Below are 112,268 nucleotides of genomic sequence, written 5' to 3' on the forward strand. Positions count from 1 at the left end.
ATCGTCACCACCTCGTCCACGGAATCAATGAGCTCTGTGAGCTCCGGTCCGAATGGGTAGACACCAGGCTGCATGAGCAGACGAAGGTCGCTGAGATCTTCGGGATGGACCTCGGTCAGCGAGGAGTATCGGGGAATGTTCGGCAGAGCGATCGCCGGCTGTTCAGTCATCGCCGCGACGTATTCGAGCCGCCGATCGTCTGATCGCCGGTTCACGAGGCCGAGCGTCAGCCGGCCATTCAACACCCGATCCAGCTGCGCAAAGGAGTCCATCGGCTCGAGGCGGACGACAGCGCTCGGCTCAACCGACTTGATGACATCGTCGACGACCGCAGAGAGCAGCTCCGCCGGTACCGAGCGCATCCCGACGTGGAATTCGACGTGACCCTGCACGCGACGCTGCATGTCCCGTTGGAGCGCGTCGAGATCGGCGATGGTCTTCCGTGCGTGCGGGATCAACGCATCACCCAGCGGTGTCAGTTCCACTTTGCGCGTGCCGCGAATGAAGAGTGGGCCGCCGACCTCGAGCTCCAGTTGCTGAATGCTCCGGCTGAGCGGGGAGGCGGCCATTACCAGCCGTTCTGCAGCTCGTGTGTAGTTCAGGGTCTCAGCAACCGCGAGGAAGTGACGGAGTTGACGGATGTCCATATCCTGATTATGACCTTGCGAGCAGCATTCTGCACCAGTTCTGGTCGTGGACTGTCTCTGACGTGACCCGTATCGTCGTAATGCATTCAACGACGAAAGGACCTGCCATGGCTGCCGCCGTAGCAAGCAAACCAACCGCGACCCTCTATGAGGGCGCTCGCCTGATCATCGGCGATGGCAGCGAGGCAATCGATGACGGAGCGATCTTGGTTCGGGACGGGCTCATCGAGTACGTCGGCCCGGCGACGGAAGCCACTATTGAATCGGATGTTCGGCGCGTGAGCCTCGTCGGCAAGACCGTCATGCCCACCATCGTGAACCCCCATGGGCACATCGGCTATCTGAAGAACGGAAACACCGACAGCGCGAACTTCTCGAGGGAGAACGTGCTCGACCACCTGCGTCGCCTCAGCTACTACGGCATTAGCGTTTTCCAGTCCCTCGGCACCGATCGGGACGACGTCGAGATCGCCATCCGCAATCAGCAGCGCGACGGAACCCTCGCCGACCCCGAACTCGCCCTGCTGCTCAGCGCAGCGAGCGGGCTCGCCGCACCAACGCCGGGATCGGAGAACGGCGGCGCGTTCTTCGCGCCCGACGCCATCCGTGAGGCCTCCACCCCCGACGAAGCCCGCGCCGTCGTGCGCGAAATCGCCAAGAAGAATCCTGACGTGATCAAGTTCTGGGTCGACACCCGGGACGGCGTGAAGGAGAAGTTCTCGCCCGAGGTGTACAGCGCGATCGTCGACGAAGCGCACAACCTCGGACTTCGGGCCATCGCCCACATCTACGAACTCGACGATGCCAAGGGCGTCGTACGTGCAGGCGCCGACGGCACCGCACACATGGTCCGCAACCCCGGCCCCGACAAGGAACTGCTCGACATGCTCGTCGCCAACGACGTCTTCGTCTTCACCTCGATGAGCATCCAGCGCGGCATTCCCGAAGGACCGGCGTGGCTCGACGACCCGTCACTCCTCGAGACGGTGAAGCCCGAGCACACCGCAACGGTCCGAGCGATGATGGCGCAGGTGCCCGAGTCGATGCGCCCCCAGCTCAAGGCCGGCTACGAAGTTCTCGAATCCGGGCTGCGAACCTACGTCGACGCTGGTGTGCGCGTGCTGCTCTCTGCCGACAGCGGCGTGCTCCACCAGTTCATCGGATTCGCCGAGCACCGCGAACTCGAATCGATGGTCGATGCGGGAATGCCCGTGCTTGCTGCAATCAAGGCATCCACCCTGCTCCCCGCTCAGATGCTCGGCCTAGACGATCGCGGATCGTTGGAGGCGGGCAAGCGCGCGGATCTCCTCGTCCTCGACGCCAACCCGCTCGAGGCCATCGCCAACACCCGCAAGATCCACACCGTAATCATCGGCGGCATCGAGCTGGACCGCCCTGCAATGAGTGCCAGGTTCCTCTCCACCACCTAACCCGCCCCACCCACCAGAAGGAAAGATAATGACGTCTTCCACACCCAGCGTTCTCCCTGCCCGGGTCAGACCGTACGCCCTGATCGTCGCGATATTCATCTTCATCGAGGTGACGGGAATCTTCGAACAGACGATGATCTATGTCGCCATCCCGACACTCATGGGCGTGTTCACCCTCGACGCGGCGAGCATCTCATGGGCGATCACGGTGTTCCTTCTGGTGGGAGCCGGGACCGCCGCAATCGCGGGCAGGCTTGGCGACCTCTACGGTCGCAAGAAGGTGCTCGTTGTGCTGCTGATCATCTCAGCGGCAGGCTCGATCATCAGCCTGGTGTTCGGCAGCTATGAGGCGATCCTCCTGGGACGAGCGCTGCAGGGGACGAGTGCAGCCCTGTTCCCGCTGCTAGTCGGTATTGCGCGGGAAGTCGTGCCCGCGCCTCGAGTTCCCGTACTCGTCTCGCTCACCACCGGCTCGGCCATCATCGGTGGTTCACTGGGCGCCCTCGCGGCGGGCATTCTGATCGAGACAAGCGGATGGCACAGCATGTTCGTCGCATCTGGAATCCTCGCCGTGATCGCCATCGGAGCGGCTGCATTGCTTCCGCGTTCCGTTGTCGCCGCCGGCGAGAGGCCGCGTCTCGACATCCTTGGTGGCGTCCTCCTTGCGCCCGCGGTTGCGGCGGTGCTCTTCGGATTCACGACTGCCCGCGGCACCGGTTTCACCCCGTTCGTCATCATCCTGATCGCCATAGGCCTGGTCCTGTTCGCGTTCTGGATCGTGCTCGAGCTCCGCCTGAAAAACCCGATGTTCAACCTGCGGCTCTTCAAGCAGCGGCAGCTCGTGCTCGCTCTAATCATCACTGCCCTCGTCGGACTGGGCATCTTCGCGGCAGGCGGACTTATCGGCCCCATCCTGCAGCAGGGGGCGGTGACGAATCCGGTGGGACTCGGGTTGACTCCAACCCAGGCTGGCCTCTACGGCCTCATCACCGGTGCTGTGGGGTTCATCCTCTCGCCAGTCGGAGGGCGGGTCGCGGCGAAGTTCGGCGCCAAGATCACGCTCGGTTTCGGCATCAGCCTCGCTGTGATCGGCTTCGGCGGATTCGCGCTCTTCGTCCACGACCTGCCTCTCGCCATCACCGCGACTGTCGTTTCAGGAGTTGGCACCGCCCTCATCCTGGCGGGCTTGCCGAATCTCATCGTCGAACTCGTGCTTCCGCAGAACACCGGTGAGGCGATCGGGATCATCTACTCGACCGGTCGCACGATCTTCCAAGCGATCGGGACAGCGGTGGCCGGGTTCATCCTCGCCTCCAGCGTCGTCGAAGGTGGAACAGCGCCGACGTTGCAGGCCTGGTATGGCGTCATCGCCTTCATCGCGATCACGGGCGTGCTCGCCCTGGTGCTCACGATCATCGTCAAGAAGGTCAAGCCGATGGACCAGCGCGGCGAGGTAGTCGAGGCCGTGGCCGAGGTGCAAGCCGAAACGGCGGAAGAGTCGGCGACGCCCACTCGCTGACCGACACAAGTCCAGTGAGGAACAGAACCGATGTCAAAACGAACTAGCCCTCTCGTCGCACTGCTCGAGGAGGACAAGCCCACCTTCGCACTCTGGGTCAATTACTACGGAGTCGGCGCCGACTATCAAACGGCCGCCGCTGCGCAGGCGAACAAGAATTACGACTTCTTGCTCTACGACCTCGAGCACCAGCCCTACGATCTCGGGCAGTTGAGGAGGTTCCTCTGGGACCTCATCGACCCCGCCGAAGTCGCCGCTGTTGGCCGTGGCGCCATCAAGCCCGTCATCGCGCGTCTCCCCTCGAACGGACGTGAACCCAACGAATGGGTCGTCAAACAGGTGCTCGACACCGGTGTGGCGGGAATCATGATGCCGCACATCGAGACAGCCGAGGAGGCGCTGAGCGTGGTTGCTGCGGCGCGCTACCCGCAGAAGCCCGCAGCCCCCGACTTCCTGCCCGAGGGGCACCGCGGGTTCAGCCCCGCCGTCCCGCAGCGGTACTGGGGCTTCGGCCCCATGGAGATCGACGATTTCCTGGATGCTGCGGACGTCTGGGGTCTCGACCCCGCCGGTGAGCTCGTCCTGGTCTTCATCATCGAGAGCAGGCTCGGTGTCGAGAACATCCGCGAGATCGCGCGTGCCCTCAGCGACGCGAACGTGAAGGCCATCCTCTGGGCCGGAGGCGGCGACCTGTCGCTGTCATACGGTGAGTCCTTCATGCTCGACAACTCCCCGAACACGATTGCGGGCATCGAAGCCATCCTCGCCGCGGGCAAGGAGTTCGGCCTGCCGGTCGGGATGAACCACACCCTTCAGGCCGAGACCGACTACGCCAAGGGCGCGCGCGCCTTCTTCTCGATCGGGCCGTCCAGTCTGGGGGGAGCGCCCACCACGCCCGAGGTTCGCGCCGCACTGGGACGCAGCTGATGCCGGCGCTCCCGTCCGTCGAAGAGACACTCGGCTACTTCGACTCCCTGTCGAACTGGGGCAGGTGGGGATCCGACGACCGACTCGGCACGCTCAACCTCATCACCCCCGAGAAGCGCGTGGCCGCTGCCCGGCTTGTGATGAGCGGGGAGAGCATCTCGCTGTCGCGCAACATCAACCCCGAGGATCCCGACCCGCTCGGCACGGGCCTGGCTGTCGTGCAGCGCTTCATGGGACTGGGCGAGGTCGAGCAGCACATGGGAAAGGGTGCTGCCCGGTTCGACGGCATCACCGAACAGGTGCACATTGCGGCGCACGGCGCCAATACTCACCTCGACGGGCTCGCGCACTATGCGTGGGACGGTAAGACATACAACGGCTTCGACCTCTCCGAGATCACCTCACTCGGGGGGTCGAAGAAGCTCTCAGTGCACGACGCTCACGCAGGGATCGTCTCGCGAGGGGTTCTTGTCGACATTCCCGCGTTGCTCGGCGTGGAGTGGCTGGACTTCAGCTACGCGATCGGCCCCGAGGAAATCGACGCGGCGCTAGAGCGACAGGGTGTCGTACTGAGGCCGGGTGATGTCCTGCTCGTGCACACAGGTTATGTCGCCCGGACGCTCGCGGAAGGGCGCAACGACCCCCGCCGGCCGAACCAGCCCGGACTGCATGCCGGATGCCTCCCGTTCCTCAAGGAGCACGACATCGCCGTGCTCGGCAGCGACGCCATCCAGGATGTTCAGCCGTCGGGTTTCCCGACGCTCGACCTCCTCCGGCCGATCCACGCCGTGGGACTGGTCGCGCTGGGGCTCTGGCTCATCGACAACATGGAGCTCACCGAACTCGCCAACAGATGTCGGGAGACGAATCGCTACGAGTTCTTCTTCGCCATGCTGCCGTGGCGCATGATGGGAGTGACGTCGAGCGCCACCAACCCGATCGCACTGTTCTAGTAGAAGCGGATCTCCCTGCAATAGTCGACCGGATGCTCCTGGCTCACCGGCTTTCGGCGCGCCAGGTAGGAAATACCACTCCTGGCCCACCTCGCTTGCCAAGCGCATCCACCTGCAGCCTTGATCGTGACAACAATTTGACAACACTCGGACGAAAACGAAGCGTATCTGCAAAGGTCGAAGTGACCCAAAAAGGCCCGGGATTCCGAGGTTATGCGCAAACCGATCGAGTAGTACTGGGCACCGGATAGAGTTCGAATCCCACGCCCTCCGCAGCATTCGATTGGCCCGACATCCCAATGATTTGTTGGGATGCCGGGCTGTTGCCGTTCTGCTGTTATGTGTCAGGGCCAAGGCGCGGGCACGGTTCTGGCACGCATATCGCGGAGTTTGAAGCATTACACTTCAGTGCTCTGAAATTTGAAATTGTGCTATGGTCATTGCGTGCCGCGACGATGCGGCAATAGGAGATCCATCAAATGATGCTTTCCAGGATCACGGTGACCGTTGTGGCTGCGGCGCTGTTTCTAGGCGGAGGTGCCACGACGGCAGCCGCGGCGACAAGTGATGTGGCATCCTCGTCGACACGTGCCGCATTAGACGGGCACGGGCTGCTGTCGGCTTCGGGAGCGGAGCCCCGTTCGGCCGTCGCGCCGACGAGTGCGGCATCCGGCTCCGGCACTGTGAGCCCTGAGGGCCTCATCGTCGACAGCGGCAATGGCAACACGGTCGGGATCAGCCCCGCAACGAGCACTCGGGGAACGACTGAGGCTGGCGGCGGCGCGGCGGTCTTCGATGTGGACCCGAGCTACAGCTACGCCGTCACAGGGAAGGGGACGGCGGCCAACGCTGGGTATGCGGTGATCAAAGACTCGTCCGCACCGTCGACGTACCAGTTTGTGGTGACGGTGAATGGGGTGCCGGCGAAACTCACACTCGCTGACCGTGGCGCCGTGGTTCAGGATGCGGATGGTCAGGCGGTCAACTTCATCGGTGCCGCGTGGGCGAAGGACGTGAGCGGCGCGGTGCTGTCGACGTCGTACAGCGTCGACGGGAACGTGCTGACGCAGCACGTCGACCACCGAGGAGCGGCGTACCCCATTGTCGCTGACCCGGGACTGGAGTGCGATTGGCAGTTCTGCACGATTCTGTTGAGTCGCGGTGAGACGAAGCAGATGGCCACCAGCATGGCAGCCGCCGCAGCGATCATCGCCGCAGCGTGTGGCCCGGCAGCCTGGGCATGTGGGATCGGTACCGGGCTGATGGTCGACACGGCAAACCGGGCAATGAACCAGGGCAAGTGCGCCGGTATCCGGAAGCAGCACATTCTCGCGCCGGTGTGGCCAATCATCGAGCCCTGCCGTTCCTAGGCGAAACATGTTGGAATGAAGACAGGAGGAGCATTATGACGAAGGTCGCCACACCAGCTCGACCGTTCTTCCCCACTAGCAGGGCCGGCGCCCTTGCCGGTGTCGCGCTCGTGATCGTTGCGCTCGTGACATCGATGCTTCAGGCGGCGGGGGTCTCGGTCGTCTCATCCACGGCGGTGTTCATCGTTCTGTTGGCGGCGTTCGCAACCATTCCGCGATCGATCCGGCCCCGAGGAGCAGGGATTCTCGCCCCGATTGGCCAGGCCGCGTCGGCCGCGGTGTACGGCTCCGCGCTGGCTGTAGGAGTCGCCGGAATCAGCGCTTCTGCCGCAACGGGAACCCCCTTGTGGGCGAGCATCGCACTTGCCCTCTGCACGGTCGGGTTCACCGCCGGGGCGGTGTGGGCGATCACGTCGCGACACGCGTCTCCACAATCCCCGTAGCCCGATCCACTTCTAAGATCAGCTGAGGGGTTCGCTGGGTGACCGGCGAGCCCCTCAGTGCATGTTTGGCACCAGCGAAGGAAATGACCGACCAGGCCGCGAATATGCGCGCCGCGGACAACAAGGCCAGGGCGCTCAGTCCCCGTCGACGCCCACCGAGCGTCTTCCCACAGGTTGCGAGTGACGGCCGTCTGAATGCGGTTTCAGAAATGAGACCTACTCTTTTAACCGTTAAGCGGATACGTCGCGTAAACGCCAAGCCGGCGTACCAGGGTTCTGCGATTCCGGTTCCTACAAGCGAACTCGGACACGAAGACAAGCCGGTTCACACCACCGTGGGTCGAGAGGATGCGACGGACAGTCGGCGATCGGCTGAGGCACCAGCGAGGCAAGGAGTCGATGCACCCTTGTCCCGCACGCTCGCCGCAGGCGGCCGATCCGTGCCGGGAGCACAAGCGCTCGGGCCCGCCGAGGGCGCATCCTGGACCTTGACAGCCGCCTCCGGGGGTCGTCGAGGCGGCCGATCGGGCTCGCGCGAAGCTGCGACCGACTGAAAGGATGACGGCACGATGATCGACAAAGTGGTCGATTCGGCAGGCGAGGCGATCGCGGACATCACGTCGGGGTCGAGCCTCGCGGTCGGCGGATTCGGTCTCTGCGGCATCCCGATGGTTCTCATCGGGGCGCTTCTTGTGCGCGGCGCGGACGAGCTCGATGTGGTGTCGAACAATTGCGGCGTCACGGACTGGGGTCTGGGTGTGCTGCTGGCGGCGGGACGCATCCGGAGGATGACCTCCTCGTACGTCGGCGAGAACAAGGAGTTCGAACGGCGGTATCTTTCCGGCGAGCTCGAACTGGAGCTGACCCCTCAGGGAACACTGGCCGAGAAGCTCCGCGCCGGGGGCAGCGGCATCGCCGCTTTCTTCACACGCACGGGCGTGGGGACGGCGGTCGCCGACGGCGGGCTCCCGCGCCGCTATCACGCGGATGGCTCCGTCGCGGAGGCGAGCCGTCCGAAGCCGATGCAGACGTTCGCGGTCGGTGGGATACAGCAGGATTTCGTGCTCGAGGAGGCGATCACCACCGATTTCGCGCTGGTCCATGCCGCGCGCGGTGACCGGCACGGCAACCTCGTGTTCGACAAGTCCGCCCGCAATTTCTCGCCGCTGTGCGCGATGGCAGGGCGCGTGTGCATCGCCGAGGTGGAGGAGATCGTCGAAGTCGGTGAGCTCGATCCGGACGCCGTTCACCTTCCCGGCGTGTACGTCGATCGCATTGTCGTCGTCGGTTCCGATGTCGAGAAGCGCATCGAACGCCGGACCGTGAAAGAGGAGGCCTGACCATGGGGTGGACTCGCGAGGAGATGGCAGCGCGGGGCGCCCGCGAGCTCCAGGACGGCGCCTATGTCAACCTCGGCATCGGCCTCCCGACGCTCGTTCCGAATCACGTGCCAGAAGCCATGACCGTCGTGCTGCAGTCTGAGAACGGCATCCTCGGGGTCGGGCCGTACCCGACGGAGGACGCCGTCGATCCCGACCTCATCAACGCAGGCAAGGAGACCGTCACCGTGCGGCCCGGGGCCGCATACTTCGACTCCGCCATGAGCTTCGGCATGATCCGCGGCGGCAAGATCGACGCGGCCATCCTGGGCGCGATGCAGGTGTCGTCCTCCGGAGATCTGGCCAACTGGATGGTCCCCGGCAAGATGGTGAAAGGCCCGGGTGGCGCGATGGACCTCGTCCACGGCGCGCGCCGCGTGATCGTTCTCATGGAGCACGTGGCCAAGGACGGATCGCCCAAGATCGTCGACGTGTGCAGCCTCCCGCTGACCGGGCGCAGGGTGGTGCACCGCATCATCACCGATCTCGCGGTCCTCGATGTGGTCTCCACCGGCCTGCGGCTGGTGGAGCTGGCGCCCGGTGTTTCGGTCGAGCAGGTTGCAGCGGCGACCGAGCCGACGTTCGAGGTCGCGGTCTAGTCGACCGAGTACATCCGGCGGTTCAGCGGCTCCGGATGCCCGCGCACCAGACTCCGCGGATCGCGCGGGTGGCGCGGATGTCAGCGATCGGGTCGCCGTCGAGCAGTACCAGGTCGGCTCGCTTGCCGGCCGCAATGCTGCCGCGGTCATCCAGGCCGAACCGGGCGGCGGCGACCCTGGTCGCGGCGTCGAGCGCCTCCGCGGTGGACAGCCCGGCATCGACCAGCAGTGCGAGCTCGTCGTGCAGGCTGACGCCGAAGGGAGGCGCAGCAGGCGCGCCGGGGGTTCGGTTCGCGTCTGTTCCGGCGATAACCGGCATCCCTGCTGCGTGCAGGTTCGCGACACTGGTGCGGGCGGCTTCGTATCGCGGGCCCGGACCGCCGCCGGGGTTCACCACATCGACGATGGTGCGCATCATGGTCAGCGTCGGCACGATGACGGCGCCGGCGGCGACGAGTGCACCTGCCTGCTCCGCATCGACGGGGCGGTCGAGGGGCGCGTGGGTCAGCACGTCCACACCGGCGTTCTGCGCCATTGCAACGGCGTCCGACCGCGAGGCATGGGCAATGGTGAGGAGGCCGCGGCGGTGGGCGGCCGCGACGATGGCGTCGACCTCCTCCTGCTGGAACCCCGGCAGATCGATCACGATCTTGATGTAGTCGGCGCCCTGCTCCGCGTGCTCGGCGACCCACGCCTCTGCGCCGGCCGACGAGCCGACGAGCGCGTCGTCGTCGGCGTGCATCCGGGCCGCGTGTGCGCTGGCAGGCGAGGTGGCGACCATGAGGGAGCTGCGGAGATCGGTGACGCCAGCCTGCCCTCGCAATGCCGCGATGAGCGCGGCGGGCGAGCCCATGTCGAGCGCAGTGGTCACCCCCTGATCGGCGAGCGCCTCCAGGCTCCCTGGTCCTTCGACGTGGACGTGCGCGTCGATGAGGCCAGGGATGAGGTGGCCTCCGGTCAGCACCTCGGTCTCGTCGGGGCCGTCGCTCGGCAACGTGCCCGTCGCCGCCACCGAGGCGATGAGCCCGTCCTTTACGACGACGTCGGAGGGGTCCCCGAAGGCTCCGGCGCGGTAGACGAGCACATCGCGGAAGACCGTGCGCTCCACGCTCATGCTCGGGCGGGAATGGCGCACTCGAGGGCGAAGCTCAGCTGGGACAGCTGGAACGATTCCGACGGCCGGTGGAAGTCGATGCAGTGCCCACTGCCGTGCACCAGCCGGCTGTCGACGGACGTGGCCGATCCGAATCCGGCGCGGAATGCGTCGATCTCACTCTGATCGGTGACCCACAGTGCGTCGAACTCGCCCTGCCGGTGGTGCACCGGAACCTTGACCCGGCCGCAGACCTCGGCACGGTGCTCAATCCATTCGCCGGTGATGTCGAGGAGTTCGGACTTCGGCACGATCGTGTTCGAGGGGTGGCTTGCCGCGGGCATGTCGGCCGCGATGGTCCCGGCGGGGCCGAACATCACCTGGTCCTTCATCGGGGTGGGAAGCTCGATGACTGGGATGTCGGGCAGCGACTCCCACGCGGCGCGCGACTCTCCGGGGACGCGCACCAGGCATCCCGAGATGGCGAGCCCGAGCAGCGGCCAGTCCTGTGGGGTGGCGGCGATCGCTGTGGCGACGGCGGCCCCGATCGAGTGCGCGATGAGCACGATGCCGGCGGTTCCTTCGCCGTGTTCGCGCCAGATGGAGCCGATCGCGTCGCCGAGCACGTCGGCATTGCTCAGAATGATCGACTCGCCGGCGTCGAGCGGGCTCGAGTCTCCGTAGTTCGGCCGGTCGAGCGCGATCACGGGAACGCCCGCGGCGGCCGCGTGGTCGAGCAGGGAGTAGCCCGGAATGTCGAAGTACACCGACGAGTACGTGCCTCCATGCAGTGCGATGACGAGAGGGACGTCCCGACCGGGCGCTGTCCCGTTGCTGCGACCGCTGAAGGTCATGCCGGCGGCAGCGCCGGAACCGGACACGGAGTGGGTGAATGACGTGGACATCATCGTCCTTTCGGGTGGGTTGGGTGGGGTGGATTCAGGTGGCGGCGAGTGTCGCGCGGACGTCTGCTGCCGTGGCGAGGGAGGCGTCAATGTCGCGGTGATCGGGGCGCAGCGCGAGGATCCCCGCGCCCTTCAGCTCCGTGGGGAGACCCGCCGGCCGGGCGATGACGAGGAAATGGAAGTGCGGGTAGTTCTCGCCGAAGCTCATGAAATAGACGCCTTCGGCGCCGGTCGCAGTTTGGATGGCCGTGGCCACGCGCTGCGATATCACTCCGAACCCGGCGGCCTCCTCACCGGTCAGTGAACCCCATCCCTCGGCGTGACGGCGCACCCGGAGGATGTACCATCCGGGGAGGTCGTAGCCGTCTGCCACCTCGCAGGAGAAGTCGTCGTCGCGGTATACGACGGCGACGCCCGCGGCCTGCTCGAGGTCGCAGGGCAGGCAGGCGCTCACGCGTTCGCTCCTGCCGGCAGGAGCAGCGCGTCGAGGAAGGCTTCGATGGTGCGCGGCGGTCGGCCGGTCACCTGCTGGACCGTGTCGGTCACGAAGGCGGACTCACCTGCGCGGAACAGTTCATACATCTCCTCGAAGTGCTCCGCCTCCCACTCGGCCATGCCACGCGCCACGAGGGAGGTACGGACCTCGGCGGGGGTGACATCGATCAGGTCGGCGGGGGCTCCGGTCCGCTCGGAGACGAGCGTCGCGATCTCGGCGTAGCTCACCGGGTGCGGCCCGGTGAGCACGAGCGTCTGCCCGTCCCACTGGTGGCTCGTGATGACCCGGGCAGCGACGGCGCCGACGTCGAGCGCATCGATGAAGCTGATCCCTTCGGCGCCGATCGGGTTCATGATCTTTCCTGTGGCCTGCATCGCGGGCAGCATGAGCCTCGCGACGATCACCTGGAGAAACGAGTTTGGGCGGAGGATCACGAACGGCTGGCCGCTTTCGATCAGCACCCGTTCGATCTCCCAGTGCTGGCGGCAGACGTGCGGCCCCTGCGGGGTGATCGCGGAGTCTGTGCCGGAGAGCTTGACGATGCGCGCCCCAGATCGTCGCAGCTGGCGGATGACCCCGAGTTGCGCGTCGGCCATCGCGAAGTCGTGCGGGGAGAGGAGGAAAACGGTGTCGATATCGTCGGCGGCGTCCGCGACGGCGGCGGGATCGGTGAAGTCGCCGACGACGAGCTCCACTTCATCGCCCAGCAGCTGGCGGGCGCGGGCCTCGTCGCGCACCAGGACACGCGGCTCCTCGCCCGATCGGAGGAGTTCGGACACGACGTGCGGACCGACGTTACCGGTCGCGCCGAGGATCAGGGCGGTCATCGAGCCTCCTTGCTCGCTATTCGCTACGATATATTCTGAATCGTACGACTCGCGCTTCCGTTCGCACAAGCCGTGTTCTCAGCGTCTTTCGAGAGTCGAGATGTGGTCGAGGATGCGACCCTCGTTGGCCGACAGATGGGCCCGCAGCGCGTCGGCCATGGCATCGGCATCGTCGCGGAGGGCGGCGTCCCGCAGCACGAGGTGCGTCTCGTACCGGCGCTGCCGTTCCGTTTCCGTGATCTGGGTCGGGTCGAACACGAGATGCGTGTACCGTTCCGCGGCCATCCACAGAGTCTGCATCATCCTGTCGTCCCACTCGTTGGCGGCGGGATGGACGAGCGCTGCGTGAAAGTCGTAGTGGGCTTGCCATGCGACCTCGGGGTCCGGGTCGCGGCTGCCCTCCAGCAGTGCGTCGAGCCGCTCCCGTTCCGCTGGACTGCGTCTGCCTGCCGACGAGCCGGCGAGTGGGAGTTCGATGAGGTAGCGCAAGCGGTAGATCGCCTGCAGATCGGCACTCGTCAGCGGCGCGACGCTCGCGCTTCGAGCGCGGCGCAGCACGATCAGCCCTTGTGACTCCAGTCTTCGCAGGGCCTCGCGCACGGGGATGTGACTCACGCCGAGCTGGGTTGCGAGGTCTCGGATCGAGAATGCGGTGCCGGGTGCGAGTGCGCCGGTTAGCACAGCACGGCGGATCTCTGCCGTGACGAGGTCGACGATCGAGGCGCTCGACTCGGCGAGTGATCTGACCTGTGTCTCCTGAGTCATGCGTCTCCTCGTCGGGCGTTTGTGTCATCGTCCCACGACAGCGCCCGTGTGCTTGCGGCGCCATCGCCGTCCGCGTTACTCTATAAGATATATTCTCTGTCGACAAGGTGGTCTGGACGAGGGAGTCCGCATATGGATGCAACGTCGGTTCGCCCGGCTCGGGTCGATTCGGCCACGCTCGAGGCCGTCGAGCGGAAGGTGCTGTGGCTGTCGACCGCGATGGTCGATGCCGCGAACTCGTCGGCTCGCAAAGACCCGGATGGTCTCAAGATCGGGGGCCACCAGGCATCCAGCGCGTCGATGGCCACGATCATGACCGCCCTCTGGTTCACGGGCCTCACGGCGAACGACCGCGTCTCGGTCAAACCGCACGCCTCTCCGGTGCTGCACGCGATCAACTACCTGCTCGGCGAACTCCAGCCGGATCAGCTGGGCACGTTGCGCGCATTTCACGGGTTGCAGAGCTACCCGAGTCGATCTAAGGACCCCGACACCGTCGACTACTCGACCGGCTCGGTCGGGATCGGGGCGACCGCGCCGATCTGGGGAGCCGTCGCGCGGCGATTCGCGGCTGACAGCGCGGGGCGGCCGCGCAGCGTCGGGAGGCAGTTCAGCCTGGTCGGCGACGCCGAGCTCGACGAGGGAGCCGTCTGGGAGGCCCTCATGGACCCGACCGTCTCCGACCTTGGCGAGCTTGTGTGGATCGTCGACTTCAACCGGCAGTCCCTCGACCGCGTCGTGCCGAACATCTCGGCAACGCGTTTGCAGGCCATGTTCGCCGCGGCGGGGTGGCAGGTCATCACCCTGAAATACGGCCGGCTGCTCACTGAACTGTTCGAGAAGCCAGGAGGCGAGCACCTCAAGCGCCGCATCGATCAGATGTCGAACCCCGAGTATCAGCGCCTCCTGCGCTGCACGCCGGCCCAGTTGCGCGAGCGCCTGCCTGGTGCGAGCGAGGGGGCGGATGCCATCGACGCGCTCCTGCGCGACCTGGACGACGCCGCAGTGCTCCGAGTGATCCGCGGCCTCGCCGGGCATGACCTCCGCAGCCTGACTCAGGCGCTCGAGCAGATCGACGACCAGCGGCCCACGATCATCCTGGCCTACACGATCAAGGGGCACGGCCTTCCGAGCGCCGGGCATCCGCAGAATCACTCCAACCTGCTGACCGCCGCCCAGCTTGCCCAGGTGGCCGACGAGCTCGGCGAGAGCGTTGCGGATCCGTGGCGGCCGTTTGCCCCAGGATCGCCCGAGGCCGATCTGTGCGCGGCGACGGCAGTGCGGCTTCGCCGGTCACCCGTGGTGGATGCCGCGCCGCCCTCGGTCCCGCAGGACTTCGAGCGCGAGGTGAAGGGCCACAGCTCGACGCAGCAGGCGCTCGGCCGGCTGCTGCTCGACCTTACACGTCTGGCGCCCGAAGCGGCCGGGAGGATCGTCACGGTCGCACCCGACGTGGCCTCCAGCACCAACTTGGGCGGCTGGGTGAACAAGGCCGGCGTGTGGTCGCCGACCGAGCGTCCCGACTGGTTCGCCGACGACGCGGAGACGATCCTGCACTGGAGCGAGCGCCCCACCGGCCAGCACATCGAGCTCGGCATCGCCGAGGTGAACCTCGTCTCGCTGCTCGGGGAGCTCGGCGCGACGTGGAGCCGATGGGGGCGGCCACTGTTCCCGATCGGGACACTGTACGACCCGTTCGTCACCCGCGCCCTCGAGCCATGGTCGTTCGGTGTCTACGGCGGCGGCCAGTCCATCCTGATCGGGACGCCCTCCGGGGTGACCCTGGCCGCGGAAGGCGGGGCGCACCAGTCGATCATCTCGCCGTCGATCGGAATCGAGCAGCCAGGGGTCGTCGCGTTCGAACCTGCATTCGTGCAGGACTTCGAGTGGTGCATGCTCGACGCCCTCTCTCGGCTGGGACGGCGCGACGGGTCCTCGAGCTACTTCCGGCTGTCATCCCGTGTGCTCGACCAGGCCCTGGCGGCGGTGCCGGCCGATCCCGGCGCCCGCGAACGACGTCGCCGGCAGGTGGTCTCCGGCGGCTACCTGCTGCGCCGCGCCGAACGCCCGGACGTCACCCTGGTCGGCATGGGCGCTCTCCTGCCGGAGGTGCTGAAGGCGGCCGACCGCCTCGACGAGCTGGGCGTGCATACAGACGTGGTGTGCGTGACGAGCGCCGACCGGCTGTACCGCGCCGTGCGCGCGCGGACCGGGCATGGCGGGGGAGATGCGGCCATCATCGACCAGGTCTTGCCCGCCGACCGCGCCGTCCCGATGGTGACCGTGCTCGACGGGCACCCGCATACCCTCGCCTTCCTGGCCGCGATCCGCGGCGTGCCGAGCGTGAACCTCGGCGTCACCGAGTTCGGCCAGACCGGCACCCTCCAGGAGCTGTACCGGCTGCACGACATCGGGCCCGACGCACAAGTCGCGGCCGCGCTCGACCTCGTCGAGCCCGCCCTTCCGCGTATCGTTCCCATCGGGGGAGACCGGTCATGACCGCCGCCCTGCGCGCGGTGATCCCCGCCTCCGATCCCGGGGTCTTCGCTTCGCGTCCGCTGGCCGCCGGGCTGTCGTGGCTGACCGACCTGCAGCCGACGCCGGATGGACTGCGGATCGTCGCGGCCAGCAGCGGCGGCCTGATCTCCCGAGCTTCTGCCGTGATCGGCCGCAGCGCCGTGCAGTGGGCGGTGGAGGTGGGCCACGATGTCGCGTCGCGCGTGGCGACCGAGATCCCCGGCCATGTCGCCGATGACGGATTCGACGTGCTGAGAATGGGAACCGAATCGGCTACGCTGCAACTCCTGCTCGCCCTCTCGGGCGTAGAACTGGACGCGGCGGCGACCTCGGAGTCACTCGCGGGCATCCCGGAGTTCGTCCGTCGCAGGGTCGGTCTCGACGCCATGCTGCGCGGCATCCAGCTCGGACACTCGGTGATCGCCGCGGCCTTCCTCACCGAGTGCGCGCGCGTCGGGGACCCGACTCGGCGTCCGGAGCAGATGCGCATTCTCTCGGAACGCATGTTCATGTTCTTCGATGTGTTCTCCACCGAGATGGCGGCGTTCTACCGCGAGGAGGAACGACGCTGGGCGCAGAGCGACGCCGTCGAACGCCTCACGCTCGTCACCGAGATCCTGCGCGGCATCGGACCCGTCGCACCGTCCGTTGAACGCCGTCTGAGGTATGCGCTCGGCCGCTCGCACGTGGCGTTGGTGCTCTGGAGCTCGGCCAGAACAATCGATGCGGACCCCGCTGCGCTCCACGAGGCCGCCAGCGACCTCATCCGCCGGGTCGGATGCGAACAGAAGCTTCTGCTGGAGGCGGGTCCAGCGATCTGCTGGGCCTGGGTCACCCCGCAGCAGGGATCAGCCTGGACGGAGCGACTCTCAGCGGTCGCGCTGCCGCCGGCGATGCACGTCGCGTTCTCCGGAGAGGCCTCCGGCGCCGCGGGCTTTCGCTCCGCCCACCTCGACGCCGTCGCGGCCTTCGGCATGCTCGCCCGCGAGCCGTCCCCCGCGCCTGTCACCGCCTACCGCGACGTGGACCTGCTCAGCCTCCTCCTGGCGGACCGCCCCCGTGCCCTCCGCTTCGCACGGAACGAGCTGGGTGCGCTCACCGATCCTGGAGCGGCGACGGCGGACCTCCGCCGGACACTGGCCGCTTACCTTGATACCGGCTGCAGCCCGCAGGCGGTTGCCGAACGACTGGGCGTCTCGCGCAATACCGTCACCTACCGTGTGCGACGGGCGGAGGAGCTGCTGGGGCGCCCGGTGCGTTCGCGCCACATCCATCTCCGGGTCGCTCTGGCGGTGCACGAGGAGGCGATGCGAGCGGAGCGGTAGCCGATCGCTGGGCACGCAGCACGACTGACGCGCAGACATTGTGCTCGCGGCACTGGCGCAGCAGTATCCCGAGCACGTTGAATCATCGAAGAACCGATCTTGTTCCGCCGGCCCTCGACCCGAGGTTCGGCCCGTTCTCAAAGGAGAGACGCCCATGCCCGAGAATCGTTCGACCGGTTTCCCCGTGAACGCCCCCAAGCTGCACCACACCACGTTCACGACCCTCCGCCTCGACCAAATGGTCGAGTGGTACGGCATCGTGTGCGGGCTGCGCCCGGTGTTCCACAGCGACGAGGCCGCCTGGCTGACCAACGACGAGGCCAATCACCGCATCGCCCTTCTCTCGCCTCCCGGTCTCAAGCACCCCACGGACAAGGGACACGAGACGGGCATCCACCACACGGCGTTCGAGTTCAAGACGTTCGACATGTGGATCAACAACTACATCCGGCTGCGCAACAAGGGCATCCTGCCGTTCCTCACGCTCGACCACGGCATCACCATGTCGGTGTACTACCAGGACCCGGACGGCAATGGGGTGGAGATCCAGGTGGACGGGTTCGGCGACTGGGCCGACTCGAGCGAGTGGATCGCCAACTCGCTGGAGTTCGCGGAGAACCCGATCGGGACCTTCTTCGACCCGGAGAAGCTCGTCGAGGCTCGCGATGCGGGTCTGAGCTTCCAGGAGATCCACGAGCGGGCACGCGCAGGCGAGTACCTGCCGGAGACGATCCCCGAAGACATCTTCCTTCCCGAGGTCTGGTGACCGACGCCGACGCCCCCGTCCTGATCCTCGGAGGGGGACCGGTCGGGCTGGCGATGGCGTTGGAGCTCGCCTTCCACGGAGTCGCGTGCATGCTCGTGGAGCCACGTCGGGAAGTCGAGCACTCGCGACCCCGGGCCAAGACGACCTCGGCGCGTTCGATGGAGCTCTTCCGGCGAACGGGGGCAGCGGCGGAGATCCGCCGCCGGGCTCCGATCCCCGTGTCGTGGAGTGACGAAGTGCGGTTCTGCACCACGCCGGCCGGGGAGGACATCGTGCGCCTGACCGGTGTGCTCGGGCTCGACCTCGCCGGCTCCGAGCTCACGTCCGAGCCAGGTCAGCAGGTGACGCAGGCGATCGTCGAGGAGTCGCTGCGGCACCTGATCGAGCACGAAGCGCTCGTGGATGCCCGATTCGGCAGCACAGGAATGAGCGTCGACACCTCGGGCGACCGGCCGCGCGTCGAGATCGCGGATGCGAACGGCGTCACCACGACCGTCTCGTGCGACTACCTGGTCGGTGCAGACGGGGCGCGCAGTGTCGTGCGGCACGCGATCGGGGCCGCGTACGTCGGCGCCGTCGGCGGCCGTCCGAACGTGAACATCACCTTCCGGTCGAGCGGGCTCGCCGGTGTGCTCCCTGCCCGACCGGCGGTGCACCATTGGGCACTGAACCCCGCCGCGCCGGGCGTGGTCGGTCCGCTCGACCTCGACGGTAAGTGGTGGGCGATCGCCACGGGAACCGAGTCCATCGCCGACGCCGATGAGGCAGCCCGCGTGGTCAGGAACCTGGTCGGCGCGGACGTCGACGTCGAGGTCATCGCGACCGATCCGTGGCAGGCGCGCATGCTGCTCAGCGACTCGTACGGGCGCAAGCGGGCCTTCCTCATCGGTGACGCCGCCCACCAGAACCCTCCGTGGGGCGGCCACGGGTTCAACACCGGCGTCGGCGACGCCGTGAACCTGGCGTGGAAACTGGCGGCCGTGCTGCGCGGCTGGGCACCCGCCGAGCTCCTCGACAGCTACGAAGACGAGCGCCGGCCCGTGGCGCAGCAAACCATCGACCTCGCGGCGACGAACATGAAGGCGCTGTCGATCGACCTCGGATCGACCGGCCTCATGGCGGCCGGCGAGGTAGGGCGACAAGCCAGGACCGCCGCAGCGATGGAGATCGAGCAGGCAAAACGCGCCGAGTTCTACGCCCTCGGCCTGGTGCTCGGCTACGGCTACGGCGAGACCTCAGCCCTGCAGTCACCGGGCACCGATGTCTACGTGCCCCGCGCGGAGCCCGGCAACCGGCTCCCGCATCAGCGGGACGTGCACGGGAACTCGCTGTTCGACATCCTTGGGCCCGAGTTCACCGTCCTCGGGGAGCACACGGATGCTTGGGCGCGGGAGGCCGCCGGCCGACGCCTGCCGTTGCGTTCGGTCGACCCGGTCCGGCAGGGCTTCGCGCCGGTCGCCGGAGACCTCCTCGTTCTAGTGCGGCCCGACCAGCACATCGCCTGGGTCGGACCGGAGAACACCGATCCCGCCGCGGTGCTCGACCACGCCCTCCGCGGTTTCCGCACCACCCGAGAAGAAAGCGATCCATCATGCGAATCGGCAACCTCGACCACCGCCTCGTCCTCATCGACGGCGACCGCGCCCTCGACATCGAGCGGGCAAGCGAAGGAGCCTTCGCCTCCGAGCCGGAGGGCGTCTTCGCGCGATGGCGGGAGCTGACCGAGTGGGCCCGCGACGTCGATGTCGCCGGGCATCCTGACTCGATCGCCTACGGGCCCTTCGAGCTCGGCGCTCCATCGCCGCGACCGCAGCAGGTCTTCGGCATCGGGCTGAACTACGCCGACCATGCCGAGGAGTCGGGCCTCGCCATCCCCGAGCATCCGGTCGTGTTCACCAAGTTCGCCTCCTCCGTCACGGGACCCGACGCCGACGTGAGGCTTCCGGGAGACACGGTCGACTGGGAGGCCGAACTGGTGGTCGTGATCGGAGCGCCCGGACGCCGCATCGCCGCCGGCGACGCCCTGGATCATGTCGCGGGGTTCACCGTCGGCCAGGACCTCTCCGAACGCACCGTGCAGTGGCAGGGCAGCCCGGCCCAGTTCAGTGTGGGTAAGTCGTTCGAGGCGTTCGCGCCCACCGGACCGGTCATCGTCACGCTCGACGAGTTCGACGACCCGGACTCCCTGGCGATCACCACCGACATCACCGCGGCCGACGGGACGCGCACGCGAGTGCAGCAGAGCCGCACTGACCAGCTGATCTTCTCTGTCTCCGACCTCGTCAGCCGGCTCTCCGAGGTCGTCGAGCTCCGCCCGGGCGACCTCATCTTCACCGGGACTCCCTCGGGCGTCGGCGCCGGGATGGCGCCGCCGCGGTTCCTCCAGGCCGGCGACACCGTGACCACGGAGATCGAGGGAATCGGAACGATCACGCAACGGTTCCACCGGTGATCGTCGTCACCGCCGCCAACGGCAACCAGGGCAGGCACCTGATTCCCCGGCTCCTCGACGCCGGGCACGAAGTGCGCGCGGTGGTCGCCTCCGCGGAGTCCGTGCGGGCGCTTCTGGAGGCCGGCGTGCAGGATGTGCTGGCGGAGGACTTGGGCGACGAGCGCAGCTGGCCGCGCATCGTCGACGGCGCCAGCGCGATCTACCATGTCGGCCCCACCCTCCACCCGCGCGAGCGGGCGATGGGTGTCGGCCTCATTGACGCGGCGGTGCGCGCCGGCGTCGAGCACTTCGTGTTCAGCTCGGTGCTGCACTCGATCATCACCGGTCTGGTGCAGCACGTCATCAAGCGGGATATTGAAGAGCATCTGGTGACCTCGGGCCTGGAGTTCACCATCCTGCAGCCGGCGAACTACATGCTTCCGCTGAAGCTGGTGCCCGTGTTCGAGCGGGACGTGTTCGAGCTGTCGTGGTCGCTCGAGCGTACGCAGTCCCTGGTCGATCTCGGCGACGTCGCTGAGGTCGCCGAGGCGGTGCTCGTAGACCCGGTGGCGCACGCCGGCGCGACCTACGAGCTCGTCGCGCCGGGACGATACACCGCGTTCGAGCTCGGCGGCATCCTCTCCGAGGCTCTCGGCCGGCTCATAACCGTGCACGAGATCGACCCTGACAGCTACCTCCGCGCCTGGGTGGGCGACGCTGACCCTGCGACGGTCTCCCACGAGCTGAGCGTTCTGCGCGGGATCACCTCGACATACAGCGCCCACGACTTCATCGGCAACCCGAACGTACTGACCTGGCTGCTCGGACGGCCGCCCACCACCTTCCGGCAGTTCGTCGACCGCACCGCTGCCGCACTCGAATCAGAGAGGGGAGCACGATGAGGATCATCGCACTTGAGGAGCACACGTTCCCCCGCGACATCATCCAGGCCGCCGGGCTCGACCTGGGCCCGCGTGCAGGCAGACGTGCGGCGGAACTCGACGACGTGGGAGAGGCACGGCTGCGCATGATGGACGAGGCCGGCATTGACATCCAGGTGCTCTCGGCCCTCAGCAGCATCGCGCAGGACCTCCCTCCCGCGCAGTCCGTCGAGGTGAACCGCCAGCTCAACGACCGGATGGCGCAGGCAGTCGCGGAGCATCCCGATCGTTTCCGGGCGTTCACGGCCCTGCCGATGAGCGACCCGGTGGCAGCCGTCGACGAGCTCACGCGCGGCATCGAGGAACTCGGATTCCTGGGCGCGATGATCCACGGCCAGACCCACGGGGTGTTCCTCGACGACCCGTCCGTTCGCCCGATCCTCAGAGAGGCCGCCCGGCTCGACGTGCCGATCTACCTGCATCCAGCGCCGCCGCCGCCCGCGGTCGACCAGGCCTATTACGCGGGCCTGCCGGCAGAAGCCGCCGCGTGCCTCTCCACCTCGGGCTGGGGCTGGCACGCCGAATGCGGGATGCACGTGCTGCGGATGGTCGTCGCGGGCGTGTTCGAGGAGCTTCCGAACCTGAAGCTCATCGTCGGTCACATGGGCGAGGGCCTGCCGTTCCACCTCGACCGCATCGAGAACATGCTCACCCCCGTCGTGACCGGGCACGCCCGGACGGTCGCCGAGACGCTCCGCGCGAACCTCCACCTCACGACCTCCGGGTACAACTCGGACGGCCCGCTGGCCTGCGCGCTCGCCGCCTTCGGGGTCGACCGCATCCTGTTCTCCGTCGACCACCCGTTCGGGAACAGTGCGCGGGCGACCGCCTATCTGAGGACTGCACCGGTGAGCGACCCTGATCGGGAGAAGATCGCCCACGGCAACGCGGAGTCCCTGCTCGGCGTCTGAGGCGGATACGGAACCGGGCTTCGGCCACATCGAGTCAGCGAGGAACAGGATGACGATACTTCGAGGAGTCGGCGGCGGACCCGCCGTCACATCGCATTTCATCGACGGCGGATGGACCGCCCCGGGTGGCCGGACCTTCCCTGTCCGCAACCCGCTCGACGACGGTCTCGTCGCCGAAGCCGCCGCGGGCGGCAGGGAAGAAGCAGTGGCCGCCGTCGCCGCCGCGGCAGCGGCCTTCCCCGCGTGGGCAGCGATGGCGCCTGGCGAGCGTCAAAGGCTCTTCCTGAAGGCGGCCGACATCGTCGACCGCCGGCACGAGGAGCTCGTGGAGCTCATGGCCATCGAAGGTGGCGCCAGCCGGGCGTTCTCCGCCTTCCAGATCCATCTGTCGTCGGCGATGCTCCGTCAGGCGGCCGGGTGGGGTTACCTTCCGGCCGGCGACGTGCTGCGCAGCGACATCCCGGGCAGGATCGCCATGGTCACGCGTAAACCGCTCGGCGTCGTCGCGGGCTTCACTCCCTGGAACGGCGCCTTCTATCTCGCCTGGCGCACATTCCTGCTGCCCATGGCGTTCGGCAACACGACCGTCATCAAGCCGTCCGAGCTGGCACCGATCTCGGCGGGACTGATCCACGCCGAGATCCTCGAGGAGGCCGGATTCCCCGCCGGCACGTTCAACGTCGTGACGCACGCACCAGGCGAAGCCGCCGCGATCGCCGAGGAGTTCTTCGAGAGTCCGGCCGTGCGCTGCATCAACTTCACCGGGTCGGACAGGACAGCGCGCATCCTGGGCGAGCGGGCCGGTCGGGCGTTGAAGCGGATGGTCCTGGAGCTCGGAGGGTTCAACCCGGTGCTCGTCCTCGATGACGCGGACGTCGAGGAGGCCGTCAAAGCGGTCACCTTCGGAGCGTTCCTCCATCAAGGCCAGGTCTGCATGAACTCGCGCAAGGTGTACGTGGCTCGCTCGCTGCACGACGAATTCGTCGACGGGCTGGCGGAGCGCGTGCAGGCGCTCAAGATCGGGGATCCGACCGACCCCGAGGTCATCATCGGTCCGCTCATCGACGACAGGGCGGTGGAGCAGATCGACGCGCGGGTTCGGGACGCGCTCGATCGCGGGGCGACGCTGGTCACCGGCGGCACAGCCGACGGCCGGTTGTATGCGCCGACCATCCTCACGCATGTGCCCCCAGATGCGATCTGCACGACCGGCGCCGACGAGACGTTCGGCCCGCTTCTGGTCGTCGAGCCGTTCGACGATGCGGAGGCCGCCCTGCGCGCTGCACAGGACACCCGATACGGACTCAGCGCCTCGATCATGACGGGCGACAGAGCCAGGGGCCTCGAGATGTCCCAACGGTTCGACACGGGCATCGTCCACGTGAACGCGCCGACCATGGCCAGCGAGGCCGCGCTGCCCGTCGGCGGGGTCAAGGACAGTGGATGGGGCCGTTCCGGCCACTACGCGATCGAGGACTTCACGGAGCTCCGGATGACAACCGTCAGCGGCGAGCCGGGTCGGTATCCGTTCTAGGCGAAAGCGCGATCACCGCTACGCGGATCGCTCGGTGGCGGCTCGCAGGATCCAGGTACGGAATTCGACGGCGAAGTGCTCGAGGTGCTGGTCGATGACAGCGGGCGCGCAGGTCGCCGGCAGCGTGACGGAGAGCCGTGCGGTGAACCCGTCCGGCTCCTCGTCGAACGCGTTGGCTATCGAGCCGACGACCGTTCCGTCGGCGAGGAGCATGTGCGACCGGCGACCGGCGGGCCGTGACCGGTCCGCTGCCGGAAGTTCCTGATCGACGATGACGCTGTCGTCCCAGGGTCGCATGAAGAACGAGCAGACGTATTCGTCGAGGGTCTCGACGATGTTCACGTTCTGCCCGGGCGCTGCGTGGATCGAGTAGTGCTCGGGATGCCCGGCGAGCATCACATCCTCGCGGGCGAACGCGGCACCGAGCCAGGCGCCGAAGGCGGCCGCCGTGATGCCGCGCGCTCGGAGCGTGGTCGTACCCGTCGCTTCCTCACCGGCGGAACGTTCGAGGTGCCCGCGCAGGAAAGCGTCGCCGGCCGCGATCTCGTCGGCGAGCAGTTCCACGAGGCGTTCGCGGCCGAGCTTCCGCTTGAGCAGCTCGAGTGCACGCCGTGCAGAGAACAGCTCGAAGCCGTCGATGGTCGCGTCGGTGTTCTCGCCGCTCAGTCGCACGGTCGCCTGGATGTTCGTTGCTCTGCTCATCTCGGGCCTCATTTCGTTCGGACAGGAAGCTGAATGGAGGAGGGGTACCGCCCGCCCGTGTGGATGACGTGGGTGCCGGCGTTCGCGCCGATGTACTCCCGGATGCCGGGCATGAGGGTGCCGAGCAGGTTGCGGGAGCTGATGACGAAGCGCAGCTGCTCGCCCGGATGGAACGCGAGGCCGACGGGGAAGAGGTCGATCTCGATGTCGACGATCTCGCCGGACGCGACCTTCTCGACCCTGTCGAAGGTGTGCGCGGGCACGTCGTCGGTCGTGAGCGTCTCGTCGAGGTTCCGCAGCGAGATCCTGAGGCGTCCGTCGGAGCCCTTGTAGCGCAGGATGGTGGCGCCATGATCGGTGAGGTCGTGTGCCATGGCCGACTGGTTCGGTACGGTGAACGCCTGCAGTGGTGTGCCGAACCGGTCGAGCTTCTGCACGAGCACGAAGAGATCCATGTCGTCGGCGCCCCTGGCTTCGACGAACAGGTGTGCCTTCGGATACCCGACCAGCACTGTCTCCTCGTCGAAACGGGTGAGGAACGACACCGCGTTCGGGTTCGCGTCGACTGCGTACGACGCCTCCGCCTCGGCCTCGGGAGCGGAGGTGCCCAACGTGCGGGTGCGGGCATCCAGATAGAACGTCGTCGAGGTGACATCGGCGGGTGGGAACGAATCCGCCGGCACATTCACTTCGTCACCGCCCTGGAGGTCGAGCACTGAGTACCGCACGCGCGGGGTGGTCTCCCAGCCGTTGTCGACGCCGAGCAGGTAGTGGTCGAAGAACCGGCGGAGGTCCTCCACGTTCGTCTCGTCGTAGTAGTCGGGCCATTCTTGGCTGTTGTGGATCCGCAGCCACTTCTCGTCGGAGGCGATCCGCCGCCAGGCCCGGAAGGTGCCGGCGGTGTGCAGCGTGTTCGAGTAGCTGGCGACGATGTAGGCCGGGACGGTGATCTTCTCGAACTCGGGGATCTTGTTCTCCCAGAGCTCGGTCATCAGCGGGTACCGCTCGGCCTCGGAGAGGATGTCCTCCTTGCGGTTCCTGCCGAAGAAGCTGCCGTCCTGGAGCTGCTGCGCGAACCCGGTGTCCGGCATCCCGCCACGCATCACGAGGTCACGGTAGACGTCGCTGACGCCCTCCCACGGGTTGATGGCCACGAGGTGCGGCGGCTGCTCGGCCGCCGTGAACCACTGTGACACGGCGAGGTAGGACGTTCCGCTCATACCGACCTTGCCGGAGCACCACTCCTGCGCGGCGAGCCATTCGATCACGTCATAGCAGTCGCGGCCCTCTTGGCGATCCCACAGCACGCTGTCGCCCTCGGAGTCGACGACTCCACGGATGTCCACGTTGCAGATCGCGTATCCGCGGGCGCACCAGTACGCCGGGTCGGGCGCCTCGAACTTCTCCAGCCCGGACACGGTGTCGTTGGACAACCCGACCAGACCGAACACACCCATCACGCTGACCGAGGTGCCTTGCGCCTTTCCATACGGGCTCCAGGCGACGATCACCGGCACCGGGTCTGTGCCAGCCGGCCGGAACACGTCGACGTGGATCGTCGTGCCGTCCCGAAGCTGCACGGCGGTGTCCTTCTCGAACACGATGTCCACCGGGAGGGCCTTGAACGGTGGGGCGATCCGGAACCCGGCCTCGAGGGTGCGGGTGCCGGGATCGAACGCGGTCAGGATGCCGGTCCTGGCGGGCGGCAGCGGCTGAGAGGGTACGAACATCATCTGGTCTTCGCTCATCACGAGTGCCCTTCTTTCGTGAGCCCTTTCGTCCTCAGAGCTCGGCGTCGAATCCGAGCGTACGTTCATTCGCGTCTTAACTCAACGGGTGTTGAGAAACTGTGAGGAAGCACCGAGGCCGAACGGTCGCTGACCGACGTTCACTAAACTCAACAAACGTTGAGAAAACGTCATGGCGTCCGGTAGATTGAGGTCATGACAGCCGACTCCCAGTCCCGGCAGGCGCGTGTTGGGCGAAGGCCGGGGGGTGCGAGCACGCGCGCGGCCGTGCTCGCCGCCGCGCGTGCGCGCTTCGCCGGTGACGGGTTCGCCGGTACGACGATCCGACGTGTGGCGTCGGATGCCGGAGTGGACCCGTCCCAGGTCATGCAGTTCTTCGGCTCCAAAGACGAGCTCTTCGCGGCCGTCATGTCCGTTCCTCCATCGGCGCTTCGGCGCTTCGACACCGCGTTCGAAGGTCCGGACGCTCACCTCGGCGAACGCGTCGTCCGCGCGTTCCTGGAAGCGTGGGAAGGGCCACCCGACGAGTCGGAACCACTGATGGCCATGCTTCGAGGCGCGATCGTCAACGAGCAGGCCAATACGCAGTTGCGGGACTTCATCCAGGCCCGCCTCATTCACGGGGCGAAACGCAGCACTGAGGTCACAGCGCTACGCGCCGGCCTGGCGGCCGCAATGCTCGTCGGCATCATCACCAGCCGGCGCATCATCGGCGTCGCCACGCTGGCGAAAGCCGATCACGAGGAGCTGATCGCGACGGTCGGTCCCGCGATCCAAGCGATCCTTGTGCGTGACCCACACGGTGCTGCGTCGCACGAAGGAGCTGAGGGTTGAACTCGATCGACGGACACATCTACATCGATGGCCGCCGAACGGCCGCGCCTCAGAGCCTGGCCGAAGCGGCAGCCGCGCTCCAGTCCGAGAACGCATCGGCCTGGATCGGACTGCTCGATCCGGATCCGGCGACCCTCGAGGAAGCCGCGACCAGATTCGGGTTGCACCCCCTCGCGGTCGAGGACGCCCGCAAGGGCCACCAACGGGCGAAGCTCGAGCGTTATGGCGACACCATGTTCGTCGTCCTCCGGCCCGCCACGTACGACGACCGTGCCGAGCAGGTCGCCTTCGGGGAGATCCATTTGTTCGTCGGCCCGCGCTTCGTGATCACGCTTCGGCGCGGCGGAGGACCGGACTTGGCGGCCATCCGTGGCGCGTTGGAGGCAGAGCCGGCCTTCCTCGGGCTCGGTCCGGAGGCGATGCTCACCGCTCTGCTCGACGAGATCGTGGACGGCTATGCACCGGTCGTCGCAGGTCTCGAAGAGGACATCGATCAGGTCGAGGACGGCCTGTTCGCCGGTGGTCACGTCGACCCCGCTCTGTCTGAACGCATCTACCGCCTTCTCGAGCAGGTGATCGCGTTCCAGCGGGCCATCGGGCCGCTTCCCGGCATGGTGCAGGGCCTCCTCCGGGGCGCGGAGCGCTACGGCACCGACGACGATGTGCAGAATCGGCAGCGCAACGTCCTCGATCACATCGTCAGGGTCACGGAACGAGTCAACACGTGCCGGTCACTGCTGGAGAACGCCCTCACCGTTCATTCGACTCTCGTCACCCTGGAACAGAACGATGCGATGCGCCGGATGTCGAGCGCAAGCCTCGCTCAGGGCGAAGAGAGTCGCCGGCTCGCGAAAGAGACCATCGAACAGGGCGAAGAGGTCAAGAAGATCTCCTCCTGGGCGGCGATCCTGTTCACGCCGACGCTGATCGCCTCGATCTACGGCATGAACTTCGACCACATGCCGGAGCTCCACTGGGTGTGGGGCTACCCCTTCGCCGTCGCGCTGATGGTCGGCCTCGGAGTCGGGCTCTGGGGGGTATTCAAGTACAAGCACTGGCTTTGACCGCCTGGTAACGAGGCAGCCGTACACGATGTGGGTCGGACTGAGGCCGTGTGACAGGGAGGCCGCGGCGTGACAACGATTTGACAGCACTTGAGCGAAATCGGAGAGCACCGGACGACGTCAAGCTGTGTCCAGAACCGTTGAATTCTCGCGGGTTTTGGCGATCTCATAGGCGTTCAGTGGGGCCGCGCTAGAGTTCGAACCCCACGCCCTCCGCAGCGGGTTGGGCGGCTGGATTCCAGTGATTCACTGGGTTCCGCCCCGAGCCGCGATCACGGACTTCACGATTTACGCACAGTCCGGGGGAGCGGGCGACCCGGCCGGACGAGGGCTCGGCAGCGCCGCCAACCCTGTGCTCGTGACCACCCAGGTGATCCTCTGGGCGCCCATGATCGCCGTGATCGTCAGCTTCGCCCGCGAAGACGCACGGGACAGCAAGCTGCGACGAGCCGAATCGATCGCGACGAGCGATTCGCCCACGCCATAAGACGTCGATCAGCGGCGCGCGTTCCAATGCGAGCCCGCCCCGCCCCGGACTCACGTGCCGGCGCCTGTTGCCCGGTCGTAGAGATCGCCTGCCCGTTTGCGGATGCGGTCTTCGAACAGGTCGTAGACGATGAAACCGGCCCAGAGGATGAGCGTGCCCCAGAACCACCCCCAGAAGCTGGTGATGCGCACGCTGGAGAACACCACCGCGATCCAGAACACCGCGAACGTCACCACCAGGTCCACCAGGTAGGTGAGCGTCTTGCCGCGCAACCAGGATGCCCTCGACTGCAGTCGAGTGCCGCGGTTGGTCAGGAAGGTCGTCAACGCCGGTTTGATCAGCACGGTGGCGGCGGTCAGCACGATCGCCGCCCAGAGAACACCGATCCCGCCTTTCACCTGAGGCAGGAGCAGTACCACGACGAGCAGCAAGATCAGGTTGATGACGAACGCGACCCCGACCAGGAGAACCCATTTGCGCATGATCTGTGCTCCTAACCGCCAAGAACGGTCGAGGCGACCATCACGTGACTGTTCCCGACGATCTCTTCATAGGCGAACCTGGCAATAGCGTTCATAGTGCCACCCCTTTCGTCGTCGCCTCGTCATGAGCGGGCTACTTCTTTCCGCCGCCGAGCAGTCCGCCCAACCCGCTTTCACGCGCCCCGCGGCGCGACCGCTGGCCTCACCCTAGCGGGGCGGCCACCGTGCGCGACAGCCCCCGCCGAGTCAGGACGCCCGTCACCGCGAGCGTCGCCGGCCACGATGCCGTGCAGCCCTTCGGTACGGTCACTGTGACCGTTCAGGTTCCTGGCGGCAGCGAGCCGAAACTGTAGCTCGCGGTGCCGTCGATCCAGGACCTGAACCCCTTCATTAATCGTGGCGTTGGTGCAATAATTGCGTACTAGCAATTAATGGGGTGAGAGCGATGAACAACGAGAATGAACGCGACTTCGCGACCGAACGCGACTCGCTGGAGGGGCAGTACACGCAGCATGGAGACACGCGTCGGCGAACGGTGCACGGTCAGTACACCGAGACCGAGGCGGATGCACCGGACCCGCGCGTCGAAGGGGAGTACACCGGAGCGTCCCACCACGGTGAACGGCCCGAAGTGACGAGCACGGAGAAGCGGCACGGGAATTACCCGAAGGCGGAGCACTGAGCCGATAAAAGGCTGCCCTGCCGATGGGCGCAGTCCGTTCGGTCGGTCACGGATTCAGTGAGAACGCGAACCGTCCGTCGTGGATGGCCTCGCCGCCTGCTGCACGCGCGAAGATCTCGAACGCGTCTGCGATGCGCATCTGGTCCGTCTCCGGCAGACTCTGCAGGACCTGAGCCATCGACGACCGCCGACGGTCGAGCACGTGGTTCACAAGGTCGTTGCCCGTCTCGGTCAATTCGAGGCGGATGTAGCGGCGGTCGGCGGGGTGGTCCGAACGCACGATGTACCCGGCGCGCACCAGCTTCTCGCATGCCCGAGTCGCATTCGACGGATGTACTCCGAGCTCTGTTGCGACGGCGCCGAGATTCTGCGGGCCGGTGGCGGCGATCATCATCAGCACACGCAATTGCGGCGTGGTGACCCTGTCCTCGACCTCGAAGACCGACCGGGCGGCGACGCGCATCATCACGTTGGCCGCGGACAGCGCCGCATCGACTGCCCGGACTGCGGCCGCCCTCGAACTGGTCATGGGACCAGTATTCTCCTAACCGTTGCGACTGCGCAACCCTTGCGCGTTACGGTGGTCGGACCGGCCGGGCCATCTCACGGACCGCGGGGACCGCCGCCGGACCGGATCCTTTATGCTCGCAGTGATGAGTAGCCGTTCTTCCGCCGTTGGGTTCCGCATGATTCTCGCGGTCGGGTCTCTGGCTGCGATGGTGTTCCAGTTGTTCGCTGTGCACATTCCCAAGGGGTACAGCGTCTTCAACTTCTTCACCTATTTCACGAACCTGTCGAACATTCTGATCAGTGTCGTCTTCATCATCTCAGCGCTCCGACTTCTCAACGTGAGGCGTGCCCCGACGCCGACCGACTCCGCCTTCCGCGGCGCCGCTGTCGTCTACATTGCGTTCGTCGGGTTGGTCTTCAACACTCTCCTGCGCGACGCCGATCTCTCCGATATCGATCCGGTGGTGAACGTGATCCTGCACTTTGCCCTTCCGATCGCGGGGGTGGTCGACTGGCTCCTCTGGCCACCGATGAACCGCTTGCGCGGGCGGGTGATTCTGTGGTGGATGATCTTTCCCGCTGTCTATGCCGTGTTCTCGATCGTGCGCGGCGCATTCACCGGAATCTATCCGTATCCGTTCTTCAACCCGGACGCTGTCGGCGGCTACGGCGCCGTGACGCTGTACTGCCTGACGATGGTCGCCGGCTTTCTGCTCCTGGCGTTCGCTGTGAGGGCCGCCGGGAACTGGCGGCACTCCGCCCACGAGGCGAAAAGGTCGGCGACAAACGCAGCCCAATGAGCTCCGCTGACTCAACGTCGCGATGACCAACGTCATATCGGTTGCTTGCTCGGTGACTGAACTGGATGACCGGTTGACCATGTCACGCATCTTCACACGCAAGTTCAATCCGGGCCGGGCTCGCTGGGAGTTGGTCGTGCGACCGGAAAGGGATGTCTATGCCTTCCCGCTGACGCTGGCGATCGCCGGCCGTCAGACGCTGGACGGCCATCGCCGCTACCTCGTCGGCATGGCTTGAGACATAGTTCGACGTCGATGCATACGCATTGATGGTTCCCCTCGGAAGTGCTCCTGTGGAGAGAATCGCCCCAACTCCCGAGAACTTGACAACAGTCGATCAAACGCCCGGGAGAACTACCACACCCCTCGATTAGGGGCGGGCTGGGAGTCGAGCGTGAACTCGTGGCCGTCGACGACAACGGTCAAGGGGCTCGACTGAGAGATCGAACCTGGGACCCGGACTTCGTAGGTGTTTACTGCCAGGTCCGCGGTGCATGCGCCGAACCACCCCTGACGCTTCGTCACCGAAACCTCTAGCCGGTCATGACCCAGCTCGCGCACACCTGTCGGCTCGACGGGGCATGAAGACCCACCCCAGAGGGACACGGCCACTAGATCACGGCCGTCGGCCCACTGCACCCGAGGGGCAAGATCAGGGTCGGGCAGATCAATCTGGCCGGGTGTCGGAGGCAGTGAATTCAACGGGCGCGAGCCATTCGGCATCCCCTGATACGAACGTTCAGCAATCGAGCCTGCGGCGCAGCCGGAGAGCATTGCCAGCGCACCCACTGCGACAGCCACCGCCCCGCCCTTGCCCCTCCAGCTCATGGCCCGCACTCTACCGGTGTCCAACGAGATTCGCCCAACGATCGGTTTCTTAGTCGTATTCGGGCGTATGGACAATCTATTTGGCGGGGATCCCGGACAACCAGGGGACTGTCAGAAATGCTGGGGACCTGCTCCCGCCGTTCCGGACGGTGAGTCGGGTGCGCCATCGCTCTCGGCTTGGACGTCTATCGCCTGGACGAGCAATTCGAAGGCCACGAGGCCGGCGACAGCGGCCAGCCCGACGAGAATCCCTGCGACGATCATCCGCATACTGCAGCTTCCGCTGCCCTTTCCAAGAAACTTCCCATCGGGTGCGGCTGAACCTTGGACGCTTCTTAGGGAGGAGACGATCGACTGAGTGCGAGGCGCAGCCTCAGTAGTGTCCCGCTCCATCCGACCCGATCACTCGAAGGGCAACACCTATGACCGAGCCGAAGAATCTCGCGCTGCGTGAGAACAAGGTGCCCGAACCAACCGCATCGTTCTGGACGATCAAAGTCCTCGCGACCACGGTCGGTGAGACGGCAGCAGATCTCATCTCATCACGCCTGCACCTGGGAACCCAGTTGACCACGGTGGTGATGGTTGCCCTGTTCCTTGTGGTGTTCGTCGTCCAATTCCGAAGCCGACGATATGTTCCAGGTCTGTACTGGCTGACCGTCGTCTTGATCAGTGTCGTCGGGACGCTGATCACCGACAATCTCACCGATGGGCTCGGCGTTCCCCTCGCTGTTTCGACGGGCGTGTTCGCCGTCGCGCTGATGGCGACGTTCGCGATCTGGTACGCGACCGAACGCACGCTCTCCATCCACGACATCGTCACGCGCCGGCGGGAAACGTTCTATTGGTTGGCAGTGCTCTTCACCTTCGCGTTGGGGACGGCTGCAGGCGACCTCCTCGCCGAGCAGCTCAACCTCGGCTACCTCGCTTCCGCTGGCATCTTCGCCGCGGCGATCGTCATCGTCGCCGTCGCGCATTTCGTCTTCCGGCTCGGGGCGATCGCCGCATTCTGGATCGCGTACGTGCTCACCCGCCCGCTGGGCGCGTCTTTCGGCGACCTTCTCGCCCAGCCGACATCGGATGGAGGGGCGGGACTCGGCACCATCGTGACCAGCGTCGTCTTCCTCGCCGCGATCCTCACCCTCGTCATCTATTTGACCATCGCGCGCTCACGGCGCGCTGTTCCTGCAAAAGATCGTCAGACAGGCATCGAGGAGCCGGCCGGCGTCTGATCGTTCACGGGATCGGTCCGCCCACGCCGGTCAGTGTTCTCTCGCTGTTACGGATCGGACGGGGACCGTTCGCGCTGAGCATGCCGGCGGGATTCTGAGACCTCGCAGCTGAGCGACGCTCCCCGTTTGCTGCCGACAGTCACGTCACCGCCGATGGGCGATCGGATTCGCGACGAGCGCGGCGCGCTGGATACCGGCACCGTGCGTGAAGGCAGGGGCGGCCGTGTCGAATGGCACGTCTTCGCGGGACTGCTCAATCGCGGCCATGCTGCTCGGAAGGTCGAACGGCAGCCTCCCTGTGAACGGCGTTGCGCCTTGGAGGGCATCGATGACAACCTGGTCGCTCGCCCCGAACTCGACGACCAGCGCCGAGAGTGATGGCAGCAACTCGGTCAGGACGGCCGGCCGCTCGAGATAGATCACCCCGATCGTCGGCGCGTGCTTCGCGAGCTCGCCGAGGTGCGCGACGATGTCTTCGGAGAAGTCGATGCGGCCGCCGTGAAACCAGTCGCCCAGTGCGCTCTCGGGGTCGGGCTGCCAGGGGGCGTCCAGTCGCACGATGTTCAGGTCGGCCTCCTCCGGAGTGGTGACGACCGTCAGCTCGTGTTCGACCGTCGCCCAGTCGATGCCCTCGGCGAACACGCGGGCGCCTGGGCGCACAGGCAGCACGTCGGCGTCGGCGAGGAGCGTCAGGGACTTCGCCTGCGCCTCCGTGCCGAGCGCGCGCAGCGACGCATCCGCACCCACTGCTCGGGCCGCCTCGATGTCGGCGTAGCGGTCCTCGAAGAGTCCGAGCACGAACTTCTCCCTCAGGATGCGGCGCACCGACTGGTCGATACGCTCCTCGGAGACGCGCCCCGACCGCACCAGCTCGACCACGCGCTCAGGGCAATTGTCGCCACCGAACTGGTCGACGCCGACCGTGAGGCCGACCTCGAGACGCTCGGTCGGGCTGAGGTCCTCGAGGCCGTAGCCGTTCGGACCGAAGACGATGCCGGCCACGTCGGCCGACTCGAGCAGGTTCCAGTCGCTGACCACGATGCCGTTGAACGCGTAGTGCCCGCGCAGCAGGTCCCGGATGACCGGAGCATTGAATGCGAAGCCGCGCTCCTCCCACTCGGTGCCGACGGGCATCCCGTAGTAGGGCATCACCTGGCTGACACCGGCGGCGAACGCCGCCTCGAACGGACGGAGGTGCAGCTTCTGTTGACCGCCCGGGTAGACCTGCTCGCGGTGGCGTTTGTCGTGGGCGTCGAAGCCATCCAGCTGCGGACCGCCGCCCGGGAAGTGCTTCACCACCGCTGCGACACTCTCCGATCCGAGATCTGCGGTGCTCCGCAGCCCCTCGATGAACGCAGCCGTGAGCGACGACACCAGGTCGACGTCTTCGCCGAAGGTGCCGAACCCGCGCGACCAGCGCGGCTCGGTGTAGAGGTCGGCCATCGGCCCGAGGTACACCCGGATGCCCATCGCCAGGAATTCGCGCCGGATGGTGTCACCGTATTCGCGCACGAGGTCGACGTCTCCGATGGCGGCGAGGCCCGTATGCTCGGGCCAGCGCGAGAGCGAGTCGAGTGTGTGACCGGTGAACGGGGTGCTTCGGAAGCCGTTGCGCGGATCCGATGAGATCGTGACCGGGATGCCCAACCGCGTTTCGGCTGCGAGCTGCTGCAGCTGGTTGGTCCAGTCGGCGATCTCGGCAGCGTCCGCACCGTTGAACACGTTGAAGTGTGAGATGAGCTTGTCCGAAATGTCGCGCTGGGCATCGGCCAGGGCCTGATCGGCCGAATAGCCGGGCTCGGCGAGGGAGGTCGCCGGGTGGAACAGCAGTCCGGCCTTCTCCTCGATGGTCATGCGTGGGAGTAGGTCGTCGACGCGCTCGTCGGCGGAGAGGGCGGGGTTCAGGTAGGCAGGGGTGCTCATGGGACTTCTTTCGTGTCGGTTCAGTGAGGGTTTGGTCGGATCGTTCGCGACGCCCGGTCAGCGGGTTGCGCGGATCCTGAACAGGATCGGGATGCACGCGAGGCTCAGCACGCCGCCCACCGCGTACAGCAGCACATAGTTCGTGCCGCCGCCGATCGAAAGCAGCACGGGGGCCGCGAACGGGACGATCGAGAACGGCAAGGTGAAAGCGATGTTCACGATGCCGAGGTCGCGTGCGACGGTGGCGGAGTTCGGCAGGGTGGCGACGGCGAAGGCGATGTAGATGCCGAAGATGATGCCGGCGGCGACCCCGGCGGTCAGGGTCTGCCCCACGATGAAGGTGACCGGATCATGCGCGACGACGATCACTCCGATTCCGGCGGCCATGAGCACGGCGGAGAGGATGAACAGCGGTTTGCGTCGTCCTGTCTTGTCGCTGATCCAGCCGGCGAGCGGCGCGACGACCAACGACACGACCCCGCCGAGAAGCAGCGTAACGAACAGGACGCCCGGGAGATCGGCGTCCGAGACTCCGATCTGATCCTGGAGGTAATACACGGAGTAGGTGGACACGACGCCGTAGCCGAGGTTCACCAGGAAGAATGCGAGGAGGAACCAGGCGAAATCGGGGGCCTTGCGCGGGTTCACGTAGAAGCTGCCGAGGAACTGCTTGATGCTGAACGGGCTGCGGGGACCGGTGGCCGGCTTGTCTCCCTTGAGCAGAGCGACCAGAGCGAGGCCGAAAACGATCGCGGCGACGACCGGCAAGCCGATCTGGGCCAGGATGCTCGTCGGGAACGCCTGGATGAAGAAGATGCCGATCACCGTCGAGGCGGCGCTCGCCGTTCCGGAGAGCGCACCCACCACGCCTTGCTGCGATTCGGGCACGAAGTCGGCGACCACGGCGAGCGTCGCAGCGATGCACGCGTTGATGAACGCTTGCATGACGACCCAGCCGACGATGAGCAGGCCGACCGTCGTGCTCATGCCGATGATGGCCGCGCCGACTGCCGTGCCGGCGAGTCCGACGACGATCCAGGGGCGCCGACGGCCGAAGCGGCTGCGGGTGCGGTCGCTCAGCCGGCCGAAGAACGGGTTCGCGAGCACGGCGACGAGCGTGCCGACGCCGGCGACGATCGAGTATGTCGTGGTCTTGTTGGCGGGATCGATCTGGGAGATGCGCAGCGCGACGGTGACTGTCGCCGGGAGATTGATCGCCATCCAGATGCCGAACATCGCAAGCGCGTAGATGGCGATGAAGAGTGGGCCGACGCGGTGCGGGTCGGCGGGGTGTGCCTGGCTCTCGAAGGTCGCGATGAGCGGCGCTTCGGATTCGGGGGGCGTTGCGGTCATGAGAAAGACATCCTTGGCTTCACGGTAGGGGAATCGTTACCGGTAACGTTTCCGGTAACGGTTCCGCTAAGATAGCTCCGGTAAGCCGACGATGTCAATGTCCCCGTTCAGAGAGGCGGATCATGGCGCACAGAGTAACTCTCGCCGACGTCTCCCGCGCCGCGGGAGTCGGAATCGCGACAGTTTCTCGCGCGCTCGCCACGGAACCGCACCGCGACGTGAGCCCGGCGACGCGGAAGCGCATCCGTGAAGTCGCCGACGAGCTCGGCTATCGCCCGTCGGTCGCCGCCCGCGCACTGCGCAGCGGCGGCTATCACGCCTTGAGTGTCGTCGTCCCCGGCAACACCTGGGGTTGGTGGGAGCCGGTGGTGCGGGCTGCGTTCCAGAACGCCGACGCCCACGGCTATCAGGTCCTCGTGCATCCGGTCGCCGGGCGGCCGGGGGGTGCCGCGGCAGTCATCGAGAGCCTCGGGAACGTTCCGACCGAGGGCGCATTGCTCTTCGGGTCGGCCGACGACCGGGCGGTGCATGATGCAGCGCAGCACGTTCGTCTTCCACTCGTCGCCATCGATGACGTGTCGGAGGAGGTACTGGTTCCGACGATCGGGGCAGACAGCCACGGCGGCGCGTTCGACGCGGTGACCCATCTTGTGCGCTCGGGTCGTCGTCGCATCGCGTATGTCGGAAGCGATAACGCCGCCATGTTCGCGAGGGACCGCCTCCGCGGATACCGGGACGCCCTCGACGCGGCCGGCATCGTCGCGGATGAGGGTGTCGTCGTCTTGTGCCGTGACTCCGAGGACGAGTCGGTCGAGCGATACCCGGAGGTCGACGAACTGTTGCGCGCGCATCCGGAGATCGATGCCATCTTCTGCGAGTTCGACCTGATCGCGGCGCCGGTGCTCCGTTCGCTGCGCGCGGTCGGCCGAGCGGTGCCTTCGGATGTCGCGCTGATGGGCTTCGACGACGAGCGCGCCGCGCAACTGCTCGACCCGACGCTCAGCACGATCCGCCAGCCCTACGAAGATATGGGCGCGCGAGCAGTTGACGTGCTGCTGCGCATGGTCGCGGGCGAGCCTGTACCCGCCGAGCGCGAGCTCCTCCCAACCACTCTCCGCCTGCGTCGGTCGAGCTAGTTCGCACGAAGCCGGTCCAATGGGCTTCGCTCGAACGAGGGCCGAGAACATGAGACTCGTTGCTACAACGTCCGCCGCATCGTCAGGGACGTCGCGGGTCTTGTGTCGGCGCCGACGAGCTCAACAGCCACCCGTAGCGATGAATGAACGCGAGCTCGTGACGAACCGGGTGAGGGATCGAACGGGGTGAGCATCGTCCGGAAACGGTCAAACTCCTCGGGATTTCTGCGGCGCGAACCTAGCCTGGGGCTCGGATCGAAGGGATGCTCATGGAATCGGGGAACAGGAAGCGTGTCGTTGTCGGGAGTGACTTCGCCGGCTGGGGAGCCAATCGCGCGGCGACCTACGGTGTCAAAGAGGAAGACCTCGGCCGGTTCTACGCCGACCGCACCATCCTCAAACGCGAAGTCGTGCCGGAGAACGTCGCCGACGCCGTCACTGTTCTGACCGGCCCGGAGCTCTCGCGCACGACGGGTCTGCATATCCCCGTCGACTCCGGCGTAGCCGCCGCTTTCCTCCGCTAGCCGCCACGGGCAGAGTCCCTGGCAGGAGCGGGTTGGGCCGAATCAACGATCCTCGCCCGGCTGGGTCGTCGTTCGTCGCCGGATCGCATCGACGATGTCGGCGATCCTCGCCTCGTTCGTCGTGTCTTCGGCGTCGATGATGATCGGTGCCTCGTCGACCGGGGGTTCGAAGTGGGTCACGTGATCTTCGAGGACGGAGTCGATGACGTCATGACGCCGTTGCTCGGAACGGTTCGCCTGCACTCGTTCTTGCTGCAGAACAGGATCGATCTGGACCCACACGAGAGCGAGTGGGGTTCCTGACCGCTCGGCCAGGGTTCGCCATTCGTCGCGGATGAACCGTGGCGATCCCGTGTCGTCCACGACAACCTGCTGACCGGCGCGAAGAAGGCTTTCGGCTCGCTCGTGGGCGATCTGCTTGGTCAGAACCCACTCTTCCAGCGGGATGCCCAGCCCGCCGTCCAGGCCGCGCTCAGCGTTGATGCGGTCGAGACTGATGACGCTTCCTGGTAGCTGTTCCGCCAGCTGTGCGGCGACGGTGCTCTTGCCCGAGAAAGAAAGTCCGCACATCAGCGTCAGGGCCATGACGACACGATATCCGCTCTCCGCGACAGGTGCGGTGTTCCCGGTACAGCCAGTCACTCCCTCCGGGGCGGCAACCGGTCTAGCGTCGAGGGAATGAACAACATCCTCACTCTGAACAACGGTGTCGAGATGCCCGCTCTCGGATTCGGTGTCTTCCAGACCCCTCCGGATGAAACCGCGGAAGCGGTCGCTGGCGCGCTCGCCACGGGGTACCGCCTGATTGACACGGCTGCCGCGTACGGCAACGAGCGGGGTGTCGGTGACGCGATTCGCGCATCCGGACTCGCCCGTGATGATGTCTTCATCGAGACGAAGATCTGGATCAGCGACTACGGCTACGACCAGACGCTGCACGCGTTCGACAAGAGCGCCCGCAAGCTCGGCGTCGACACGATCGACCTGCTGCTCCTGCATCAGGCGCTCCCCGGCGAGTTCGATGAGACCGTCGGTGCGTACCGCGCGCTGGAGCGGTTGCTCGCCGAGGGGAAGGTTCGCGCGATCGGTGTCAGCAATTTCATGCCCGCCCACCTCGCCTCGCTTCTCGGGCAGACCGAGATCGTCCCGGCCGTCAACCAGATCGAAGTGCATCCGTACTTCACCCAGGCTGAGCTTCAGGCAGCCGATGCGGAACAGGGCATCGTCACTCAGGCGTGGTCGCCGATCGGTGGCATCACCTCCTACCGTGGCGAGGGGGCCACGAGCACGTTCACCGATCCGGTGATCCTCGCGATCGCTGAGGAACATGGCACGTCCGCGGCTCAGGTGATGCTGCGCTGGCATCTGCAGGAGGGCCGCTCCGCGATCCCGAAGTCGGTGAAACCGGAACGGATCCGCGAGAACTTCGACGTGTTCGACTTCGAACTCCTCGACGACGAGCTGCGTCGGATCGATGCCCTCGACCGCGGTGTTAGAGGAGGTCCCGAGCCGGACGTCATCACGCTCGAGAGTTTCGGCCGCGACATCCCCGAGGACTGACGGATGCGACCGAGGACGGTGCTTGCGATCGGTGCGACCGGCAGCGTCGGCGTTCCGGTCGTCGCTGAAGCGCTCCGGCAGGGCTACCGGGTTCGCGCCCTCATTCAGGATTCCGGCCGCGCCGGACGACGTGCGCTCGGGGCCGAGTCTGTAGTGGGCGACCTCCCTCGCTCGGGCACGCTCGTGGCTGCCGTCGACGGGGTGGACGCTGTGGTGTTCACCCACGGGTCTCACGGCGGCCCGGGTCAGGCTCCGGCAATGCGGTGAGCGCGATCCGCACGCTCGTCGACCGCCACCCCCCCAAGTGGCGATCAGACGTCAGGCGCCGATGGTGACCGTCACTTCGCTCGGTTTCTTCACGGGCGTCTCCTCCAGGGCGTGCCCCTCGGTGTCGATGTGGGGCAGGACCTTGTCGAGCCATTTCGGGAGCCACCAGGCGGACTTCCCGAGCAGGCTCAGCAGCGCGGGCGAACGATGACGCGCTCGCGGCGCGATTCGAGGCGTTGACGCCACGCGAGCTGGAGGTCGTTCGTTCTGTCGCGTCCGGGCTGAGCAACGACGAGATCGCCGCCCGGACGTTCGTCTCACCGTTCACCGTGAAGACCCATGCCAACCGGGCGATGACGAAGGTGGGGGCGCGCGATCGAGCTCAACTGGTGGCGTTCGCGTTCCTCGCCGGGATCGCACGCGACGACTAGGAGTCGCCCGACGCCGGGCGAGTCGCCCGCCGTTCTGCCGTCGGCAGGGAGCGGGCGACGTCCGCTCAGGCGTTCAGCCCGAAGCCGCCGGTCCAGCTGATCTTCTCGCCGACGGCGAGCACGAGCTGCTGGAAGCCGATCGCCTCGAGTTCGCGGGCGCGCTTGAGCGAGCCGGCGTCGACCGCGGCGACGCCACCCGCGACGATGATCTCGGCCAGAGCCGATTTGGCTGCGGCATCGTCACCGGCGATGAGCACGGTGGTCTGCCCGGATCCGACCTTCTTGCTGACGAGGGTCGCCGCGAACGTGGTGTTGAACGCTTTCAGAACGGTCGAGTCCGGGAGCTTCGAGGCGATCTCGGCCGCGGCCGAGCTGTCGGCGGGAACGACGAGGTCGTCGAAGGTCTCGAAGTTCAACGGATTGGTGATGTCGACGACGATCGTGCCCGCGAGGGCTGCGCCGTGTGCGGCGATCACGGCCGTGACCTCGGGGTAGGGAACCGCGAGAACGACGATGTCGCCCGCGATCGGCGCGGTGTCGCGCCCGATGTATTCGACCGTGTGGCCGCCCGAGGCAGCGAGGCCGCCGATGGCGTTCGCCATGTTTCCGCTGCCGATGATGCTGACCGTGCTCATGAATTCTTCCTTTCGAAACGGAACCGCATCCCAATTTGTTGATGCGTCAACTAAAGTAACCCCGTTTAGTTGAAGTGTCAACTAAATCGGTTACACTGGAGGAATGACGGAGACGAAGGATCTCGCCGACCGCGAGAAGGAGGCCTGGCTGGGGCTCGTCGCGCTCGTCCAGCTCCTGCCCGGCGTGCTCGACGCTCAGCTGAATCGCGACTCCGCACTCACTCATTTCGAGTTCTTCGCTCTCTCCCGTCTGTCGGAAGCGCCCGGTGCGCTCATGCGGATGACCGCGCTCGCCGCAGCGACGAATGCGTCGCTCTCGCGACTGAGCCACGTCGTGACGCGGCTGGAGGCGCGAGGACTCCTCCGCCGGCAGCCGTGCGCCGAAGATGGGCGCGCCACGAACGTCGTGCTCACCGATCAGGGCGCCGCATACGTCGGTGACGCCGCGCCGGGACACCTCGCGACGGTCCGTTCGACGGTGATGGATGCACTCACTCCCGAGCAGGTCTCGCAGCTTGCCGAGATCGCGGTCGCCGTCGTCGGGGCGATCGATCCGACGCACCGGGCCAGCGACGTGTGCGAGAGCATCGTCGCAGCGCAGCGCAACGCTGAAGCGCACCACCAGCACTGAAGCGCACCACTGAGGCCGGTCGGGCGCCGACCCTACTGTGCCGCGCCCCCGTGCGCCAGCACATGTCTGCACATGACGCCGTGTTGAGTTTTCCGTCTCGGGTCTTGCGACACGGGGGGAGTGTTCCCTTTAGCGTTGCTGCACTCACCCAACCCCCGAATCCAGGAGTCTCAGCATGCGTTCGCGCTCCCTCCGTACCGCCCTTGCCGCGTCGGCCCTCGTGCTCGCCAGTGCCCTGGCCTTGACCGCGTGCGCCGGCGGCTCCGCCCCCTCGTCCGGCACCGGTCAGCGTGTCGAGGGCGGCACGATCGTCTACGCCCACCAGCAGGAGCCGGCCTGCGTGTTCGGCGGCTGGATCGAGCAGGCCTACCTCTCGTACCAGGTGCTCGACAATCTCACCTCGCTCGACGCGAACCACACCGTCGTGCCCTGGCTGGCCACCGCGTGGAAGCAGTCGGCCGACGGCCTCACCTGGACCTTCACGCTCAAGAAGGGCGTGAAGTTCACCGACGGTACCCCGCTCACAGCCGGTGTCGTCGCCTACAACTTCGACTACTGGGTCAAGGGCGGCAACAGCACGGCGGCTGTCTGGCTCGGCGGCTACTACAAGTCGGCGACGGCGGTCGACGACCAGACCCTGCAGGTGAACCTGTCGAAGCCGTACCCGCGCCTGGCCGACAACCTCACCCAGGGCTATTTCGGCATCCAGTCCCAGCATGCGCTGGAGACCCGCACGAAAGAGCAGAACTGCGAGGCGCCGATCGGTTCGGGCGCGTTCGTGGTGAAGAAGTGGAACCGCGGGCAAGACATCGTGCTCACCCGCAACAACGGATACACCTCACCGCCGGCGAACGCCAAGCACACCGGCCCCGCCTATGTCGACGAGATCGACTGGAAGTTCGTCGCCGACCCGACCACCCGCGTCGCGGCCTTGCAGTCCGGCCAGGTCAACGCGATCTACGATGTGCCCGCCATTCAGTGGAACACGCTGAAGTCGGGCGGATACCAACTCGAGAAGTACGTGACGCCCGGCCGGCCGCAGCAGATCTCCTTCAACACGCAGAAGGGTCCGTTCACCGACGAGAAGGTGCGTCAGGCGTTCGCCTACAGCCTCGACCGCAAGCAGATCGTCGACACCATCGGCCGCGGTGTGATCCCGGTCGAGGGCAACGGCGGTGTGAGCCAGGCGACCCCGGGCTACAGCACGAAGGCCGCGGATTGGTACAGCCTCGACACCGCCAAGGCGAACGCCCTGCTGGATGCGGCGGGCTGGTCGAAGAAGAACGACGAGGGCATCCGGGTCAAAGACGGCAAGACGCTGTCGGTGATCCTGCCCTACGGAGCCGGGTCGATCATCAACGCCGACGGCGCCGCGATCCTGCAAGGCGTGAAGGAGCAGGCGTCGAAGACCGGCTTCGACGTGGAGCTCGTGCCGGTGCCGCAGAGCGAGTTCTTCGCCGGCAAATACTCCACCCCCGACGACCACGACCTGAGCGTCGGCTACTGGACGGCCGTCACGGCCGGCATCCTCTACATCAACTGGCGTCCGTCGACGCCGGAAGACCCGAACTACGCCAATAGCGCGTTCTACAACGACCCGACCCTGGAGAAGTACATCCTCGAGGGCAACTCGGCCTCCGACGTCGCCGCCCAGAACGCGGCCTACGAGAAGGCGCAGGACTACATCGCCGAGCATGCGCTCTCGATCGGGGTCTACGACCGGCTCAGCACGCTCGCCGTCTCGCCGACCCTGAAGGGCGTGTGGCAGGAGCACGCACAGGGAGGACCGACGTTCTATGACGCTTACTTCACCAAGTAGCGCGGCGCCCTCCCCGGTCGGCGGGGCCCGGACTCCCATCGAGTCCGAGCCCCGGCGTCCCCGGCGCACCCGCAGCGTCCTCCGGCAGATCGCACTCAAGGTGCTCTCGGCCGTGGTGGTGCTTTGGGGCGCCGCGACCGTCGCGTTCTTCGCTCAGCTCGCGCTGCCGGGAGACCGCGCGACGGCCATCCTGAACATCCGGGCCGGACAGGCGCAACAGCGCACGCCCGCTGAACTGGCGCAGATCAACGAGCAGTACGGACTGCACCGGCCGGTGATCGTGCAATACCTCGACTACCTGCGCGGGCTCGTGGTCGGCGACTTCGGCACGTCGTACCAGCAGTTCCGCCCGGTCACCGCGATCATCGGCGAGCAGCTCGGGGCCACCGTCGCCCTGTCGGTGACGGCCATCCTGTTCGCGTGGGTGCTGATGGTGGTCTGGGTCACGCTCACCGCCGGGCGCGGACCGCGGAGCCGGGCCGCCGGATCGGTGATCGATGTGTTCGCCGCCGGGCTTCCCGCCTACTGGCTCGGGATCATCCTGCTGCTCGTATTCGGCCTCGGGTTGCGCTGGTTCCCGATCATCAGCGGCACGACGGTGAACGGGCTCGTGCTGCCCGCACTGACGCTCGCCATCCCGCTGGCCGGGTTCATGGCGCAGAGCACACGGGCGGAGTTCGAGCGCGCGCTGGAGCAGCCGTTCGTGGTGTCGGCCCGGATGCGCGGGCTCGGCGAGTGGGGCATCCGGCTGAAGCACGTGCTGCGCCACGCGGTCATCCCGGCCGTGACGCTCTCGGGGTGGGCGCTTGGTGCCACTCTGTCGGGCGCGGTCATCGTGGAGTCGATCTTCTCCCGGCCCGGCATCGGCTCCGTTCTCGTGTCGGCGGTGAACAACCAGGACCTGCCGGTCGTGGTGGGCATCGTCACCCTGGTCGCCGTGGTCTACGTCGTGGCGAATCTGCTCGTCGACATCGTCTACACCCTCATCGACCCCCGCTTGGATGTCTCATGACCGCTCTCGACACCCGTCCCCCTGTCGGCCGCTCGACCGCCACGGCTCTCGCCCGCCGCCCGTGGGGGCTCTACGTCGCCGTCGTGTTCGCCCTGCTGCTCACGGTCGCGGCTCTCGCGCCCCAGGTGCTCACGGTTCACGCGCCGACCGCCATCGACTACGGCGCCGCCTTGCAGCCGCCGTCGCTCGCCCACCTGTTCGGCACCGACGAATCCGGTCGCGACCTCTACACGCGTGTGGTCTGGGGCGCCGGCCAGTCGTTGCTGATCGGCCTGGGTGCCGCCGCCGTCGGCATCGTCATCGCCCTCGTGCTCGGCACGATCGCGGCGCTCGGCGTGAAACCGGCCGCGGTGATCGTCGACCGGTTCGTCGAGATCATGTTCACGTTTCCGGCACTGCTGCTTGCGCTGCTGCTGATCGCGATCGCGGGGCCGTCTGCGGCGACCGAGGTGTTCGCGGTCGGGCTCGGAACGGCGCCGGGGTATGCGCGCATGATCCGCGGCCAGATCCTCACAGCCAAGAACTCCGGCTATGTGGAGGCGGCGACCGCCTTGGGGCACTCCCGTTCCCGCATCATCCGCTCGCACATCCTCCCGAACGCCCTGCGGCCGCTGGTCGCCGTGTTCGCGCTCTCGGTGGGGCAGTCGATCGTGTGGGCATCGAGCCTGTCGTTCCTCGGTCTCGGCGTCGCGCCGCCGGCGTCGGAGTGGGGTGCGCTGCTCGACGCCGGCCGCCAGTACATCACCACTGCCTGGTGGCTCGTCGTCATCCCCGGGCTGGTCATCGTGGCGGTGGCGCTCGCGGCCACGACGATCGGCCGGCACGTGCAGAACCACCTGGAGAAGGGCGAGCGCTGATGAGCGTCACACAGACCGAGAACGATCCGGTCGCCGAGCTCGACTGGCCGGCGGTCCGGATGCGTGTGCGCAACCTGCGCGCGGCGTTCCGCGTCGACGGCGTGCGTCGCGATGTGGTGTCGGGCGTCTCGTTCGACCTCCTGCCCGGCGAATGCGTGGCGATCGTGGGCGAGTCGGGTTCGGGCAAGAGCGTGACCGCCCGCTCCCTGGTCGGGCTCACCGGCCGGAACGCGATCGTCGAGGCCGACACCCTCGAGATCCACCACGCGGATGTGCGGTCGTTCACCGACCGGCAGTGGCGGCGCATCCGGGGTCGCGACATCGGCTTCGTGCTGCAGGACGCACTGGTGTCGCTCGACCCGCTGCGCCCGGTCGGCCGGGAGATCGCCGAAGCACTCGCGGTGCACAACTGGGGCGACCGCGCGGCGCGCACGAAGCGGGTCGTCGAGCTGCTGGAGCGGGTCGGTGTTCCGTTCCCGCGGCTGCGCGCCCGCCAGCGACCGGATCAGCTCTCCGGCGGCCTGCGGCAGCGTGCCCTGATCGCCTCGGCCATCGCGCTCGACCCCGATATCGTGATCGCCGACGAGCCGACCACGGCGCTCGATGTGACAGTGCAGGCCCAGGTGCTCGCCCAGCTCGAGACGATGAAGACCCGCGGTGCCTCGATCATCCTGATCAGCCACGACCTCTCGGTCGTCGCCCGGCTCGCCGACCAGATCCTGGTCATGCGCGGGGGTGAGGTGCTCGAATCCGGCACCATCGCCGAGGTTCTCGGGGCGCCGCAGCACGAGTACACGCGTGCGCTCATCGCGGCGGTGCCGGGCGAGGCGACCCGCGGCAGGCCGCTGACCGTGGGCGCCGAACAGCCCGGCTCGACGACGACCGGTGCGGAACGAACCGGCACAGAACAGACCGGCACCGAACAGGCCGGCGCCGGTCCGGCCGCCGGCACCGTGGTGCTCGAGGCGACCGACCTCGTCAAACGGTTCCACACGGCCGACGGCACTGTCACCCGCGCGGTCGACCACGTGTCGTTCTCGCTGAAGGCGGGGGAGACGCTCGGCATCGTCGGTGAGTCCGGATCGGGCAAGAGCACCACCGCCAGACTCGCCCTCGGCCTCGAGAAGGTCGACGGCGGAAGCGTGCGGCTGCTCGGCGAACCGTGGGCGCCGCTGGCGGAGCGCCGGCGGCGCAGACTCCGGCGCCGCATCTCGGTCGTGTACCAGGACCCGCTGAGCTCGTTCGACCCGCGCTGGAACGTCGAGCGCATCCTGCTCGACGCACTTCGGGGCGAACCGTTTGCGACCGCCGCCGCTCGCGCGGCGCGCGTGCAGGAGCTGGTGCGGCAGGTCGGCCTGACGCCGGAAGTGCTCCCGCGGTTCCCGCTCAAGCTTTCCGGGGGCCAACGGCAGCGCGTCGCGATCGCGCGCGCTCTCGGTCCGCGGCCAGCCGTGATCGTGCTCGACGAGGCTGTCTCGGCGCTCGACGTCACGATCCAGGCGCAGATCCTCGACCTTCTCGTCGAGCTGCAGCGGGAGTCCGGCGTCGCCTACCTCTTCATCTCCCACGACCTCGGCGTGATCAGTCACCTGAGCGATCGCGTGTTGGTGATGAAAGACGGCGTGGTCGTCGAGCAGGGAACGCCCGACGACATCTTCGTGCGCCCGCAGCATCCGTACACCCGCGACCTGATCGCGGCGATCCCCGAGTTCGACCCGGCCTCTTTCGCTGCGCCGACCTCGAGCTGACCCCGACTTCGACGAACCCGACGAACCGATAGGAACCCCCATGCCCCGCCCTCTGCGCTTCAACGCGTTCGTGATGCACACCAACTCGCACATCCACCACGGTCAGTGGCGCCGGCCGGACGCCGGCCAGGTCGACTTCGAAGACATCGACCTCTGGATCTCTCTCGCCAAGCTCCTCGAAGCGGCGAAGTTCGACGCGATCTTCCTCGCCGACGTCAGCGGGGTGTACGGCGACGCCGACGCCGACTTCGATGTGTACATCCGGGAGGGGCTGCAGATCCCGAGCCACGATCCGATCACCCTGGTCGCGGCGATCGCCACGCACACCGAGCACCTCGGACTGGCACTCACCTCGAATGTCGTGCAGAACCACCCGTTCAACTTCGCCCGCCAGATCTCCACCCTCGACCACATCTCCAAGGGCCGGGTGGCGTGGAACATCGTCACCGGCACCCAGGACAACGGCGCACGCAACTTCGGGCTGCCGCGACTCGTCGACCACGCCGAGCGTTACGCCTGGGCGGAGGAATACGTCGACGTCGCCTACAAGCTCTGGGAGGGGTCGTGGGATGACGGCGCGCTGCTGAAGGATCGCGAGCGCGGCCTCTACTCCGACTCTTCGAAGATCCACACCATCGACCACGTCGGCCCCCGCTACACCGTGCAGGGCCCGCACCTGCCGTCGCCCTCGCCGCAGCGCACCCCGGTGCTCTACCAGGCGGGGTCATCCGGATCCGGTCGCGCGTTCGCCGCCCGCAACGCGGAGGCGACCTTCATCATCGCCCCGTCGCCCGCCGTCGCGAAGCAGCAGATCGAGGAGACCCGGCGTCTCGCGGTCGAGGCCGGTCGGCGGGAAGACGACATCACCTTCTACCAAGGGCTCAGCTTCGTCATCGGCGACACCGAGGAGGAGGCGCAGGCCAAAGCGGCCGAGTACGAGAAGTACGTCAGCATCGACGGCTACCTCGCCCACAGTGCCCTCGTCGATCAGGACGGCCGCGCCTACGACCCGGACACCCCTCTCAACGAGGTGCAGACCGACACGATGCGCGGTTTCAGCGAGTGGGTGCGGAAGGCGATCACCGACCGCGAGCCGACCATCCGGGATGTCGCCCTGGTGATCTCGCGGCAGACCCGCGTCGTCGGCACCCCCGAGCAGATCGCGGATGCGCTCGTCGAGTGGCAGCAGGCGGGCGTCGACGGCATCAACGTGATCAATTGGGTGATCCCCGGCTCGTTCCAGGAGTTCGCCGACAAAGTTCTCCCCGTGCTGCGGGAACGCGGCCTCGCGCAGACCGAGTACGCGGAGGGACCGCTGCGGCAGAAGCTGTTCGGTGAGCCCCTGCTCAACGACCGTCACCCCGCGGCGCGGTACCGTGGAGCCTTCACCGAGTCGGCCACGGCCCTCGCGCCGGAAGGGGCCTGAGATGGCAGAACGCAAGCAGCTCTTCGTCAACCTGTTCGAGATGGCGTGCGTGAGTCACATCACGCACGGTCTCTGGCCCCTGCCCGGAAACAACCGGGAACGGTTCGCCGATATCGACTACTGGCTCGAACTCGCCCAGATCCTCGAGCACGGAGGATTCGACGGCATCTTCCTCGCCGATGTGATCGGCGCGTACGACGTCTTCCGCGATGGACCGGAGACGGCACTGCGCGAAGGCCTGCAGAGTCCGAACCTCGACCCGCTGCTCGTGATCCCCGCTATGGCGGCGGTCACCGAGCGTCTCGGTTTCGGTGTCACCTTCTCCACGACCTACGAGCCGCCGTTCGCCTTCGCGCGCCGCATGTCGACGCTCGACCATCTCACTAAAGGGCGTGTCGGCTGGAACGTCGTCACCTCGTATCTGCCGAACGCCGCCCGCAACTTCGGCCTCGACGGCGAGATCCCGCACGATCTGCGCTACCGCTACGCCGACGAGTACCTGGATGTGCTCTACAAGCTCTGGGAGGGATCGTGGGATGACGACGCGGTCGTCGCCGACCGCGAGCGCGGGATCTTCACCGATCCGGCGAAAGTGCGCTACATCGACCACGTGGGGGAGCGCCACCGGGTCGCCGGGCCGCACATCGTGCACCCGTCTCCCCAACGCACACCGGTGATCTTCCAGGCCACCGGGTCGCCGGCCGGCATCGAGTTCGCCGGTCGTCACGCCGAGGTCGTCTTCACCGGTGGCCGCACGACGGAGGAGTTCCGGAGGAACGCGTCGAACATGAGCGAGGCCGCGGTGCGCCACGGCCGGCAGGCGGACGACATCAAGTTCATCGCAATGGCGGGCGTGATCGTCGGGCGCACCGAAGAGGAGGCGGCCGACAAGTGGCGCCTCTACCAGCAGCACGCCAGCATCGACGGGATCCTCGCCCACGCGAGTCTGCCCGTCGACCTCACCGCGTTCCCGCGCGACCTCACCGTTCGTGAGGCGCTGAACCGCGCGGGGGTGCCGCAGGAGCGCGTGCCGTTCCTGCCGCTCGACCGCACCGTGGGTGAAGCGCTCGACTTCGTCTCCGGGTCGAGGGAAGACCGGTTCCTGGTGGTCGGTACGCCGACCGTCGTGGCCGACGCGATCGAGCGCTGGCTCGACGAGGACGGGCTCGACGGCATCAACCTGCGCCAGTACCATTCGTTCGACACGGCACGCGACTTCGCCGAACTCGTGGTTCCCGAGCTGCGCAAGCGAGGACGGCTCCCGGCCGAGGGAGAACGGTCGGCGACTCTGCGTGAGCGGCTGTTCGGCGCCGGCAACAGCCGCTTGCCCGATCGGCACATCGGCGCGCGGTACCGGGGCGGTGCGAATCTGCACGAACCTCTCGAGCCGCTGCTCCTCGACGCAGCGAATGCGGGGTCGTTCTCGTGACGGGTTCGGCGCTTTCGATCGTCGGCGTGAGCGGCAGCCCCACGCATCCATCCCGCACGACGACACTGGTGCGCGGTGTGACCGAGGCGTTCGCCGAGGCGGTCGGCGGCACGCCGACCGTGATCGAGCTGGCGCCGCTGCTCGGCGAACTCGGGGCGGGCCCCTTCCGTACGCAGCTGGGGGCCAACGTTCAGGCCGCGCTGGAGACGGTGGAGGCGGCCGACATCGTCGTGGTCGGGTCGCCCGCGTACCGTGCGACATACACGGGACTGTTCAAGTTGTTCTTCGACCACGTCGGGCAGTACTCGCTGGTGGACAAGCCGATCGTGCTGACAGCGACCGGCGGCAGCGAACGTCACGCCCTGCTGGTGGAGCACCAGATGCGTCCGCTGTTCGGGTTCTTCCAGTCGCTCACTCTGCCGCTCGGCATCTACGGGAGCGAGCGCGACTTCGAGAATTACGAGATCACCTCGGACGATCTGAAGGAGCGCATCCAGGTGTCGATCTCTCGCACGCTGCCGCTCATCCGCTCGCACATCGATCCGCAGACCGAGGCGGTGCCGACGACGTTCACCCGGCCGGATGCGTTCTGAGACGAGGGAAGGCTCAGTCGCCGGTCACATGACCGGCGGCCGGCCCGAGCGGATGCACGGCGTTCATCGCCTCGTCCACGAGGGCGCTCAGGTCGGAGCCGGGATTCTCGGCCCAGTGGAGCGAAGCCGCTTCCATGCTCGTGAGGGCCGCTCCGACGATCGCGATGGCTGTCAGGCTCGGCGCGTCTGAGCCGGTCGAGGAGTGCAGGCGCTTCTCGATGAGGGGTGCGAGGTTCGCCACCCATCGGCGGCGACGGTCTTCGATGCTTGCCTGAACGCCCGCTTCGTCACGAAGCATCAATTGCAGTCGACGCGACCGTTCCTGGTTCGTCTCCTGGAGCTTCACGAAAACCTGGAAGGCGGCTCGGAGGGCGTCCCAGGCTGTGCGCTCCGGCGGCTGTCGATGCAGCGATTCCACCAGGCGATCCCCGGATTCCACGAGGCGACTCAGGAGGAGGTCGTCTTTGCCGGTGAAGTAGCGGAAGAACGTGCGGCGTGACATCCCGGATGCTTCGGCGACCTGCTCGATCGTCGTCGACTCGAAGCCCTGGGTGGCGAAGAGCTCCCAGGCCTGGCGGAGCACCTCGTTCCGCACCGCGAGACGTGTGACGTCGCGGAGGGCGGTGTCCGTCGTCGTCGAAGTCACGCCTTCAGCCTAGACCAGAGTGCCGCGATTGGCACTGTGTGTCAGTAATGACATAGAGTGTCAATCGACTTTCGCGAAACTGAAGACGAGGAACCCTGTGACGACCCGAGAAGCAGTCGAGGCGCCCGGCGCCGAACCCGAAGACAGCGCCATCCGCTCGGCCGGCGGCGGGCGGGCGACCGTCAATCTGGTGCTGGTCGGCGTGGGTGCACTGGTCGTCTCGCTCTCGCAGACGGTGCTCATCCCGGTGCTCGGCACGCTGCCGAAAGAGCTGAACACCTCCGCCGCGAACGTCAGCTGGCTGCTGACCTCGACGCTCCTGGTGGCCGCGGTGGCCGTTCCGATCATGGGCCGGCTCGGCGACATGTTCGGCAAACGGCTCCTGTTGCTCGTCGCCATCGGTGCGCTCGTTCTGGGTTCGGTCATGGCGGCGCTGATGAACGACATCGTCTGGCTCATCGTGGCGCGGGCGATCCAAGGCATCGGCTCGGCTGCCATCCCGCTGGGGATCAGCCTGCTGGCCACGATCATGCCGAAGAAGCGCGTGGCGTCCTCCATCGCGCTCATCAGTGCGATGCTCGGCGTCGGGGGCGCGCTCGGACTGCCGTTCGCCGGACTGATCGTCGAGCACTCGAACTTCCACGTGCTGTTCTGGATCACCGGCGTCGTCGGCCTGATCTCGTTCCTCGGCATCCTGCTCTTCGTGCCGGAATCGCACCACCGCGAAGGCGGCCGCGTCGACATCGTCGGGTCGGTGCTGCTCGCCATCGGTCTCGTTGCGCTGCTGCTGCCGCTCGAAGAGAGCTCGACCTGGGGATGGGGTGATGTCAAGACCATCGGCCTGCTGATCGTCGCCGCCGTCGTCTTCGTCGTCTTCGCCCTCGTTCAACTGCGGTTCAAGCAACCGCTGGTGGACATCCGCGCGCTGCGCCGCCCCCGATCCTTCTGACGAATGTCGCGTCGGTGCTGTTCGGATTCGCCCTGTTCGCGTCGATGATCGGAACGGCCTCGTTCGTCGAGACGCCGGCGATCGCCGGATACGGGTTCGGGGCCTCCGTCGTCGTCGGTGGCCTCACGATGCTGCCCAGCGGCATCGCCATGCTGATCGTCTCTCCCCTCACCGCGCGTCTGATCACGGCCTGGGGGCCATCGTTCACGCTGTCGCTCGGCGCTCTCGTCGTCGCCGCCGGATGGGTCTACCGCATCTTCGCAGTCGGGTCGCTCACCGAGGTCATCATCGGCTCGGCCATTATCGGCATCGGAACGGGGATCGGCTACGCCGCCATCCCGTCTTTGATCAACGCGCACACGCCGCCATCGGAGATCGCCGCCGCCAACGGTCTCAACTCGCTTTTCCGCAGCCTGGGAAGCTCGCTCGCCGCAGCGATCGGTGCGAGCATCCTGGCGGCCAACACCGTGCTTCTCGGCGCGGTTGCGATCCCGTCGCTCTCGGCGTACCGCATCCTGTTCGTGATCTGCGCGGTGGCGTCGCTGTGCGCCGCGATCATCGTGCTCTTCATCCCGCGAACGAAGCGCGCCATCGCCTGAACCGTGCAGCAACGGTAGCGCGGCAGAGGCAGGCCGGCGGACAGGAGTCCGCCGGCCTGCCTCTGTGCCGGGAGCCGGCCTCAGACCAGGGCGCGCACCTCCGCGAGGCCGTCGGGCAGGACCTCCGGTGCGGAGCCTCCGCCACCGAAGACCCGGGTCGCACCCGGCGCATCCGACCAGGCGCGCCAGCCCGGCGTGCCTTCGACCACGAGCGAGACCGCTGCACCGTGAAGTTCGGTGGCCAGCGACTGCGGCGGGTTGTCGCCGGCGATGAGGTCGACCTTCTCCGAGTCGAGGCAGTCGAACCAGAACGGCACGTCGAGGCAGTGCACCGCCCAGCCGAACTTCGGCGATGCCCAGGAGAAGCGGTACACCCAGGTCGGGTGGGATCCGCGCGCCTCGGCGACGCGCACCAGCGGCGCGCGGAACATGCTGTCCGTCATGAACCGGCCGAGAACGGCGGCGGTGCCTTTGCGGTGCTGCGCCTTGTTGGCGGCGAGGTAGGCCTTGCGGCGGCCCTTATCGGTGAGCAGCTTGCCGAGCGCGAGGGAGGCCGGCACGAAGCGCAGCTTGTTCTTCGCGGCGTCGGTCGCCATCGTGAACTCGTCGTCGGTGGCGCCGAGGACGAGCGGCTTGTCGCCGCCGACACCGCTGCGCAGCGAGTCGAAAGTCGGCTGCGTGAGCAGCTCGCCGTCGATCATCGGGCCCCAGGGGAGGCCGTTCTCGAGCATGGCGGCGACCCCGGCCATGGGGTCGAGGTTGTCGGGGTTGGAGGCCGCATCCTGCAGCTCGAGGATGCGCGTCTCGGGCAGCGAGGCGAATCCGTCGCGCGTGGCCCCGACGCCGGCGAGGCGCGCGAGAGTCTCGGCGAAGGTCTTCGCGCGCGCCTCTGTCACGTCGCCGACGGCGCCCGAGAGGCTCCACGCCGAGTGGAAGAGGTGCTGGGCTGCGGGCATCCCGAGCAGAGTCAGCACGGCACCGCCGCCGGCGGATTGTCCCGCGATCGTGACCCGCGCGGGGTCGCCGCCGAAGGCCGCGATGTTGCGCTGCACCCAGTCGAGGGCGAGCAGCCAGTCGCGCACGCCGCGGTTGCTCGGGGCGCCGTCGATGTAGCCGAAACCGTCGAAGCCGAGCCGGTAGGAGAGAGAGACCGTCACCACACCGTCGCGGTTGAAGGAGCGTCCGTCATACCAGGGGCTCGCGGGGGAGCCGGCCGTGTAGCCGCCTCCATGGATGTAGACCAGCACGGGCAGGGCCGTTTCGGGCTTGCCCGGCGCGGGGGTGTACACATTGACGTTCAGGGTCGAGTCTCCCGGGATGGACGGCTCAGGGATCAGCGTGATCTCGGCGAGCTGCTTGCGCTGTGGGGTCGGGCCGAGCTTCGTCGCATCCCGCACGCCGTCCCAGGCGGCGATCGGCACGGGTGCTTCGAAACGCAGTGGGCCGACCGGCGGTTCGGCGAAGGGGATGCCGAGGAACGCGGCGGATGCGTCGCGCCACACGCCGCGGACGCGACCGGCGTCGATCGTGACGGTCGGGCCGTCCTGGGTCGGGTCGGCGGATTCGACGTCGGGTGCGGGAATGCTCATGCGGTGATGCTCCGTTCGGGTGTGAGAACTCCGAGGGCGACGAGCAGTCGCTCGATCTCGGAAGCCATGTCGATGGTGGGATCTTGCAGCCACATCGTCTGCAGTCCGTCGGCGACGGCGTTGACCACCGTGCCGAAGGAGGCTGTGTCGAGGTCTTTCGGGTAGCGCCCCGCGGCTTTGCCCTCGTCGACCATGTCATCGAAGAGGGTGTGCATGGCCGCACGGCGTTCGATGAAGAACTTGTGGGCGGGATGCGCGTGGTCGCTGGCTTCCGCCGCAAGTCGTGTGTACAGCTCGACCAGCCCGGGCACCTCGGCGTTGTGGCGCATCACCCGGAGGAACACCCGGATGGGATCGGTGTCGGGTAGGGCCCGGTAGGTCTCGAGGTCGAGGTCGTCGCGTTTGCGCAGGATCTCTGTGAACAGCTCGTCTTTGCTGTCGAAGTAGTGCAGCAGGCCGGCCTGGCTCAGGCCGACGGCGTCGGCGAGTTCTTTCACGGAGGCACCGCGATAGCCCTCACGGGCGATCACGTCGAGTGCCGTCGTGAGGATTTCTTCGCGTTTGGCGATGCCTTTCGCATATGAACCTCGTTGTGCCATGTGTCGACCATAAACCGAATAGCACTTGCTTTTCAATACCGAGTGCCATACAGTTTCCGCATCGCTCAGTGATGAGCTCCCTACCCGACCCGAAGGACCCCCAATGACAACGCCGTCAGAACCCCTAGCGCCCGCCGACGTCGCCTTCGTCGAAGAAGCCGCCGGAAACGAAGACCCGCCCACACCCATCAAAGGCGTACGTCGACTGCTGGGCTGGATCATCCCCGCCAACCTCGGCGTCTTCCTGATCTGGGGCGCCGTGCCCGGCATCCTGCTACCCCACCAGGTCACACTGATCGACCCCGACCCGGTGCGCAAGGTGGCCAACCTGGCCATCGTCATGACGATCAGCGCCTTCGCCGCGATGCTCGCGCAGCCGATCGCAGGCCAGCTCTCCGATCGCACCCGGTCGCGTTTCGGCCGCCGCGCGCCGTGGATCTTCCTGGGTGCGCTCGCCGGCGGGCTCTCCCTCGTGGGCCTCGCCTTCGCCAACAGCATCGTTGGCATCGCGATCGCGTGGGTGCTCGTGCAGGTCTGCTACAACTTCGCGCAGGGCCCGCTGAGCGCGGTCATGCCCGACCGGGTTCCGCTCTCCCGCCGTGGCACGTTCGCCGCGCTCTCCGGGATCGGCCTGATGGTCGGCGCCCTCGGCGGTCAGATCATCGGCTCGCTGTTCTTCAACAGCCTCGCGGTGGGGTACCTGTTCTTCGCCGCCTTCTCGATCGTCGCACTGACCCTGTTCATCGTCTTCAACCCGGACTACTCCAGCAAAGAACTGCCGGTCGAACCGTTCAAGCTCGGCGACTTCCTGCGGACGTTCTGGGTGAGCCCGCGCCGTCACCCGGACTTCTTCTGGGCGTTCACGGGTCGGCTTTTGCTCTACACGGGGTACTTCGCGGTGACCGGGTACCAGCTGTTCATCCTCACCGACTACCTCGGCATCAAGCAGCCGGAAGACGTCATCCCGCTGCTCGGTGTGCTGAGCCTCGCCGGCATCCTGATCTCGACCGTCATCGCGGGGCCCCTCTCCGACAAGCTCGGGCGACGCAAGATCTTCGTCTTCATCTCCTCGGTCGTGACCGGCCTCGCGCTCGTCTTCCCGTGGGTGTCGCCGACGTTCCCGGCCTGGATGATCATGACGTTCGTCTCCGGCCTCGGCTTCGGGATGTTCCAGGCCGTCGACACCGCGCTGATGAGCCAGGTGCTCCCCTCCGCGAAATCGTTCGCCAAAGACCTCGGCGTCGTCAACATCGCGGCGACCCTTCCGCAGACGCTCGCCCCGGCCGCGGCCGGAGCGATCGTGCTCACGCTCGGCTACGCGGGGCTCTTCCCGGTGGGCATCGTCCTGAGCATCCTCGGCGCCTTCGCCGTCTGGCCGATCAAAGCCGTTCGCTGATGACAGCCGGAACCGACCAGCGCCAGAAGGTGCAGAGCGCAGCGTTCCGGGTTCCGCGGCCCCGGAAGATGCTGTGGTGGTCGCTCGGGCTGCTCGCCGCATTCGTCGTCATGGGAGTGTTCGTGATGATCGGCCGTGGGGTGCCGTTCACCCAGCCGCTCGACGATTGGTGGCGCACGATCGTCGGCGCCTCACCAGACAGCGCGCTGTACCGCACCGCGGTGCCGATGTTCTTCCAGAACCTCGGTGAGGGCCCAGGAACGCTGGTCTCGGTCGTCGTCATCCCCGCCGTGCTGGTCATCGTGGGGCGGTGGCGTTCCGCGCTCTTCTTCCTGAGCATCACGCTGGTCGGGCCGGGGCTGTTCTCCCAGGTGATGAAGAACCTGGTCAACCGCCCCCGCCCCGCCGCCGACCCGGAACACGGACTGTTCGGCCCGCTGTTCCTGGTCGACCACGGCTCGTTCCCGTCCGGGCACTCGGTGTCGGCGGGCGCGCTCGTCTTCGGTATCGCTGCCCTCATCCCCGCCTCCCGCCGGCTCCTGCGCACAGCGTGGTGGGTGATCGCGGCGGTGCTGATGGTCGGCATGGTCTGGCAGCGCACGCTCGTCAATGCGCACTGGCTCTCCGACACGGTCTTCGGCCTCGCCGCGGGCGTGGCCGCCGCCCTGCTGATGTGGTGGGTGTTCTGGCCGCTCCTGCGGCAGGACTACGGCCGCCCCGTCTGGTTCCTCCACCTCGGGCACCGCGCCCGACTCACCGCCGTCTGATCGACTCCGACAAGAAAATCGACTCCGCTAAGAAAGATGCTGAACACCATGACCGACACCGCTACCCCGGATGCCACCGCATCCGTCGCCGACCTGACGCTCGAAGAGAAGGCTTCGCTGACCAGCGGCGCCAGCTTCTGGTGGACCAAGGGGGTCGAACGCGCCGGAATCCCCACGGTGATGCTCACCGACGGTCCGCACGGTCTGCGCAAGCAGCGCGGCAGCGCCGACCACCTCGGCATCGGCGACAGCGTGCCGGCGACCTGCTTCCCGCCTGCCGTCGGGCTCGGCTCGTCGTGGGATGAAGAGCTGGCGCACCGCGTCGGTGAGGCGCTCGGCGTGGAGTCGTCCATCGAGGATGTCGCCGTCATCCTGGGCCCGGGCGTCAACATCAAGCGCTCGCCCCTGTGCGGCCGGAACTTCGAGTACTTCTCGGAGGATCCGATCGTCTCCGGCGTGATGGGCGCGGCCGTCGTGCAGGGCACGCAGTCGACCGGTGTCGGCACGTCGCTGAAACACTTCGCGGCCAACAATCAGGAGAGCGACCGGATGCGGTCCTCCAGCGACATCGACCCGCGTCCGCTGCGCGAGATCTACCTCCGGAGTTTCCAGCGCGTCGTTCAGGACGCCCAGCCGTTCACCGTCATGTGCTCCTACAACCGGGTCAACGGCGTGTTCGCTTCGGAGAACCCGTTCCTCCTCTCGCACGTCTTGCGTGATGAGTGGGGCTTCGAGGGTCTCGTCGTCTCCGATTGGGGTGCGGTCAACGACCGGGTCGCCGCCCTGGCCGCGGGCATGGACCTCGAGATGCCGTCCAGCGGCGGGCGCACAGACGCGCAGATCGTCGCGGCCGTCCGTGACGGCTCGCTCGATGAGGCCCTGCTGGATGCTTCGGCCGGCCGCATCGCCGCCCTCGCGACGCGCTGGCAGAGCACGCCGCGGGTCTCCGGCCCGCTCGATGTCGATGCGCACCACGCGCTTGCTCGCGAAGCGGCGGGGCGCTCGATCGTCCTGCTCAAGAACGAGGGCGGATTGCTCCCGCTCCAGGGCCAGAAGTCGGTGGCGCTGATCGGTGCCTTCGTCGACCAGCCCCGCTACCAGGGTGCGGGATCCTCGATGATCAACCCCACCCGTGTCGACGTGGTCGCGCACGAGATCGTTGCGAAGGCCGGCGAGGACTTCGTGTTCCAGGCGCCGGGCTTCACCCTCAACGGCAGCGGCGACGCTGCGGCGCTGCGGGCCGACGCCGTCGCCCTGGCAGCGAAGAACGATGTCGCGGTCGTGTTCCTCGGTCTGCCGGCCGCGGCCGAGTCCGAAGGCTACGACCGCGAGCACATCGACCTGCCGGCCGTGCAGCTCGACCTGCTGGACGCCGTGCTCGAGGTCAACCCGAACACCGTGGTCGTGCTCTCCAACGGCGGCGTCGTCGCCCTCCCGTTCGCCGACCGGGTGCCGGCGATCCTCGAAGGCTGGCTGCTCGGCCAGGCCGCCGGCGGCGCGATCGCCGATGTGCTGTACGGCGACATCAACCCGTCCGGCAAGCTCACCGAGACCATCCCGGTGCGCTTGGAGGACACCCCGGCGTACCTCAACTTCCCCGGCGAAGACGGTCACGTACGCTACGCCGAGGGGCTGTTCGTCGGCTACCGCTGGTACGACGCCCGCAAGATCGACGTGACCTTCCCGTTCGGGCACGGACTCTCGTACACGACCTTCGGGTACGGGGATGCGGCGGCCTCCGTGAACGCCGACGGTGATGTCGAGGTGCGCGTGACGGTGACCAACACGGGCGACAGCGCCGGTCGCGAGGTCGTCCAGGCGTACACCGGTCTGGTCTCCGAGGCCGTGCTTCGCCCCGAGCGCGAGCTCAAGGCCTTCGCGCTGGTGGCGCTCGAGGCCGGCGAGAGCCGGGAGGTGCTTCTCACCGTTCGCCGCGCCGATCTCGCGTACTGGAACGCCCGCGCCGACCGCTGGGTCGTCGAAGGCGGGGCGTACACCGTGGATGTCGCCGCCTCCAGCCGCGACATCCGCTCCTCCACGACCGTCGAGGTCGCCGGGGACACGGTCGTCGTGGCGCTGACCCGCGAGTCCTCGCTTGCCGAAGTGTTCGCGCATCCTGTCGCCGGGCCGATCGTGCAGCAGGCCATGGCGCAGATGGCTTCGGCCATGGAGGGCGCGTCGTCGATCATGCCGGAGGGTGTGGACATGGCGAAGATGATGGGCTCGTTCCCGATCGGCCGGATCGGCATGATCGCCGGGGACGACTTCGGCCCCGAGCAGGTCGACCAGATCCTCGCCCTGGCGAACGCCTCCGCCTCGTAACCCCTCGGTGCTCTTTCCGCACCCCGGCCGGGTCAGCTGAAGTGGGCTCGGCCCGCGGTGAGGAGGGTACGGGCGAGCGTGTACCGTGTGCGCCCGGCGGGGGTGCGCGGGTCGTACCCCAGTCGGGCGCTCAACGACGCCACTTTCGTCTGCAGGGTCGAATGGTGCACGCCGAGTCTCAGGGCGGCGCTGCGCACGCTCCCCGTCTCGGCGAGGGCGTCAAGGGCGTCGAGAGCACCCGGGCGGTCGGCGAGCGATTCGAGTGCTGCGACGTCGGGGTGCGGCTCGGGAAGCGCATCCGCGGCCTCGACGAGCAGCATCGACGCCCCCAGGGCACCGGCGTCGACGGGGTCGGCTCCGGCTAGACGCAGCGCGAGGATGGCAGACCGCCATGAGGTCGGCAGCCGGATGGCTTCGACGGCGAGGCCGATGCCTGCGCGGCCGGTGACCGCGGCGGCGGCATCCACGACCACGATCGCGCGCACCAGACCCCAGGGTGTCGCGACGACGGCCGAAGGGCCGAACCTCGGGTCGGCGGCCGAAGCGGGAAGCGCGACGATCCGCACGGTCTGCTGCGCATCCACGTGGAGTCGGGCGAGCGCCTTGGCTCGTTCATCGCGGTCGATGTCGTGGTCGATGGCGGTCTCGGTCGCGCCGTGATCGAGACCGCCATCCCGCGAGACGGTGATGCCCACCGCCATCGCGAGTCTTTCGAGCACCATCTGGTCGTTGGCGTGGGCCGCCGCGACCCGCTCGATCCAGACCGTGCCGCCGCCCGTCTCGCGGGCCGGCCAGGTTGCCTCGGCGCCCTCGTTCGCCGCCACGCGCCGGCCGGCCGGATCGACCCGAACGGTGCGGGAGCCGGCCGCGAACCCCGCGGGGACGCCGGCCAGAACGGCGGCACCGCGCACGAGCGCCTCGATTCCGACACCGCCGGCCAGCAGCGTGTCGAAATAGGTGATGACCTTGAGCGTCTCGGTGGCCTCCGGGTCGAGGGCCGAGAGGCGGCCGACCAGTTCTTGCATCGCGGCTCCGTTACCTCGTTGCGCCCACCCTAGTCCGCACGGGCGGTCGGCGGATGCGGTGCTCAGTCGCCGAGCAGGCGTGCGACCCAGGCGCCGCGGGCTTCGACCATCGAGCGGGCGAGCGCGGTGTGCGGCGCCATCATGTCGAATCCGTGGAAACCGCCGGGCCAGACGTGCAGTTCGGCCTGCACACCCGAGGCCCAGAGCGCCGAGGCGTATGCGACGTCCTCGTCGCGGAACACTTCCGCCGAGCCGCAGTCGATGAACGCGGGCGGAAGCCCGGAGAGGTCGGTCGCCCGGGCCGGTGCGGCGTAGATCGACACATCGTCGGTGCCGCGGCGCTCGCCCAGCAGGGCCGACCATCCTGTGACGTTGCTGGTGCGGTCCCACACGCCCACTCCGTCGATCTGCCTGGTCGACACGGTGGCGTCGCGGTCGTCGAGCATCGGGTAGATGAGCAGCTGACCGCAGAGCGCCGGACCACTGCGGTCCCGGGCCAGCAGTGCGGTGCCGGCCGCGAGCCCGCCGCCCGCGCTACCCCCGGCGATGAGGATGCGGCCGGGGTCGATGCCGAGCGCCGTCGCGTTCTCGGTCATCCAGACGAGACCCGCGTAGCAGTCTTCGACCGGGTACGGGTCGGGGAACTCGGGGGCCAGCCGGTATTCGACTGTGACGCAGACCGCGTCGTGCTGTTCGACCCAGTCGAGCATCGGCGCGATCCCGACGAATCGGTCGCCGATGATCATTCCGCCGCCGTGGGTGTGGAAGATCCCGGGGCCGGTACCGGTGTGTCCCTTCTTCGTGTAGACGCTGACGACGATGTCGTCGCCGCGGTAACCGGGGATGGTGAGGTCGCTCCGCTCGATTCCGCGCTCGCCGAGGTCGTCGCTCGTCTCGATGATCGCGGACTGCCGCATGAGCGGGATCATCTCCGGGGTGATCGACGGTGGCATCGATTCGGCGAGCACCGCGAGCACGGCCTCCAGCTCGGGGTCGAACGGCGGGCGCGCGATTGTCTGGGTCATGGTGAACTCCTTCGTTCCGGACCACAACGATGTGTCCTCACCCCATCGTCGGTGAGAGTGGGGCTTCGCGCCCACCGCCGACCCGGCGCAAGTCGACGCGGGATGACCGCCACCCGGCGGTGGGCCGCTGCGGAGCTGCCGGCTGGGCATCCGTTGCGGTCGCGCGACGCCGGCCTCTTCTCAGGAGGCGACGCCGGGCCTCTTCTCAGGAGAAGACGGCGACGGATGGCCGCAGAGTCCTGACAACAGGACTCCGCGGCGCTCCGGACGCGTCGGCTCCTGAAAAGAGGAGCACCTTTCGGATGCGGTGACCCGGCTCGGTACGCCACGTCGTCACGGCGACGGCGTGGCTCAGACCTGCGGCAGGATGAGTGTCTTGCTGACACCTTCGCGCCCGGCCGTGTCGATGGCGAACCCGGCCTCGGCGAGAGGGTATCGACCGGTGATGAGTTCGGCGACGCGGATGCGTCCGGCCGCCAGCAGCTCGATCGCGGCCGGAAAGCAGTCGGCGTAGCGGAAGACGCCCGTGATGACGAGTTCCCTCTCCTGGATCCAGGACACAGGAACATCGAGGCCGCCGTCGGCGCCCATCCCCACCAGGATGGCGGTGCCGCCTCGGCTCAGGCGCCCGATGCCGCCACGGGTGGCGCCGCCGTTGCCGGAGCACTCGATGTGCACATCGAACTCCGCCGCCGACGACTCCAGCTGACGGGCGTCGATCGTGGCGTCGGCGCCCAAGGCGAGTGCCAGATCCCGTTTGACCGGGTCGATGTCGGTGACGGTGACCGTGGTGGCGCCGAAGGCGCGAGCGGTCTGCGCGGCCAGGAGTCCGACGGGTCCGGCGCCGGTAACCAGCACGCGCGAGCCGGGGGAGACCCGTGCCTTGCGGCAGGCCCAGACCGCCACCGCGAGCGGTTCGACGAGGGCGCCGTGCTCGGTGGGGACGGTGCTCGGCAGGGTGAACGCGAAATCCGCGCGCACCGCGATGTACTCCTGCAAGGTGCCGTCGAACGGCGGTGTGGCGTGGAACTCCACATCCGGGCACAGGTTGTACCGTCCACTGCGGCAGAGCTCGCACCGGCCGCAGGGAACGCCTGGTTCGATCGCGACCCGATCGCCGACCGCGTGCGAACCCGTCGCGACACCGACCGCGACGACAGTGCCCGCCGTTTCATGGCCGAGGATGATCGGGCCGGTGACGACGTGGCTGCCGATGCGTCCGTGGCGCAGATAGTGCGCATCCGACCCGCACACGCCGACCGCGTCGACGCGCACGAGGAGCTGGTCGCTGCCGAACGCGGGGACGGGTCGCTGGTCGAGTCTGACCTCGCCCGCGGCGGTCAGCACGGCAGCGCGGTTGCGCGGGGGAGGGCGGGTGTCATGGCGTTCATCCTTTGGATCGGGAGGGGCCTCGACAGCACAGCCTAGGAAGGCCGTGAATCGCGAACTAGATCGATCGGCGGCGAATAGTGATACTTTGTTGCACCGATCGACTCGCGCGTGACGGCAGAATGCGCGCCGAGCATCAGTGGTCGACGGTGGCGAGGGAGAGCGAAGGGCGGCGCGCGGTGACGGCAGAGCACCACATCGGCCGGACGGCCGTGCGCGAGGTCATCCCGAGGGATCCCGAGTCGTCGTTTCGTTGGCGCACGCACGGGTTTCCGGATCCGCTGGCGCGGTGGAATCATCACCCGGAGATCGAGCTGCACCTCCTCCGCCGGGGTTCCGGTCGTTACGTCATCGGCGACGCCGTCGGTTCGTTCTCGACGGGGGCGTTCTTCCTCGTCGGGTCGAATGCGCCGCACGACTGGGTCAGCGACCTGACTCCCGGCGAGAGTTTCGACGACCGGGACGTCGTCCTGCAGTTCCACCCGGCGTGGCTGGAAGGGCTGCGGGCTGTCGCTCCCGAGTTGCACGAGCTGGATGCACTGCTGGAACGGTCGGCTCGCGCGGTGGAGTTCCTCGGCGAGACCGCGTTCCGTGCTGCTGAGATGCTGCTCGACATCGGCGGTCGCACGGGGACGGACCGTGTGGTCGGGCTGCTCGATCTGCTCGGGGTTCTCGCCCGGGCTCCGGGTGGCGACTGGCGTTCGCTGAGCTCGCACGCGGTTGCGGCGGGATCGGAGTCGGAGCGGTCGGATATCGTCGCGTCGGCCGTCGACTACATCTTCGAGCACCTTCATGACGGGCCCCGGCTGGCGGTGGCGGCGCGGATGGCCGGCATGTCGGAGTCGTCGTTCTCGCGTCGTTTCGCCGCGGCGACCGGCCAGACGTTCAGCGACCTGGTGCGTCGGCTTCGGCTGACGCACGCCTGTCGTCTCCTCGAAGAGGAGGGCCGCTCGATCTCGTCGATCGCATACGAGGCGGGGTATGCCAACCTGTCGAACTTCAACCGGCGATTCCGGGATGAGTACTCGATGACGCCGAGAGAATTTCGGCGCATCCTGCTGCGCTCTCGCGCCGGTCGTGAGGTCAGCTGAGCGACGCGGCGCGAGGAGGCGCGGTCGACTCCCGGATCACGAGGATCGGCGGCGGGTCGACGATCAGCGCATTGGCCGGCGTCGGCTCGCCCGCGAGCGTTCCCAGAAGCAGGTCAGCGGCCATCGCGCCGAGTTCGAAGAGGGGCAACCGCACGGTGGTCAGCGACACCGCGAGGTGGTTCGCGAACCATGCATCGTGGATGCCCACGACCGAGACCTCGTTCGGAACGCTGATGCCGGCCTGGCGAAGCGCGGTGAGCACGCCGGCCGCCGTCACAGCGTTGGCGACGACGATGGCCGTCGGCAGTCGGGGTCTGCTCAGGATGCGGCGCGCGGCCTCTGCACCCATCTCATCCGTCCACCCCGCGCTGACGACATCGATGCGCGCGGCTGGGTGCGCCTCGCGCAGAACCTCTTCGTAGCCGCGCTGGCGGCCGAGGGAAGTGATGGCCTCTTTCGGTCCGCCGACGAAGCAGATGTCCGAGTGTCCCAGGCCGATGAGGTGTTCCGTTGCGGTGCGTCCGGCGGCGACATCGTCGAGCCGGGCGGTGGGGACGGAGCCTGAGCCGTCCGAGTTCACGAGCACGGCCGGAACGTGTCGGGACACGTCGGCGATGAGCTGTTCGTGGTAGCCGTGTCCGACGTGGAGGATGACGCCGTCGAGGCGCCCGCGTGAGAGGAACGACCGAAGGTGGCTGCTGTCGGCGGCGAGTTGTTCCGAGTCGGCGAGGAGGGTGACGTAGCCGGCGCTGGCGCAGCGGCCGCGCACGCCTTCCAGCACCGTCGTGTTCATGGGGCTGGTGAGGTTGTGCATGACCAGCCCGATCGCATCCGAGCGGGATCGGCGCAACGAGCGGGCGACACCGTTGGGCATGTACCCGAGCGTCGCGGCGACCTCGAGGATGCGCGCGCGCGTGTCGTCGCGCACGCGCACATCGGGGTCGTCGTTGAGTACGCGCGACGCGATGGGCGTCGACACCCCGGCCTGCTTCGCGACATCGCGAAGGGTCGGTACGACCTCGCGAGCACCCGTTTGATCCGACATCGTTCCTCAGTCTAGCGGCCGGATTGACCTCGGCTTCGGAGTTCGCTACTCTCTGAGAAATCGATTGTTCACCGGTGTGCGACTGACGCGCTCGCCCCAGGTAAGGAGACAGGCAGTGGCTCAGCCCCCGCTTCGTGAAAGGTCCATCAGCTACGACGTCGCCGTGATCGGAGGCGGCCCCGGCGGCTTCCCGGCGGCGCTCGCCGCTGCACGGAACGGAGCGCGGACCGTCCTGGTGGAGCGCAGTGCGGCCCTCGGCGGCGCTGCCGCGTCGGGGTTGAGCATCCTCGGATTCCTCGACCGGGCGGGCAACAAGGCGCTCGACGGAATCCCGCAGGAATTCATCGACCGGCTGGCCGCGCTCGGCGGCTCTCCCGGACACTTCTGGTGCCCCGTGCACAACTCGATCACCCCGGTCTCGTCTGACCTCGTGAAGATCGTCGCCATGCAGATGTGCAAAGAGGCGGGCGTCGACATCCTGTTCGAGAACGAGCTCATCGGCGCCGAGGTCGACGACGACGTGCGGCTGCGTGCGGTCACCGTCTTCGGCAAGCTGACGACCACGCGCATCGAGGCGAAGCAGTTCATCGACGCGACCGGGGATGGTGACCTCGCCTACCTCGCAGGAGTCCCGTTCACGCGTGGCCAGGAGAACACGCAGATCATGCAGCCGAGCACCCTTGTGTTCACCGTCGCCGGGCATGACCTCGACCGCCTGTTCGACTTCCTCGACGAGCACCCGGAAGAGATGGGGATCAAAGAGGACTACGCCGCCGGATACGATGTCGACTTCCTCCGCAAGACCCGCGGACATTGCTTCATCGGCCTGACCGATCTGGTGCGGAAGGCCCGCGAGGCCGGGGACTTCTCGGTTCCGCGCAACCAGTTCATCCACATCGCCACAGCGTCCGAGAAGCTGCTGACGATCAACACATCGCGCGTCACCCGCATCGACGCCTCAGACCCGGTCGAACTCTCCGCCGGACTCGAGACCGGGTATGAGCAGGTGCTTGAGATCGTGGGCTTCATGCGGAAGTACGTGCCCGGTTTCGAAGACGTCGTCATCTCGCAGATCGCCCCCGCGCTGGGCATCCGAGAGACCCGCCACTTCCTCGGTGAGTTCCGGCTGACCATGGACGACCTCGACAGCGAGGCGACCACCGAGGCCGCGATCGCGCAGTCGGCGTACAACATCGACATCCACTCCGGCACCGGTGAAGGCATCGAACTCTCCGTGATCGAGAAGCCGTACGGCATCCCGTATGGCTCCCTCGTGCCGAAAGACGTCGACGGTCTGCTCCTGAGTGGTCGCACGATCTCCGTGGATTCGACAGTGTTCGCGTCCGCGCGGGTGATGGGCACCTGCATGGCGTTGGCCGAGGCGGCCGGCACGGCCGCCGCGATGGCACTCGCTGTCGACGGGCGGGTGCGCGACGTCGATGTGGACGCCCTCCGAGCGCGCCTCGTCGCGCAGGGCGCGATGATCCCCGGTTCGATCAGACAGCCGGAAGTGTCCGCCGCCTGAACGAACCGGCGCCCGACCCCCGGCGTGATGAACTGGTGCCCTGCGCGAATGCCAGTCCGACAGGTCGGAGGTCGGGCCGATGAGCGGGCCCGCATCCGTGGGCGCTGCTCGCGTCGGATCCCCCGGTCCGACGCTCGTCCGGATGCTCCGGCGCACCCCGCCCAGCATTCACAGAACAAAGGATGACATTCATGAGCAACGTCGCTCAGCACGAGCGGTCCGGCACCGAGCTCTCGGAATCGGCTTCTCGGCGCACTCTGCTCGCCAGCACGGTCGGTACCGTCCTGGAGTGGTACGACTTCAACCTTTACGGCCTCGCTTCGGCGCTGGTTCTCGGCCCCCTCATGTTCGGCTCGAGCGGCGTCGGCGGAACCCTCGCCGCCTTCGCGTCCCTCGGCGTCGGGTTCCTCGCCCGCCCGATCGGTGGTTTCGTGCTCGGGAACCTCGGTGACAAGATCGGCCGCAAACCGATCCTGATGTTCACGTTCATCACCATGGGTCTGAGCTCGGCGCTCATCGGTCTGCTGCCGACGAACGCGCAGATCGGCATCTGGGCGCCGATCCTCCTCTGCGTTCTCAGGATCGTTCAGGGCTTCGCGGTGGGTGGAGAGTTCGCGGGCGCGACACTGTTGACGATGGAGAACGCCCCGATCAAACGGCGGGGCTTCTTCGGGGCGGTGCCGTCGATGGGGACGGGAGCCGGATTCGTTCTGGCCACCGTGGTGTTCGCCCTGGTCTCAGCATTGCCCAACGATGCGTTCCTCGCTTGGGGCTGGCGCATCCCCTTCCTGCTCAGCGTCGTGCTGGTGATCTTCGGCGTGATCGTGCGGTCACGCCTGGAGGAGACGAAGGTCTTCAAGGACATCAAGAAGGCCGACACCAAGCGAGCGCCGTTGGTGACCGTGTTCACCAAACACCCGATGGCTGTGCTGCGCACCATCGGTCTCGTCATGGGCGGCGCGGTGTGGGGCTACCTGATCCAGACGTTCTCGCTGTCGTACGGAACGGCGAACCTCGGGATGGACCGCACCGCGCTGCTGTGGGCGGTCGGCGTCGCCGCGGCCCTTGAGATGGTGACTATCCCGTTCTGGGGCTGGTTGTCGGACAGGGTCGGCCGGAAGAAGATCATCGTCACCGGCGTCGTGCTCACGGTGCTCTACGTATTCCCGTTCTTCTGGTTGCTGAACACCCGTGATCCGTGGCTCGTGTTCCTGGCCATCGTCATCGGCCTCCCGATTCTGAAGGACATGATCTTCGGGCCGCAGGCGGCGTTCGCCGCTGAGATGTTCAGCTCGAACGTGCGGTACAGCGGGGTCAGCGCCGGCCGTGAGCTGGGTGCGGCGATCTTCGGCGGCAGCGCGCCGTTCATCGCGACAATGCTGATCTCGTTGGGCGCCGGGGCCGTCTGGCCGTTGGCGATCTACATCATCGCCACTCTCGTCATCACCGGTTTCACCGTGCTCACCGGGCCGAACAACGCCGACAAGGACCTCCGCGACATCGGCGACTGAGCGGTCGCGCTGCGCCGGGCCTGTTCTCAGGAGGCTGCGCCGGGCCTGTTTTCAGGAGGCTGCGCCGGGCCTGTTTTCAGGAGAAGACGGCGGCGGATGGCCGCAGAGTCCTGATAACAGGACTCTGCGGCGCTCCCCGCGCGTCGGCTCCTGTTTTCAGGAGGCTGCGTCGGGCCTGTTTTCAGGAGGCGACGCCGGGCCTGTTTCAGGAGGCTGCGTCGGGCCTGTTTTCAGGAGAAGACGGCGACGGATGGCCGCAGAGTCCTGATAACAGGACTCTGCGGCGCTCCCCGCGCGTCGGCTCCTGATAAGAGGTCTCGCGAAGGCTAGGCGGCGGCGACGTCGAGAACCCAGGTCACCCCGAAGCGGTCGGTCAGCATGCCGAACCCGGTGCTCCACGCCGATGCTGCGAATGCTTCGACGATCGTTGCGCCGACCGAGAGCCCCGCCCAGTACTGTTGCACCTCGGCGAACGACTCGCCGCGAACCGAGACGAAGAAAGGCCGGTCGGTGAGCGTGAGACCGTTCTCGCGGCGCGTCGAACCGGTTTCGGCGGACGGGTCGGCGGCCGGGTCGGCGGACGGGTCGGCGGACGGGTCGACGTCGGCCGTCGCAGCGTCGGAGCGGTCCGGGATGTCGTAGGCCATCACGCGGAAGCCCTCCGCGGTTTCGAGTCCGCCGAAGACGACGTTCTCTGCACCAGGAGCGTCCTTCGGCATGCCGAGGTCGCCGTAGGTCGTGATCGTGGCCTGGCCGCCGAAGACCGACTGGTAGAAGGCCAGAGCCGCGCGGGCGTCGCCGCGGAAGTTGAGGTGGGTGGTGGTCGTGGTGCTCATATTCGCTCCCTTGAGGTGGCGTCGGGTTCCTCCCCGACGACAGTCACTCTCGCAGGAGTAGAGGACAGTTTCTGTCCTCTGTACCCCTACCATGAAGAGATGGCGACGACCACCTCCCGACTGCTTCAACTGCTGTCGCTTCTGCAGGCACGACGCGATTGGCCGGGGTCGGTGCTCGCCGAGCGGCTCGCCATCAGCCATCGCACGGTGCGACGCGACGTCGACCGGCTGCGCGAGCTCGGGTATCGCATCCATGCCACGAAGGGACCGGATGGCGGCTACCGTCTCGACGCGGGCAGCGAGCTCCCACCCCTGCTTTTCGATGACGACCAGGCCGTCGCTCTGGCGGTCGCTCTGCAGACGGCGACGGGCAGCGGGGCCGGGATCGGGGAGGCCGCGCTGCGAGCCTTGACGACAGTGCGGCAGGTGATGCCGTCGCGGCTGCGTCACCGACTGGACTCGGTGGAGTTCACGACCGTTCCGGGGCGCAGCGGTGACGCGACACCCGATGCGGTCTCGACGGATGTGCTCATCGCCCTGTCTGCGGCGACCCGCGCGCACGAGGTGTTGCGTTTCGACTACGCGACGAACCCGGGCGCTGCCGGGGTGGACGCGGTGTCGCCGCGCCGGGCGGAGCCCCACCATCTGGTGACGGCCCAGGGCCGCTGGTATCTCGTCGCGTGGGATCTCGACCGCGCCGACTGGCGTCTGTTCCGCGCCGACCGTATCGTGCCCCGCACCCCGAATGGACCCCGTTTCACTCCCCGGGAGGTTCCCGGCGGCGATGTCGCCTCGTTCGTGTCAGCCCGTTTCAAGGGCTCCGTGAGCGCCGACCGGTGGCCCTGCGTCGGGAAGGTGATCCTCGGCCTGGCGGCCGCTCAGGTTCTGCCGTTCGCGGGCGACGGCGTCGTCGAAGACCTCGGATCAGATCGGTGCCTCCTGGAGACCGGCTCATGGTCGTGGGTTGCGCTGGCTGCCTCGCTCAACCGCTTCGATGCCGACATCGAGGTGCTCGGGCCCCCGAACTCGCCGACGCGTTCGCGAGGCTGGCATCCCGCAACGCCGCCACGGCGGAACGTCACCGCAGCTGAGAGCGGGAGCCGGCGCCGCCGAGCGGCGCCGGCCGCCGTCAGCGGAGCTCGTCCGCCTTGTCAGCGTCAGCGTCAGCGTCAGCGTCCGCCTTGTCAGCGTCGGCGTCGGCGTCGGCGTCAGTCTTGCCGGGTTCGGCCTTCGAGCGTGACTCGCGTCGCGAAGACGCCTCGCGTTGCTGCGCCTCCAGCAGTTCCGCCTCTTCGCCGGTGATGGCCTCACCACGGGCGACGAGACCGGCCTGATCGGAGAGCGGGATCTGCTTGAGGAACAGCGACAACAGGAACGCCGCGACGATGAACGGGAGGAGGTACCAGAACACGGGGGCGAGGGCATCGGCGTATGCGTTGACGACGCCGGTGTGCACGGCCTCCGGCAGCTTGTCGAGGGCCGCCGGGCTGAGGGTCGCGGTCGCCCCCGCCGCGTCGGTCGGCGAGGCGCCCGCCTTGGTGAACACGCCGGTCAGGTTCTCGGCCAGCCGGGTGGTGAAGATGGTGCCGAAGACCGCAGTGCCGAGCGCGGCCCCCACCTCGCGGAAGTAGTTGTTGGTGGAGGTTGCGGTGCCGAGCTGCGCGGCCGGGACCGCGTTCTGCACGACCAGCACGACGACCTGCATGATCAGGCCGAGACCGGCACCGAAGATGAACAGGTATGCGCAGATCAGCCAGATCGGGGTGGCGGCGGCCAGCGTGGTCATGCAGACCATCGCGATGCCGGTGATCACCGTTCCGAGGATCGGGTAGAGACGGTACCGCCCGGTCTTCGTGATCGCGGTGCCCGACAGGATCGAGGTGCCGATCAGACCGACCATCATCGGGATCATCAGCAGCCCCGACGCCGCTGCGGAGGTTCCGGACGACATCTGCAGGAAGGTCGGGACGAAGCCGATGGCGGCGAACATGCCGATGCCGATGGCCAGACCGATCGCCGTCGCGTTGACGAAGATCGGGTTCTTGAACAGGCTGAGCGGGATGATCGGGTCTTTGGCCTTCGCCTCGGCGATCACGAACGCGACAGCAGCGGCCAGCATGCCGACGCCCCACGCCCAGGTTCCCAGGTCGCCCCAGCCGTGGCTCTTGTCGCCGCCGAAGTCGGTGAAGAAGATCAGGCAGGTCGTCGCTATCGACAGGAATAGGATGCCGAGGATGTCGATCGGGCGTGTGGCCCTCTTGCTCGGCAGGGTGAGCGCGAACAGGGCGATCACGAGCGCGGCGATGCCCACCGGGATGTTGATGTAGAACGCCCACTGCCAGGTCATGTGGTCTACGAAGAAGCCGCCGAGCAGCGGGCCGGCGACGGCGGAGAGGCCGAAGATCGCGCCCAGCGGGCCGAGGTACTTTCCGCGCTCGTTCGCCGGCACGATGTCGGCGATGATCGCCTGCGAGAGGATCATCAGCCCGCCGCCGCCGAGGCCCTGCATGGCGCGGAACACGACGAACATCCAGAAGTCGGTGGCGAACGCGCATCCGATCGAGGCCGCGGTGAAGATCGCGATGGCGATGATGAACAGCCAACGTCGCCCGAGCACGTCACCGAGCTTGCCGTAGACCGGCATCACGATCGTGGTGGCGAGGATGTATGCGGTCGTGATCCAAACCTGGTTCTCGACGCCGCCGAGGTCGCCGACGATGGTCGGCATGGCGGTCGAGACGATGGTCTGGTCGAGGCTGGAGAGCAGCATCCCTGCGATGAGGGCGCTGAAGATGATCCAGATGCGCCGCTTGGTCAGCAGCATCGGCGCGGGGGCGATGGCGGTCATAGGGTCCGTTCGGTGGTGGTCGTGATCAAGTGGGTCGTTGTTGTCGTGATCAGAAGAGCTCGCGCACGGCGTCGAGTCGTCGGCGCAGGATCGTGGGCACATCGTCGGCACCGTCGCTGCGGAAGAACTCCTCGGTGCTCGCGCGCAGCACGGCCCCGGCCAGCTGCACCGCCGCGGCCGCGCGCAGGTCGCCGGGGGGGAGGCCTTCGCGGCGCTCGACGAGCTCGATGTCACCGCGCTCGCCCACGCCGGCAAGTTCCAGCAGATGGCCGATCAGTCGGGGCTCGCGTTCGAAAGCGGCCAGGAGCTGCCGGGCTTCGGCGGGTGTGATGCCGTCGGATGTCCAGCGGTCGACGTGCATTTCGAGAAGATCGTCGACCAGGTGGCGGAGGCCTCGTTTGCCGGCAGCGGTGAAGCGCTCGGCGGCGCCGGATTCGTCGGCGTCGATGGAGAAGCCGATGACGGCGTTCTCCTTGGTCGCGAAGTAGTTGAAGAAGGTGCGGCGGGAGACGCCGACCTCGTCGCACAGCTCCTCGATGGTGAAGCCGCCGAGGCCCCGCTCGATCGTGAGCCGGCGAGCGGCGCTCTTGAGCCCCAGCGCGGTCTCGGCCTTGCGGCGCTCGCGCGTGGAGATTGCACTCTCGTTCACAAGGTGCAATATTGCACCCATTACCTGAGAGTGCAATGTGGACGGAATTTGGAGGTCACACCAGTACCTCCCTGCCCGGGTTCCGACGGCGCATCATGAAGAGACATCCGAGCGGAATGAGGGACACCATGCCAGAGCCCAGTCGTGCCCAGCAGGTGATCATCCACCTCGCGTTCTACGCCGGCCGGCCCAAGGCCATGTCGGCCATCCAGGTCGCCAAACGGGTGTTCGCGGAGGACGCATCCTGATGGAGCTCAGGGTCGCGTGGCCGTGAGGAGGTCGATGATCTCCTGGGTCGTTCCGGTCTCGCCGACCCGGGGGAAGATGCGGGTGAGGCTGTTCTCGTGCGCTTCGGCGCTGCTGTCGGTCATGGCGTCGGTGGCGAAAGTGACGTGGAACCCATTCTCCTGCGCGTGCCGGGCCGTCGATTCCACCCCCGCGCTCGTGGAGACGCCAGTGACGACGACCTGTGTCACGCCGAGCCCGGCGAGGTGATCGGCGAGTCCCGTGCCGGTGAACGCGCCCCAGGTGTGTTTGGTGACGATGTGGTCGCCGGGCTGCCGGCCGAGCCCGTCGACGAGGGCGGTCATCGAGTCGGGTATCACCCGGCTCGTCCCGGCGTGGTTGGCATCGCTGCGCGTGGCCGGGCCGCCGTCGACGTTGATCAGGACGACGGGCAGACCGTGGCGGCGGAACGCGTCGGCGAGTGCGCGGGCCCGCTCGATGATGCGGTCGATCGGTTCGACGGACGGGCGCTCGAGGATTCCGGTCTGGAGGTCGACCACCAGGAGGGCGGTCTGGGGGTCGAGAGTCGTGAGGGGCATGTTCGGTTCCTTCTGTCGGGGCGTTGCGGGATGGGCGGGCGGGCTCGAGGGCGAGCTCAGGCGCGCGCTCAGGGGGCGGGCTCGTCCGGATGGGCGAGAACGGGGATGCGTCGGTCGAGCACGGTGAGTAGCAGGGAGACGACGCCGATTCCGATGATCACCCAGCCGAGGCGGTGGAATCCGTCGTCTGTGATCCGGGGGCCGAAGACGATGCCGATGAGGCTGGCGGAGAAGATGGCTCCGACATAGGCGAACGTGCGGTACAGGCCGGCGGCGACCGCGATGTCTTCTGCCGGCGCCTGGAGGTAGAGGGTCGCCTGGTTGGCGAAACCGGAGAAGCCGTTGGTCACCCCCAGCAGCAGGGTCGTGCCGACCAGGCCGATCACCAGGACGTTCGAGCCGCTGTGAAGGAGCAGGATCGCCGCCCCGGTCAGCACGAGGGTGCCTGCGCCGGCGATGAGCGGGTAGCGGATCCATCCTTTGTTCGAGTTGATGCGCGCCAGTACGATGCTCGCCGCCGACAGCGGGAGCAGGATCAGCCCGACCGTGAACGGCGAAAGACCGGCGCCCTGCTCCATCCATTGGCTCGCCCCGTAGAGGGTGGTGTAGATGCCCAGCCCGACGAGGGTCTGCCGCAGGTAGGTGCGTTGCAGGGGGCTGTTGCGGGCGAGCATCCGCACGTCGATGAGGGGGCGGTCGACCCGGCGCTCCCAGAGCAGGAGGGTCGTGAGGAGCAGGGCGGCCACGATCAGCACCCACCAGGCCGGGTCGGTCAGGTCGGAGAGGAACAGCAGCAGGGCCACGATGCCCGCGGCGAACAACGCGATTCCCGGCAGATCGATCGCCTTGAGTACGTTCCCTCGGTCGGTCGCGGGAATCGGATCGCGGGCGATGCCGCGAGCGGCGAAGGCGAACACGATGATCGCGAGGGGAATGTTGACGAGGAACAGGGCGCGCCACCCGAATGCTCCCGCCAGCACGCCGCCGATGGGCAGGCCGAACACGGTGGCGACCTGGGAGGCGATCGAGAAGTTCCCCAGTACGCGGGAGGGGATTCCGGTGCCGAGCCCATCGGCTCGCCGGCGGACGAGTGCCATCGCCGTGGGGTACGCCGCTGACGTTCCGATGCCGATCAGCGCGCGCGAGACCAGCAGGAACCCGAAGGCCGGGGCGGCCGCTCCGGTCAGCCCTCCCAGGAACAGGATGCCGATGCCGATCAGGAAGACGCGGCGGGGGCCGAACAGGGTCGACAGTTTGCCCATGGTGGGCTGCATGACCGCACTGCACAGGTAGAGCACCGAGACCAGGGTCGCTGTCTGGCCCGGTCCGGTGTGGAAGTCGGCGGCGATGCCGACGAGACCGGTCGCGATCATCGAGCTGTTGATGGGGTTGAGGGTCGATCCCAGGAGCAGGGGGAACGTGAAGCGCGCTCCGAACGGCCGGGTGCCGGTCGGCTCTTTTCTGCTTCCCATCGTGCGTTCCGTTACTTCGTTAGTACTACTAATGACATGCTTTGTTACACTAACGAGTCATGAGCGGAACCGCAAGCGACCCGACACCGTCCGACGATGTGCGGGCTGTCAGCGCCGACGTACGGGCGGCGGTGGCCGGGATCTATCGCAGATTCCGCTCGGAGCGCGCGCAGGGGGAGCTTGGGGATGCGGCGATCGGCGTGCTGGCCCAGCTGCGGAAGAACGGACCGCAGAGTCTCAAAGCGCTCAGCGACCGAGCGCATGTGACCCCCGGCTCGATGAGCCAGACCGTGAACCGCCTCACCGCTGACGGCTACGCGATCCGTGTCCCCGATCCGACGGACGGCCGCAGAGTGCTTTTCGAGCCGACGCCGAAGGGGGCGGAGATCGAGGCGGCCGTTCAAGCTCGGAGCATCTCCTGGCTCGATTCGGAGATCGAGCGCCTTGCGGTGCCCGAACTCGCAGTGCTCCGCCAGGCGACGGCGCTCCTGAAGAAGATCTCCGAAAGCTGATGCGTCAGCGCCCCCGGCGCCCGCCCAGGGCGCGGAGGGCGGCGAGGATGGTGGCGAGGTCGACCACCTCTTGGAGGAGCGCACCGGCTGTGGCCGGGATCACCCCGAACGCGGCGACGACCATCAGCGCGGCCGAGATCGCGATCCCGAGCCAGATGCTCTGCAGGGCGATGCGCACGGTGTCCCTTCCGATCTGCACGGCATCCGCCGTGCGCGAGATGTCGTCGACCAGGATCACGGCGTCGGCCGACTCGCTCGCGGCGGTCGCCCCTTTCGCCCCCATCGCCACTCCGACGTCGGCAGCGGCGAGCACCGGGGCGTCGTTCACGCCGTCGCCCACCATGATCACCGGCCGGGCGCGGATGGCCGAGACCTCAGCGACCTTGTCGGCGGGAAGGCACTCGGCACGCACCCGGCTCACACCGAGTTCGGCGGCGATGTGCTCAGCCGTCTCCTGCGCATCCCCGGTGAGGATCATCGCCTCGGTCACGCCGAGCCGGTGCAAGCGTTCCAGGGTGCTCGCGGCGTTGTCCCGCAGCCGATCGGCGGCGAGCACCGCGCCCGCGAACGCGCCGTCGATGGCGACGTAGACCGCCAGCTCGCCGGGGCCGATGGTGGTGCGTCGAGCGTCCGGGGCGTGCGAGGCCACGAAAGCGAACTTCCCCACCACCACCTCACGTCCCGCGATCTGCGCGACGACGCCGTTCGTGGCCTCCTCACTCGCCGAGTCGGCAGGGTGCAGGTCGAGCCCCCTCGCCTGCGCCGCCGAGATCATCGACGCCGCGAGCACATGAGACGAGTATTGTTCGGCGCTCGCGACGGAGGCGAGCAGGTCGTCGGCGGTGAACGGCGGTTCCGCCCGCACCTCGGTGAGCGACGGGGTGCCCGTGGTGAGGGTGCCCGTCTTGTCGAAGACGACGGTCTTCGCCGAGGAGAGTTGCTCGAGCACCCCGCCACCCTTGACGATGATCCCGTCGCGGGCGGCCCTGCTCATCCCGCCGATGAAGGCGACGGGCGCGGCGATCAGCAGGGGGCAGGGCGTGGCCAGAACGAGCACCTCCGCGAACCGCACCGCATCGCCGCTGACCCACCAGGCCACGGCACCGATCATGAGGGAGAAGACGGTGAACGGCACCGCGAAGCGGTCGGCCAAGCGGACAACCGGGGCCTTGCTCTCGGACGCCTGGGCGACGAGGGCGACGATCTGCTGGTACTGGCTGGCCCCAGCGGCGGCCGTCGCGCGGATCTCCACGGCCACGGAGCCGTTCACCGCGCCGCTCAACACCGTATCGCCCTCCCGTTTCTCGACCGGGATGCTCTCGCCGGTGATCGACGACTGGTCGAGCGACGTCTCGGGCGAGAGCAGGATTCCGTCCACCGGCACGATTTCCGCCGGGCGCACCAGCAGCACATCGCCCACGAGCACGTCGTCGACCGGAACGTCGGCGAACCCCTGGCCGTCGGCGCGGTGCGCGAGCTGCGGGGAACGCGTGAGCAGTGCATCCAGTTCTCGTTTGGCCCGCCGGTTGGCGTAGTCCTCGAGCGCCTCGCCTCCGGTGAGCATCAGCACGACGACGATGGATGCGACGAACTCGCCCACGAGCACGGTTGCCACGATCGCGGTCACGGCCAGGATGTCGAGGCCGAACTCGCGGCGCAGCAGAGCCCGCACCATCCCGACCGCCTGCCAGACCGCGATGATGACGGCGTATCCGCTGAAGATCCACTGCACGAGCCAGCCGGCGCCGCTGAGGGCGAGCACAGCGCCGAGCACGATGATCGCGAGGGTGAGCGCCACGATGGGGTACCGTCTCACCGCGGCGAACACTCGGGTCATCTGGTCAGTCTCTCGGATCGACCGCGCCGGCGCCAGGCTTCAGGGTGTGGTTGCACTCCCGCGGCCGATCTCGATCGCCACTTTGCCGTGCGCGTGTCGACGGCGCTGGAAGGCGACCGCGGCCGGGGCTTCAGCGAGGGGGTACGTCGCGGCGATGGGGATGGCCAATGCGCCGGACGCGATCAGGTCGGTGAGCTCTCGGAGGGCGTCCGGCCGCGCGTCCGAGCCGTTGACCGCCCGGACTCCGCTCGGCGGGTCGTCCGCCTCGATCGTGACGATCCGGCGAGGGGCGACGCCGAGCCTCAGCGCGCTGTGGGCGGTCTCGGTGCTGTGCAGATCGGCCGCCGCGTCGACTCCCCCCGGAGCCAGCGCGCGCACGGCTTCGTCGAGGCCGGGACCGTATTGCGCGGGGGCGGCACCGAGCCACCGGAGGTCGTCGAAGGACGACGCCGAGCCTGTTCCGACGACGGTCGCGCCGGCACGAACGAGGAGCGGCACCAGGATCGACCCGACCCCGCCGGCCGCCCCGCCGACCAGGACGACGTCACCCGGTCGCACGGCGAGGGCGTCGAAGACGGCCGACGCGGTGCGGCCGGCGATGTCGAGCACGCCGGCACTCAGCTCGGATACCCCGTCGGGTGTCGCGTGCAGGCTGCGATGATCCTGTTCGAGCACTACCGAGGTGGCAACGGCCGCACCGCGGGCGCCGCCGAACACGCGGTCTCCGACGCTCCACCGCGTGACGGCGCTCCCGACGTCGGCGACGACGCCGGCGAAGTCGTTGCCGAAGCCGGAGGGGAGTGAGATTCCGAACGCGTCCGCGAGTGCGGGCGATTCCACGATCTGCCAATCGACGGGGTTGAGCCCGGCGACGGTGACCGCGATGCGCACCTGGTTCTTCGTCAGCGGGCCGTCCGCGACGGTGCTGAGGGTCAGGGCGCCGATGTCGCCGAACCGGTCGAATGTCAGTGCGGTCGAGGTGCTCACCCAAGGGGCAGCGTCGGCGGGGGCGTGTCCATTCCCTTCGGGTTCGCGCTCAGGCCGGGATGCTCTTCACGGGCGCGCCGAAGTCGGCGGCGGCAGGTGAGACACCCGCTCCCAGAGGTCGGCCGAAATGGTGGACGTCGCGATCCTCCCGCGTCCAGGGGTGCCAGCCGTCCTCGCCGTCGGCAGGGTTCCCCGACCGTGCGAAGGCCGACCAGGCGCCCATCATCCGCCGCGAGGTCTCGACGCGGGCGGGGTCACGACCGGTGAGCGGGATGCGGTCAACCGTGCCGAACACATAGGCCAGCTCGAGGCTGTGGCAGGATCCGAGCAGTCCGTCGAGCACCTCGGTCGTCTGGTCGAATTGGTAGACCCAGACGTTGCCTGCGGTCGGTGCGACGGCGTCCGCGATCTCGACGGCGGGGTCGCGCATGACCCGCGCGCTGATCCGGCGGGACCAGAGGAGGTGCGGCGGCTCGGCCGGGAACTCGGCGGCGAGGGCGTCGTAGGCGGCGGCACCCTGACCGGGCTCATCCTCCTCGATCAGGCGGGCGACCTGATCGCGGGTCATCCGTGTCGTGTACTCCGGCTCGTCCACCAGGAGCAGGCCGGCCTCATGCGCGGTCCACCCGATCATGAGCTGGTCTCCGACGAGCTCGGCGGTGCCGTCCTCTCGATGGAAAGGCTGCCGCGGGGCGTGCACCTCGTCGAGCGACGGCCCGAACCCCAGCAGCTGCTCGACGGGTGTGGCACCGAAGCGGGTGACGCCGAACCCGAGCATCCCGGCCTGAGCGTCGAGCAGACGCTCCAGTGGGATGCTCTGCAGCTCCCCGATCGCGGGCTCGCCGAGTGCGGCGAGGGCTCGGCGCCGGGTCTGGGCCGAGTGCTCCTGCGGTGGGAGGATCGCGAACGGGCCGCTCATCATGATCGAGCGGGCGAAGAGCCCCCGCGCTGCGGGAATCGCTTGCAATGTTCCGACTTTCGCGCTGCCGCCCGACTGCCCGCAAACGGTCACATTCGCCGGGTCACCGCCCACCGACGCGATGTTGCGACGAACCCAGTCGAGCGCCGCGACGATGTCGAGCATGCCGGCGTTGGCGGAGTCCGGGAAGCCTTCGTCCCGCAGGTCGAGGAAACCGGTGATCCCGAGCCGGTGGGTGACACTCACGACGACCAGGTCGCCGAACCGGGCGAGCTCGTCGCCGTTGAACACCATCTCGTTGCCGGAGCCGTGGGTGAACCCGCCGCCGTGCAGCCAGACGAGCACCGGCAGTGCGTCGTCCTGGCGTGCGGACGGCGCCCAGATGTTCAGCCGCAGACAGTCTTCGTCGATCGTGCCCCCCTCGACCGGCCATCCGCCGCGGGGGTAGAGCAGGGAGAGCATCCGGGGCCCGTTCGCGGCCGCGTGCGTGCGGGTGTCGACCTGCGGGGCGCTCGGCCCGAAGGCGAGGGCGTCGCGGACCCCGCTCCACGGCTCGACCGGCTGCGGGGCGCGGAAGCGGTTGGCGCCGCCGGTGGTCGCGCCGTACGGGACGCCGAGAAGGCTCACGACCGCGGCGGAGTCCATTCCCCTGAGCAGCCCGGAGTCGGTGGGGACGATGGTGTACGGCATGGTCAGCGGACCTTTCGGATGGGGATGATGAAGAACGCGGAGAGCGCGGCGGCGACGGCGGCGAAGATGAACAGTGGCGGGTACCCGCCGAGCGCGGTGATGATGAGCGCCGCGATGAACGGCGAGGCGATCTGCGGCCCCGTTGTCGCCACGTTGAGCAGGCCCAGGTCGCGCCCGTTGTTCTCGGCGTGCGGCACGACGAGGGTCATGATGGCCTGGTCCACCGCGCTGTAGATGCCGAAGAACAGGCCGGCGACGATCGAGTACGCGATCATGCCCGCGAAGCTCGGGACGAACACGGGGATGAGCGCCCCGGCCGCCACCCCGAACGAAGCGATGATCACGAAGATCTTCCGGCGCCGAAGCTTGTCGGAGAGCGGCCCCGAGACGATCGTCGTCACGAAGCTCGCCGCCATGTTGATCGTTCCGAGGAGCGCGACGGCGGCCGCGATGTTGCCGCCGGGCAGGTTCTTGACGCCGATGTAGTCGGTCAACGTGTAGAGCTGGTACGTCGAGATGGTCCAGTAGCCGACCATGATGGCCACGCGTGCCCAGAAGGCCCAGGCGAAGTCGTGGTCGGCGAGCCCGGAGAAGAAGTGCCGGAGCGATTGGCGTTCGCGGGCGACCGGGGCGGCTTCCGCTGCTCGGCTCGCCGTCGGGTCGGGCGTGAGGAAGACCAGGAGGAGGGTGCCGACGAGAAGAAGGGCGGCGATCACCAGGTAGGCGATGACGGGGCGGTCGACGAAGAACGGTGCGACATTGAGGCCGTAGATCACGCCGACGGTGACGGCGACGCCGGCGATCGACGACACCATACCCCGACGGGCTTCGGGCACGCGGTCGGGCATGACGGCAGTGATCACGGCCTGGAACGCGCTCATCGTGAGCATGACCCCGATGTAGGCGGCGCCGAGCCAGAACAGATCGGTCATCCCGCCGAGCAGGGCGAGCAGGAGTGCGGCGACGATCGCTGCGATCAGGAGCCACGGGGTCCGCCGGCCGAACCGGCTGCGCGTCCGATCCGAGAGGGCCCCGAAGACCGGGTTGCCGATCGCCGCGGCCAGGGCGCCGATCGAGGCGAGCAGGCCGTAGGCGCCGACCTTGCCGCCTTCGTCGATGGCCGCGATCTGGGTGGGGAGCACGATCTGCTGCATGCCTTGGAAGATCGCGTACATGCCGGCGTTGGCGAGAAAGAAGGTGCTGAGGAAGCGTGCGCCGCCGGCGATCTTTCCGGGCGGAGGGGCGGCGGAATCGCTTGTCTGGATGGGCGCGGGAACGGGCTGGATAGTATCGGACACGGTGACCTCTCTGTCATCAGGAACGCACTTCGGGTGAGCGCGGTACTATTATTTTCAGAGTCTGAAGTTAAAAGCAAGGGGTGGGTGTGGGCGACTCGGCGACCGGCGAACTCGCGGGGATGCGGCGACGCAACCTCCAACGGATCGTCGAGGCGGTGCGCGAGACGCCGGGCCTCTCTCAGAGCGACCTCGCAGCGTCGACCGGTCTCGCCGTCGGGGCGGTGAGCTCGCTCGTGAACGCGCTGATCGACGCCGGTGTCGTCTCGGAGGAGTCCGCGCGCTCCGGCCGAGGCCGACCCCGGCGGCTTCTCCGGCTCGACGATCGCTATGCCGATCTGGTCGGGGTGCGGATCACCCGCGGCGGAATCGACGCGCGCTCAGCGACGCTCTCGGGCCGAACCCTGGTCGGCATCCGGCGGCCGGCCATCGGCCCGTGGTCGATCGCCGACGCGGCCGCGACCATGCTGGAGCTGGTGACACGGGTCACGGAGGGGCTGCGTCGCCCGGGAGCTCACCCGTCCATCGTCATCTCGTTCCCGGGCGTGAGTGCGGATGGCCTCCTGAGCACCTCCGAGTTCGATTGGATCGACGAGCAGGAGGCCGAACTCCTGGAGCCGTTGCGCGCGGCCGGGTTCGCCCAGATCGTGATCCGCAATGACGGCGGTCTCGCCACCTTGGGGGAGTGGCGGGTCGGTGCGGCGCGGGGTCACGACAACGCGATCGTGATCCTGCTCGGGCGCGGGCTGGGCGGGAGCGCGGTGGTCGACGGTCATCTTCTGCGCGGGCACGGCAGCCCGCTGGGGTTCGGCCACGTGCCGATCGATCCGGCCGGTCCGATCTGCGTGTGCGGGCAGCGAGGGTGTCTCGAAGTCTTCGCGTCGTTGCAATCGTTCGCTGCTCTGCTCGGCGAATCCGAGCGGTTCTCCGCGATGGCCTCGATCGACTACGCCGTCGAGCTCGACCGACGGGCCGCCGACGGGGACGCCGTGGTCCTCGAGATCCTGGCCTCGGCGAGGCGCCGGCTCAGGGAGTTCGGCGAATTGGTCGCCGCCCTGTTCCTGCCCGAAGTCGTCGTCCTCAGTGGGCAGTCGGCGGCCGTGGTCCCCTGGCTGCTGAGCGACTCGGTGGGCATGGCGGCCGTTCCGATGGTCCGCGGCGTCCTCGATGCCGACGCCGCCCTGGTCGGCGCAGTGCTGGCGGCGCAGGAACTGTGGATGGAGGATCCGATCTCCTTCGGCGGGTGACGCCTCCCGTTCCGACTACGACGAGCCGCTCCAGGCGGCCGGGACGATCGTCCACAGCACCTCGGCCGGGCGGTCGCCCGGGTTGCGCCAATTGTGCGGCTCGCGGCCGGCGAATGTGAGCGTCTCGCCCGACGTCAGCTCGACGGTTCGCGTCGAGAAGAGCACGATGAGCGAGCCGCTGATGATATGGAGCACCTCGACATCGCAGTTGATCGTGTAGAGGTCGTTGCCTCCGTCAGCACCGGGTTCGAGGGTGGATCGCAGCACCTGCACCCGCGACTGCCCTCGTGGTGTGACGAGGCGCTCGACCGCACCGCGGCCGCCCAGATTGATGAGAGGGGCATCGTCGAGGCGGATGACGTCGGTCTCCGCCTCTTCGAAGAGGGATCCGATCGGCAGGGAGAGCACCTGGCAGAGGGTCACGAGGGTCGCGACGCTCGGCGAGGTCTCATCGCGCTCGACCCGGCTGAGGAACCCTTTGGTCAGGTGGGTCGCCGTCGCGACCTGCTCGATGGTCAGGCCCTGGGCGCGCCTGCTGGCCCTCAGTCGTGCCCCGACCCGGATCGGCAGCTCGGATGGCGTGGGATGGACGGGTCGCATGGTCTCCTCGCACTGGCATCGTGATCGGTTCTCATCTTGACAGGACTACCGGCACGCGCCACACTGGCACCACGGAAGTTGTCTAGCAAGCAAATTTTGTTGTTTGTCAGTAATAGTTTGGAACGCAATGACGCACGATGAGCCCCAAGGACCGCCCGACGCGAGCGTGAGCCCCCGCTATGCCGGATTCGCGACGTTCGCGCGATTGCCGCGCCTGGACGACGTTGCGGCGGCCGAGATCGCCGTCGTCGGCATCCCGTTCGACAGCGGTGTCAGCTACCGGCCCGGCGCCCGGTTCGGGCCGTCGCACGTGCGCGAAGCATCCCGGTTGCTGCGGCCGTACAACCCCGTGCAAGATGTCGAGCCGTTCGCGCAGCAACAGGTCGCCGACGCGGGGACATCGCGGTGAACCCCTTCAACATCACGGAAGCGGTCGCACAGATCGAAGACGCGGCCGGCGAGCTGACGGACGACGGCAAGCGCCTCGTGGTCATCGGCGGCGACCACACGATCGCCCTTCCTCTCCTGCGGGTCGCCGCGCGACGGCACGGCCCGGTCGCCGTGCTCCACTTCGACGCGCACCTCGACACCTGGGACACCTACTTCGGCGCACCCGTGACGCATGGCACACCGTTCCGTCGCGCCTCCGAAGAAGGCCTCATCGACCTGACCGCGAGCCTGCACGTAGGCATCCGCGGCCCGCTCTACTCGGATGCCGACCTGCGCGACGACGCCCGCCTCGGCTTCGCCATCATCGGAAGCCACGAGATCGAATCCGATGGGCTCGCTTCGGCGATCGAGCGGATGCTCGCCCGCATCGGCGACCGCCCGATCTACCTGTCGATCGACATCGATGTCCTCGACCCGGCGCACGCCCCCGGAACGGGCACCCCCGAGGCCGGCGGCATGACCAGCCGAGAACTCCTGGCGATGATCCGCGCGCTCCGAGGTTCCAACCTGATCGGCGCCGACATCGTCGAGGTGTCCCCGGCCTACGACCACGCGCAGCTCACCGCCATCGCGGCATCGCATGTCGCCTACGAGATCATCTCTGCGATGACCCCGGATCGCCCAGCCGGCGCACGCCACTGAACCCCGAGCCCCGCCCACACCCCGAGAAAGGACAATGATGTCTATCGCTGAGGAGGCCTCCGATCGGGAGAGCCTGATCGAGCAGCACTCGATCGACTACATTCCGCAAGCAGAACGCCACGGAAAGGTCTGGCACCAGGGTCCGTTCTGGTTCACCGGCAACTTCGTGCTGCCGACCTTGGTGACGGGCTTCGTCGGCCCCGCCATGGGGCTCAACGTCGGGTTCAGCATCCTGGCCATCGTTCTCGGCGCCGGCTTCGGCACCTTCTTCATGGCCTTCCACGCGAACCAGGGCCCGCGCATGGGGCTGCCGCAGATGATCCAGTCGCGCGCGCAGTTCGGCAGCCGCGGCGCGATCGTCCCGTTCGCGGCGACGGTCTTCGTCTACGTCGGGTTCCTCGTCTTCGACACGATCCTCGCCACCCAGGGGCTCCAATTGGTGCTCCCCGGCGGCAAGCTCCTCTGGTATCCGATCCTGATCGCGGTCTCGATCGTGATCGCCGTGGTCGGCCACGATCTGCTGCATTTCGTGCAGCGCTGGCTGACCTACATCCTCGTCGTCGTCTTCGTCATCGTCACCGTGGTCGCGATCGTGCACTTCAGCACGACCGCCGTTCCGCACGGCGCCGCTGCCGCGACGGCCGGTTGGAACCCCACGGCCTTCCTCGTGCAGATCTCGCTCGCCGCCGGCTACAACATCAGCTACGCGGTCTACGTCTCCGACTACACGCGGTACCTCCCGGCGAACGCCTCGGCACCGAAACTGATCACATCCGTCTACGTCGGAGCGGCGTTCTCGGCCATCTGGCTCATGTCTCTGGGCTCGCTGCTCGCCAGCTTCATCCCGAACGCCGACCCGATCACCGCCATCCGCCAGATCGGGGATCTCCTGTTCCCCGGCTTCGGGGTGTTCGCTGTTCTCGTCTCGGTGCTGGCGCTCATCTCGATCATGGGGGTGAACGCCTACGGTGCGATGCTGACCGGCACGAGCGCGGTCGACGGGTTCAAAGCGGTCAGGCCGACGGTGCGACTGCGGGTCGTCGGACTCGTGATCGTCGGCGTCGTCTGCTTGATCCTCGCGCTGGTGATCCCCGACGACTACCTCGCCAGCTTCAACAACTTCGTGCTCCTCATGCTGTACTTCCTGGTGCCGTGGACGGCCGTGAACCTCGTCGACTTCTACTTCGTGCGCCGCGGGAAGTACGCGATCTCGGAGATCCTGAAGCCGAACGGCCTGTACGGGCGGTGGGCTTGGCGTGGCATGGTGGCTTATGTGGTCGGTTTCGTCGCGATGATCCCGTTCTTCTCGACCAGCTTCTATGTCGGCCCGGTCGCGGAGGCGCTCGGCGGCGCGGACTTCTCGTTCGTCGTCGGGCTCGTCGTCTCCGGCGGCCTGTACCTCCTGTTCAGCCGGAACATCGACCTGAGCGCCGAGCTCGAGGCGCGCCGTCTCGGTGCGATCGAACTCGAGGGCACCGCGGTCGAGACGGAGCCGGCCGACCGATGACCTCCCCGACGGTTTCCGTGGCCTGCTGCCAGATCGCTCCTCGGATCGGCGACGTGCCCGGAAACCGTCGGCGGGCCCGGGAAGCGATCGTGGCCGCAGCGGATGCGGGCGCCCGCGTCGTCGTCCTGCCTGAACTGGCGAACACCGGGTACCTGTTCCGCGACGAGGTCGAGCTCCACGCCCTCTCGGAGCCCGCAAACGGGCCGACCATCGCCGAATGGTGCCGGCTGGCGCGCGAACGGCGTCTGGTGATCGTCGCTGGTTTCGCCGAACGCGATCCTGACGAACCCGGCCCCGATGCCGGCGGGGTTCCGGTCTACAACTCTGCCGCGGTCATCGACGAGACGGGCGTGCTGGCGATCTACCGCAAGGCGCACCTGTGGGATCACGAGAAGGTCGTCGGCTTCACGCCGGGGGAGGGCGCCCCACCCGTCGTCGACACCGCCGTCGGGAGGATCGGGGTCATGGTCTGCTACGACCTGGAGTTCCCGGAATGGGTTCGGGAGGTCGCCCTTGCCGGCGCCGAGCTCGTCTGCGCCCCGGTCAACTGGCCGCGGTTTCCGCGCCCGGTCGGCGAGCGCCCCGGCGAGATCGTCCGGGTTCAGGCCGACGCGAGTGTGAACCGGATCTTCCTCGCGGTCGCCGATCGCACCGGGGCAGAGCGGGGCCAGGAGTGGCTCGGCGGGAGCGCCATCGTCGACCCCGACGGCTACCCCCTCGCTCTGGCGGCTCTCGGTGAGCCCGGAATGATCGTGGCGCAGCTCGACCTCGCCGAGGCCCGCCGCAAATCCATCAGCGACAACAATGACGTGCACGCCGACCGCCGGCCCGACCTCTACGGCAGCCTGAGCGGCAAGGGCACACGATGACAAGGAGTGACAGCACACGATGACGCAGACAACGATCGCCATCGTCCAGCATCCGCCGGCCATCCTCGACCTCGCCGGGTCGTTGCGCCGCGCGGTCGAACATGTGCGTTCGGCGGCCGAGTCCGGCGCCGACCTCGTCGTGTTCCCTGAAACCTGGCTGACCTGTTACCCGGCCTGGGTCTTCGGTCTCGCCGGGTGGCGCGACCCCGAAGCTCAGCACTGGTATTCGCGGCTGCTCGCCGAGAGCCCTGTGCTCGACCCGGATGGCGGACTCGACGACGACCTCGCGCCGCTGCGTGAGGCGGTTCGCGAGACCGGCACGACGGTCGTGCTCGGCCTGAACGAACGGATGGCGCGAGCCAGCGGAACCCTCTTCAACTCGCTGATCACCATCGGGCCCGACGGCAGAACGGCCAACCTGCACCGCAAGCTGACCCCGACCCACACCGAGCGGATCGTCTGGGGCGCCGGAGACGGCGCCGGTCTGAGAGTCGTCGACACCCCGGCCGGCCGGGTCGGTGGGCTCGTCTGCTGGGAGCACCTGAACCCGCTCGCCCGGCACGCCCTGCACGCGCAGAACGAGGAGATCCACGTCGCGGTGTGGCCGGATGTGCCCGAATCCCACGAGATCGCCGCCCGGTCGTACGCGTTCGAAGGGCGATGCTTCGTCGTCTCTGCGGGTCAGCTCATCGCGACGAGCGACATCCCGCCCGAACTCCTTGACGCGTTCCGAGCCGGCGTCGGCCCGGATGCGCCGGAACAGGGGTGGCTGTTCGACGGCGGCTCAAGCATCGCCGGTCCGGACGGCTCCTGGATCGTTCCCCCGGTGCGCGGTGAGGCCGGGATCATCCTCGCCACCGTCGACCTCGACGCGCGAGCGGAGCAGTCGGTCGACCTGGACGTCGCGGGGCACTATGCGCGACCGGATGTCTTCACGCTGACGGTCGACCGCCGCCGCCGCAACTCGGGGGTCACGTTCGAGGAGTGACCGCGCCGCCGCGGCCGAACCGGGGTGAGCCGAGCCGATAGGCTTCCGGTGTCGATTCCCGCTGCCGAAAGGACTGCCGCGCGGCCTGCGCGGCCGCCGGCGCATGACTCCGATGCCCCTCGCCCCGTCTGCGCCCCCGTCGACCGAGTTCCGCCTCCCGAACGGTCGAGTGCCGACGTCGGCCGTGCTGCGCCGCCCGCGCCTGCTCGCCACCGAGGTGCTCGCCGGGATCGTCACCACCCTCGCGCTCATCCCCGAGGTGATCTCGTTCTCGATCATCTCGGGGGTCGGGCCGGATGTGGCGCTGATCTCCTCGGTGGTGCTCGCGATCACGATGTCGTTCCTGGGCGGACGCCCGGCGATGGTCACCGCGGCCGCCGGGTCGGTCGCGCTCGTGCTCGCACCGATGGTGCACGCGCACGGCACGGCCTACGTTCTGCCGACCGTGCTGCTCACGGGTCTGATCCAGATCGCGTTCGGGGCGGCGGGGCTGGCGAAGCTCGTGCGGTACATCCCTCGGTCGGTGATGATCGGGTTCGTCAACGCTCTGGGTGTGCTGATCTTCGTCGCGCAGCTGCAGCACGTGGTGGATGTGCCGTGGGCGGTGTATCCGCTGTTCGCTGTGACCGTGCTGATCGTCGTGCTCCTGCCTCGGTTCACGACGGTCGTGCCGGCGCCGCTCGTGGCGATCGTCGTCGTGACCGCAGCGGTGGTGGTGTTCGGGATGGCCGTGCCGACGGTCGGCGACGAAGGCACCGTCAGCGGTGTGCTTCCCGGGATCACCCCTGGACCGTTCCGTTCGACTTGCAGACCCTGCAGATCGTCGCACCGACCGCGTTCGCGGCCGCCCTGGTCGGACTATTGGAGACCCTGCTGACCGCGAAACTTGTCGATGAGCTCACCGACAGTCGGTCGGCGAAGGGCCGAGAGTCGTGGGGTCTCGGCATCGCGAACATCCTTGCCGGGCTGTGGGGCGGTGTCGCCGGATGCGCGATGATCGGGCAGACCGTCGTGAACGTGCAGATCGGGCGGGCACGCACACGGGTCTCGACCCTCGCCGCCGGCCTGTTCCTCCTGCTCCTGGTCGGTGTGCTCTCGCCGGTGATGGCGGCCATCCCGATGGCGGCGCTCGCCGCGGTGATGATGATCGTCGCCCTGCAGACGATCGACTGGCACAGCGTGCGGCCCTCCACCCTGCGCCGGATGCCCGTGCCCGAGACGGTGGTGATGCTTGTCACGGTCGCCGTTGTGGTGGCCACAGGCAACCTCGCCATCGGCGTCGGGGTGGGCGTGCTGCTGGCGCTGGTGTTCTTCGCCCGCCGCATCGCCCACGTCGTGCGGGTGGAGCGGACTCTCGACGAATCGGGTGAGGTGGCCCGCTACCGCGTGCTCGGCCCCCTGTTCTTCGCTTCGAGCAACGACCTCGTCGAGCAGTTCTCGTACGCGGAGGACCCGCCGCGCGTGGTCGTCGATCTCAGCGGCTCGCACGTCTGGGACGCCTCCAGTGTTGCTGCCCTCGACGCCGTGCAGTCGAAGTACGTCAAGCACGGTGCCACTGTCGAACTGACCGGCCTCAACACTCACAGTCGCGCCTTCCATGATCGGCTGACCGGCGAGCTCGGCAGCTGAAGGTTTCGCGTCGTAGGGTGTTCCCGTGCCTGCGAACCTCGACCGGGATGTGCTCGCCTACGGCCGCCGTGCCGTCGGCTACGAGCGCGGTCCGCGCGGCGCACTGCACCGCGAGATTGCGCGCCGCACGGCCTCGATCGCGGCCGGCGCGCTGACCGGCGTGGCCGCCCCGCGCATCCTCGATGTGGGATGCGGCACCGGTTTCCTGGTGCGGCACCTCGCGTTGCTTCTGCCGGAGGCCGCCCTCGTCGGAGTGGATGCGGCGGCCGGCATGGTCGAGGTCGCGGAGCACGATCGCCGGGGGGACCCACGGATGCGGTTCGAGCATGCCACCGCGGAGCAGCTGCCGCACGCCGACGGGGCGTTCGACCTCGTCGTCAGCAGCACATCGTTCAGCCACTGGTCAGACCAAGCCCGGGGCGTGCGCGAGTGCGCCCGCGTGCTCGCTCCCGGCGGGGCACTCGTGCTCGTCGACGTCTTCACGAACCTCGGCCTTCCGCCGGCCGTGTTCGGCCCGGGCGGCAGCGGACGCAGCCTCGACCGCGCATCCCGTCTCATCCGCGAGGCCGGCTTGCGGCCACCGCAGTGGCGTCGGGCCTTCGCGGGCGTCATCCGGGCAGCCGTCTCGGGCCGCCCCTGACCGCCGCCTGGACGCACGCCCGCCTGGACGCGCGCCCGCCTGGACGCGCGCCCGCCTGGACGCGCGCCCGCCTGGACGCGCGCCCGCCTGGACGCGCGCCCGCCTGGACGCACGACCGCCTGGACGCACGCCCGCGCGGGGGCCGGATGCTCGGGGGATCCAAAGGGTCGCGACGATAGCATCGATCCGGATGGTCGTGATGGCGACCCGAGGAGGCGCAATGAGTTACGTGAGCGGCAACGTCCCACCCGGCTGGTACCCCGACCCGAGCGGCACCGGCCGGCAGCGCTGGTGGGACGGCCAGCAGTGGACCACCCACTTCGCGCCCGCCGCGTCGGCGTTTCCCGTGACCCCGGCGCCGCAGCCCGCCGCCGCGCAGCCCACGTATGGTCAGCCCGCGTATGGTCAGCCCGCATCCTACGGACCGGTGGTGCCGCCGCGCCCCCAACTGGCGCCCGGTACCCGCATCTACACGGTCTTCATCTGGCTGGTCGTGGCGCTCCCGTTCGTGACCACGGCGCTGTTGCCGTTCTGGAACCCGTTCGGTGGTCTCGAGATCACTCAGTACGCCGACGGCTACCGCTCGTTCGGCAACCCTTTCGCCCTTCTCGGCCCGATGTATTTCGTCATCCTCGGCGTCTCGTTCCTGGCTTACGGTCTCTCTGTGCTGTTCGCCTGGCTCGACTTCCGCGAACTCGAGAAGGTTGGTGTCGTGCGCCCGTTCCACTGGGCGTGGAGCTTCCTCGGCTCGATCGTCTACGTGATCGGCCGCTCCGTCATCGTGCGCCGTGTTGCCCCCGGCCGCGGCCTCACCCCGATCTGGGTGACCGTCGGCCTCTACGTGCTCTCACTGCTCGTCGGCGTCGTCTGGACTGTGACGCTGCTCAACACTCTCCTCCACCTCGCCTCCACCTTCGGCTCCACCGGGGCGTAGACCACCCCGACCTGCAAGCCCGCTGTCCCCCGGGGGCTCCGACGTCCGTTATGATGGCTGTCGTGCGTCTGCAACCCGGACGCTCAGGAGACGTCGCATAGTTCGGCCGAGTGCACCACCCTGCTAAGGTGGAGTGCCCGTTAAGGGCACCGTGGGTTCAAATCCCACCGTCTCCGCTCTGAAGTGTTCAGTCGCTGAATTGCTCTCGTGTGCAAAAGCTCGTTTGTGTGCTCAGGGGTTCTGCATCCCGGGCCGGGTTGCAGGCATCGGCGCCTAACTCGTCTGCCGAAAGCGTTGCTTTCGACTTCGCGGGTTGGCAGACCGCATTCTGAGGAGACGCCAATACGTTCCCTCCAGGCTTCTTCGCCCCTTGCCGCCCCTGCCGGGCGCTTTTGCCGGAGCGTGGATCGGTGTGATGACGATCAAGGAAGACCCCGTGTTCGACGAGTTCACGTCGCGATGACCGGACAGCGGAAGGACACGCATCCTTCTTGCCGGCACCGCTTGATCGCCTTGTGAAAGCCGAGCCGGGCGGTTTACGCGCGCCGGCGCCGGTAGCCGACTGTGACACCAGCGACGCCGAGCAGGAGCAGCAGGCCTCCCGCGAGCACGGGAAGTGCAACGTCGTTACCGGTGTCGGCGAGCCCGGTGCCTTCGGTGGCCGTCGGGGTGGGGCTCGGGCTCGGTCTGGGGGTCGCCGCGATGGTGAGGGCGATCGGCGTTCCTGTGCTGGAGTTGCCGGCAGTGTCGGTGGCGGTGGGTGTGTAGGTGTGGGCTCCCAGGGCGAGTGGGGTGGTCGGCGTGCACGTCCAGGCGCCGGCGGAGACTCGGCCAGCGCAGATTGTCGCCCCGGTTTCGTCGGTCACAGTCACGGTGGTTCCGTCTTCACCTGTTCCGGTGAAGACGGGTTTCGTGTTCGTGGTGGCGGTGCCATCGCCCGGAGAGGTGATGACCGGGACAGCGGGCGGCCCTGAGACGTTGAAGGAAGCTGTCGTTGCGGGGGAGTCGAGGTCGACCGAGTGCTGGAACGCGGTGATCTGGGCGACGCCATTGGCCAGCGGCGACGGCGGCGTGAACGTCCACGATCCATCCGCGGCGACGAGCGCGGTTCCGATCTCAGCGCCCCCGTACCGAATGTGCACGGTGGCTCCGGAAACACCCGTGCCGGTGATCTGGGGTGTTCTGCCAACTGTGTCGGTCGGGGTCGGCGAAAGGATCGCGGGGGCGGGAACAGGCACGGTGAGGTTCGCGACGAACACCGTGGGCGTGCCCACATTGGTGTACAGCGTCGGGTCGAAGTTCAGGGTCGTCGTCAGGTGGTAAACCGTACCCGGGATCGCGTTGACCGGGATGGCGACGTAGGCGTAGAAGTTCGAGTAGTTGTTGGCACCGCTGACCGCGATCGTGTTGAAGTTCGACTGCGTGTTGCAGATGATCTGCGAGGTCGTCGGGCGTGCGCACGCCCGGTTCGCACTGCCTCCGTTCGTGACGTTGGAGACGGCGTTGGCGGCGAACGCCGCCCCACGGTCGACGTCGAACTCCGGCTGGGTGGCGTTTGCCGGGATGGCCACCGTTCCTGTGTTCTGCACCGCGAGCTGCATTCGCACCTGCTGACCCGGCGACACATCCTGATCGCCGAACTGCGGGCCGGTCGGGGTCATATTGGTGGCACTGATCGTGACTGGCGCCGCGAACGCCGGGTTCGCCGCGCCCGCCCACATGGACAGCATCCCGAGGGCCGAAACGATCGCGATTGCCCAACGGCGGCCGACGCTTCTATTCCATCCGGATCTCGTGGGCTCCGCAGTCATAGCCCACAGCATAGGCATCCGCAGCCTTCGAGCCCAGAAAAATGACCCGATTGGGTGGGATCGCCGTCACCGCAATCGGGGCGCCTCCTGGCGGACGCCAGATCGTCGTCGGCAGGGTCCGTCGCTGCCGAGCCGAATGTCCTGGACGAGACACGCCCTAGGTGACATCGTGACGTGCCCCACGTTCTTGGTTCCAGTCGTGGTGACCAACTCGCGGTAAGGACGTTGTCGTCTTCGAGGGTCTCGTCTTCGATCGGAGTGCGGTAGCCGAGCGCGGAATGTCGGCGCTGCCGGTTGTGGAAGTGCTCGATGTATTCGAAGTGGGTCTGCTTCGCTAGACCGGGGGTCGCCATCCGCCTTGTGAGCGGATCGCGGTTGTGATGCGGCGGGAGATGTCGGTCAGTTCTCGTGTCTGCGTTCGTGTCAGGGAGTCGAATACGAGCCCACGTACGAGCTGAACGTGGCCCGGCGTTGCATTCCGGACAGTTTCGCGACCCTCGTTGGTCAACGTGGCCAGGGTGATTCGACCATCCGACGGGTCAACCGTGCGGTGCACCCACTCTTCGCGCTCCAGGCGGTCGACGGCGCGAGAAAGGCGCGAGAGCGTGCTGTTGGCGAAGCCCGCCAGATCGCTCATCCGCAGGGTTCCGTTCTCTGCGTGGGAGAGCGCGAACAGGACTCCGAAATCGAAGTGGGCGATGCCGGAATCCCGCTTCAATTGCGTATCCAGCGCGACCGGCAACCACTCCAGAAGTGTCGCAAGAGCCGACCAGGTCTCGAGCTCGTCGCGGTCGAAGCTCTCCGAAGACTCTGATGCGACCATATGCTCAGCGTAATCGACCAATTTGCTTGGGAAAGTGAAAACTCCTAGCCTTGACTTGCTCAGGAAAGTAATTATCGCTGCCGACGGCAGTCAGGAAGAGGACAAGACATGGATCTCGAACTCGGAGGCAAGAAGGTGTTCGTCAGCGGCTCGACCCGGGGGATCGGCTACGCGGTGGCGGAGATGCTCGCGCACGAGGGAGCATCGGTCGTGATCAACGGCCGCACCGAACCGCGAGTCGCTGACGCCGTCGAACGACTCCGCGAGACGGTGCCGGGCGCGCCGGTCTCTGGGATGGCCGCCGACTTCGCTGATCCGGTTCAGGTGGAGTCGCTGCTCGACGGGCTCGGGGAGGTCGATGTGCTCGTGAACAATGTCGGTGTCTTCGACGTCGCCGGCTTCGGCGAACTCCAGGACGCCGACTGGCTGAGGTACTTCGAGATCAATGTGATGAGTGGGGTCCGGCTCGCGCGCGCCCTAGTGGGGCCGATGCTGAAGAAGGGATGGGGGAGGATCATCTTCGTCGGAACCGAGCCGGCGGTCGATGTGCCCGGCGACATGATCCACTACGGTGCCACCAAAGCGGCCGGGCTCGCACTCGGAAACGGCCTGGCCAAACTCACGCGGGGCACCGGCGTGACGGTGAACACCGTACTCGGCGGACCGACCTATTCTGACGGCGTCGCCGACGCTATCGAGCAGATCGCTTCTGCCCACCCGATGACGATCGACGAGCTCAGATCGTCACTGGTTCGCCCGTCATCGCTCGTCCAGCGGTTCCTCGAGCCGAAAGAGATCGCCAACCTCGTGGCCTATTTGGCCAGTCCGCTCTCTGCGGCGACCAACGGCGCGGCCGTCCGCGCGGATGGCGGTGTTCTTCCCACCCTTCTCTGAGAGAAGATGCAGCCGAACGCTCGTCTTCGTGCGGATTCGTGCGTATCAGCGCGGGGGCAACCGCAGGTGGTGTGGTTACACTGACCGCGGATGGTTGGCCAACCAAGCGATGCGGTGGATGGCGCCGATGCTTCAGAGGAGCACGAGGGCGGCGCTTCTCCGGCGAGGCCGCGTCGACGGCTCGGACGTCTGCTGAAGATTCTCGGACCTGGCCTCGTCACCGGAGCTGCCGACGACGACCCCTCCGGAATCGCCACATATTCGCAGGCCGGCGCCCAGTTCGGGTTCGCCACCCTGTGGACGATGCTTCTCACGTTCCCGCTCATGGTGGCGGTTCAGGACGCCTGCATGAGAATCGGCGCTGTCACCGGCAAAGGTCTTGCAGCGATCGTGCGCGACCACTATTCCAAGTGGGTGCTCTACCCGGTCGTGGGGTTGCTGGTCACGGCGAACACCTTCAACATCGGGTCGGACATCGGGGCGATGGCGTCGAGTACGCACCTTCTGATGCCGGGTGTTCCCGTGGCGGCGATCGCCATCGTCTTCGTTGTGGTGATCGTCGTGCTGGAGGTGTTCGTCTCCTACAAGGTGTACATCCGCATCCTGAAGTGGTTGGCGCTCGCTCTCTTCGCCTACGTGTTCACCGCGTTCCTCGTCAACGTCCCGTGGGGGAAGGTGATCGCCGCAACAGTGATCCCTCAGTTCCAGCTCAATCAGAGCTTCCTCTACATCGTCGTCGCGATCTTCGGCACGACCATCTCCCCATACCTGTTCTTCTGGCAGACCAGCAACACGGTGGAAGACGAGATCGCAGAAGATCGCACGGATGCGGCCGGCGGCGCCCCGCGGATCAGCAGACGCTACCTGCGGCGGCTCAGAGTGGACACGACCATCGGAATGTTCTTCTCCAATATGGTGGCCTGGTTCATCATCGTCGTCGGTGCCGTCGTGCTCAACGCGGCAGGGGTCACCAATATCTCCACCGCCGCAGACGCGGCCAAAGCACTCCAGCCGCTGGTCAACAGCTTTCCGAACTCCGGTTACATCGCCCAGCTCATCTTCGCCGTCGGCGTCATCGGTATCGGGCTGATGAGCATCCCCGTCCTCGCCGGCTCCAGCGCGTACGCGGTCACGGAGACGTTCAACTGGCGGGAGGGTCTCTCGCGCCGGTTCATGAAGGCCCGAGCGTTCTATGCCGTCATCATCGCGGGAACGCTCATCGGCCTGCTGTTGAACTTCGTCGGTCTCGATCCTGTGCAAGCGCTCGTGCTCACCGCCGTCATCAACGGCATCGTCGCCGTTCCTCTCATCTTCTTCATCATCCGACTTTCAGGCCGGCGCGACCTCATGGGCGCGAACATCAGCGGGCCTTGGTCGCGCATCGGACTCTGGGCGGCCTTCATCGTCATGGCCGCCGCCGCCATCGCGCTCCTCACCACCTTCTTCTGAGGCGACCCCGGCGGAGGCATGTGCGCCTGCCGTGGTGGTGTCAGGGGCCTGTGCGCTCCGTCGAGGGTGCTCCCTTGTCGGCCGATCGCCGTTCCGCAGTGGGGGTGGGGATCGGTCCGGTGACGGAGAGTTCGTCTTCCCAGCATTCGACGTCGACGGTCTGCGGCAGGCGTGATCGGGTGAAGACCGGGTCGCGTCCCTCTCGCAGCTGCGCGCGGTAATCCTTGAGGAGGGCGAACGCGACGCCGGAGAGCAGCGCGATCGCGACCAGGTTGGTGAGCGCCATCAGGCCCATCACTCCGTCGGCGGTGTCCCAGACGATCCCCGCCGACAGCACCGCACCCCCGAAAACGGCGGCGACGGCGAGGATGCGGTAACCGATGCGAACGGCAGGTCGTGTGCTGATGAACTCGACGTTCGCTTCGCCGTAGTAGTAGTTGCCGAGGATCGAGCTGAACGCGAGCAGGAAGATGATCACGGTGAGCAGCCACCCGCTCCACGCGCCCAGCGTGCCCGTCACAGCTCCGAAGGTGAGCCCGATGCCCTTTTCGGCACCGACCAGGTCGGGTTGGCTGACCAGGATGATGACCGCCGTGATCGTGCAGATGAGGAACGTGTCGAAGTACACACCGAGGGTCTGCACGAGGCCCTGCTTGACCGGATGCGTGACCGCGGCCGACGAGCCCGCGTTCGGGGCCGAGCCGAGGCCGGCTTCGTTGGAGAACATTCCGCGTTTCACGCCGGTGAGGATGATCGTGCCGATGGCACCGCCGGCGACGGACTGGAACCCGACGGCACCCGAGAAGATCTCACCGATCACCCGCGGGAGTTCGGTGATGTGCAGTGCCACGATGACGAGTCCGAGCAGCACGTAGAGCACAGCCATCAGCGGCACCACCGCCTGCGTAACAGATGCGATGCGGCGCATCCCGCCGAAGACCACGAGCGCGGTGAGCAGGGCGAGGATCGCGCCGACCACCCAGCCGAGCCACGGTGCCGCCCCGGAGCCGATCGAGCTGGCGAGTGTCGCGCTGATCGTGTTGGCCTGCAGCGAGCTGAAGGCGAAGGGGAAGCAGACGATCAGCAGCACGGCGAACAGAACTCCGGCCCAGGGTGCTTTGAGCCCCTGCCGGATGTAGTACGCGGGGCCCCCTCGGAACCCGTCGGCGTCGCGCACCTTGTAGGCCTGCCCCAGCGTCGACTCCACGAAGCTGGATGCCCCGCCGATGAACGCCATCAGCCACATCCAGAAGATGGCTCCCGGGCCGCCGATCGCCAGCGCGGTGCCGACCCCGGCGATGTTGCCGACACCGACGCGCGAAGCCGCGGACACGGTGAACGCTTGGAAGGCCGAGATCGACTGCCGGGTGCCGTCGGCGCGCAGCGGCGTCTTGTCGGTCAGGGTCTTCAGCATCGCCGGGAACATGCGGAACTGCACGACACCCGTGCGCACCGTGAAGTAGAGGCCGAGGAGCACCACCACCGGGAGGACGATCCACGACCAGAGCGAATCCGACGCCGACGTCACGAACCCCTCGATCGCACCCATGGGGTCAGAGTATCGTCAGCGGGCGAGCGACGTACAGACCCCAGGCGTAGACGATCAAGCCGGCCGGCAAGAGGCGCCCATGCCCGCATAGACTGGCGTCTATGAGTGGGGTCCCACCGGTGAACGAGGCGCTACGCGGCCTGAAGCGGATCAGCGATCCGACGCGGGCACGCATCCTGTCCCTCATCCTCGACAGCGGCGATGGACGTGCATCTGTCACCCGACTGGCTGAGACGCTCGGGTTGCGCCAACCCACCGTGTCTCACCATGTGAAGGTGCTGCTCGACGAGGGGCTGCTGCGGCGACGGCCCGAGGGCCGACAGGTCTGGTATTCGCTCCAACCCGACCAGATCGACCGCGTCTCCGAACTCGTCCGGGAACCCGCATCCCCGCCGGTCGGTGACGTGCTCGACCGTATCGGTCGCGACCTCGCCGCCCGTTACGCCGGAACGTTCGCACCTCAGACGGTCGACCGGTATGTGCGGGAGTGCCACGAGCTGCTGGCGGGCGGCTCCGGCATCACCCGGCATCTCTCGTCGCTGACCTCGCGGTTCGCCGTCGAACGCTTGGATGCTCTCGCGAGCGCGAGCGCGAGCGCGCACGGCGAGGCGTCGGCGACACCGCTCGTTCTGTTCGTCTGCGTTCAGAACGCGGGTCGGTCGCAGCTCGCGGCGGCGATCCTCAAACAGCTCGCCGGCGACCGGGTGCGCGTGCGCACGGCCGGGTCGGCGCCGGCGGATGCGGTGCGCTCTACTGTGGTCACCGCGCTCGACGAGATCGGCGTTCCGCTCGGCGGCGAGTTCCCGAAGCCGCTGGCCGACGAGGTCGTGCGGGCGGCGGATGTGGTGGTGACGATGGGATGCGGCGACGCCTGCCCGATCTACCCGGGCCGCCGCTACCTCGACTGGGAGCTCGACGACCCTGCCGGCCTTCCTCTCTCCCGGGTGCGGGAGATCCGCGACGACATCGAGGCGAGGGTTCGCGGGCTGATCGCGGAAGAACTGGCTGAGGTCTCATCATGAAGGTGCAACTTCTGCACATACCCGACTGCCCGAGCTGGCCGGGAGCCGAGCAGCGGCTGCGCGCCGTGCTGGAGCGGCTGGGCGTCCCAGAACCCGTCGAGGTCGTCGAGATCGCCACGGGCGAGGCGGCCGCCGCGTCGAATTTCGGCGGTTCACCGACGATCCTGCTCGACGGCCGCGACCCGTTCCCTGGCACGCGGAGTGCCGAGCTCGCCTGCCGGGTGTACGCGGTCGAGGGGCGGATGGCCCCGATGCCCTCCGAGGAGCAGATCGAGGGTGCGGTGCGGGCGGCCGCGGAATGAACACCGGCTTCACGCTCTGAACTGGCCTTCTCAAAGCATAGATGTTCATCTATGCTTTTGGTACCCCTGTGAACGTGAGGAGCACCGTGTCTGAGAAACCCACTGTCCTGTTCGTCTGCGTCCATAACGCGGGCCGGTCGCAGATGGCCGCCGGCTACCTGGCGGCCCTTTCCAGGGGCGCCGTCGACGTGTTCTCCGCCGGTTCCGAGCCGAAAGAGCGGATCAATCCGGTCGCGATTCAGGTCATGGCCGAAGACGGCGTCGACATCGCCGGCCGGGTGCCGAAGATCCTCACCACGGACGCGGTGAAGGGGTCGGATGTGGTGATCACGATGGGATGCGGCGACACCTGCCCGATCTTCCCGGGCAAGCATTACGAAGACTGGGAGCTCACCGACCCGGCCGGTCTCTCTGTCGATGAGGTGCGCCCCATCCGCGACGACATCAAGCAGCGGGTGCAGAACCTGCTCGCCGAGCTCCTCCCCGACACGGTGGACGGCTGACCGCGGCAATAGTCTGTGGACATGCACTGGGGTCGGGTCTACTTCGCTGTTCAGGCGGTGGCGGGGGTCGCGTGGTGGATCGCGGTCTTCGCCTGGGTCCCCGTGCGGGAGGCGACGCTCGGCGGCCTGGACCCGGTCGTGGTCGCGGCGTTCGACGTGCCGTTGTTCGTGGTCGGTTCCGCTGTCGCGGCGGCCGGGGTGAGAGCGTCAGCGCTGGTCGCAACCGGCTGGACCTGCCTCGTCGCGGTCGCTCTGGCCGGCTATGCCACGATCACGGGTGAGGCCGGCTGGGGCGTGCTCCTCATGGCGGCCGCCGCAGCGGGTTCGGTGGCCGCTCTCTGCCTCGTGCTGTGGGGGCGGGTGCCCACCGAATGGATCCTCCGCGGTCCGTTCGCGTTCCGCCCGGCCGCCGCGCGGCAGGCGACCGCCCGCCATGTGGCAACGACGTTCGGGCAGATCGTCGTCTTCTGGGGCCTCTTCCTCGGGGTGATCCCGCTCGCCCTCGCGGCACTCGAACAGCGCTGGGCCGTCGCGATCGGCTTCCCACCGTTCGCGCTCGCCGTCGGGGTCGCCGTGCTCGCGCTCGCCAGCATCCTCGGAATCGGCTCCGCGGTCGCGATGTCGACCCGGGGAAGGGGAACACCCTTGCCGTCTGCGATGCCGAACCTTCTCGTGATCGCCGGACCGTACCGCTGGCTCCGCAACCCGATGGCTGTCGCGGGCATCGCCCAGGGCGTGGCCGTCGGTCTGCTGCTCGGGTCGTGGCTTGTCATCGTCTATGCGCTCGCCGGTTCGCTGCTCTGGAACTACGCCATCCGGCCGGCGGAGGAGGCCGACCTCGAGCGCCGGTTCGGCGACGAGTTCCGACGGTACCGCTCGGAGGTGGGCTGCTGGATCCCCCGCGTGCCCAAGGCGCGGCGGTCTGCGCTCGGGTGACGCCCGACACCGGAGCGGGCCTGGAAACGGCTGTCGGAATGTTCTCACAGGTTCCCGGGTTACACTGTTTGCAGAACACTTCGTTCCGGTTGGCTCGATGATCGTCTGATCCGTCGCCCCGAATGGATTCCGTTCCCCTCGCGGACACCCTGTCCGCCACCGCCTCGCACGGCATTCCGAACTCCGGTTGTCGGTGCGTGACACGCGTCGTCGCGTGTTGTGCGGAACCACCCTTAGCTTGAAAGAAGTACCCCATGACAATGACAACAACACTCGGTATCGGATTCGACTCCGTTCCGCCGATCGCCGAAGCGCACACCGCCGCCGAACTCGACGCGCTGCCCGCGGGCAGCCGCATCCTCGCCCCCTACCCCGACCAGCCCGGTCGCGGCGACATCCTCGTGCGCCACAACGACGGCCTGTGGCATCGGGACGTGTTCGCCCCGATCAGCTCGGATGCGCTCACCGCGTTCCCCGTGCGCATCCTCGATGTCGACGCTTCCGCACGTGCGCATTGACTGCGAATCCGCGAGAAGAGTAGGTCGTCGGCCGCCGATCGCATAGCGTTCGACGTACCGAGCCACCGTGGCTCCGTTGGAGGAATCACCATGGCCGAGAAATCCGCACGCAAGTCGACCGCTAAACCTGCCGCGCGCTCCCTCAAGGAGAAGCGCGCCGACAAGAAGGCGAAAGGCGACCGTCAGGATCACAGCGACGTCGTCTCGAACGTCAAGAAGCGCTAGCGGTCGCACCGCGAAACACCGAACGGCCGGAACGCTCAGCGTTCCGGCCGTTCGGTCGTTCTGCTCCGCTGTTCCCCATCCCGTTTAGAGGATGACAGCCATTTTGTCGAGGGATTGGTGCATCCCGGCGTAGGAGAAGACCGACATGAGACTGCGAGTCCACCCCTTCTCGGTGATCGTGAGTTCGGTGAGGCCGCCCACATCCCTGAACTCGACAGTGGTCTCGATGTTCTGGCTGAAGCCCTCCGGCAGGCTCTCCCCCGGCAGAGGTGCGCCCGTCTCGTCGGTGAGATTCTGCGTGAACTCGAGCCGTTGGAGGGGGACGATGCTGCGGTAGGTTCCGCCGGTGAAACTCTCCTGCCCGCCCTGCTCGTCGGGGGCGCGCATGCTGAAAAGGTAGCTGCCGCCTTTGCGCAGGTCGACTCGGGCCGACGGTGAGGTGTAGTCCTCGGGGCCCCACCACGCCGTGATCGCGGCAGGGTCGGTCCAGAGCCGCCAGACGGTCTCGACCGGGGCGTTGAGGATGCGGGTGATCACGACATCCCTCGTGTCGCTAGCGGGCATGGCTTTCTCCTTCGGTGAGGTGTTCGATGTACGTTTCCATGGCGTCGAGGCGGGAGTTCCACTGGCGTGTGCGGCCGGCGAGCCACTGCTCGGCGGCGACGATGGTGGCGGGGTCGAGCCGGTAGATGCGCTGCTGCGCACGTTTCTGCACCAGCACCAGCCCGGCCTCGCGCAGCACCTTGAGGTGCTGCGAGACGGCCGAGGCGCTGCTCGTGAACACGCGGCCGATGTCGCCGGCCGAGAGCTCGCCGCGCTGCGCCAGCAGGTCGACGATGCTCAGCCGCGTCGGATCCGCGAGTGCGGCGAAGACGACGACCTGATCCGTGGACATGGCTCAACGTTACAGTGAGGACTTAATTAAGTCAATCATGAATTAGTGCCTGATGATGCTGCACATGACTACCCAGCGCCCCCAAGGCCCGCAGCGCCCGCGGCACAGCCGGTGAGGATGCGCTGGAGCGCGTCGTGCTCGGCGGCGGTGACCCACAGACCGTAGGCGGCCTTGACCGTCACCTGACGGGCCGCGTACTCGCAGCGGTAAGCCTTGTTCGGGGGAAGCCAGGTGGCGGCGTCGCCGGCGCCGGCGTCGCTGAGTGCGTGGCGGCGTCGATGCCGTCGGCGGCGAGGAGCGCGACGACGACAGCCCCCGGCCACGCGGGGAGGCGCCGTCGTGCGGGGCGTTTCGGGTGCCGGGCTGAGGGCGCACTCATCGAAGGTCTTTCCGTCGGGGATGGTTCGACGATATCGGCACGGTCCGACGTCGAACCGAGTTCCCCGGCGGCGGGCGGCGGACCACTAAAGTGGGCAGCATCGAGCGCCGGGAGGCGAAATGAAACGTCAGCTGAGACGCGAACCCCGCACGGAGCCGGCGAAACCCGAACCGAACCCGGCGCCGGCGACCGCCGGCGCACCGGCGACCGTCGCCGCGCCGCAGGTCGAGACCGGCGGCACCTCCACCCGCAGCCCGTTGCGCTGGGGGTACGCGGTGACCTTGGGTGCAGTCGGGGCGATCATCACCGGCCTCGCGCTCTACGGCCTGCGCTCGATCATCTTCTCGGTGTTCCTCGCCCTGTTCATCACTGTTGGGCTCGACCCCCTCATCCGCTGGTTCCAGCGTCGGCACATGTCGCGGGCGTGGGCTCTCGTCACGGTCATCCTGCTCGTCATCGCAGTGCTGATCACGATCATCTGGGTGGTGCTGCCGCTGGTGATCCAGCAGATCCAGTTCCTCGCGACCACGATCCCGAAGGAGGTCGCGAACCTCAAAGAGCAGGGCTGGTTCGACCCGGCCAACGCGTCGAGCAATGGCGTGATCGGCGCGTTCGTCAACTGGGTCGCCGAACAGGCGAAAGATCCGGCGGTGCTGGCGGCGTTCGGCTCCGGTGTGGTCGGGTTCGGGCTGTCGCTGGTCAACGGCCTCGCCTCCGGCTTCTTCATCGCCATTCTGGCGATCTACTTCATCGCGACCTACGACGCCACAAAACAGGCGGGCTACAAGCTGGTTTCCGCCTCGCGTCGCCCGGCGTTCATCAGCTACACCGAGCGCATCCTGCAGAACTTCGGCAAGTACCTCAGCGGGATGGTCGTCCTCGCGTTCTGCAACGCCGTCTTCAGCGTGATCCTGTTGGTGCTCACGGGCGTGCCCGGTGCGTTCCTCATCGGGCTTCTGGCCTTCTTCATCACGCTCATCCCGCTCATCGGAACCATTCTCACGACCGCGGTGATGACGGTGCTCGCCTTCATCCATTCGCCCGTCTCGGGGCTCTTCGTGCTGATCTTCATGCTCATCTACATGCAGGTGGAGGCATACATCCTCACGCCGAAAGTGATGGGGAAGGCGGTGCAGGTTCCCGGGTCGGTGGTGCTGATCTCGGCGCTCGCGGGGTCGACCCTGTTCGGGCTTCCGGGGGCCCTCGTGGCGATCCCGATCTCGGCGGGGATCATCCTGATCATCAAAGAGATCGTGATGCCCCGCAAGGAGCGCGCCTGACCCCAGCGTGAACATTTGTGCCGAATGTCGACTCTGAGGCGAGGTTTCGCGTCATGTGGCGCAAAAGACTGCCGCGCGGGAAGGGCTGGAGACGCGTCATAGCAATCCCATAGAATCACCGCATGCTCGTCATTCTGCCGTTTCTGACGTTCGCGCTGTTCCTGGGGGCACTGATCGACATCATCCTGCGCCGGGACGACCGAGTGCGGCACCTGCCCAAGTTCGTCTGGATCCTCATCGTGATCCTGCTCCCGCTGATCGGGAGCGTGCTGTGGTTCGCGATCGGGCGCGAATACAACTCGGCCGGCCCGAGTGTGCTCTCCATGCCGCGGGCGGCCCGCGGCGGCGCGCGCATCCCGTCACCGCCGGTCGAGCCGCAGCGGCAGGCGCCCTCGACGGAGGAGCAGCTGGCCGCGCTGGAACGGGAGATCGCGTTCTACGAGAACCGCGACCGCGTCAAAGAGCTCGAAGCCGAGATCGAGCGCCGGCGCAAAGCGGCGGAGTGACCCCCGCCGCCGCGCCCGGGCTCACTCCCAGACCATGAACGGGCGCAGTTCGAGCTGACCGTTGCGGGCCATCGGATGCCGCGAGGCGATCTCGATGGCCTCCTCCAGGTTCTCGCACTCCAGAATGTCGAAGCCGCAGATCCACTCCTTGGTCTCGGCGAACGGCCCGTCGGTCACGAGCCGCTTCCCGTCGCGCACGCGCACGATCGTCGACTGCGCGGGCGGTTGCAGCACTTCGCCGATGATCCGCTTGCCGGCGGAATCGTTCTCGTTCACCCAGATGTCGACGTCGGAATCGTCGGGGGTGGTGTCGGGTGCCGAGTCGCTCACGACGAACATCATGTACTTCATGGTTCTTCCTCTCGATCAAGAACTGTCCATGGTGTCGTCGAACGGCATCCGGCGATGTCGACATTCTCGCGAGAAATCGTGGGGACGGCCACCGCCGGCACGCCTGGACGGGCGTCGCGCGAGAATTTAGGCTGGAATCGTGGCGGACGGAACGGGGCGGAGCGACTCGAAGGTCAACGCAGCCCGCTATCGCGTCGACCGGCTTGCGAACGAGACCGAAGCGGCCGGGGAGGCACCCGAGTCCGCCGACGCATCCGCCGGCGCATCCGCCGACGAGGGCAGCGGTGCGGCCGGCCGGTCGACAGTGGAGGCCCGGGCGCAGTTCGTCGAGACCTCGATCCAGCAGGCGATCCGGCGCGGCGAGTTCGACAACCTGCCGGGCGCGGGAAAACCGCTGACGAACCTGCAGCAGACATACGACCCCGATTGGTGGATCCGCCAGAAGATCGAACGCGAACGACTGACCGGTCTCGGCCCGCCGGCGCTCACCCTGCGCACCGAGAACGCCGGACTGGATGCGCGCATCGCGGCGACGACGACGGAGCACGCCGTGCGGGTGCTGCTCGAGGAGTTCAACGCGCGGGTCGTGGAGGCGCGACGACAGCTGCAGGGAGGCCCACCCGTCGTCACCCCCACCCGCGATGTCGACGAGGAACTCGCCCGCTGGCGCGAGACCCGGCTGGCCCGGCAGCGCGAACGGGAGGCGGAGCGCGAACGCGACGAGGCGGAGCGTGCGGCGCTCACCCGGCGGGAGCGGCGGCGGCGCGCACGCCGTGCCGGTAGGACATGATGTGGGAATGAGGATCGACGAGATCGCGTACTTCCGCGAGCTGGCCGCGGATGGGCAGATCACCCACACCGCGGAGGCTCTGGACATCTCGCCGGCGATGCTGTCCAAATCGCTGGGGCGTCTCGAAGCCGAGGTCGGCGTGCAGCTCTTCGACCGCCACAAGAACCGGCTCGAATTGAACGGCTTCGGGGAGATCCTTCTCGCCCACGTCGTGCGCGCCCTCACCGAATTGGACACGGCCCAGGCCCGGATCGACGCGCTGCGCGACCCGACCGCCGGGGTGGTGTCGATCGCGTACGTGTCGTCGTTCGGCAGCTGGCTCATCCCACGAATCGTCAGCGACTACCGTCAGATCTTCCCGCAGATCCGGTTCGCGTTCGACGGCGGAACGGCCGATGCCGTGCTGGACGCGCTGCGCTCCGGCTCGGTCGACCTGGCGTTCCTCAGCCCCGAACCCCACGAGCGTGACATCGACTGGCGCCCGCTCACCTCGGAACGGCTGGCGCTCGGGGTGCCGGCCGAGCATCCCCTCGCCGGCCGCGCTCAGCTGACCGCGCTCGAGGTGGAAGACGAGACGTTCGTCGCGATGACGCGCGACTCGGGCCTGCGCCAGATCGCCGACGCCTACTTCTCGACGCGCGGTGTCGTGCCGCGGGTGGTCATGGAGGTCACCGAGCTGGCGACGCTTCGCGGCCTGGTGCGTGCGGGTGTCGGCGTCGCGCTGCTCCCCGACTCGGCCGGGGGCGAAGGGATGGCCTTGGTGCCATTGAAGGACGAGCCTGTGCGCACGATCGGCCTGGCCACCAACCGCGCACGCAGCCAGTCGGCCGCCGCAGCACAGTTCGCACGATTCGTTCAGGAGGAGTGGTCGTGATGGCGGAATCGACGATGGTCCGCATTCCGGGAGGAACGTTCTCGATGGGCTCGACGGCGTTCTACCCGGAGGAGGGGCCGGTGCACGCAGTGTCGGTGGCGCCGTTCGAGCTGGACGCGCATCCGGTGACCAACGACGAGTTCGCGTGTTTCGTCGCCGACACCGGTTATCTGACGGTGGCCGAGCGTGAGCTCGATCCGGCCGACTTCCCCGGTGCTGCGGCGGACGACCTGGTTCCGGGCGGGCTGGTGTTCGCCGCGACGGCGGGGCCGGTCGACCTGGGGGATTGGCGGCAGTGGTGGCGGTGGGGTGCGGGTGCGAACTGGCGGCACCCGTTCGGCCCCGACTCGACGCTCACGGGCAAGGGCGCGCATCCGGTGGTGCAGGTGTCATTCGAGGACGCGAGCAGCTACGCGGTCTGGGCCGGAAAACGGCTGCCCACCGAGGCGGAGTGGGAGTATGCCGCCCGGGGCGGGGGCGACGACACGCTGCCATACGCGTGGGGTGCCGAACCGCGCCGCGACGGACAGCTGATGGCGAACACCTGGCAGGGCCGGTTCCCCTACCTGAACACGGGGGCGGACAGCTGGGTGGGAACCTCCCCTGTCGGGAGCTTCGCGCTGAACGGGTTCGGACTCTCCGACATGATCGGGAATGTGTGGGAGTGGACCTCGACCTACTACGCTCAGCGGCACGTCGTCGACGGCGTCGGCGTGCCCACGCCCGCCGGCAGCGTCGACCTGCTCGGGTCGGGACAACCCGCGAGCGGCGAGGCCTGCGGATGCGGGTGCAGCCCCGACGCCGACGCCCGAGGGGCGAGCGCGGAGCCGGGGTCGAGCATCCCCCGCCGTGCGCTCAAAGGCGGTTCGCACCTTTGTGCGCCGGAGTACTGCCTGCGCTACCGGCCGGCGGCCCGCTCGCCGCAGGCGGAGGACACGGCCACCACCCACATCGGTTTCCGCTGCGCGCGGTGACACTCGGCGTCGCCAACGCGGGGTGACGCGCGGTTGTGCGATGTTGTGTTGCGCTTCGTGACATGCCTGCTCGCGCGCGGTGCGCATCCACGCCACTCTGCTGATATGACCCTCATCGACACCTCTTCGGCCGGCGAGCTCGCCGCCGAGCGCGCCACCCGACTCACCGACGCCGGGTCGGCCTGGAACGACCGCATCGCGGCCGATCAGAAGAACGCCCACCTCACCTACCGCGTGCGCGGTGTGGGCGAAGGCTCCGTCGCCTCGCGCATCACCGCGGGCAAGCACGAGTTCCTCGTGGACGAGCCGGCCGCGCTCGCCGGTGACGACCTCGGGGCGAGCCCGGTCGAGTTCGCACTGGGCGCGCTCATCTCGTGCCAGATCGTGGTCTACCGGCTGTATGCCCAGGCGCTCGGCATCGTGGTCGACGACATCAGCATCGACGCGGAGGGCGACCTCGACGCGCGCCGGCTGTTCGGCATCGACGAGACCGTGCGGGCCGGATTCGGCGCGGTGCGGCTGAACATCAGCATCACCGGCCCCGAGTCGGAGGAGCGCTACCAGGAGCTGCGGGCAGCGGTCGACGCCCACTGCCCGGTGCTCGACCTCTTCGCCAATCCGACGCCGGTCGAGGTCACCGTCACGAAGGCCTGAACTCCCGCCCGTTCCCGCGCCGATCGTGCCATGATCGGGGTGTGACCGGGCCAGTGATGCTCCTCGACACCGCGTCGTTGTACTACCGGGCGTTCTACGGAGTGCCCGACACCGTCCGCACGCCCGACGGCCGGCCGGTCAACGCCGTGCGCGGGCTCCTCGACATCATCGCCCGGCTCGTGACCGAGTTCGAACCCGACGCGCTCGTGGCGTGCTGGGACGATGCGTGGCGGCCCCGCTGGCGGGTGGAACTCATCCCGAGCTACAAGCTGCATCGGGTGGCGGAGTTCGTGCCGAACGGGGTGGACGTCGAGGAGGCGCCCGACGACCTGGTGCAGCAGGTTCCGATGGTGCGGCAGGCGCTCGAGACGTTCGGTGTGACCGTGCTCGGTGCCGCGGACCACGAGGCCGACGATGTGATCGGTTCTCTCGCGGCCCAGGCCACCGGCGCGGTGGATATCGTCACAGGCGACCGCGACCTGTTCCAGCTGGTAGACGATGCGCGGCGGGCACGCGTGATCTACACCGCCCGCGGCATGAGCCACCTGGAGGTTCTGACCGACGACGTCGTGCAGGCCAAGTACGGGATCGCGCCGCAGCAGTACGCCGATTTCGCCGTGCTGCGCGGGGATGCGTCCGACGGGCTCCCGGGTGTCGCGGGCGTCGGCGAGAAGACGGCGGCGGGCCTGCTGCGCGAGTTCGGCGATCTGCGCGGAGTGATCACGGCGGCGGCGGATGCGTCGACGGCGCTCGCGGCCGGCTTGCGTGCGAAGATCGTCGCCGCCGCAGACTACCTCGCTGTGGCGCCCCGCGTGGTCGAGGTGGTGCGCGACCTCGATCTCGGCGAGGTGGATGCGCGCATCCGCCCGCTCACGGTCGAGCAGCGCGCTGCCATCGACCGGCTCAGCGAGGAGTGGGGTCTCGGCGGCTCCGCTGAGCGGGCACTCCGCGCCCTCAGCGCCCGCGCCGCCCCCCTGACCGACTGAGCCGCGCGAACATTTGTGCCAAATGTCGCGAACGCGCGAGCGGGAGGCGACATTTGGTGCAAATGTTCGCGCGGTGGTGGGGGAGTGGCGGTGGGGGTTAGTCGAGGTCGATCTTTTTGCGGGTGCGGGCGACGACGGGGCCGAGGCCGAAGGCGATGAGCAGGAGGGCCACGATGCCGATCGCGAGCGGCAGACTGCCGCCCACGAGCGTGGGCAGGTTGAGCAGGATCAGCACGAGGAAGAAGAGCAGGCCGGCCAGCCCGAGCACGGGCGCGACGATCGTCTTCCAGCGGCTCGCCGGCTGGCGACGACGGGCGAAGAAGACCAGCACCGACACGCTTGTCACGACCAGCAGCAGCACCACGCCCACAGACGAGAACCCAGCGAGCCACGTGTAGAACTGGTTGATCGGGTCGAGCCCGGTGATCGCCGCGACGATGAGCAGCACGGCAACGACGGCGCCGGTGGCCACCGAGGCGCGGTGCGGGGATCCGAAACGCGGGTGCGGGATCGACAGGCGCTCCGGCAGCACATTCTTGCCCGACAGGGTGAAGAGGTAGCGCGAGACGATGTTGTGGAACGACAGGATGCACGCGAACAGGCTTGTGACGAAGAGCACCTGGATGATGTGCTCGCCGACCGTTCCGAGGTAGCGCTGGGTCACATCCGCCAGCAGGGTGCCGCCGTGGTCGGTGGCCGTCTTGACGACCGTGCTGTCACCGACGGCGCTGATCAGGGCCCAGCTCGACACCGCGTAGAAGACGCCGATCAGCACGAGCGACAGGTAGGTGGCGCGCGGGATCGTGCGGTCGGGGTCGCGTGCTTCGTCGCGGAAGACGGCGGTGGCCTCGAACCCGATGAAGCTGAGGATCGCGAACAGGATGCCGAGCCCCGGAGCGCCCGAGAGGATCGCCGACGGTGTGACGATTCCGGTGGAGAGCCCTTCCGGCCCGCCGCCGGAGAACACGATCACCGCGTCGAGCACGACCACGATCGCCACTTCGGCGATCAGCAGAACGCCGAGAACGCGACCGGAGAGCTCGATGTTGCGGTAGCCGAGGAAGAGCACCACGACGAACGCGACGGCCGCATAGATCCACCACGGAACGCTCGGCACGCCGTAGGAGCCGAGGAGCGCGTTGACACCCGGGCCGAGGAGTCCGTACACCGCGGCCTCAAGGGTGAGATACGAGAGCAGGGCGGCGAACCCGGTTCCCAGCCCGGCGCTGCGCCCGAGCCCCTTGTGCACATAGGAGTAGAACGCGCCGGCCGAGGGGACGAACGGCGTCATGGTGGTGAAACCGATCGCGAACAGCAGCAGCACGACGGTGGCCACGATGAACGTCGCGGGGAACCCCGAGCCGTTGCCGATCGCGATGCCGAGCGGAACCGGTCCGCCGATCACCCCGAGCGGGGAGGCGGCGGCCACCACCATGAATACGATGCTGGCGACGCCGAGGTTGCCGCGCAGCGACTTCTTCGGGGCGGCGGGAGCGCCGCCGTCAGCAATACCGTCGGTGCGGATGGGGTCGTCGATGGCCATGAGGGTCTCCTGCGGGAAGGCGCGGGGGCGCCGGTCGGGTTGACGGGGCAAACCTAGCGGGGGAGTCGCGGTGTGCGCTCGTTCGATGACCGAATGTTTCTTCGCTCACGAACCGGGGAGGGTGACGGTCGCGGCCGGATGCGACCGGTCGACCCGGTCGCCGTGGCCCACGAGCTTGTTGCGAAGCGTTCCCGGCGTGTACTCGGTCTGGTAGCGTCCGCGTTTCTGCAGCTCGGGGACGAGCAGATCCACCACCGCCTCGAACGTCTCGGGCACCGCCGCGGCGGCCAGGTTGAACCCGCCGACACCGGTCGTGTCCACCCAGTCTTCGAGCGCATCCGCGACCGTCTCGGGTGAGCCGACGATGACCGGGCCGTCTCCGCCGATGCGGGCGTATTCGGCGATCTCGCGGATCGTCCAGGCGCGGTCGGGGTCGGCTGCCGTGAACGCCTTGACCACCGACTGGATGGCGTTCGACTCCTGGTCGCGCAGCACCGCATCCGGGTCGATGGCCGAGAAGTCGATGCCGGTCCAGCCGGACATCAGGGTGAGCGCCCCGACACCGGATGCCACCTCCAGGTATTCGTCGAGACGTTTCTGCGCCAGCGCATCGGTCTCGGCGACGATCACCGTCTGCTGGTTGATCACGGTCACGTCGTCGGTGTTGCGGCCGGTCGCCGTCACGGCGTCGCGCAGCGCGGCGACCTGGCCGGCCAGCACGCGTCTGCTCGGTGCGGCGACGAAGATGTTCTCGGCGTGGCGTGCGGCGAAAGCCATCCCGCGTGAGGACGCACCCGCCTGGTAGAGGAACGGGGTGCGCTGCGGGCTCGGCTCCGAGAGGTGGATGCCGGGCACGCGGAAGAACTCGCCTTCGTGCGCGACGGGGTGCACGCGGTCGGGGTCGGCGTAGACCCCGGTGGCCGCATCCGCGACCACCGCATCCTCGTCCCAGCTCTTCTCCCACAGCTTGTACGCCACTTCGAGGTACTCTTCGGCGATGTCGTAGCGCCGGTCGTGCGCCTCCTGACCGCTCACGCCGAGGTTGAGCGCGCCGCTGTTGAGGTACGAGGTCACGATGTTCCAGCCGACGCGCCCCTTGGTGAGGTGGTCGAGGGTCGACATCCGCCGGGCGAACGGGTACGGATGCTCGAACGAGACGCTCGCGGTGATGCCGAACCCGAGATGCTCCGTGGCGGCCGCCATCGCCGGCACCAGCTGCAGCGGATCGTTGACCGGCACCTGCACGCCGCCCGAGAGGGCCGCATCCCGGCTGCCGCCGTAGACGTCGTAGACGCCCAGGACGTCGGCGATGAACACGGCGTCGATGAGTCCGCGCTCCAGCGTCTGGGCCAGCTGCACCCAATAGTCGAGGTCGAGGTAGCGGCGGGACTCGTCACGGGGGTGGCGCCAGAGGCCGGGGGAGAGGTGGCCGACACTGTTCATGGTGAAGGCGTTCAGGCGGATGTTCGCGGTCATGGCTCAGATCCAGGAGTGTCGGGCGGGGAGCGTGCCGTTGAGCGCGTAGTCGCCGATGATCGCGTACTTCCAGCGCACCGGGTCGTGCAGGGTGTGCACGCGCGCATTGCGCCAGTATCGGTCGAGCGCTTTCTCGCCGAGCGCGGACCGGGTTCCGCCCAGTTCGAGCAGGCGGCTCGACGCCTCCAGTGACAGTTCGGTGGTGAGGACCTTCGCCCGGGCGACGGCGATGGAGGCGGCGGCCACGTTCTGTGCATCCGGTGTGGGCTTCGCCGCATCCAGTGCCGCGCCGGCCTTCTCGGTGAGGGCTTCGGCGGCGGCCAGATCGATGTCGAGCCGGCCGACCCGCTCGAGGGTGAGCGGATCTTCCGTCGCACTGTCGACGCCGCTGTCGATCCACGGCCGGGCGCCGCGCACCGCCGTGTGCGTCTCCACGATGGCGCCGCGGGCGATCCCCAGATCGACGGCCGCCGTGGTGAGTTGCGCGAACGGACCGGCGATCGTCGGCACCTCGTACTCCTGGTGCATCGGGAACACCCGCTCGGCCGGCACGCGCAACCCGTCGAGCACGACCGTTCCGCTCGAGGTCGCCCGCTGGCCGAATGCGGACCAATCGTCGACGACCGTCAGCCCGGCGCTGTCGCGCTCCGTGAAGACCAGCTTCTCGAGACCCTCCTCGTCGACGGCCAGCACGGGGATCCAGTGGGCGTAGGCGGAGCCGGTCGAATAGAACTTGCGGCCGGAGACGACGACGGTGCCGGGGTCGTCGGCATCCGGTCGCAGCGTCGTCTGGATCTGGGCGACGTTCTTGCCGCCGGCCTCAGAGAAGGCGTTGGCGAAGCGCGCCCCGCCCAGCACCAGCTCGAAGAAGAAGGCCTTCTGTTCGGGGGTTCCCGAGAGCCGGATGTCTTCGACAAGACAGAAATGGTTCTGCGGAATCTGGCCGAGCGACGGCTCGACGGCCGACACAGTGGCGATGACATCCGCCAGCGTGGCGTGGGAGACCTCGGCCCCGCCGTACTCGCGCGGAATCGTGATCGCCCACAGTCCGGTCTCGCTGAACGCGTCGACGACCTCGAGGGGGATGCGGCGCTCAGCGTCGATGCGGGCAGCGTGCGGCCGCACCGTCTCTGCGAACGCCCGGGCCACCTCCCTCGCCTCATCGTCGGTGGTGATGGTTCGTG

At 67.7% G+C, this 112,268-nt stretch carries 108 protein-coding genes, 1 tRNA gene and 5 pseudogenes (2 of these 114 cut by a window edge); 70 read left to right on the forward strand and 44 right to left on the reverse strand.

From position 1 onward, the window contains the following. Window positions 1-737, reverse strand: partial view of a LysR family transcriptional regulator gene (locus K5L49_RS13585; protein ID WP_223693523.1) — the 5' portion only. Its footprint begins 253 nt before the window's first position; only the first 737 of its 990 coding nucleotides appear in the window; its start codon is at window positions 735-737; its stop codon lies off the left edge, out of view. A gap of 17 nt (window positions 738-754) precedes the next feature. Between K5L49_RS13585 and K5L49_RS13590 the strand changes: the two genes are divergently transcribed. The 8 genes from K5L49_RS13590 (at window position 755) to K5L49_RS13625 (ending at window position 9,267) form a co-directional block, all read left to right on the forward strand. After that, a complete protein-coding gene (locus K5L49_RS13590) occupies window positions 755-2,077 on the forward strand; it encodes an amidohydrolase family protein (RefSeq protein ID WP_223693525.1) in 1,323 nt (440 codons plus the stop codon). A 28-nt stretch (window positions 2,078-2,105) separates the two neighbouring features. Beyond that, window positions 2,106-3,596, forward strand: a complete 1,491-nt coding sequence (locus K5L49_RS13595) for an MFS transporter (protein WP_223693527.1) — start codon at window positions 2,106-2,108, stop codon at window positions 3,594-3,596. Between the two features lie 30 nt (window positions 3,597-3,626). Next, window positions 3,627-4,523: an aldolase/citrate lyase family protein gene (locus K5L49_RS13600; protein WP_223693529.1), complete on the forward strand. Its 897-nt coding sequence runs from the start codon at window positions 3,627-3,629 to the stop codon at window positions 4,521-4,523. Further along, entirely contained in the window at window positions 4,523-5,476 is a 954-nt protein-coding gene (locus tag K5L49_RS13605) for a cyclase family protein (RefSeq protein WP_223693531.1), read from the forward strand. Before K5L49_RS13600 ends, K5L49_RS13605 begins: the two co-directional genes overlap by 1 nt. 479 nt (window positions 5,477-5,955) lie before the next feature. Continuing rightward, a complete protein-coding gene (locus K5L49_RS13610) occupies window positions 5,956-6,846 on the forward strand; it encodes a hypothetical protein (RefSeq protein ID WP_223693532.1) in 891 nt (296 codons plus the stop codon). 35 nt (window positions 6,847-6,881) lie between these two features. After that, window positions 6,882-7,289 carry a hypothetical protein gene (locus tag K5L49_RS13615; protein WP_223693534.1) on the forward strand — a complete coding sequence of 136 codons (408 nt, stop codon included), beginning with the start codon at window positions 6,882-6,884 and terminating at the stop codon, window positions 7,287-7,289. A 569-nt stretch (window positions 7,290-7,858) separates the two neighbouring features. Continuing rightward, window positions 7,859-8,629 carry a CoA transferase subunit A gene (locus K5L49_RS13620; RefSeq protein WP_223693535.1) on the forward strand — a complete coding sequence of 257 codons (771 nt, stop codon included), beginning with the start codon at window positions 7,859-7,861 and terminating at the stop codon, window positions 8,627-8,629. A 2-nt stretch (window positions 8,630-8,631) separates the two neighbouring features. Then, window positions 8,632-9,267: a CoA transferase subunit B gene (locus K5L49_RS13625; RefSeq protein ID WP_223693537.1), complete on the forward strand. Its 636-nt coding sequence runs from the start codon at window positions 8,632-8,634 to the stop codon at window positions 9,265-9,267. A 22-nt stretch (window positions 9,268-9,289) separates the two neighbouring features. Here the strand turns inward: K5L49_RS13625 and K5L49_RS13630 are convergent, their stop codons facing one another. The 5 genes from K5L49_RS13630 to K5L49_RS13650 form a co-directional block, all read right to left on the reverse strand. Continuing rightward, window positions 9,290-10,381, reverse strand: a complete 1,092-nt coding sequence (locus K5L49_RS13630) for an amidohydrolase family protein (RefSeq protein ID WP_223693539.1) — start codon at window positions 10,379-10,381, stop codon at window positions 9,290-9,292. Beyond that, a complete protein-coding gene (locus tag K5L49_RS13635; protein ID WP_223693541.1) occupies window positions 10,378-11,265 on the reverse strand; it encodes an alpha/beta hydrolase in 888 nt (295 codons plus the stop codon). Before K5L49_RS13635 ends, K5L49_RS13630 begins: the two co-directional genes overlap by 4 nt. A 34-nt stretch (window positions 11,266-11,299) precedes the next feature. Then, complete coding sequence (locus K5L49_RS13640) at window positions 11,300-11,719, reverse strand: HIT family protein (RefSeq protein ID WP_223693543.1); 420 nt, start codon at window positions 11,717-11,719, stop codon at window positions 11,300-11,302. Continuing rightward, window positions 11,716-12,588, reverse strand: coding sequence for an NAD(P)H-binding protein (locus tag K5L49_RS13645; protein WP_223693545.1), 873 nt, complete (start codon window positions 12,586-12,588; stop codon window positions 11,716-11,718). Before K5L49_RS13645 ends, K5L49_RS13640 begins: the two co-directional genes overlap by 4 nt. A gap of 78 nt (window positions 12,589-12,666) precedes the next feature. Next, window positions 12,667-13,353 carry a GntR family transcriptional regulator gene (locus K5L49_RS13650; RefSeq protein WP_223693546.1) on the reverse strand — a complete coding sequence of 229 codons (687 nt, stop codon included), beginning with the start codon at window positions 13,351-13,353 and terminating at the stop codon, window positions 12,667-12,669. Between the two features lie 132 nt (window positions 13,354-13,485). Here K5L49_RS13650 and K5L49_RS13655 point away from each other — a divergent pair, with 132 nt between their 5' ends. The 8 genes from K5L49_RS13655 to K5L49_RS13690 all read left to right on the forward strand — a co-directional run bounded on the left by K5L49_RS13655 (window position 13,486) and on the right by K5L49_RS13690 (window position 23,778). Continuing rightward, on the forward strand, window positions 13,486-15,852 hold the full coding sequence (locus K5L49_RS13655; RefSeq protein ID WP_223693548.1) for a transketolase-like TK C-terminal-containing protein: 2,367 nt from the start codon (window positions 13,486-13,488) through the stop codon (window positions 15,850-15,852). Continuing rightward, window positions 15,849-17,195 carry a PucR family transcriptional regulator gene (locus K5L49_RS13660; protein WP_223693549.1) on the forward strand — a complete coding sequence of 449 codons (1,347 nt, stop codon included), beginning with the start codon at window positions 15,849-15,851 and terminating at the stop codon, window positions 17,193-17,195. Before K5L49_RS13655 ends, K5L49_RS13660 begins: the two co-directional genes overlap by 4 nt. A 154-nt stretch (window positions 17,196-17,349) precedes the next feature. Beyond that, window positions 17,350-17,961 (forward strand): VOC family protein, encoded by a 612-nt coding sequence (locus tag K5L49_RS13665; protein WP_223693551.1) that lies wholly within the window; start codon window positions 17,350-17,352, stop codon window positions 17,959-17,961. After that, entirely contained in the window at window positions 17,958-19,682 is a 1,725-nt protein-coding gene (locus tag K5L49_RS13670) for an FAD-dependent monooxygenase (protein ID WP_223693553.1), read from the forward strand. Before K5L49_RS13665 ends, K5L49_RS13670 begins: the two co-directional genes overlap by 4 nt. Further along, window positions 19,613-20,413, forward strand: coding sequence for a fumarylacetoacetate hydrolase family protein (locus K5L49_RS13675; RefSeq protein WP_223695308.1), 801 nt, complete (start codon window positions 19,613-19,615; stop codon window positions 20,411-20,413). Before K5L49_RS13670 ends, K5L49_RS13675 begins: the two co-directional genes overlap by 70 nt. Continuing rightward, a complete protein-coding gene (locus K5L49_RS13680) occupies window positions 20,410-21,294 on the forward strand; it encodes an SDR family oxidoreductase (RefSeq protein ID WP_223693555.1) in 885 nt (294 codons plus the stop codon). The genes K5L49_RS13675 and K5L49_RS13680 overlap by 4 nt, the downstream gene beginning before the upstream one ends. Next, entirely contained in the window at window positions 21,291-22,244 is a 954-nt protein-coding gene (locus K5L49_RS13685; RefSeq protein ID WP_223693557.1) for an amidohydrolase family protein, read from the forward strand. Before K5L49_RS13680 ends, K5L49_RS13685 begins: the two co-directional genes overlap by 4 nt. Window positions 22,245-22,293: 49 nt before the next feature. Further along, window positions 22,294-23,778: an aldehyde dehydrogenase family protein gene (locus K5L49_RS13690; RefSeq protein WP_223693559.1), complete on the forward strand. Its 1,485-nt coding sequence runs from the start codon at window positions 22,294-22,296 to the stop codon at window positions 23,776-23,778. A gap of 18 nt (window positions 23,779-23,796) precedes the next feature. Here K5L49_RS13690 and K5L49_RS13695 read toward each other — a convergent pair whose 3' ends face one another. Beyond that, the gene (locus K5L49_RS13695) at window positions 23,797-24,480 is read right to left on the reverse strand and encodes a hypothetical protein (protein ID WP_223693560.1); all 684 of its coding nucleotides are present in this window, start codon (window positions 24,478-24,480) and stop codon (window positions 23,797-23,799) included. 8 nt (window positions 24,481-24,488) lie between these two features. Next, on the reverse strand, window positions 24,489-26,228 hold the full coding sequence (locus tag K5L49_RS13700; RefSeq protein WP_223693562.1) for a CocE/NonD family hydrolase: 1,740 nt from the start codon (window positions 26,226-26,228) through the stop codon (window positions 24,489-24,491). A 195-nt stretch (window positions 26,229-26,423) separates the two neighbouring features. Between K5L49_RS13700 and K5L49_RS13705 the strand changes: the two genes are divergently transcribed. From K5L49_RS13705 to K5L49_RS13715, 3 genes are all read left to right on the forward strand, one after another. Continuing rightward, on the forward strand, window positions 26,424-27,062 hold the full coding sequence (locus tag K5L49_RS13705; RefSeq protein ID WP_223693563.1) for a TetR/AcrR family transcriptional regulator: 639 nt from the start codon (window positions 26,424-26,426) through the stop codon (window positions 27,060-27,062). Continuing rightward, on the forward strand, window positions 27,059-28,126 hold the full coding sequence (locus tag K5L49_RS13710) for a magnesium and cobalt transport protein CorA (RefSeq protein WP_223693565.1): 1,068 nt from the start codon (window positions 27,059-27,061) through the stop codon (window positions 28,124-28,126). Before K5L49_RS13705 ends, K5L49_RS13710 begins: the two co-directional genes overlap by 4 nt. A 241-nt stretch (window positions 28,127-28,367) precedes the next feature. Continuing rightward, a complete protein-coding gene (locus tag K5L49_RS13715) occupies window positions 28,368-28,613 on the forward strand; it encodes a hypothetical protein (protein ID WP_223693566.1) in 246 nt (81 codons plus the stop codon). Window positions 28,614-28,663: 50 nt separating this feature from the next. On the opposite strand, the gene K5L49_RS13720 is transcribed toward K5L49_RS13715, so the two are convergent. Further along, complete coding sequence (locus tag K5L49_RS13720; RefSeq protein ID WP_223693568.1) at window positions 28,664-29,095, reverse strand: phage holin family protein; 432 nt, start codon at window positions 29,093-29,095, stop codon at window positions 28,664-28,666. A gap of 445 nt (window positions 29,096-29,540) precedes the next feature. Between K5L49_RS13720 and K5L49_RS13725 the strand changes: the two genes are divergently transcribed. Beyond that, window positions 29,541-29,777 carry a hypothetical protein gene (locus K5L49_RS13725; protein WP_223693570.1) on the forward strand — a complete coding sequence of 79 codons (237 nt, stop codon included), beginning with the start codon at window positions 29,541-29,543 and terminating at the stop codon, window positions 29,775-29,777. A 46-nt stretch (window positions 29,778-29,823) separates the two neighbouring features. On the opposite strand, the gene K5L49_RS13730 is transcribed toward K5L49_RS13725, so the two are convergent. After that, window positions 29,824-30,306: a MarR family winged helix-turn-helix transcriptional regulator gene (locus tag K5L49_RS13730; RefSeq protein WP_223693572.1), complete on the reverse strand. Its 483-nt coding sequence runs from the start codon at window positions 30,304-30,306 to the stop codon at window positions 29,824-29,826. Window positions 30,307-30,430: 124 nt separating this feature from the next. Here K5L49_RS13730 and K5L49_RS13735 point away from each other — a divergent pair, with 124 nt between their 5' ends. Together K5L49_RS13735 and K5L49_RS13740 are read left to right on the forward strand one after the other, a co-directional pair. Further along, a complete protein-coding gene (locus K5L49_RS13735; RefSeq protein WP_223693573.1) occupies window positions 30,431-31,087 on the forward strand; it encodes a Pr6Pr family membrane protein in 657 nt (218 codons plus the stop codon). A gap of 22 nt (window positions 31,088-31,109) precedes the next feature. Continuing rightward, window positions 31,110-31,325: a hypothetical protein gene (locus tag K5L49_RS13740; RefSeq protein ID WP_223693575.1), complete on the forward strand. Its 216-nt coding sequence runs from the start codon at window positions 31,110-31,112 to the stop codon at window positions 31,323-31,325. A 701-nt stretch (window positions 31,326-32,026) separates the two neighbouring features. Here K5L49_RS13740 and K5L49_RS13745 read toward each other — a convergent pair. Continuing rightward, complete coding sequence (locus K5L49_RS13745) at window positions 32,027-32,179, reverse strand: hypothetical protein (RefSeq protein ID WP_223693577.1); 153 nt, start codon at window positions 32,177-32,179, stop codon at window positions 32,027-32,029. Between the two features lie 158 nt (window positions 32,180-32,337). Here K5L49_RS13745 and K5L49_RS13750 point away from each other — a divergent pair, with 158 nt between their 5' ends. Beyond that, window positions 32,338-33,147 (forward strand): COG4705 family protein, encoded by an 810-nt coding sequence (locus K5L49_RS13750; RefSeq protein ID WP_223693579.1) that lies wholly within the window; start codon window positions 32,338-32,340, stop codon window positions 33,145-33,147. A 144-nt stretch (window positions 33,148-33,291) separates the two neighbouring features. Here K5L49_RS13750 and K5L49_RS13755 read toward each other — a convergent pair whose 3' ends face one another. Then, entirely contained in the window at window positions 33,292-35,070 is a 1,779-nt protein-coding gene (locus K5L49_RS13755) for a glycoside hydrolase family 3 protein (RefSeq protein WP_223693580.1), read from the reverse strand. 57 nt (window positions 35,071-35,127) lie between these two features. After that, complete coding sequence (locus K5L49_RS13760; protein WP_223693582.1) at window positions 35,128-36,423, reverse strand: MFS transporter; 1,296 nt, start codon at window positions 36,421-36,423, stop codon at window positions 35,128-35,130. 122 nt (window positions 36,424-36,545) lie between these two features. Here K5L49_RS13760 and K5L49_RS13765 point away from each other — a divergent pair, with 122 nt between their 5' ends. Together K5L49_RS13765 and K5L49_RS13770 are read left to right on the forward strand one after the other, a co-directional pair. After that, a complete protein-coding gene (locus tag K5L49_RS13765; RefSeq protein WP_223693584.1) occupies window positions 36,546-37,559 on the forward strand; it encodes a LacI family DNA-binding transcriptional regulator in 1,014 nt (337 codons plus the stop codon). A gap of 287 nt (window positions 37,560-37,846) precedes the next feature. After that, a pseudogene (locus K5L49_RS13770) lies at window positions 37,847-38,083 on the forward strand (bifunctional rhamnulose-1-phosphate aldolase/short-chain dehydrogenase); the annotation flags it as partial. A gap of 42 nt (window positions 38,084-38,125) precedes the next feature. On the opposite strand, the gene K5L49_RS13775 reads toward K5L49_RS13770, so the two are convergent. Beyond that, window positions 38,126-38,668 carry an AAA family ATPase gene (locus K5L49_RS13775; protein WP_223693585.1) on the reverse strand — a complete coding sequence of 181 codons (543 nt, stop codon included), beginning with the start codon at window positions 38,666-38,668 and terminating at the stop codon, window positions 38,126-38,128. A 93-nt stretch (window positions 38,669-38,761) separates the two neighbouring features. Between K5L49_RS13775 and K5L49_RS13780 the strand changes: the two genes are divergently transcribed. Together K5L49_RS13780 and K5L49_RS13785 are read left to right on the forward strand one after the other, a co-directional pair. Next, window positions 38,762-39,643: an aldo/keto reductase gene (locus K5L49_RS13780; RefSeq protein WP_223693587.1), complete on the forward strand. Its 882-nt coding sequence runs from the start codon at window positions 38,762-38,764 to the stop codon at window positions 39,641-39,643. Between the two features lie 3 nt (window positions 39,644-39,646). After that, window positions 39,647-39,910 carry an NAD(P)H-binding protein gene (locus tag K5L49_RS13785; protein WP_223693589.1) on the forward strand — a complete coding sequence of 88 codons (264 nt, stop codon included), beginning with the start codon at window positions 39,647-39,649 and terminating at the stop codon, window positions 39,908-39,910. Between the two features lie 51 nt (window positions 39,911-39,961). Here the strand turns inward: K5L49_RS13785 and K5L49_RS13790 are convergent, their stop codons facing one another. Then, window positions 39,962-40,156, reverse strand: coding sequence for a hypothetical protein (locus tag K5L49_RS13790; RefSeq protein WP_223693591.1), 195 nt, complete (start codon window positions 40,154-40,156; stop codon window positions 39,962-39,964). On the opposite strand from K5L49_RS13790, the gene K5L49_RS13795 reads away from it, so the two are divergent. Further along, on the forward strand, window positions 40,147-40,341 hold the full coding sequence (locus K5L49_RS13795; RefSeq protein WP_263298866.1) for a helix-turn-helix domain-containing protein: 195 nt from the start codon (window positions 40,147-40,149) through the stop codon (window positions 40,339-40,341). The two genes, K5L49_RS13790 and K5L49_RS13795, sit on opposite strands and share 10 nt — an antisense overlap. A gap of 65 nt (window positions 40,342-40,406) precedes the next feature. Here K5L49_RS13795 and K5L49_RS13800 read toward each other — a convergent pair whose 3' ends face one another. Continuing rightward, window positions 40,407-40,976, reverse strand: a complete 570-nt coding sequence (locus K5L49_RS13800) for an NADPH-dependent F420 reductase (protein ID WP_223693593.1) — start codon at window positions 40,974-40,976, stop codon at window positions 40,407-40,409. A 103-nt stretch (window positions 40,977-41,079) separates the two neighbouring features. Between K5L49_RS13800 and K5L49_RS13805 the strand changes: the two genes are divergently transcribed. The 8 genes from K5L49_RS13805 to msuE all read left to right on the forward strand — a co-directional run bounded on the left by K5L49_RS13805 (window position 41,080) and on the right by msuE (window position 50,491). Beyond that, the gene (locus K5L49_RS13805) at window positions 41,080-41,607 is read left to right on the forward strand and encodes a MarR family winged helix-turn-helix transcriptional regulator (RefSeq protein ID WP_223693595.1); all 528 of its coding nucleotides are present in this window, start codon (window positions 41,080-41,082) and stop codon (window positions 41,605-41,607) included. Between the two features lie 175 nt (window positions 41,608-41,782). Further along, window positions 41,783-43,426: an ABC transporter substrate-binding protein gene (locus K5L49_RS13810; RefSeq protein WP_223693597.1), complete on the forward strand. Its 1,644-nt coding sequence runs from the start codon at window positions 41,783-41,785 to the stop codon at window positions 43,424-43,426. Next, the gene (locus K5L49_RS13815; protein WP_223693599.1) at window positions 43,404-44,438 is read left to right on the forward strand and encodes an ABC transporter permease; all 1,035 of its coding nucleotides are present in this window, start codon (window positions 43,404-43,406) and stop codon (window positions 44,436-44,438) included. The genes K5L49_RS13810 and K5L49_RS13815 overlap by 23 nt, the downstream gene beginning before the upstream one ends. Beyond that, complete coding sequence (locus tag K5L49_RS13820; protein WP_223693600.1) at window positions 44,435-45,295, forward strand: ABC transporter permease; 861 nt, start codon at window positions 44,435-44,437, stop codon at window positions 45,293-45,295. The genes K5L49_RS13815 and K5L49_RS13820 overlap by 4 nt, the downstream gene beginning before the upstream one ends. Next, window positions 45,295-47,043 carry a dipeptide ABC transporter ATP-binding protein gene (locus tag K5L49_RS13825; RefSeq protein WP_223693602.1) on the forward strand — a complete coding sequence of 583 codons (1,749 nt, stop codon included), beginning with the start codon at window positions 45,295-45,297 and terminating at the stop codon, window positions 47,041-47,043. Before K5L49_RS13820 ends, K5L49_RS13825 begins: the two co-directional genes overlap by 1 nt. 40 nt (window positions 47,044-47,083) lie before the next feature. After that, complete coding sequence (locus K5L49_RS13830) at window positions 47,084-48,469, forward strand: LLM class flavin-dependent oxidoreductase (protein ID WP_223693604.1); 1,386 nt, start codon at window positions 47,084-47,086, stop codon at window positions 48,467-48,469. 1 nt (window position 48,470) lies between these two features. Continuing rightward, window positions 48,471-49,898: an LLM class flavin-dependent oxidoreductase gene (locus K5L49_RS13835; RefSeq protein ID WP_223693605.1), complete on the forward strand. Its 1,428-nt coding sequence runs from the start codon at window positions 48,471-48,473 to the stop codon at window positions 49,896-49,898. 26 nt (window positions 49,899-49,924) lie between these two features. Further along, entirely contained in the window at window positions 49,925-50,491 is a 567-nt protein-coding gene (gene msuE, locus K5L49_RS13840; protein WP_223693608.1) for an FMN reductase, read from the forward strand. A 13-nt stretch (window positions 50,492-50,504) separates the two neighbouring features. On the opposite strand, the gene K5L49_RS13845 is transcribed toward msuE, so the two are convergent. Further along, window positions 50,505-51,137, reverse strand: coding sequence for a TetR family transcriptional regulator (locus K5L49_RS13845; protein WP_223693610.1), 633 nt, complete (start codon window positions 51,135-51,137; stop codon window positions 50,505-50,507). A 97-nt stretch (window positions 51,138-51,234) separates the two neighbouring features. Between K5L49_RS13845 and K5L49_RS13850 the strand changes: the two genes are divergently transcribed. Together K5L49_RS13850 and K5L49_RS13855 are read left to right on the forward strand one after the other, a co-directional pair. Further along, entirely contained in the window at window positions 51,235-52,086 is an 852-nt protein-coding gene (locus K5L49_RS13850) for an MFS transporter (protein WP_223693612.1), read from the forward strand. 14 nt (window positions 52,087-52,100) lie between these two features. Continuing rightward, window positions 52,101-52,685, forward strand: a complete 585-nt coding sequence (locus K5L49_RS13855; protein ID WP_223693614.1) for an MFS transporter — start codon at window positions 52,101-52,103, stop codon at window positions 52,683-52,685. A gap of 80 nt (window positions 52,686-52,765) precedes the next feature. On the opposite strand, the gene K5L49_RS13860 is transcribed toward K5L49_RS13855, so the two are convergent. Further along, the gene (locus K5L49_RS13860; protein ID WP_223693616.1) at window positions 52,766-54,274 is read right to left on the reverse strand and encodes a carboxylesterase/lipase family protein; all 1,509 of its coding nucleotides are present in this window, start codon (window positions 54,272-54,274) and stop codon (window positions 52,766-52,768) included. After that, the gene (locus K5L49_RS13865; RefSeq protein WP_223693618.1) at window positions 54,271-54,873 is read right to left on the reverse strand and encodes a TetR/AcrR family transcriptional regulator; all 603 of its coding nucleotides are present in this window, start codon (window positions 54,871-54,873) and stop codon (window positions 54,271-54,273) included. The genes K5L49_RS13860 and K5L49_RS13865 overlap by 4 nt, the downstream gene beginning before the upstream one ends. A 103-nt stretch (window positions 54,874-54,976) precedes the next feature. On the opposite strand from K5L49_RS13865, the gene K5L49_RS13870 reads away from it, so the two are divergent. Genes K5L49_RS13870 through K5L49_RS13880 form a run of 3 tightly spaced genes read left to right on the forward strand, consistent with a single transcriptional unit; the run spans window position 54,977 to window position 59,358 of the window. Continuing rightward, a complete protein-coding gene (locus K5L49_RS13870; protein ID WP_223693619.1) occupies window positions 54,977-56,269 on the forward strand; it encodes an MFS transporter in 1,293 nt (430 codons plus the stop codon). After that, window positions 56,269-57,036: a phosphatase PAP2 family protein gene (locus tag K5L49_RS13875; protein WP_223693621.1), complete on the forward strand. Its 768-nt coding sequence runs from the start codon at window positions 56,269-56,271 to the stop codon at window positions 57,034-57,036. The genes K5L49_RS13870 and K5L49_RS13875 overlap by 1 nt, the downstream gene beginning before the upstream one ends. A 48-nt stretch (window positions 57,037-57,084) precedes the next feature. After that, entirely contained in the window at window positions 57,085-59,358 is a 2,274-nt protein-coding gene (locus K5L49_RS13880; RefSeq protein ID WP_223693622.1) for a glycoside hydrolase family 3 C-terminal domain-containing protein, read from the forward strand. A 32-nt stretch (window positions 59,359-59,390) separates the two neighbouring features. On the opposite strand, the gene K5L49_RS13885 is transcribed toward K5L49_RS13880, so the two are convergent. From K5L49_RS13885 to K5L49_RS13895, 3 genes are all read right to left on the reverse strand, one after another. Further along, window positions 59,391-60,383, reverse strand: coding sequence for a LysR family transcriptional regulator (locus tag K5L49_RS13885; protein ID WP_223693624.1), 993 nt, complete (start codon window positions 60,381-60,383; stop codon window positions 59,391-59,393). 62 nt (window positions 60,384-60,445) lie between these two features. Then, on the reverse strand, window positions 60,446-61,408 hold the full coding sequence (locus tag K5L49_RS13890; RefSeq protein WP_223693625.1) for an alpha/beta hydrolase: 963 nt from the start codon (window positions 61,406-61,408) through the stop codon (window positions 60,446-60,448). A 351-nt stretch (window positions 61,409-61,759) separates the two neighbouring features. Then, on the reverse strand, window positions 61,760-62,755 hold the full coding sequence (locus tag K5L49_RS13895; RefSeq protein ID WP_223693627.1) for an NAD(P)-dependent alcohol dehydrogenase: 996 nt from the start codon (window positions 62,753-62,755) through the stop codon (window positions 61,760-61,762). 221 nt (window positions 62,756-62,976) lie between these two features. Between K5L49_RS13895 and K5L49_RS20515 the strand changes: the two genes are divergently transcribed. Continuing rightward, window positions 62,977-63,888 (forward strand): helix-turn-helix domain-containing protein, encoded by a 912-nt coding sequence (locus K5L49_RS20515; protein ID WP_223693628.1) that lies wholly within the window; start codon window positions 62,977-62,979, stop codon window positions 63,886-63,888. On the opposite strand, the gene K5L49_RS13905 is transcribed toward K5L49_RS20515, so the two are convergent. Then, window positions 63,881-64,933, reverse strand: a complete 1,053-nt coding sequence (locus K5L49_RS13905; RefSeq protein ID WP_223693630.1) for a LacI family DNA-binding transcriptional regulator — start codon at window positions 64,931-64,933, stop codon at window positions 63,881-63,883. The two genes, K5L49_RS20515 and K5L49_RS13905, sit on opposite strands and share 8 nt — an antisense overlap. A 115-nt stretch (window positions 64,934-65,048) precedes the next feature. Here K5L49_RS13905 and K5L49_RS13910 point away from each other — a divergent pair, with 115 nt between their 5' ends. After that, window positions 65,049-66,458, forward strand: a complete 1,410-nt coding sequence (locus K5L49_RS13910) for an FAD-dependent oxidoreductase (protein WP_223693632.1) — start codon at window positions 65,049-65,051, stop codon at window positions 66,456-66,458. Between the two features lie 191 nt (window positions 66,459-66,649). Then, on the forward strand, window positions 66,650-67,969 hold the full coding sequence (locus tag K5L49_RS13915) for an MFS transporter (RefSeq protein WP_223693634.1): 1,320 nt from the start codon (window positions 66,650-66,652) through the stop codon (window positions 67,967-67,969). 326 nt (window positions 67,970-68,295) lie between these two features. On the opposite strand, the gene K5L49_RS13920 is transcribed toward K5L49_RS13915, so the two are convergent. Continuing rightward, window positions 68,296-68,805 (reverse strand): VOC family protein, encoded by a 510-nt coding sequence (locus K5L49_RS13920; RefSeq protein WP_223693636.1) that lies wholly within the window; start codon window positions 68,803-68,805, stop codon window positions 68,296-68,298. Between the two features lie 99 nt (window positions 68,806-68,904). On the opposite strand from K5L49_RS13920, the pseudogene K5L49_RS13925 reads away from it, so the two are divergent. Next, window positions 68,905-69,477 (forward strand): annotated as a pseudogene (locus K5L49_RS13925) (helix-turn-helix transcriptional regulator); the annotation flags it as partial. Between the two features lie 457 nt (window positions 69,478-69,934). Here K5L49_RS13925 and K5L49_RS13930 read toward each other — a convergent pair. The 4 genes from K5L49_RS13930 to K5L49_RS13945 all read right to left on the reverse strand — a co-directional run bounded on the left by K5L49_RS13930 (window position 69,935) and on the right by K5L49_RS13945 (window position 74,598). Then, window positions 69,935-71,653: an MDR family MFS transporter gene (locus K5L49_RS13930; RefSeq protein ID WP_223693638.1), complete on the reverse strand. Its 1,719-nt coding sequence runs from the start codon at window positions 71,651-71,653 to the stop codon at window positions 69,935-69,937. A 49-nt stretch (window positions 71,654-71,702) separates the two neighbouring features. Further along, on the reverse strand, window positions 71,703-72,302 hold the full coding sequence (locus K5L49_RS13935) for a TetR/AcrR family transcriptional regulator (RefSeq protein WP_223693639.1): 600 nt from the start codon (window positions 72,300-72,302) through the stop codon (window positions 71,703-71,705). Window positions 72,303-72,556: 254 nt separating this feature from the next. After that, window positions 72,557-73,126: a cysteine hydrolase family protein gene (locus K5L49_RS13940; protein ID WP_223693641.1), complete on the reverse strand. Its 570-nt coding sequence runs from the start codon at window positions 73,124-73,126 to the stop codon at window positions 72,557-72,559. A 68-nt stretch (window positions 73,127-73,194) separates the two neighbouring features. Continuing rightward, window positions 73,195-74,598, reverse strand: coding sequence for an MFS transporter (locus tag K5L49_RS13945; protein WP_223693643.1), 1,404 nt, complete (start codon window positions 74,596-74,598; stop codon window positions 73,195-73,197). Between the two features lie 59 nt (window positions 74,599-74,657). Here K5L49_RS13945 and K5L49_RS13950 point away from each other — a divergent pair, with 59 nt between their 5' ends. Next, window positions 74,658-75,110, forward strand: a complete 453-nt coding sequence (locus K5L49_RS13950) for a MarR family winged helix-turn-helix transcriptional regulator (protein WP_223693644.1) — start codon at window positions 74,658-74,660, stop codon at window positions 75,108-75,110. 4 nt (window positions 75,111-75,114) lie between these two features. Here K5L49_RS13950 and K5L49_RS13955 read toward each other — a convergent pair whose 3' ends face one another. From K5L49_RS13955 to K5L49_RS13970, 4 genes are read right to left on the reverse strand one after another with little or no spacing between them, the layout of a single operon-like run. Beyond that, window positions 75,115-76,947 carry a heavy metal translocating P-type ATPase gene (locus K5L49_RS13955; protein ID WP_223693646.1) on the reverse strand — a complete coding sequence of 611 codons (1,833 nt, stop codon included), beginning with the start codon at window positions 76,945-76,947 and terminating at the stop codon, window positions 75,115-75,117. A gap of 39 nt (window positions 76,948-76,986) precedes the next feature. Further along, entirely contained in the window at window positions 76,987-77,934 is a 948-nt protein-coding gene (locus tag K5L49_RS13960; protein WP_223693648.1) for an alcohol dehydrogenase catalytic domain-containing protein, read from the reverse strand. 49 nt (window positions 77,935-77,983) lie between these two features. Further along, the gene (locus K5L49_RS13965) at window positions 77,984-79,543 is read right to left on the reverse strand and encodes a carboxylesterase/lipase family protein (protein ID WP_223693650.1); all 1,560 of its coding nucleotides are present in this window, start codon (window positions 79,541-79,543) and stop codon (window positions 77,984-77,986) included. 2 nt (window positions 79,544-79,545) lie between these two features. Next, complete coding sequence (locus K5L49_RS13970; RefSeq protein WP_223693651.1) at window positions 79,546-80,841, reverse strand: MFS transporter; 1,296 nt, start codon at window positions 80,839-80,841, stop codon at window positions 79,546-79,548. An 86-nt stretch (window positions 80,842-80,927) separates the two neighbouring features. On the opposite strand from K5L49_RS13970, the gene K5L49_RS13975 reads away from it, so the two are divergent. Continuing rightward, window positions 80,928-82,085, forward strand: a complete 1,158-nt coding sequence (locus tag K5L49_RS13975; protein WP_223693653.1) for an ROK family transcriptional regulator — start codon at window positions 80,928-80,930, stop codon at window positions 82,083-82,085. 15 nt (window positions 82,086-82,100) lie between these two features. On the opposite strand, the gene K5L49_RS13980 is transcribed toward K5L49_RS13975, so the two are convergent. Further along, window positions 82,101-82,685 carry a helix-turn-helix domain-containing protein gene (locus K5L49_RS13980; RefSeq protein WP_223693655.1) on the reverse strand — a complete coding sequence of 195 codons (585 nt, stop codon included), beginning with the start codon at window positions 82,683-82,685 and terminating at the stop codon, window positions 82,101-82,103. Between the two features lie 127 nt (window positions 82,686-82,812). Between K5L49_RS13980 and speB the strand changes: the two are divergent. From speB to K5L49_RS14020, 8 genes and pseudogenes are all read left to right on the forward strand, one after another. Next, window positions 82,813-83,777: pseudogene (gene speB, locus K5L49_RS13985) on the forward strand (agmatinase). A gap of 37 nt (window positions 83,778-83,814) precedes the next feature. Next, window positions 83,815-85,284: a purine-cytosine permease family protein gene (locus tag K5L49_RS13990; protein ID WP_223693657.1), complete on the forward strand. Its 1,470-nt coding sequence runs from the start codon at window positions 83,815-83,817 to the stop codon at window positions 85,282-85,284. Further along, a complete protein-coding gene (locus K5L49_RS13995) occupies window positions 85,281-86,153 on the forward strand; it encodes a nitrilase-related carbon-nitrogen hydrolase (RefSeq protein WP_223693659.1) in 873 nt (290 codons plus the stop codon). Before K5L49_RS13990 ends, K5L49_RS13995 begins: the two co-directional genes overlap by 4 nt. Before the next feature lie 19 nt (window positions 86,154-86,172). Next, window positions 86,173-87,141: a carbon-nitrogen hydrolase family protein gene (locus K5L49_RS14000; protein ID WP_223693660.1), complete on the forward strand. Its 969-nt coding sequence runs from the start codon at window positions 86,173-86,175 to the stop codon at window positions 87,139-87,141. A gap of 112 nt (window positions 87,142-87,253) precedes the next feature. Further along, window positions 87,254-88,770, forward strand: a pseudogene (locus K5L49_RS14005) (SulP family inorganic anion transporter). Between the two features lie 25 nt (window positions 88,771-88,795). Further along, entirely contained in the window at window positions 88,796-89,410 is a 615-nt protein-coding gene (locus K5L49_RS14010) for a class I SAM-dependent methyltransferase (RefSeq protein WP_223693662.1), read from the forward strand. Window positions 89,411-89,630: 220 nt separating this feature from the next. Then, window positions 89,631-90,344 (forward strand): DUF2510 domain-containing protein, encoded by a 714-nt coding sequence (locus K5L49_RS14015; RefSeq protein WP_223693664.1) that lies wholly within the window; start codon window positions 89,631-89,633, stop codon window positions 90,342-90,344. Window positions 90,345-90,430: 86 nt separating this feature from the next. Further along, a tRNA-Ser gene (locus K5L49_RS14020) sits at window positions 90,431-90,520 on the forward strand. A 360-nt stretch (window positions 90,521-90,880) separates the two neighbouring features. On the opposite strand, the gene K5L49_RS14025 is transcribed toward K5L49_RS14020, so the two are convergent. The 3 genes and pseudogenes from K5L49_RS14025 to K5L49_RS14030 form a co-directional block, all read right to left on the reverse strand. Then, the gene (locus K5L49_RS14025; protein ID WP_223693665.1) at window positions 90,881-92,074 is read right to left on the reverse strand and encodes an Ig-like domain-containing protein; all 1,194 of its coding nucleotides are present in this window, start codon (window positions 92,072-92,074) and stop codon (window positions 90,881-90,883) included. Between the two features lie 323 nt (window positions 92,075-92,397). After that, window positions 92,398-92,523 (reverse strand): annotated as a pseudogene (locus K5L49_RS20705) (IS3 family transposase); the annotation flags it as partial. Beyond that, the gene (locus K5L49_RS14030) at window positions 92,490-92,978 is read right to left on the reverse strand and encodes a MarR family winged helix-turn-helix transcriptional regulator (RefSeq protein WP_223693667.1); all 489 of its coding nucleotides are present in this window, start codon (window positions 92,976-92,978) and stop codon (window positions 92,490-92,492) included. The pseudogene K5L49_RS20705 and the gene K5L49_RS14030, both read right to left, overlap by 34 nt. A 108-nt stretch (window positions 92,979-93,086) precedes the next feature. Between K5L49_RS14030 and K5L49_RS14035 the strand changes: the two genes are divergently transcribed. Further along, a complete protein-coding gene (locus tag K5L49_RS14035) occupies window positions 93,087-93,872 on the forward strand; it encodes an SDR family NAD(P)-dependent oxidoreductase (protein WP_223693669.1) in 786 nt (261 codons plus the stop codon). 90 nt (window positions 93,873-93,962) lie between these two features. Continuing rightward, window positions 93,963-95,321 carry an NRAMP family divalent metal transporter gene (locus tag K5L49_RS14040; RefSeq protein WP_223693671.1) on the forward strand — a complete coding sequence of 453 codons (1,359 nt, stop codon included), beginning with the start codon at window positions 93,963-93,965 and terminating at the stop codon, window positions 95,319-95,321. Between the two features lie 40 nt (window positions 95,322-95,361). Here K5L49_RS14040 and K5L49_RS14045 read toward each other — a convergent pair whose 3' ends face one another. Next, entirely contained in the window at window positions 95,362-96,870 is a 1,509-nt protein-coding gene (locus K5L49_RS14045) for an alanine/glycine:cation symporter family protein (protein ID WP_223693672.1), read from the reverse strand. Window positions 96,871-96,971: 101 nt separating this feature from the next. Between K5L49_RS14045 and K5L49_RS14050 the strand changes: the two genes are divergently transcribed. The 6 genes from K5L49_RS14050 to K5L49_RS20175 all read left to right on the forward strand — a co-directional run bounded on the left by K5L49_RS14050 (window position 96,972) and on the right by K5L49_RS20175 (window position 100,376). Further along, entirely contained in the window at window positions 96,972-97,892 is a 921-nt protein-coding gene (locus tag K5L49_RS14050) for a metalloregulator ArsR/SmtB family transcription factor (RefSeq protein WP_223693674.1), read from the forward strand. After that, window positions 97,889-98,194 (forward strand): DF family (seleno)protein, encoded by a 306-nt coding sequence (locus tag K5L49_RS14055; protein WP_223693676.1) that lies wholly within the window; start codon window positions 97,889-97,891, stop codon window positions 98,192-98,194. Before K5L49_RS14050 ends, K5L49_RS14055 begins: the two co-directional genes overlap by 4 nt. Window positions 98,195-98,280: 86 nt before the next feature. Further along, window positions 98,281-98,697, forward strand: coding sequence for an arsenate reductase ArsC (locus K5L49_RS14060; protein ID WP_223693677.1), 417 nt, complete (start codon window positions 98,281-98,283; stop codon window positions 98,695-98,697). A 21-nt stretch (window positions 98,698-98,718) separates the two neighbouring features. Then, window positions 98,719-99,633, forward strand: coding sequence for a methyltransferase family protein (locus K5L49_RS14065; protein WP_223693679.1), 915 nt, complete (start codon window positions 98,719-98,721; stop codon window positions 99,631-99,633). Between the two features lie 254 nt (window positions 99,634-99,887). After that, window positions 99,888-100,151 carry a hypothetical protein gene (locus K5L49_RS14070; protein WP_223693681.1) on the forward strand — a complete coding sequence of 88 codons (264 nt, stop codon included), beginning with the start codon at window positions 99,888-99,890 and terminating at the stop codon, window positions 100,149-100,151. A 90-nt stretch (window positions 100,152-100,241) separates the two neighbouring features. Next, a complete protein-coding gene (locus K5L49_RS20175) occupies window positions 100,242-100,376 on the forward strand; it encodes a hypothetical protein (protein ID WP_263298871.1) in 135 nt (44 codons plus the stop codon). Window positions 100,377-100,460: 84 nt separating this feature from the next. On the opposite strand, the gene K5L49_RS14075 is transcribed toward K5L49_RS20175, so the two are convergent. The 3 genes from K5L49_RS14075 to K5L49_RS14085 all read right to left on the reverse strand — a co-directional run bounded on the left by K5L49_RS14075 (window position 100,461) and on the right by K5L49_RS14085 (window position 101,594). Then, a complete protein-coding gene (locus K5L49_RS14075) occupies window positions 100,461-100,940 on the reverse strand; it encodes an SRPBCC family protein (RefSeq protein ID WP_223693682.1) in 480 nt (159 codons plus the stop codon). Continuing rightward, the gene (locus K5L49_RS14080; RefSeq protein WP_223693684.1) at window positions 100,930-101,271 is read right to left on the reverse strand and encodes an ArsR/SmtB family transcription factor; all 342 of its coding nucleotides are present in this window, start codon (window positions 101,269-101,271) and stop codon (window positions 100,930-100,932) included. Before K5L49_RS14080 ends, K5L49_RS14075 begins: the two co-directional genes overlap by 11 nt. Window positions 101,272-101,339: 68 nt before the next feature. Next, window positions 101,340-101,594: a hypothetical protein gene (locus tag K5L49_RS14085; RefSeq protein ID WP_308116552.1), complete on the reverse strand. Its 255-nt coding sequence runs from the start codon at window positions 101,592-101,594 to the stop codon at window positions 101,340-101,342. A 175-nt stretch (window positions 101,595-101,769) separates the two neighbouring features. Here K5L49_RS14085 and K5L49_RS14090 point away from each other — a divergent pair, with 175 nt between their 5' ends. Both K5L49_RS14090 and K5L49_RS14095 read left to right on the forward strand, forming a co-directional pair. After that, a complete protein-coding gene (locus K5L49_RS14090; RefSeq protein WP_223693686.1) occupies window positions 101,770-102,930 on the forward strand; it encodes an AI-2E family transporter in 1,161 nt (386 codons plus the stop codon). A gap of 122 nt (window positions 102,931-103,052) precedes the next feature. Then, window positions 103,053-103,436 (forward strand): PLDc N-terminal domain-containing protein, encoded by a 384-nt coding sequence (locus K5L49_RS14095; protein ID WP_223693688.1) that lies wholly within the window; start codon window positions 103,053-103,055, stop codon window positions 103,434-103,436. Between the two features lie 21 nt (window positions 103,437-103,457). Here K5L49_RS14095 and K5L49_RS14100 read toward each other — a convergent pair whose 3' ends face one another. Further along, window positions 103,458-103,787, reverse strand: a complete 330-nt coding sequence (locus tag K5L49_RS14100; RefSeq protein ID WP_223693690.1) for a YciI family protein — start codon at window positions 103,785-103,787, stop codon at window positions 103,458-103,460. A 139-nt stretch (window positions 103,788-103,926) separates the two neighbouring features. On the opposite strand from K5L49_RS14100, the gene K5L49_RS14105 reads away from it, so the two are divergent. From K5L49_RS14105 to K5L49_RS14125, 5 genes are all read left to right on the forward strand, one after another. Next, complete coding sequence (locus K5L49_RS14105; protein WP_223693692.1) at window positions 103,927-104,577, forward strand: DnaJ family domain-containing protein; 651 nt, start codon at window positions 103,927-103,929, stop codon at window positions 104,575-104,577. Window positions 104,578-104,584: 7 nt separating this feature from the next. Further along, a complete protein-coding gene (locus tag K5L49_RS14110) occupies window positions 104,585-105,451 on the forward strand; it encodes a LysR family transcriptional regulator (RefSeq protein ID WP_223693694.1) in 867 nt (288 codons plus the stop codon). Then, window positions 105,451-106,425, forward strand: coding sequence for a formylglycine-generating enzyme family protein (locus K5L49_RS14115; RefSeq protein WP_223693695.1), 975 nt, complete (start codon window positions 105,451-105,453; stop codon window positions 106,423-106,425). Before K5L49_RS14110 ends, K5L49_RS14115 begins: the two co-directional genes overlap by 1 nt. 105 nt (window positions 106,426-106,530) lie before the next feature. Further along, window positions 106,531-107,079, forward strand: coding sequence for an OsmC family protein (locus tag K5L49_RS14120; RefSeq protein WP_223693697.1), 549 nt, complete (start codon window positions 106,531-106,533; stop codon window positions 107,077-107,079). Window positions 107,080-107,120: 41 nt separating this feature from the next. Next, window positions 107,121-108,065 carry a 5'-3' exonuclease gene (locus K5L49_RS14125; RefSeq protein ID WP_223693699.1) on the forward strand — a complete coding sequence of 315 codons (945 nt, stop codon included), beginning with the start codon at window positions 107,121-107,123 and terminating at the stop codon, window positions 108,063-108,065. Between the two features lie 97 nt (window positions 108,066-108,162). Here K5L49_RS14125 and K5L49_RS14130 read toward each other — a convergent pair whose 3' ends face one another. The 3 genes from K5L49_RS14130 to K5L49_RS14140 all read right to left on the reverse strand — a co-directional run. Next, complete coding sequence (locus K5L49_RS14130; RefSeq protein ID WP_223693701.1) at window positions 108,163-109,608, reverse strand: APC family permease; 1,446 nt, start codon at window positions 109,606-109,608, stop codon at window positions 108,163-108,165. A 105-nt stretch (window positions 109,609-109,713) separates the two neighbouring features. After that, window positions 109,714-111,084 (reverse strand): LLM class flavin-dependent oxidoreductase, encoded by a 1,371-nt coding sequence (locus K5L49_RS14135; protein WP_223693702.1) that lies wholly within the window; start codon window positions 111,082-111,084, stop codon window positions 109,714-109,716. Window positions 111,085-111,087: 3 nt separating this feature from the next. Further along, a protein-coding gene (locus tag K5L49_RS14140; RefSeq protein WP_223693704.1) for an SfnB family sulfur acquisition oxidoreductase crosses the window boundary here: on the reverse strand, window positions 111,088-112,268 show its 3' portion. Its footprint extends 31 nt past the window's final position; only the last 1,181 of its 1,212 coding nucleotides appear in the window; its start codon lies beyond the right edge, outside the window; the stop codon is at window positions 111,088-111,090.

Origin of the sequence: Leifsonia poae, assembly GCF_020009625.1 — a bacterium.
In the GTDB taxonomy this organism is placed as follows: Bacteria; Actinomycetota; Actinomycetes; order Actinomycetales; family Microbacteriaceae; genus Leifsonia; species Leifsonia poae_A.

Bases quoted from the DNA above. Each gene is read 5' to 3' on its own strand.
- K5L49_RS13655 (WP_223693548.1), top strand. From the start codon at position 13,486: ATGGATGCAACGTCGGTTCGCCCGGCTCGGGTCGATTCGGCCACGCTC.
- K5L49_RS13590 (WP_223693525.1), top strand. From the start codon at position 755: ATGGCTGCCGCCGTAGCAAGCAAACCAACCGCGACCCTCTATGAGGGC.
- K5L49_RS13830 (WP_223693604.1), top strand. From the start codon at position 47,084: ATGCCCCGCCCTCTGCGCTTCAACGCGTTCGTGATGCACACCAACTCG.
- K5L49_RS13745 (WP_223693577.1), bottom strand. From the start codon at position 32,179: ATGATCGTCGCAGGGATTCTCGTCGGGCTGGCCGCTGTCGCCGGCCTC.
- K5L49_RS13820 (WP_223693600.1), top strand. From the start codon at position 44,435: ATGACCGCTCTCGACACCCGTCCCCCTGTCGGCCGCTCGACCGCCACG.
- K5L49_RS14030 (WP_223693667.1), bottom strand. From the start codon at position 92,978: ATGGTCGCATCAGAGTCTTCGGAGAGCTTCGACCGCGACGAGCTCGAG.
- K5L49_RS13810 (WP_223693597.1), top strand. From the start codon at position 41,783: ATGCGTTCGCGCTCCCTCCGTACCGCCCTTGCCGCGTCGGCCCTCGTG.
- K5L49_RS14045 (WP_223693672.1), bottom strand. From the start codon at position 96,870: ATGGGTGCGATCGAGGGGTTCGTGACGTCGGCGTCGGATTCGCTCTGG.
- K5L49_RS13740 (WP_223693575.1), top strand. From the start codon at position 31,110: ATGACCAACGTCATATCGGTTGCTTGCTCGGTGACTGAACTGGATGAC.
- K5L49_RS14120 (WP_223693697.1), top strand. From the start codon at position 106,531: ATGACCCTCATCGACACCTCTTCGGCCGGCGAGCTCGCCGCCGAGCGC.
- K5L49_RS13620 (WP_223693535.1), top strand. From the start codon at position 7,859: ATGATCGACAAAGTGGTCGATTCGGCAGGCGAGGCGATCGCGGACATC.
- K5L49_RS13720 (WP_223693568.1), bottom strand. From the start codon at position 29,095: ATGCGCAAATGGGTTCTCCTGGTCGGGGTCGCGTTCGTCATCAACCTG.
- K5L49_RS13775 (WP_223693585.1), bottom strand. From the start codon at position 38,668: ATGGCCCTGACGCTGATGTGCGGACTTTCTTTCTCGGGCAAGAGCACC.
- K5L49_RS13630 (WP_223693539.1), bottom strand. From the start codon at position 10,381: ATGAGCGTGGAGCGCACGGTCTTCCGCGATGTGCTCGTCTACCGCGCC.
- K5L49_RS13730 (WP_223693572.1), bottom strand. From the start codon at position 30,306: ATGACCAGTTCGAGGGCGGCCGCAGTCCGGGCAGTCGATGCGGCGCTG.
- K5L49_RS13625 (WP_223693537.1), top strand. From the start codon at position 8,632: ATGGGGTGGACTCGCGAGGAGATGGCAGCGCGGGGCGCCCGCGAGCTC.
- K5L49_RS13695 (WP_223693560.1), bottom strand. From the start codon at position 24,480: ATGAGCAGAGCAACGAACATCCAGGCGACCGTGCGACTGAGCGGCGAG.
- K5L49_RS13930 (WP_223693638.1), bottom strand. From the start codon at position 71,653: ATGACCGCCATCGCCCCCGCGCCGATGCTGCTGACCAAGCGGCGCATC.
- K5L49_RS13980 (WP_223693655.1), bottom strand. From the start codon at position 82,685: ATGCGACCCGTCCATCCCACGCCATCCGAGCTGCCGATCCGGGTCGGG.
- K5L49_RS13600 (WP_223693529.1), top strand. From the start codon at position 3,627: ATGTCAAAACGAACTAGCCCTCTCGTCGCACTGCTCGAGGAGGACAAG.
- K5L49_RS14100 (WP_223693690.1), bottom strand. From the start codon at position 103,787: ATGAAGTACATGATGTTCGTCGTGAGCGACTCGGCACCCGACACCACC.
- K5L49_RS13635 (WP_223693541.1), bottom strand. From the start codon at position 11,265: ATGTCCACGTCATTCACCCACTCCGTGTCCGGTTCCGGCGCTGCCGCC.
- K5L49_RS13915 (WP_223693634.1), top strand. From the start codon at position 66,650: ATGAGCAACGTCGCTCAGCACGAGCGGTCCGGCACCGAGCTCTCGGAA.
- K5L49_RS14025 (WP_223693665.1), bottom strand. From the start codon at position 92,074: ATGCTGTCCATGTGGGCGGGCGCGGCGAACCCGGCGTTCGCGGCGCCA.
- K5L49_RS13905 (WP_223693630.1), bottom strand. From the start codon at position 64,933: ATGTCGGATCAAACGGGTGCTCGCGAGGTCGTACCGACCCTTCGCGAT.
- K5L49_RS14040 (WP_223693671.1), top strand. From the start codon at position 93,963: ATGGTTGGCCAACCAAGCGATGCGGTGGATGGCGCCGATGCTTCAGAG.
- K5L49_RS13690 (WP_223693559.1), top strand. From the start codon at position 22,294: ATGACGATACTTCGAGGAGTCGGCGGCGGACCCGCCGTCACATCGCAT.
- K5L49_RS13890 (WP_223693625.1), bottom strand. From the start codon at position 61,408: ATGACCCAGACAATCGCGCGCCCGCCGTTCGACCCCGAGCTGGAGGCC.
- K5L49_RS13725 (WP_223693570.1), top strand. From the start codon at position 29,541: ATGAACAACGAGAATGAACGCGACTTCGCGACCGAACGCGACTCGCTG.
- K5L49_RS13825 (WP_223693602.1), top strand. From the start codon at position 45,295: ATGAGCGTCACACAGACCGAGAACGATCCGGTCGCCGAGCTCGACTGG.
- K5L49_RS14065 (WP_223693679.1), top strand. From the start codon at position 98,719: ATGCACTGGGGTCGGGTCTACTTCGCTGTTCAGGCGGTGGCGGGGGTC.
- K5L49_RS13870 (WP_223693619.1), top strand. From the start codon at position 54,977: ATGACAACGCCGTCAGAACCCCTAGCGCCCGCCGACGTCGCCTTCGTC.
- K5L49_RS13815 (WP_223693599.1), top strand. From the start codon at position 43,404: ATGACGCTTACTTCACCAAGTAGCGCGGCGCCCTCCCCGGTCGGCGGG.
- K5L49_RS13940 (WP_223693641.1), bottom strand. From the start codon at position 73,126: ATGCCCCTCACGACTCTCGACCCCCAGACCGCCCTCCTGGTGGTCGAC.
- K5L49_RS14080 (WP_223693684.1), bottom strand. From the start codon at position 101,271: ATGTCCACGGATCAGGTCGTCGTCTTCGCCGCACTCGCGGATCCGACG.
- K5L49_RS13990 (WP_223693657.1), top strand. From the start codon at position 83,815: ATGTCTATCGCTGAGGAGGCCTCCGATCGGGAGAGCCTGATCGAGCAG.
- K5L49_RS13645 (WP_223693545.1), bottom strand. From the start codon at position 12,588: ATGACCGCCCTGATCCTCGGCGCGACCGGTAACGTCGGTCCGCACGTC.
- K5L49_RS13650 (WP_223693546.1), bottom strand. From the start codon at position 13,353: ATGACTCAGGAGACACAGGTCAGATCACTCGCCGAGTCGAGCGCCTCG.
- K5L49_RS14015 (WP_223693664.1), top strand. From the start codon at position 89,631: ATGAGTTACGTGAGCGGCAACGTCCCACCCGGCTGGTACCCCGACCCG.
- K5L49_RS13685 (WP_223693557.1), top strand. From the start codon at position 21,291: ATGAGGATCATCGCACTTGAGGAGCACACGTTCCCCCGCGACATCATC.
- K5L49_RS13615 (WP_223693534.1), top strand. From the start codon at position 6,882: ATGACGAAGGTCGCCACACCAGCTCGACCGTTCTTCCCCACTAGCAGG.
- K5L49_RS13965 (WP_223693650.1), bottom strand. From the start codon at position 79,543: ATGCCGTACACCATCGTCCCCACCGACTCCGGGCTGCTCAGGGGAATG.
- K5L49_RS13920 (WP_223693636.1), bottom strand. From the start codon at position 68,805: ATGAGCACCACGACCACCACCCACCTCAACTTCCGCGGCGACGCCCGC.
- K5L49_RS13605 (WP_223693531.1), top strand. From the start codon at position 4,523: ATGCCGGCGCTCCCGTCCGTCGAAGAGACACTCGGCTACTTCGACTCC.
- K5L49_RS13880 (WP_223693622.1), top strand. From the start codon at position 57,085: ATGACCGACACCGCTACCCCGGATGCCACCGCATCCGTCGCCGACCTG.
- K5L49_RS13665 (WP_223693551.1), top strand. From the start codon at position 17,350: ATGCCCGAGAATCGTTCGACCGGTTTCCCCGTGAACGCCCCCAAGCTG.
- K5L49_RS13700 (WP_223693562.1), bottom strand. From the start codon at position 26,228: ATGAGCGAAGACCAGATGATGTTCGTACCCTCTCAGCCGCTGCCGCCC.
- K5L49_RS14000 (WP_223693660.1), top strand. From the start codon at position 86,173: ATGACGCAGACAACGATCGCCATCGTCCAGCATCCGCCGGCCATCCTC.
- K5L49_RS13595 (WP_223693527.1), top strand. From the start codon at position 2,106: ATGACGTCTTCCACACCCAGCGTTCTCCCTGCCCGGGTCAGACCGTAC.
- K5L49_RS13750 (WP_223693579.1), top strand. From the start codon at position 32,338: ATGACCGAGCCGAAGAATCTCGCGCTGCGTGAGAACAAGGTGCCCGAA.
- K5L49_RS13755 (WP_223693580.1), bottom strand. From the start codon at position 35,070: ATGAGCACCCCTGCCTACCTGAACCCCGCCCTCTCCGCCGACGAGCGC.
- K5L49_RS13950 (WP_223693644.1), top strand. From the start codon at position 74,658: ATGAGCGGAACCGCAAGCGACCCGACACCGTCCGACGATGTGCGGGCT.
- K5L49_RS14090 (WP_223693686.1), top strand. From the start codon at position 101,770: ATGAAACGTCAGCTGAGACGCGAACCCCGCACGGAGCCGGCGAAACCC.
- K5L49_RS13860 (WP_223693616.1), bottom strand. From the start codon at position 54,274: ATGAGCATTCCCGCACCCGACGTCGAATCCGCCGACCCGACCCAGGAC.
- K5L49_RS13780 (WP_223693587.1), top strand. From the start codon at position 38,762: ATGAACAACATCCTCACTCTGAACAACGGTGTCGAGATGCCCGCTCTC.
- K5L49_RS13760 (WP_223693582.1), bottom strand. From the start codon at position 36,423: ATGACCGCAACGCCCCCCGAATCCGAAGCGCCGCTCATCGCGACCTTC.
- K5L49_RS14135 (WP_223693702.1), bottom strand. From the start codon at position 111,084: ATGACCGCGAACATCCGCCTGAACGCCTTCACCATGAACAGTGTCGGC.
- K5L49_RS13955 (WP_223693646.1), bottom strand. From the start codon at position 76,947: ATGACCCGAGTGTTCGCCGCGGTGAGACGGTACCCCATCGTGGCGCTC.
- K5L49_RS14050 (WP_223693674.1), top strand. From the start codon at position 96,972: ATGAGTGGGGTCCCACCGGTGAACGAGGCGCTACGCGGCCTGAAGCGG.
- K5L49_RS14070 (WP_223693681.1), top strand. From the start codon at position 99,888: ATGACAATGACAACAACACTCGGTATCGGATTCGACTCCGTTCCGCCG.
- K5L49_RS13785 (WP_223693589.1), top strand. From the start codon at position 39,647: ATGCGACCGAGGACGGTGCTTGCGATCGGTGCGACCGGCAGCGTCGGC.
- K5L49_RS14115 (WP_223693695.1), top strand. From the start codon at position 105,451: ATGGCGGAATCGACGATGGTCCGCATTCCGGGAGGAACGTTCTCGATG.
- K5L49_RS14130 (WP_223693701.1), bottom strand. From the start codon at position 109,608: ATGGCCATCGACGACCCCATCCGCACCGACGGTATTGCTGACGGCGGC.
- K5L49_RS14055 (WP_223693676.1), top strand. From the start codon at position 97,889: ATGAAGGTGCAACTTCTGCACATACCCGACTGCCCGAGCTGGCCGGGA.
- K5L49_RS14110 (WP_223693694.1), top strand. From the start codon at position 104,585: ATGAGGATCGACGAGATCGCGTACTTCCGCGAGCTGGCCGCGGATGGG.
- K5L49_RS13835 (WP_223693605.1), top strand. From the start codon at position 48,471: ATGGCAGAACGCAAGCAGCTCTTCGTCAACCTGTTCGAGATGGCGTGC.
- K5L49_RS14095 (WP_223693688.1), top strand. From the start codon at position 103,053: ATGCTCGTCATTCTGCCGTTTCTGACGTTCGCGCTGTTCCTGGGGGCA.
- K5L49_RS13800 (WP_223693593.1), bottom strand. From the start codon at position 40,976: ATGAGCACGGTCAGCATCATCGGCAGCGGAAACATGGCGAACGCCATC.
- K5L49_RS13865 (WP_223693618.1), bottom strand. From the start codon at position 54,873: ATGGCACAACGAGGTTCATATGCGAAAGGCATCGCCAAACGCGAAGAA.
- K5L49_RS13735 (WP_223693573.1), top strand. From the start codon at position 30,431: ATGAGTAGCCGTTCTTCCGCCGTTGGGTTCCGCATGATTCTCGCGGTC.
- K5L49_RS14075 (WP_223693682.1), bottom strand. From the start codon at position 100,940: ATGCCCGCTAGCGACACGAGGGATGTCGTGATCACCCGCATCCTCAAC.
- K5L49_RS13875 (WP_223693621.1), top strand. From the start codon at position 56,269: ATGACAGCCGGAACCGACCAGCGCCAGAAGGTGCAGAGCGCAGCGTTC.
- K5L49_RS13610 (WP_223693532.1), top strand. From the start codon at position 5,956: ATGATGCTTTCCAGGATCACGGTGACCGTTGTGGCTGCGGCGCTGTTT.
- K5L49_RS13885 (WP_223693624.1), bottom strand. From the start codon at position 60,383: ATGCAAGAACTGGTCGGCCGCCTCTCGGCCCTCGACCCGGAGGCCACC.
- K5L49_RS13705 (WP_223693563.1), top strand. From the start codon at position 26,424: ATGACAGCCGACTCCCAGTCCCGGCAGGCGCGTGTTGGGCGAAGGCCG.
- K5L49_RS14035 (WP_223693669.1), top strand. From the start codon at position 93,087: ATGGATCTCGAACTCGGAGGCAAGAAGGTGTTCGTCAGCGGCTCGACC.
- K5L49_RS13765 (WP_223693584.1), top strand. From the start codon at position 36,546: ATGGCGCACAGAGTAACTCTCGCCGACGTCTCCCGCGCCGCGGGAGTC.
- K5L49_RS13995 (WP_223693659.1), top strand. From the start codon at position 85,281: ATGACCTCCCCGACGGTTTCCGTGGCCTGCTGCCAGATCGCTCCTCGG.
- K5L49_RS13945 (WP_223693643.1), bottom strand. From the start codon at position 74,598: ATGGGAAGCAGAAAAGAGCCGACCGGCACCCGGCCGTTCGGAGCGCGC.
- K5L49_RS13805 (WP_223693595.1), top strand. From the start codon at position 41,080: ATGACGGAGACGAAGGATCTCGCCGACCGCGAGAAGGAGGCCTGGCTG.
- K5L49_RS20175 (WP_263298871.1), top strand. From the start codon at position 100,242: ATGGCCGAGAAATCCGCACGCAAGTCGACCGCTAAACCTGCCGCGCGC.
- K5L49_RS13660 (WP_223693549.1), top strand. From the start codon at position 15,849: ATGACCGCCGCCCTGCGCGCGGTGATCCCCGCCTCCGATCCCGGGGTC.